A 112,159-nucleotide genomic window follows, 5' to 3' on the forward strand; every position below is an offset into this window, starting at 1 on the left:
TGGTGGCCGATGATCGGAGTGCCCGTGCCGGGGATCTCGACCATCGGCTTGGGCCGGTCGTCGGTGTACGGACGCAGCCGGGAGCCCTGGCCGCCGGCCAGGATCACGGCTTGAGTGGGGCGCGACGCGGCGTTCGGATGGGTCATGACCCGCACTGTACGTGGCGCCCCGGGCCGGGTTCAGCCGCGTGCGGCCAGCACTCCGGTCGCGAAGGAGGTGTCGCACACCGGGCGCGCGTACGACTGGGCGCGCGAGGCGCCGTAGATGCGTACCGCGGCCCGGCCGAGGGAGCGGGCGATGGAGGTGCAGTGCCGGGCGAGCGAGGGGTGGCCGTTGACGGCTTCCTGGAGGTGGGTGAGGACCACGCCCGGGTTCTTCTCGTGCAGTTCGCTCATCAGGCGGTCGCGCAGCACGTCCTCGGGGGCGTGGACGACCGTCTTGGGCGCGGACTGCACCGAGGTGATGTCGGAGGCGGTGAGCACCGAGCCGGCGGGGCTTCCGGTCCAGTTGACCCGGGTGACCGCGAGGGTTCCCGAGAGCACCAGGACGACGGGCAGGACGAGGGCGAGGGAGCGGCCGACCCGGCGGGCAGGGCCCCGGTGGCTGCGTCGCGTCTGAGTGGTGATGGAGTGCTTCACGCGTGTGAGGGTAGCGGCCGGTAATGGCGCGAGGACATTCCGTCACTCTTACGGGGGATGAGAAAGTGCGGTTTTCGGGGTAGGGGGTTGACGCTCGCCCCGGAACGATCATGCGAAGAGGGCCCCGCGGTGTACCGCGGGGCCCTCTGCCAAGACGGTGTCCGGACGGCGCTCAGTCGGACAGGCGCTCGCCGGTTGACGTGGAGAACACATGGGTCTCGCCGGGGCGCGGCACGACGTGCAGGGTGGCGCCCTTCTCCGGCACCTGGCGGCCGTTCACGCGCACGACCAGGTCCTTCAGGTCGCCGTCGATGTCGGCGCTGCCGTAGACATAGCCGTCGGCGCCCAGCTCCTCGACGACGTTCACCGAGACGGCGAGGCCGGCCGGGGCGTCCGCGGCGTCCTTGGTGAGGGAGGCCGCGGCGGCGCCGCCGTGCTCCACGACGTCGAAGTGCTCGGGGCGCACGCCCACGGTCACCGTGCGATCACCCTTGTCGGTGGCGGCCTTGAGGGCCTCGCGGTTGACGGGCACCACGCTGTTGCCGAACTTCACGCCGCCGTCGGTGATCGGGACCTCGACCAGGTTCATGGCCGGGGAGCCGATGAAGCCGGCGACGAAGAGGTTGGCGGGCTTGTCGTACATGTTGCGCGGGGTGTCGATCTGCTGGAGCAGGCCGTCCTTGAGGACCGCCACGCGGTCGCCCATCGTCATGGCCTCGACCTGGTCGTGGGTGACGTAGACGGTGGTGATGCCGAGCCGGCGCTGGAGCGAGGCGATCTGGGTGCGGGTGGAGACGCGGAGCTTGGCGTCCAGGTTGGACAGCGGCTCGTCCATGAGGAAGACCTGGGGCTCGCGCACGATCGCGCGGCCCATCGCGACACGCTGGCGCTGACCGCCGGACAGGGCCTTCGGCTTGCGGTCGAGGTACTCGGTGAGGTCGAGGATCTTCGCGGCCTCCTCGACCTTCTGCCGGATCTCCGCCTTGTTGACACCGGCGATCTTGAGCGCGAAGCCCATGTTGTCGGCGACCGACATGTGCGGGTAGAGCGCGTAGTTCTGGAACACCATGGCGATGTCCCGGTCCTTGGGCGGCAGGTGGGTGACGTCGCGGTCGCCGATCCGGATGGCGCCGCCGTTGACGTCCTCCAGACCCGCGAGCATCCGCAGCGAGGTGGACTTGCCGCAGCCCGACGGGCCGACCAGGACGAGGAACTCGCCGTCCTCGATCGCGATGTCGAGCGCGTCGACGGCGGGCTTGGTGGAACCCGGGTAGATCCGGGTCGCCTTGTCGAACGTGACAGTGGCCATGGTGAATGGGCCCCCTTCTACCGGCAGGAACGTGCCGGACGATCCGTTGTAGGAAGGTGGTTGGTGTAGTCCACGCGAGTGAACCGTTTCGAGACGGTACCCGGCGTTCACGCGATCTGTCAGTACATGGGCGACGGTGAACTTCGCGGAAATTCTCGCCGGGCTCACAAGGTGACGTGGGTACACTGCACAGGCACGTCCGCGCAGCACGCGCGACAGGCCTCCTTAGCTCAGCTGGTCAGAGCGCCGCTCTTGTAAAGCGAAGGTCGTCGGTTCGAATCCGACAGGGGGCTCCGCCGAGGCCCGGGCCGGATCATTTCCGACCCGGGCCTTCACGCTTTCCAAGATCGGTCTCGGACGGACCGCCGGATCCTTCGTGCGTCAGCACATGCCCTGGTCAGCGCGCTGTGGCGAGGAACGACGGCTCATGGCGGACCTGGGGCGAACGCCGACGGGGCTTCTCGAATCCGGCGGGGCGCCACCGAGGCCCAGGCCGGATCACTTCCGGCCTGGGCCTCTGCTCATGCCGTGAGCATTCCGCGGCGTCGGGGCGGCGGGGGTCGAGGAGCCCGTCCGGTAGGGACGGGGGGATTCCCGGACGGGCTCCGGCTCTTGTCGGGGTACGGCGGAAGGGGGCGGATCCCGGCAGCGGCGACGTAGGTGAAGGCGCCGACCGAGGTGTCCGACGGTGGGCTGTCCAACCCGCTGGCCTGCGGGTCAGCCCCTGCGCAGTACGGCCTTCAACGCGTCCCGGAGGGCGGCCTGGGGGTCGGGGGAGGCGCCCTGGGCGCGCCAGGCGACGAAGCCGTCGGGGCGGACCAGGACCGCGCCGTCGGCACCGACGCCGTGCAGTGCGGCCCAGTCGTCGCCCTCGGTGTCGTACACCAGGTCGGCGTCGCCGCCGGGGCCGATCCGGTAGGCGTCGAGCCGTACCCCGTCCAGAGCGGCGACGCGCCGGGCGGCGTCGTACCAGCCCGCGTCGTCCGGGGCGTCGGTGAGCAGCACCATGGAGCGCTCGTAGAGGTCGAGGGTGGACAGCCGGCGGGCGGCCTGGCGCAGCCACAGGTGCGGGGCGCGGGTGCCGGGGCGGCCGGTGAGGGAGAGCGTGTCGGGGACGACCGGCGCCTCGGGGTCGGTGCCGACGGCGGCGCCCTCGGGGTAGTGGTAGCCGAGGACGACGTTGAGGATGCCGCCGCGTTTGGCGCCGCCGACGCCGGGGGCCGGGGCGAAGCCGGGGTGGCTGTGCTCGACGGAGCGGGCGGAGGCGCGGGCGCTGGTGGCGACGGCGACCGGGCGGCGCTCGGCGCCGTAGCTGTCGAGGAGCGCGGGCCCGGCCCAGCCGTCGAGGACGGCGGCCAGCTTCCAGGCGAGGTTGTGGGCGTCCTGGATACCGGTGTTGGAGCCGAACGCGCCGGTGGGGGACATCTCGTGGGCGGAGTCGCCGGCGAGGAAGACCCGGCCCTGCGCGTAGGAGTCGGCGACCCGTTCGGCGGCGCGCCAGGACGCCATTCCGGTGATCCGCACATCGAGGTCGGGCACGCCGACCGCGCGGGCGATGTGCCGCTGGAGGCGTTCCTCGGTGAACTCATCCAGGGATTCGCCCAGTTCGGGGTGCCAGGGGGCGTGGAAGACCCAGCGCTCCTTGTTGTCGACGGGGAGCAGGGCGCCGTCGGCGTCGGGGTGGGTGAGGTAGCAGCAGATGAAGCGGCGGTCGCCGACCACGTCGGCCAGGCGGGTGGAGCGGAAGGTGACGCTGACGTTGGCGAACAGCTCGCCGGGGCCGCTCTGGCCGATGCCGAGGGCACGGCGGACGGGGCTGCGGGGGCCGTCGGCGGCGACGAGGTAGTCGGCCCGGACGGTGTAGCGCTCGTCGGTGGAGCGGTCGCGGACGATCGCGGTCACCCCGTCGGCGTCCTGTTCGAAGGACTCCATCTCATGGTGGTAGCGCAGATCGCCGCCGAGTTCGCGGGCGCCGTCCAGGAGGACGGGTTCGAGGTCGTTCTGGCTGCACAGGTTCCAGGCGGTGGGGCTGAACTTCCGCAGGCCACCGCCGGGGTCGATCTCCTTGAACAGCCACTCGCCGGCCTCGCCGACCAGGGTCGGGGTCTGCAGGATGCCGTGGTTGTCGGCGAGCAGGGAGGCCGCCGCCTTGATGTCCGGCTCGATGCCGGCCACCCGGAAGAGTTCCATCGTGCGGACGTTGTTGCCGCGTCCGCGCGGATGGTGGGAGGTCCCGGAGTGCCGCTCCACCAGCATGTGGCGCACGCCGAGGCGGCCGAGGAACAGGGACGTGGACAGGCCCACCAGTGAGCCGCCCACGATGAGGACGGGAACCCGGTGGTCGGCTGTGTGATGCATCGAGCCTCCAGATGCAGGGGTGCGTACAAGACGCCTGTGAGTCTCATGCCCGGTATCACCGTTGTTGGGGCCATTTGCGCGCGGGATCACCCACGTGGTTCCTACGAGTCGCGGGCTTACGGCCAGCGGCACAGGATCAAGAAGCGCTGACGTCGCGTCACGGCGGTGACCGGCGCACCCGAGATCCCCCGCCAAGGAGATGTCCGCACCATGACCACCACCTCTGAACGTCTGTCAGAAGCACCGGCGCGCGACGCGTCGAAGCGTGTCTCCCAGTCCGTGTTCGACGGCTCGCGGCTCCGGGTCGTTCTGCTGGTCGACGTCTTCGACGGCGCGCAGCAGCAGTTCCTGGAGGCGTACGAGCAGCTCTGCAACCAGGTTGCGTCGGTTCCCGGCCATGTCAGCGACCAACTCTGCCAGTCCATCGAGAATCCATCCCAATGGCTCATCACCAGCGAGTGGGAGAGCGCCCCGCCGTTCCTCACCTGGGTGAACAGCGAGGAGCACGTGCGGATGGTGGAGCCGCTGCACTCCTGCGTGCGCAACACCCGCTCGCTGCGCTTCCACATCGTCCGCGAGACGGGCCGCGCCTACGAGACCGACGCGCCCGCCCGGGGCCGGCTCCAGACGGAGGTGCGCATCGGTGACGGAGTGATCCGGCACGCGCTGACCTTCACCGTGAAGCCGGGCACCGAGGACAAGGTGGCCAAGCTGCTCGGGGACTACGCGGCGCCCGAGCCGCGGGTGGACGACTCCACGCGGCTTCTGCGCACCTCGCTGTTCATGCACGGCAACCGGGTGGTGCGTGCCATCGAGGTGCGCGGCGATCTGCTGGCCGCCCTGCGCCATGTCTCGCGCTCGCCCGAGGTGCGGGCCGTGGAGGAGGCCATCAACCCTTATCTGGAGCAGGACCGGGACCTGAACGACCAGGAGTCGGCCCGGCTGTTCTTCACCCGGGCGGCGCTGCCCGCCGTGCACCACGTGATGGCGGACGACCGGCCCGAGGGCACCCGGCGGGCCCTGTACTACCCGGCCAAGGCGGGCCGCGGGATGAAGCTCGCGGAGCTGCTCGCCAAGGCGGACTCGGCGGCCGCCGACGACCCGTCGAGCCAGGTGCTGCGCAGCACGGTCTTCGAGCGCGAGGACGTCGTGGTGCGGCTGGTGGACCTCGCCGCCCAGGACGCGGACGTGGACCCGCTGCCCCGGGACCCCGCGCAGGCCGCCGAGCTGCGTGAGCTGCTGGCCGGCGAGACCGCCCGTATGGAGCTGGTCACCGACCGCCGCTCGCCGGAGGTCTGAGCGGTCCGTCCGCTCCCGGGAGCCACACCCAGAAGCCCGATCACATCCACCGGAGGAACGTCGTGATCAAACCCCGTCCGAGAATCGTGGATCTCAGCGAGACCGAGCCCAACACCCGGCGCGGCGGTGATCTGCGCGCCATGCTCACCCCGGCCACGGTCGGTTCCACCAGCGGCTTCATGGGTGTGGCCATCGTGCAGCCCGGCGACCGCATCGGTGAGCACTACCACCCCTACTCCGAGGAGTTCGTCTACGTCGTCTGCGGTGAGCTGGAGGTCGACCTGGACGGCGAGCCGCACGTACTGCGCCCGGAGCAGGGCCTGATGATCCCCATCGACATGCGCCACCGGTTCCGCAACGTCGGCAAGGTGGAGGCCCGGATGGTCTTCCACCTCGGCCCGCTGGCGCCCCGTCCGCAGCTCGGGCACGTCGACACCGAGGAGACGTCGGTGATCGGCGCGGCCGCGGTGCTGACCGAGCCGGCCGGGGCGGGCGCCGACGGCGGAGGGGTCAGGTCATGACCCGGCGCGTGGCGGTCACCGGCATAGGCATCGTCGCCCCGGGCGGCATCGGCGCCCCCGCGTTCTGGGATCTGCTCGCGCACGGCCGGACCGCGACGCGGGGCATCACCTTCTTCGACCCCTCCCAGCTGCGCTCGCGGATCGCCGCCGAGTGCGACTTCGACCCGGCGGCGCACGGCCTGGACGCCGAGCAGGTGGAACGGGCGGACCGCTACATCCAGTTCGCGCTGGTCGCGGGCGACGAGGCGGTCCGCGACTCCGGGCTCGACCTGGCGCGGGAGGACCCCTGGCGGATCGCGGTGTCGGTGGGCACCGCGGTCGGCGGCACCACCCGTCTGGAGAACGACTACGTGCTGGTCAGCCATGGCGGCGAGCGCTGGGACGTGGACCACGAGCGGGCGCGGCCCCAGCTGCACCGGGCGTTCTCCCCGAGCACCGCTGCCTCCGCCGTGGCGGAACGATTCGGCGCCCAGGGTCCGGTGCAGACCGTCTCCACCGGCTGCACCTCGGGCCTGGACGCCGTCGGATACGCCTTCCACACCGTCCAGGAGGGCCGGGCCGACATCTGCATAGCCGGTGCGTCGGACTCGCCCATATCCCCCATCACCATGGCGTGCTTCGACGCGATCAAGGCCACGTCGCCGAACAACGACGACCCCGCGCACGCCTCCAAGCCCTTCGACAACAACCGTGACGGCTTCGTCATGGGCGAGGGCGGCGCGGTGCTCGTCCTGGAGGAGCTGGAGCACGCACGGGCCCGCGGCGCGCACGTCTACTGCGAGTTCGGCGGCTACGCGACCTTCGGCAACGCCTACCACATGACCGGTCTGACCAAGGAGGGCCTGGAGATGGCGCGGGCCATCTCGACCGCCCTCGACCAGGCCCGGCTCGACCCCACGGCGATCGACTACGTCAACGCGCACGGCTCCGGCACCCGGCAGAACGACCGCCATGAGACGGCGGCCGTCAAGCGGGCGCTCGGGCAGCACGCCTACGACACCCCGATGAGCTCCATCAAATCCATGGTGGGCCACTCCCTCGGGGCGATCGGCGCCATCGAACTGGTCGCCTGCGTGCTGGCCCTGGCCGAGCAGGCCGTACCGCCGACCGCGAACTACGAGACCCCCGACCCCGAGTGCGACCTCGACTACGTGCCGCGTACCGCCCGCGAGCGGAAGCTGACCAGCGTGCTCTCCGTGGGCAGCGGGTTCGGCGGCTTCCAGTCCGCGGTGATCCTGACCCGGCCGAGGGAGTGAGGACGAGATGAGCGAACCCCAGGACCGGCGCGCGGCCGTCACCGGCATCGGCGTGGTCGCGCCCAACGGCATCAGCACCGACACCTTCTGGAAGGCCACCCACGAGGGACTCAGCGTCCTGGACCGGGTGACCCGCGAGGGGTGTGAGCGCCTGCCGCTGAAGGTGGCCGGCGAGGTCCGCGCCTTCGACGCGGCGGACACCATCGAGGAGCGGTTCCTCGTCCAGACCGACCGCTTCACCCACTACGCCATGGCCGCGGCCGACTTCGCGCTCACCGACGCCCGGCTCGGCCAGGCCGACACCGACCAGTCGCCGTACTCCATCGGCGTGGTCACCGCCGCGGGCTCCGGCGGCGGCGAGTTCGGCCAGCGCGAGCTCCAGCGGCTGTGGGGCAAGGGCAGCCGGTTCGTGGGGCCGTACCAGTCCATCGCCTGGTTCTACGCCGCGAGCACCGGCCAGGTCTCCATCCGCCGCGGCTTCAAGGGCCCCTGCTCGGTCGTCGCCTCCGACGAGGCCGGCGGTCTGGACGCCCTCGCGCACGCGGCCCGCGCGGTGCGGCGCGGCACCGACGCGATCGTGGCCGGCTCCACCGAGGCGCCGCTCGCGCCGTACTCGGTGGTCTGCCAGCTCGGCTACGAGGAGCTGAGCCGCGAGAGCGAACCGGGTCGCGCCTACCGGCCGTTCACGAAGGACGCGTGCGGGTTCGTGCCCGCCGAGGGCGGCGCGATGCTCGTGGTGGAGGCCGCCGACGCCGCCCGGGCGCGCGGCGCCGACATCCGGGCCTACGTCGCCGGGCACGCGGCGACCTTCACCGGCGCCTCCCGCTGGGCGGAGTCCCGCGCGGGTCTCGCCCAGGCCATCCGGCAGGCGCTGGCCGAGGCCGCGTGCGCGCCCGAGGAGGTCGACGTCGTCTTCGCCGACGCCCTCGGGGTGCCGGCGGCCGACCGGGCCGAGGCGCTGGCCATCGCCGACGCCCTCGGTGCCCACGGCACCCGGGTGCCGGTCACCGCGCCCAAGACCGGCACGGGCCGCGGCTACTGCGCGGCCCCCGTGCTGGACAGCGCGGCGGCCGTGCTCGCGATGGAGCACGGACTGATCCCGCCGACCCCCAACGTCCACGACATCTGCCACGACCTCGACCTCGTCACCGGCCGCGCCCGGGTCGCCGAACCGCGCACCGCGCTGGTCCTCAGCCGGGGCCTCATGGGGTCGAACTCGGCGCTGGTGCTGCGGCACCCCAGCGCGCGGTGAACAGCAAAGGAGGAGAGCAATGTCCAAGATCACCGTCGAAGAACTCGCAGCCCTCATGAAGAAGGCGGCCGGGGTCACCGTCAGCCCCCAGCAGCTCAACGACAAGCCGGACACCGGCTTCGACGACCTCGGCGTCGACTCGCTCGGCCTGCTCGGCATCGTCGGCGAGCTGGAGAACGAGCACGGCACCCCGATGCCGGTGGACGCCGAGCGCTGCAAGACCCCTCAGCAGTTCCTCAACCTCGTCAACAACACGCTGATGGCAGGAGCCTGACATGGCAGGACACACCCAGAACGAGATCACCGTCGCGGCCCCGCTCGACCTGGTCTGGGACATGACCAACGACCTGGAGCGCTGGCCCCAGCTCTTCAGCGAGTACGCGGCCGTCGAGGTGCTCAAGCGTGAGGGCGAGAAGACCACCTTCCGGCTCACCATGCACCCGGACGAGAACGGCACCGTCTGGAGCTGGGTCTCCGAGCGCGAGCCCGACCGCGCCACCCGCACCGTCAAGGCGCGCCGGGTGGAGACCGGTCCGTTCGCCCACATGGACATCCACTGGGCCTACGAGGAGGTCCCGGCCGGCACCCGCATGGTGTGGACGCAGGACTTCGCGATGAAGCCGGAGGCCCCGGTCGACGACGACTGGATGACCGACAACATCAACAAGAACTCCAAGGTCCAGATGGCCCTGATCCGCGACAAGATCGAGAAGGCCGCCGCCGGACACCGGCCCGCGCCGGCGCTCGCCGACTGAGCGCCACCGCACCGGAAGGGAGGCACCACCGTGCACCAGGCCCTGATCGTCGCCCGGATGGCCCCGGGCTCGGCCCCCGACATCGCGAAGATCTTCGAGGAGTCCGACCGGGGGGAGCTGCCCCACCTCGTGGGCGTCACCCGGCGCAGCCTCTTCCAGTTCGGCGATGTGTACATGCACCTCATCGAGTCCGAGCGCGAACCGGGCCCGGCCATCGCCAAGGTCACCGAACACCCCGAGTTCCGGGACGTCAGCGAACGGCTGACGGCATACGTCAGCGCGTACGACCCGGAGACCTGGCGCTCCCCCAAGGACGCGATGGCGCGTCGCTTCTACCTCTGGGAGCGCTCCTGATACGCCCGTTCGCGGCACAGGAAAGCCGGTCGCCGGGCCCGTGGTGCAGCGGGCCCGGCGACCGGCGTTCCGGTACGGCCTCGCCGGTCAGGCGCCCACCCGGCACTCGAACGCGTGCAGGTACGGGTTCACCGGCCGGACGGTGTCCACGGTGAGCCCCGCCGCGGTGAGCCGGCTCACCATGCTGTCGGTGGTGTGCTTGGCGCCGCCGACGTTGAGGAGCAGCAGCAGGTCCATCGCGGTGCTGAAGCGCATCGACGGGGTGTCGTCGACCAGGTTCTCGATGACGATCACCCGGGTGCCGGGCCCGCCCGCCTGGACGACGTTGTGCAGCAGCCGGGCCGTGCTCTCGTCGTCCCACTCCAGGATGTTCTTGATGATGTAGACGTCGGCCTTGACCGGGATCGCCTCGCGGACGTCGCCCGGCACGATCTGCGCGCGGCCGGCCAGGTCGCCGCCCTCGCGCAGCCTCGGCAGCGCGTTCTCCACCACCCGGGGCAGGTCCAGCAGACTGCCGTGCATCTGCGGGTACTTGTCCAGCAGGCAGGCCACCACATGGCCCTGGCCGCCGCCGAGGTCGGCGACGGACGCGGACCCCGACAGGTCGAGCAGGGCCGCGACCTCCCGCGCCGACTGCTCGCTGGAGCGGGTCATCGCCTGGTTGAAGACGTCCGCCGACTCGGGCGCGTCCTCGTTCAGATAGGTGAAGAACTCCTTGCCGAACAGGCCCTCCACCACGTTGCGGCCGCTGCGCACCGCCTCGTCCAGCTTGGGCCAGGCGGCCCAGGTCCAGGGCTCGGTGCACCACAGCGCGATGGCGCGCAGGCTGTTCGGGTCGTCCTCGCGCAGCAGCCGGGACATGTCGGTGTGCGCGAAGGTGCCGTCGGGCCGCTCGGTGAAGACGCCGTAGCAGGCCAGGGCCCGCAGCATGCGGCACAGCGGCTTGGGTTCGGTGGCCACCTTGGCCGCGAGGGCCTCGGCGCTCTGCGGGGTGTCCCCGAGGGCGTCCGGCACACCGAGGCGGGCGGCGGCCCGTACGGCGGCGGACAGGGCCGCCCCGAAGACGAGTTCGCGCAGCCGCATCGGCGGGGGCGGGGCGGTCGGGGCCTGGGCGGTGGCCCGGTTCGGCGGTGCCGTCTCAGCGGTGGTCATCTGCCGCCTTCCTTCGTTCTCGGCGTGCGTCGGTCCAGCGGGTGGTGGTCGGGCGGATCGGTGGCCGGGCGGGTCAGCACAGGCCGGCGGGCTTGGAGGCCCGGCAGGCGTTGTGGTCGAAGGTGTTGCCGATGCCCTTGGTCTCGGTGTCGACCAGGTCCGCGGGTCCGTTGCCGGCCAGCGCGTTGCCACTGACGCGGTTCTTGTCGTTGGTGACGCCCACGAAGCTCTTGAACAGCACGATGCCGCCGGACAGCGGGGAGTCGCCCGAGTTGTCGGTGACCCGGTTGCCGTCCACCACGGTCTTCTCCACGCCGGTCAGCACGATGCCGGAGCCCTGGATGGCGGGCAGCCGGTCGGTCTTGGGGCAGGACTTGTTGTTCTCGGTGACGTCGTTGAAGGCGACCTCCAGGTCGCCGGCCTTGGGCTTGTTCTCGTCGCCGACGACGAACACACCGGCGCAGTTGCCCGCGATGTAGTTCTCGGCCACCGAGAGGTTGCGCAGCCGCCGCACGGTGACACCGATGCGGTTGCCCTCCAGCCGGTTGTGGTCGATCACCGTCCGCCGGGTGTCGAGGGCGCCGGCCTCCTCGGTGATGGTGTTGGCGAGGAAGACGCCCGCGTCGCCGTTGCCCTGCGCGTAGTTGTCCATGATGTGCCCGTGCACGGAACGCTCCTGGGCGATGCCCCACACGGCGTTCTTCACGGCCTGGACACCCCGTACGGTCATGGTGTCGGTCGCCATGCCGAACACCCCGGCGCGGCTGAAGCCGGTCACCTTCAGATCGGCGACGGTGACGCCCTCGACGTTCGTCGTCTTGGTGCCGATCACACAGATGCCGTTGCCGCCCTCGGCGCAGCTCTTGGTGGCCTTGGTGTTCTTGCCGGGGGCCGCACCCGTCGACTTGGCGGCGGGCTCGATCACCGTGTTCGCGCCGGTCCCGCGCAGGGTGACGCGGGGCGTGCCGATGGTGACGCTCTCCTTGTAGACGCCGGGGAGCACGAGCACGGTGTCGCCGGGCCGCGCGCTGTTCACGGCCTTCTGGATCGATTCACCCTGGTGGACCACGAGGGTCTGATGGAGGGCGGCCGCGGGGGAGGCGCCCAGACCGATTCCCGAACCGACGAGTGCCGCGACGGCACTCGCGGCATAAGCCATGTGACATCTCTTCATACCGGGTACGTTATGACCGAATAATCCGTAGATGTGTGGATAGGCCAATCGGCGGCGTGTCCGCGCTCGGGGCCGCATACTGGCGACGTGACCCGGGTCAACCCCCTCCGCCGTGGACTCGGGGCGGTCGCGGGCTACGTCCGCAGCGCCCCGGGCACCTACGTCTGGCTGGCGGTCCTGTTCGTCACCACCGTCGCGGTGCACCACATGTCGCCCGGGTTCGAGCAGCACTTCCTGCGCCGCAGGTCCACCAACATCCATGAGCTGTCCCGCACCCCGCTGCGGGTGCTGGTCACCAGCGCGATGTGGATCGACGGCGGGCGCTGGCTGCCGTACGCGTTCCTGTACACCGTCTTCCACGCCCCGGCCGAGCGCTGGCTCGGCACCGCCCGCTGGCTGCTGGTGTGCGTGGCGGCCCATGTGCTCGCGTCCCTGGTCAGCGAGGGCCTGCTGCTGAAGGCGATCCGGGACGGCATCGCGCCGCACTCGGCGGCCAACACCCTGGACATCGGCGTCAGTTACGCCCTGGCCGGGGTCGTCGGCGTCCTCACCTACCGCATCGCGGCCCCCTGGCGCTACGCCTACCTCGCCGTCGCCGCCCTCGTCTTCGCGCTGCCCCTGACCGAGGCGCCCACCTTCACCGACATCGGACATTTCCTCGCGCTGCTGATCGGTCTGGCCTGCTATCCGCTGACCAGAGGCCGCGGAAAAGCATGGAATCCGAAGGAGACACTGACCGCGCTCAGGGGTTAGGTTCCCGGCCATGAGCAGCTCGGCGAGCAGTGTCGTGAACGGTGGCATCTCCTTCTGGTACGTGGACGACGGCCTCCCGGCGGTACGGGAACCGCTGCCCGGGGACGCCACGGCGGACGTGGTGATCGTCGGCGGCGGGTACACCGGCCTGTGGACCGCGTACTACCTGAAGAAGGCCGCGCCCTTCCTGCGGATCACCGTCCTGGAGCAGAAGTTCTGCGGATACGGCGCCTCCGGCCGCAACGGCGGCTGGCTGTACAACGGCATCGCGGGCCGCGACCGCTACGCGAAGCTGTACGGCCGGGAGGCCGCGGTACGCCTCCAGCAGGCGATGAACGACACCGTGGACGAGGTGATCGCGGTCGCCGGTGCGGAGGGCATCGACGCCGATCTGCACAAGGGCGGCGTCCTGGAGGTGGCCACGACCCCCGCGCAGCTGGCCCGGCTGCGGGCGTTCCACGAGCACGAGCTGTCGTACGGCGAGAAGGACCGGGAGCTGTACGGCGCCCGGGAGACGGCCGAGCGGATCCGGGTCGCGGACGCCGTCGGCTCGGCCTGGACCCCGCACGGCGCCCGGCTGAACCCGGTGAAGCTGGTGAAGGGCCTGGCGGCGACGGTCGAGGCACTGGGCGTGGTGATCCATGAGATGACCCCGGTGACCGAGATCCGCCCCAAGCACGCCGTCACCCCCTACGGCACCGTCCGCGCCCCCTACGTGCTGCGCTGCACCGAGGGCTTCACCGCCTCCCTCAAGGGCCAGAAGCGGACCTGGCTGCCGATGAACTCCTCGATGATCGCCACCGAGCCGCTGACCGAGGCGCAGTGGGCGGCGATCGGCTGGGCGGGCCGGGAGACGCTGGGCGACATGGCGCACGCCTATATGTACGCGCAGCGCACCGCCGACGGCCGGATCGCGCTGGGCGGGCGCGGGGTGCCGTACCGCTTCGGCTCCCGCACGGACAACGACGGCCGCACCCAGCGGGCGACCGTCGAGGCGCTGCGGGACATCCTGGTGCGCTTCTTCCCGTCCCTGGCCGGGGTCGCCGTCACCCACGCCTGGTCCGGCGTCCTCGGGGTGCCGCGCGACTGGTGCGCCACCGTCACCCTCGACCGCGCCACCGGGCTCGGCTGGGCCGGCGGTTACGTCGGCTCCGGCGTCGCCACCACCAACCTGGCCGCCCGCACCCTGCGCGACCTCGTGCAGCAGGACTCCGGACAGGCGGGCCGCACCGAGCTGACCGAACTGCCCTGGGTCGGCCACAAGGTGCGCAAGTGGGAGCCCGAGCCCTTCCGCTGGCTCGGCGTCCACGGCATGTACGCCACCTACCACACGGCCGACCACCGCGAACGCCTCCACCCGGCGACGGAGTCCTCGCGGCTGGCCAGGGCGGCGGACCGGGTGGCGGGACGCCGTTGAGGCGCCGGGCGTTGGTCCTCTGACGAAAGCGGAACGGGACCATGACAAAAACGCGACCTGGGGCGGCAAGTATGATCCCCGCTGCAAACAAGAGCCAGATGAATGATCGGGTCCGCTTTGCCACGGCAACCGTGCGGTGGGCCCGCGTTTCTTCTACGGGGAGAGGTTCTCTTTTCATGCGTATACGGGTCGCCATCAGCGTTCCTGCCGTCGCCGCGATGGCCGCGTGCGCCCTGCTGCTCACCGGGTGCAACGACGATTCCGGCTCGGGCGCCGGCTCCGCGTCCTCGCCCACGCCGACCGCGTCCGCCGCCACCGACAGCTCCTCTCCGGCGGCGTCGCCCTCGCAGTCGGCCGCAGGGAACGGGGGCGCGGCCACCGGTACCGCCGTGCCGGTGAACAAGACGATCAACGACGACGTGATGGGCGAGAAGGCCACCGTCATCAAGTACATCAAGGACTTCCAGCCGTCGGCGGCGTCGAAGGCCAAGTTCTCGGCGCTGGCGGACGAGAAGGTCGTCCTGGTCGACGTCACGGTCACCGCGAGCTCGAAGTACTACGACAGCTTCGGCGCCACGTCCTTCTACCTCACCGGTATGCCCAACGGCATCGACCAGGCGAGCACCACCATCCTGGACGACGAGATCAAGGCCGCCGGCTACCCGCCGCTGAAGGACGCCGAGACCGGCAAGACCTCGACCGGCTGGGTCGTCTTCACGCCCACCAAGGACGCGGACAAGCTCGTCCTGCGCTACAAGCGCCTGGCGGCCAAGGCCTCCGACGGCACGAACATCACCGCGAAGAACTTCGACGTCCCGCTCGACTGACGGATGCGGAACGGGGCGCGCCCCCTCGACGAGGCCTCGGCCGTCGTCGGCGGGGCGCGTCCCTGTCTCAGCCCACCTGCTCCCGCACCGCGCTGCCGGCCGGCGCGCCGTGCTTCGGGGCCGGCGCGGTCACCATCAGGCCCGCGGTCAGGGCGGCGATGATCATGATCACGCCGGCCCAGGCGATGGCCACGGTGTAGCCGTGCACGACGCCGTCCGGGACCGCGCCGGGCCGGTGCGGGCGGGCGGCGACATAGGCCGCCGCGCTGGTGGTGGCGATCGTGTTCAGCAGCGCCGTACCGATCGAACCGCCGACCTGCTGGGCCGTGTTGACGGTCGCGGAGGTGACTCCGGCGTCCCGCGGCGCGACCCCCGCCGTCGCCGTGGCGAACACCGGCATGAAGGTCAGCCCCAGGCCGAGCCCCAGCAGCACCAGGGAGGGCAGGATCTCCCCGGCGTAGGAGGAGTGCGGGGTCAGCCGGGTGAGCAGCAGCAGTCCGCCGGTCGCCAGCAGCATCCCCGGCACCAGCAGCCGCCGCGGCGGCACACGGGGCAGCAGCCGCGCCGAGATCTGGGTGGTCCCGGCGACGATCGCGGCGGTCATCGGCAGGAACGCCAGGCCCGTGCGGACCGGCGAGTAGCCGAGGACGACCTGGAGGTAGTAGGTCATGAACAGGAACAGCCCGAACATGCCGATCACCGCGAACGTCATCGTCAGCAGGCAGCCCGCCCGGTCCCGGCTGCGCAGGATGCGCAGCGGCAGCAGCGGGCTCGGCGCCCGCGCCTGCCACCACACGAACGCCACGAGCAGCAGCACTCCGGCCGCCAGCAGCGCGAGCACCAAGGGGTCCGACCAGCCGCGCGGCTGGGCCTCGCCGAAGCCGTAGACGATCGCGACCAGGCCCCCGCAGCCCAGCAGCACACCGGGCACATCGAGCCGGACGTCCCGGTGCCCGGGACGGTCGTGCAGCAGCGTGAACGCGCCGAAGACCGCGAGCGCCGCGATGGGCACATTGACGTACAGGCACCAGCGCCAGGTCAGGTATTCGGTGAGCACCCCGCCGACGATCAGCCCGATCGCCGAACCGCTGCCCGCCAGCGCGCTGTAGATCCCGAACGCCTTGCCGCGCTCACGGGGGTCGGTGAACATCGTGGTCAGCAGGGACAGCGCGGAGGGCGCGAGCAAGGCGGCGAAGACCCCTTGCAGCGCGCGGGCGCCGTAGAGCATCCCGGAGCCGGTCGCGGCCCCGCCGAGCGCCGAGGCGAGCGCGAAGCCGACCAGACCGATCACGAAGGTGCGTTTTCGCCCCACGAGATCGGCGATCCGGCCGCCCAGCAGGAGCAGCCCGCCGAAGGCAACGGTGTACGCCGTGATCACCCATTGCCGGTTGCCGTCGGACATGTGCAGGGCGCGCTGCGCGGAGGGGAGCGCGATGTTCACGATCGTGGCGTCCAGGACCACCATCAGCTGGGCCAGGGCGATGACGACCAGCCCCCACCAGCGGTGCGGATCCGTACCCTCCGCGGCGGCCCGGGACTCACCCGTTCGGCCGATGCTCATCTGGCCAGAACACCATGGATCGGGAGGTGCCGCATCTGGGTGACTTCGCCCTGATTCTCAGGGTTTTCTCAGGGTTCCAGGACGACCTTTCCGAGGGTGCCGCGATCCTGCGACCTGGAGCGCGCCTGACGTCAAGGAGTGTCGGCGCGGGTGGGGGGCGGGTGGCGGCGATTGTCAGTGGTGGGGTGCAGCATGGACCCATGGTGAGCGGAACGACCGGCGGGAGCCGGGTGGGACAGGGCGCACGACGGCCGGAGCTGCGACTGCCGCCGCTGGAGCCATGGGCCGGCGACGGACTGGAGCCCGATGGGGACTACGACGGCCTTGAGTTCGCGGACGCGGACCTCACGGGCCAGGACGCGGCGGGCGCCCGGTTCATGGACTGCGCGCTGCGCGGCTGCGCCGTCGACGGGACGAAGCTGCGGCACGCCCGGGTGCTGGACACCGCGCTCACGGGTTTCCGCGGGGTCGGCACGGATCTGTCCGAGGCCACCCTGCGCGATGTCGAACTGACCGATCCGCGCCTCGGCGGCACCCAGTTGCACGGCGCGGTGCTGGAGCGGGTCGTGGTGCGCGGCGGCAAGATCGACTATCTGAATCTGCGCATGGCCCGGCTGCGGGACGTGGTCTTCGAGTCCTGCGTCCTGGTCGAACCGGACTTCGGCGGCGCGCGCCTGGAGCGGGTGGAGTTCGTGGACTGCGCGCTGAAGGGGGCCGACTTCACCGGGGCCACGCTGAAGGACGTCGATCTGCGCGGCGCCGCCCCGCTGGAGATCGCCCGGGGCCTCGACCGGCTCTCCGGCGCGGTGATCGGCACGGGCCAGCTGCTCGACCTGGCCCCGGTGCTGGCGGCGGCGCTCGGGATACGCGTGGAGTGAGCGATCCCGTTACGCGACGCGCGGGAAGCGGGCCTGGAGGGTCCAGATCGCCGGGTTCTCTCCCAGGTCCTCATGCAGGTCGACGAGGTCGGCGACCAGGTCCTGGAGGAAGTCCCGTGCCTCGCGGCGCAGTTCGGTGTGCGCGAAGGAGAGCGGGGCCTCGTCCAGCGGCTGCCAGTCGGCCATGATGTCGACCCAGCCGAAGCGGCGCTCGAACAGCAGCCGGTCACTGGACTCGGTGAAGTCCAGCTCCGCCCGCTGCGGCCGGGCGGCGCGGGAGCCCATCGGATCCCGGTCCAGCCGCTCCACGATGTCGCACAGCGCCCACGCGAAGTCCAGCACCGGCACCCATCCCCAGGCAGTGGACAGTTCTCGGTCCGACTTGGTGTCCGCGAGGTACACGTCCCCGCAGAACAGATCGTGCCGCAGCGCGCGCACGTCCGCGCGGCGGTAGTCGGTCTGCGGGGGATCCGGAAACCGGTTGGAGAGGGCGTAGCCGATATCGAGCACGGCTCGATGGTGTCACGGCGGGCCGGGGACGCCGGGGGCGGTGCCGGTCCCCGGGCTCCGCCCTTTCTGTGAGCCCGCTGTGTCCGGGCGCCGTTTCCGCAGGCGGAGAGCTTGTGGAGGGGTGATCAAACCACCCCCGGAGACGTCTCCCGCCGGTGATCCGCTTCCGCCTAAGATCGCTGACATGTCCAGATCCGTACGCCTGGTACCGGCCGCCGCGGTCGCGTTGGCGCTCGTTCTCGCCGGTACCGGATGCGCGGGCGGGGTGCGCGGCACACCGGGGGGTCCTGGGGTGCGGGACCCGTATTTCCCGAAGGCGGGCAACGGCGGGTACGACGTCGACCACTACGCCCTCACCCTGGACTACACCCCGGCCACCCACCGCCTCACCGGTACGGCGGTCATCACGGCGCGCGCCACCAAGGACCTGTCCGCGTTCGACCTGGATCTCGCCGGGCTGCATGTGGACTCGGTCGGCGTGGACGGCCGGGACGCCCGCTACAACCGGGCCGGGCAGGAGCTCACCGTCCGGCCGCACGACGATCTGCGCAAGGGCGGCACCTTCCGTACGACCGTCCGCTACTCCGGGGTCCCCGGCACCCTCACCGACCCCGACGGCTCCGCGGAGGGCTGGCTGCCCACGGCCGACGGCGCGCTCGGGCTCGGCGAGCCGGTCGGGTCCATGGCGTGGTTCCCCGGCAACGACCATCCCTCCGACAAGGCCACGTACGACATCACCGTCACCGTGCCGCAGGGCCTCCAGGCGGTGTCCAACGGCGAGTTGGCGGACCAGTCAAGCCGGGCGGGCCGTACGGCCTACCACTGGCGCACCGCCCAGCCCATGGCCAGCTACCTCGCGACCGTCGCGATCGGCCACTTCGACATCACCCGGTCCAAGGGGCCCGGCGGGCTGCCCGTGCTCACCGCGGTCGACCGCACACAGGCCGAGGCCAGCGCGGCGGTCCTCGCGAAGCTGCCCGAGATCGTCAAGTGGGAGGAGGACACGTTCGGGCCGTACCCCTTCTCCTCCGTCGGCGCCATCATCGACCGGCCGGACGACGCGGGATACGCGCTGGAGACGCAGAACCGGCCGGTCTTCCCCGGCGCACCCGAGCTGGGCACCCTCGTCCATGAACTCGCCCACCAGTGGTACGGCGACTGCGTCACCCCCAAGTCCTGGCGGGACATGTGGCTCAACGAGGGGTTCGCCACGTACGCGCAGTGGCTGTGGGACGAGGACCACGGTGGTGACTCGGCAGAGGAGACCTTCCGGTACTACTACGACGAGCACGACAGCGCGCTGTGGGCGTTCCCGCCCGCGACGCCCTCCGGCGCGGCGCACATCTCCGCGTCACCGGTCTACGAGCGCGGCGCGATGGTGCTCCACAAGATCCGGCAGAAGGTCGGCGACAAGGCCTTCTTCGCCCTCCTGCGCGCCTGGCCGGCCGCGCACCGGTACGGCAACGCGAGCACCGGTGACTTCACGGCGTACGTCGAACACCGCTTCCCGGACCAGGACTTCGGGGAGATCTGGAAGGACTGGCTGTACGGCGAGGGCAAACCGGCGCATCCGTGACCGGGGCGCGCGCCGGGATGCCCACCCCTCCCCGGACCCTCGGCCGGGGAAGGGCGGACACGGCGGTCCGTCAGACGTTCACACCGAAGTCCTGGGCGATGCCGACCAGGCCGGAGGCGTAACCCTGGCCCACCGCGCGGAACTTCCACTCCGCGCCGTTGCGGTACAGCTCGCCGAAGACCATGGCGGTCTCGGTGGCGGCGTCCTCGGACAGGTCGTAGCGGGCGATCTCCGCGCCGCCGGCCTGGTTGACGATGCGGATGTACGCGTTGCGCACCTGGCCGAAGTTCTGGCCGCGGTTCTCCGCGTCGTAGATGGAGACCGGGAAGACGATCTTGTCGATGTCGGCCGGGAGACCGGCCAGGTTGACGTTGATCGCCTCGTCGTCGCCCTCGCCCTCGCCCGTGCGGTTGTCACCGGTGTGCACGATGGTGCTGTCCGGGGTCTGCTTGTTGTTGAAGAAGACGAAGTGGGCGTCCGAGTAGACCTTGCCCTGCGTGTTGACCGCGATGGCGGAGGCGTCCAGGTCGAAGTCCGTGCCCGTGGTGGTGCGGACGTCCCAGCCGAGGCCCACGGTGACGGCCGTCAGGCCCGGAGCCTCCTTGGAGAGCGAGACGTTGCCACCCTTGGACAGGCTTACAGCCATGTTGGGAGTCCCTTCCTAGATATCCCTGTACGTGCCGACGAAGCTACCGTCACCCGGAGAACGTCGAGGGGGGCGCCCATGGTTCCGCACTCCTTTACCTTTTTTACCCGTACTTCTCCACGGATCCGGAAATCCAGGTGACGCGGACCGGCCCGGGCCGGGAACATGGAGGGCATGTCCGGTCCTCACCTCATCCGTGGCTCCGTCTCGCTCCCCGAGGCCGAGCTGATGTGGCGTTTCTCCAGGTCGTCCGGCCCGGGCGGACAGCATGTGAACACCAGCGACTCCCAGGTGGAGCTGCGCTTCGACCTCGCGGCCACCGAGGCGCTGCCGCCGGTGTGGAAGGAGCGGGCCCTGGAGCGGCTGGCCACCCGTCTCGTCGACGGCGTGGTGACCGTGCGCGCGTCCGAGCACCGTTCCCAGTGGCGCAACCGCGAGAGCGCCGCCGTACGCCTCGCGGCCCTTCTCGCGGAGGCCACCGCGCCCCCGCCCAAGCCGCGCAGGCCCACCCGGATACCCCGGGGCATCAATGAGCGCCGGCTGCGGGAGAAGAAGCAGCGCGCCGACACCAAGCGCGGGCGCTCGGGGCGCGACTGGGGCTGAGCCGGCCCCTTCGCCGCCCGCTCCCCGGCTACGCGTCCCCCAGACCCAGCACCCCCACCGTCTGCCCCCCGCTCGTCTCCCCGTTCTTCCCGAAGCCCAGCCGGAGATAGAACTCCTCGGGGCCGTCCGCCCCGGGATGCCAGGTGACGTACAGCTCGGAACCACCCCGGCGCCGGATCTCCGCGCCCACCGAGGCGACCGCGAAGCGCCCGTACCCCCGCCCCTGCTCGCCCGCCGCGATGTTCAGCCGCCACAGCCCCGACCGGCGGACGCTTCCGTCGCCGTACCAGTCGATGTCGAGGAAGGCCATCAGGAACCCGACTGGCCGGGCGCCGTCGAGGATCAGCCGCGGCCAGGCCACACCCGGAGGGTGGACATGGGCCTCGGCGAGGGAGCGTTCCACCGGCTCCACCGCGTGTTCCTGGTCGGGCCGGACGCGAATACCGATCGCCGTCTCGAAATTGCGGGGCGTGATCTCTTCCAGATGCGGTGTCATCCGCGCACCCTAGGCGGCGAATTCACCGCACCACCACGGAAATAAAACCAAGGCTCAGCCCAACTGCCGGTAACGGCCCCGGAAATACGTCAGCGGGCCGCCCTCCGCGCTCGGCACCCGGGCCGTCAGCACCCGGCCGATGACCAGGGTGTGATCGCCCGCCGCCACCCGCTGCTCGGTGCGGCACTCCAGCGTCGCCAGCGCGCCGCCGATCAGCGGGGCGTGGGTGACCTCGCCGCGGGTGTACGCGAGGTCCTCGAACAGGAGCCGGTCGCTGATGCGGCCCTTCATGGCGAAGCGGCCCGCGATGTGCCGCTGGCTCTCGGCGAGCACCGACACCGCCCACAGCGGCTGTTCGGCGAGCAGGTCGTCCATGCGTGAGCCCTCCCGCAGGCTGACCAGCACCAGCGGCGGGTCCAGGGAGACCGACAGGAACGCCGTGGCGGTCATGCCGACGTCCTCCACACCCGGGGCGTCCGGGTCGTCGGGGTCGAGCGGCGGTTCCTGCGCGGTGACCAGGACCACGCCCGCGGCCAGCCGGGACATCGCGGCCCGGAACTCGTCGTTGCTCACCCCCTCAGCATGCCCGGAAGCGGCGAGGGTGGTGGGGGAAGGCGTCTTCAGCACGCCGGAAACGCTAGTCTGCGCTCTACGCCCGTCGCATCGGGCCTCCGGCCGAGCCGGGACCTAGGACCAGCGGCGGAGCGGAACCGGAAAGCAGGCATTCGGTGAACGCATGGAAAACGCCGAAACTCCGCCCAATTGTTCACGTTTTGCTGTGACTTGAGTCACAAGGGGCAGGAATTGTTGACCCTGTGTACCGGGTGAGCAGCGCGCTGTGATTCAGTGGCGGTGAAACTGCTGGAGCAACCACGAGGCGCCGAAGACGACGACCCTTGATTCGCTGCGAGGTCTCGGGGGGAGGGCGAGCATGGAGACCGAGTCGGAGCCGTATGTCCGTCTTGCGTCCCTGCGGCAGCTGCACCAGGTCATGGCGGACATGAACACGGCGCGCAGCCTGGCGGACACGTTGCAGACCGTCGCCGACGGCGTGGTCAACGCCCTCGGGTACGAGATGGCGGGCGTGAACCTCGTACGACCCGACGGCGATCTCGTCGTCGCCGCGTTCTCCGGCAATTCCGCCGCCGAGGCCCTGATCACCGGCCGGGTCGGCTCCCGCGACGCCTGGGACCGGCGCCTGGGGATGGGCGAGCGCTGGGGCGACCTCGTCTTCATACCGCACACCGAGGGCTGGGTGCTGGACGACGACGATGTGCCCCAGTGGTTCACGGACGGTCCCGCGCCCCGCTTCGAGGACGAGTGGCACCCCTCCGACCGCCTCTTCGCCCCCATGTACACACCGGGCGCCCAGGGCGGCTCCTGCGGTGAGCTGCTCGGCGTCATATCCGTGGACCGCCCGCGCAACGGCCGGCTGCCCGGCGCCTGGGGCCGTGAGGCCCTCCAGATGTACGCCTTCCAGGCCGCCATCGCGATCAGCAACGCCCGGCTGCGCTCCAATATGCAGCGCGCCCTGGTCCGCCTGGAGCGGGAGCAGCAGGCGCTGCGGGCGAGCGAGGAGAGTTTCCGACAGGCGTTCGAGTACGCGCCGTCCGGTATGGCGATCGCCGAGATGGGCGGTGAACAGCACGGCCGCATCCTGCGCACCAACGACGCCCTGTGCCGGCTGCTCGGCCGTCCGGCCTCCGCGATGCGCCGCTACGCCTTCTCCGACCTGGTGCACCCCGAGGACATCGGCACCCTGCTGCGCACCTCGGCGGAGGGCGGTCGCGCCGAGCTGCGCCTCGGCCGCCGCGACGGCAGCTATGTGTGGGTGTCGCTGCGCAACAGCGTGGTCGCGGACGCCGCCGACGGGCCCCGCTTCCTGCTCACCCACGTCGAGGACATAGAGGAGCGCAAGCGCCGTGAGCTCCAGCTCGCCCACCGCGCCTCGCACGACTCGCTGACCGGCCTGCCGAACTCCGCGGAGCTGCGCTCGCGGCTCGCCGCCCGGCTGTGCCGCCGCCCGGCGCACGCCCTGGAGTCCCTGGACGCGGCCTACGGCCACCACCCCGCCTTCGACGGCCCCACCGGGCACGGCTTCGACTTCGCGCCGGGCACGGAGTCGTACGACGGCTACGACCACCATGTGCACACCGTCGCGCCCGAGGGCGAGCAGGACGACGGCACCAAGGGCCTCGCGGTGCTCTTCTGCGATCTGGACGGCTTCAAGTCGATCAACGACCGGTTCGGGCACAACGCGGGCGACGCCGTCCTGATCGAGGTCGCGCGGCGGCTGTCCCAGGGGGTGCGCGACGGCGACACGGTGGCCCGGCTCGGCGGCGACGAGTTCGTGATCCTCGCCGACGGGCTCGGCCGCGCGGACGCCGAGGACCTGGCGGTACGGCTGCGCAACGAGATCATCCAGCCGATCCGGGCCGAGGGCCGGGCGGTCCGGGTGGGGGCGAGTTTCGGCATCGGGTGGGCGCACTGCGGGATGACGGCCGACGAAGTGTTGAAGTCGGCCGACGAGCGGATGTACGTAGAGAAACGATCTCGTCCCAAACAACATCGCCGCGCGGGATGAGCGCCAGGTCAGCGAGTTGATGCGGTCTGCGTCACCTGTTCGGCGCAAGCGGAACAGGTAGGCTCGCCTTTCCAGCCATGACCGTATCCGTTCGCACCTGTTGAGGAGTACCAAGGGATGACGCCCGGCGACAACGGCGCGAGCACGCCCGAGGAAGACGACCCGTTCGGCTATCTGTACGCAGACGGCCAGGCCAGAGGAGCACAGCCGCCGTCCGGTGGTTACGGCTACCCGAACTCGGTCAGCAGGGTGCGCACGGTCGGCGAGCGTCAGTACGGCCAGCAGCAGCCGCCCTATGTCCCGCAGCAGGGTGCCTACGGCCAGCCGAACGCGCACTACCAGGCACCGGAGACGCTCCCCGGCGGCGCCCCGCCCGCGGGCCACGCCCCGGCGCCCGGCCCCGGCCGCCGCGGCCCCAACACCAAGGGCCTGCTGATCGGCGCGATCGCGGTGGTCGCCGCGGTGGTCATCGGCATCAGCGTCGCCATGCTCAACGGCAACTCCGACGACAACTCCGACAACCAGGCCGGCACCACCCCGACCCAGTCCCAGAGCACGGACCCGACCCCGACGAGCAGCAGCTCGGCGGGCGGCCAGCTGCCCAAGGCCGATGCCGCGGACAGCTCGGTGCAGCTGTCGGGCGGCGCCGCGCCGGCCACGGACGTCAAGGGTTCGCGGGCCGCGGGCGGCAAGTACGTGGGCGGCCTGAACCAGGTCGGCGCCTCCGTCACCTGGAACGTGGACGTTCCCTCGGACGGCGACTACACCCTCTTCACCGGGTACAGCGCGACCGGCGAGGACCAGTCGATGACGGTCACCGTCAACGGCAAGGAGTTCGGCAGCAAGCTCGGGCTGAGGAACTGGCGGCACGCCGCCGACAACGACTTCGCCCAGGGCTGGACCCGCTCCTACGTGTGGCCCACGCTCAAGAAGGGCAACAACACCATCTCGATCTCCTGCCAGCCGGGCGACAAGTGCAACGTCCTGCTGGACCAGCTGTGGATCAAGGCGGGCCGCGTCACCAGCTGAGCCGTCCGCCAGGAGGCGGTGCCACCGGTCGTCGGACGGCCGGTGGCATTCCGCTTTCCGGGCCCGTTGCCCGGGGCGCCGGAGCACCGCGCGTCACGCCGCGCCGGCCTGGCCCGTGACCGTGACCCGGCCCAGCAGCTCCTCGTACGTACGCCGGTCGAACTCGCCCGCCGCGGGTGCTCGGACGGTGGCGGCCGAGAGGGCGATGGCGTGGGTGAGGCGGGTCGGCCAGGGGAGGTGGGTCACCAGGCCGGACAGGAGCGCGGCGACCGCCGAGTCGCCCGCGCCGGTCGGATTGCCGTGCACCCGGCCCGGCGGGGTGGCGCGCCAGCGGCCCTCCGGGGTCGTGGCCAGCAGGCCGTTCGGGCCCAGGGACGCGATGACCGTGTGGGCGCCGCGGCGGCGGGCGGATTCGGTGGCGCGCAAGGGGTCGTGGGAGCCGGTGAGTTCGGCCAGTTCGTCGGCGTTGGGCTTGATGATGTCGGGGCGGGCCGCCACCCCCCGGCGCAGCGGCTCGCCGCTGGTGTCCAGCAGGACCGGCACGCCCAGGGAGCGCGCCGTGCGGATCAGACCCGCGTACGCCCCCACCGGAACCCCCGGCGGCAGGCTGCCGCACAGGGCCACCGCCGAGGCGCCGGAGAGCAGCTCCGCGTAGCAGTCCAGGAACATGGCCCACTCCGCGGGCGCGATCTGCGGGCCCGGCTCGTTCAACTGTGTCGTGTCGCCGGAGTGTTCGTCCACGACCGCGATGGTGCGCCGCGTCGCCCCCGCCACCGGCACCAGCGCGTCCGTCAGCCCCTCGGTCCCGGCGAGCCCGTCCCGCACCGCCCGGCCCGTGCCGCCGCCCGCGAACCCGGTGACCGTCACCTCGTGTCCGAGCGCCGCGAGCACCCGGCCCACGTTCACCCCTTTGCCGCCCGGGCGTTCGATGACCTCCGAGACCCGGTGCGAGGCATGCGGACGCAGTGACCGCACCCGATAGGTGATGTCGAGAGCGGTGTTCAGCGTGACCGTGAGGATCACCCGGGCTGCCTCCCTCGAAGCCGTCGTTCCGGGGCCCTGATCATGCCAAAGAGACGGCGGCCGACCCAGATGCGGGTCGGCCCGATCGCAGGGAAAAGCCGGGCGTATCAGCCCAGTTGGGGAGCGACCACCCACTCGCCGTGCCGCATCACGCCCCGTACGTCGAAGTCCGCGTCCAGCAGCACCAGGTCCGCGTCCTTGCCGGGCTCCAGGGAACCGACCCGGTCCGAAAGGCCCAGCAGCCGGGCCGGGTTGGCGGACAGGGCCTTCACCGCGTGCTCGACCGGCAGCCGGTCCACGGTCACCGCGCGTTTGAACGCCCGGTCCAGCGTCAGCGTGGAGCCGGCGATCGAACCGCCCTCCACCAGCCGGGCCACGCCCTCGCTGACCTCCACCTCCAGCGGGCCCAGCATGTAGCGGCCGTCGCCGATCCCGGCCGCGTCCATCGCGTCGGTGATGAACGCCACCCGGTCCGCGCCCGCGTGATGGAACGCCAGCTCCAGGGCGGCCGGGTGCAGATGCGTGCCGTCGTTGATCAGCTCGACCGTCACCCGCTCGTCCTCCAGCAGGGCCGCGACCGGACCCGGGGTGCGGTGGCCGAGGGCGGGCATCGCGTTGAAGAGGTGCGTGGCGACCGTGGCACCCGCCTCGATGGCGTCCACCGTCTGCTCGTACGTCGCGTCGGTGTGCCCGATCGCCGCGATCACCCCGTGCTCGGTGAGCAGCCGTACCGAGTCGATGCCGCCCGGCAGTTCGGCGGCGAGGGTGAGCATCCGGGCCTGCCCGCGCGCCGCGTCGATCAGCTTGCGCACCTCGGCCGGCTCCGGGTGGCGCAGCAGCGCCTCGGAGTGGGCGCCCTTGCGGCACGGCGAGATGAACGGCCCCTCGAAGTGGATGCCCGCGATGTCGCCCTGCTCGGCCAGCTCGCTGAGCAGCCCGGCCTGGCGGACCAGCAGGTCCATCTCGTCGGTGACGGTGGAGGCGACGAGGGTGGTGGTGCCGTGCGCGCGATGGGTGCGGATCGCGGTGAGGATCTGCTCGGCGGTGCCGGAGAAGGAGGCGCCGCCGCCGCCGTGGTTGTGGAGGTCGACGAAGCCAGGGACCAGCCAGTGGCCGGACACGTCGAGCACGGCGGCGTCGGCCGGGGGAGCGCCGGCGATGCGCGTGCCGTCGATGGCCACGGTGCCGTTCTTCACCGTGCCGGTGGGAAGCACCACGTTCGCGCCGGTGAGCACCCGCGGATCCGTCGCGGCTCCTCTTGGACTGGCCATCAGGTGTCTACCTCCGGAGTAGAAGTGGTCGTCAGCAGATCCCGCGCGAGCAGGCCCGCGCCGAGGCAGCCGGCGGTGTCGCCGAGGGCGGCGGGGACGATGGACGGCAGTTTCTGGAAGGTGACCCGGCGCCGGACGGCGTCCCGCAGGGGCTGGAACAACACTTCCCCCGCCTCGGCGAGACCGCCACCGATGATCAGCGTGCGCGGGTCCAGCAGGGTGAGCGCGGTGACCAGACCGTCGGCGAGCGCGTCCACCGCCTCCTGCCAGACCCGCCGGGCACCGGGGTCGCCCGCCGCGACGGCCCGCGCGCAGTCGGCCGCGTCCGCGTCCGGGTTCCCGCCGGCCGCCGCCCAGGCCTCGCTGACGGCGGCCGCGGAGGCGTACCGCTCCAGACAGCCGCGCTGCCCGCAGGGGCAGAGCGTGCCCCCGGGCCGTACGACGACATGGCCGATCTCGCCCGCGAAGCCGTGCGCCCCGGACTCCACCCGGCCGTCGATCCCGATCGCGCCCGCGATGCCGGTGCCGAGCGGTACGAACAGAAAGCGGTCGGCGCCCCGGCCCGCGCCGATCCGGCCCTCGGCGAGCCCGCCGGTGCGCACGTCGTGGCCGAGCGCGACGGGCACCCCGAGCCGCTCGGCGAGCAGATCGCGCAGCGGTACGTCCTTCCAGCCGAGGTTGGCGGCGTAGACGGCGGTGCCGTGCTCCTCGTCGACGATGCCGGGCACCGCTATGCCGGCGGCGGCCGGCGGGCCGTAATGCTCGGTGCCGTACGCGTACAGCTCGGCGGCGAAGTCGAGGATGCCCGCGACCACCGCGTCGGGGCCGCGTTCACGGCCGGTGGCGCGGCGGGCGCGGTGCAGCAGGGCGCCGTCGTCCCCGACGAGGGCGGCCTTCATCCCGGTACCGCCCACGTCCAGGGCGATGACATGTCTCACGGGGACAGTGTGGCCCGCTGACCCACGAGAGGTCTAGTCCACTCGCGTGGTGTAGACCTTAGGCGTTCATCTGACTTATTTGTTCGGACAGCGGGGTTGGGGTTTTGACGGTGCGTCGGCGTACAGCAGGAATGATCGCGACGGTGTCCGCCATGGGCATGACCGCGTTCCTCGGCGGCTGCGGGAGCACGGGCTCCTCCGATGTGACCCTCAGACTCGTGGCCGCGGACTACGGCGACTCGGCGGGGAACAGCTCGCAGAAGTACTGGGACTCGCTGGTCAAGGAGTACGAGAAGACACACCCGGGCGTGAAGATCCAGGTCAGCGTGTACTCCTGGAACGACGTCGACCGCAAGGTCAAGGACATGGTCGACGCCGGGCACGCGCCGGACCTGGCGCAGATCGGCGCGTACGCCGACTACGCGGCGGCCGGGAAGCTCTACGCGGCCTCCGACCTGCTCTCCATCCGCACCCAGGCGGACTTCCTCTCCCAGCTGTCCGACGCCGGCCAGTGGAGCCATACGCAGTACGGCATCCCCTTCGCCGCCTCCACCCGGGTGCTCTTCTACAACAAGACGCTCTTCGCGAGCGCCGGGATCACCACCCCGCCCACCAGCTGGGACGAGCTGGCCGCGGACGCCAAGGCGCTCAAGGCGAAGGGCGTGAAGTTCCCCTTCGCGCTGCCGCTGGGGCCCGAGGAGGCGCAGGCCGAGACGATGCAGTGGCTGCTCAGCGGCGGCGACGGCGGTACCGGCGGCACGGGCTACACCGATGACATCGGCACCTACACCATCGACTCCGAGCAGAACGTGCGGACCTTCTCCTGGCTCAAGGACGACCTGGTCGGCAAGGGGCTGACCGGTCCGGTGGCGCCGGGCAAGCTGAACCGGGCGCAGGCGTTCGCGGCGTTCGCCGACGGGCAGGCCGCCATGGTCGACGGGCATCCCACGCTGATCCAGCAGGCCGAGGCGAAGGGCGTGCGCTTCGGCATGGTGCCGACGCCGAGCCGGACCGGGCGGGCCCGGGCCTCGATGGGGGTGTCCGACTGGATGATGGCGTTCAAGCAGAACGGCCACGCCGACCAGGTCGGCGACTTCCTGAACTACGTGTACAGCGAGAAGAACGTCCTCGACTTCTCCCGCACCTACGGGCTCCTCCCGGTCACCACCTCCGCGTCCAACGCCATGAGCGCGTCGGACGCGGCGCCCGACAAGGCCCTGCACCCCTTCCTGGACCAGCTGGCCACGAGCGAGATGTATCCGGTGGGCAAGACCTCCTGGGCGCAGGTCAGCGCGGCCGTGAAGCAGAACATCGGCCAGGCCGTCGCGCCCGGCGGCAGCCCCGCGGGCGTCCTCACCCGGCTCCAGGCCACGGCCACGGCGGCGGACAGCGCGGCCGCCGGCACCGGCTGAGCGCTACGGTTTCCCCATGGAACTGGGTGAGCGCGAGAAGGAGATCCTCGCAATGGAAGGCCGGTCCTTCGCCGGGCCCGGCGCGAAGGAACGGGCCATCCGCGAGGACCTCCATCTCTCCCCGGTCCGCTACTACCAGCTCCTCAACGCCCTCCTCGACGACGAGCGCGCCCTCTCCCACGACCCGGTCACGGTGAACCGCCTGCGCAGGATCAGGGAGACGAGACGCGCGGAGCGCTGAGGAGGAGTCCCAGGCGTGACAACCGCCCTCGCTGGATAGTGTCGGTACATGGATCCTCTGCCGAGCCCCGCCACCCAGGCCGGCCGGGACGGACTCGCCGCGCTGCTCGCCAACCCCACCGCCGCGGTGATCGGCCTGGACTTCGACGGCACCCTCGCCCCCATCGTCGACGACCCCGAGCAGGCCCGTGCCCACCCCGCCGCCGTCGCCGCGCTCACCGCCCTCGCCCCCAAGGTCGCCCATGTCGCCGTGATCACCGGCCGGCCCGCCGGTGTCGCGGTCCGCTACGGCGGCTTCGCCGGTGTCCCCGGCCTCGACCACCTCACCGTCCTCGGCCACTACGGCGCCGAACGCTGGGACGCCACCACCGGCACCGTCACCGCTCCCGCCCCGCACCCCGGCGTCGCCGCCGTCCGCGCCGAGCTGCCGGGCCTGCTGGACCGGGTCGGCGCCTGGCAGGGCACCTGGATCGAGGAGAAGGGGCGCGCCGTCGCCGTACACACGCGCCGCGCGCAGGACCCGCAGGCCGCGTACGAGGCCCTGCGCGCCCCCCTCGCCGAACTCGCCGCCCGCCACGGGCTGATCGTCGAACCCGGCCGGATGGTCCTCGAACTGCGCCCGCCCGGCATGGACAAGGGCGTCGCCCTCGGCGAGTACCTCCGCGAGACCGGCGCCGGGTCCGTCCTCTACGCCGGCGACGACCTCGGCGACCTCCCCGCCTACGCCGCCGTCGACAAGCTCCGCTCCGAGGGCACCCCGGGGCTCCTCGTGTGCAGCGGCAGCACGGAGGTCTCCGAACTGGCCGAGCGGGCGGACCTGGTGGTCGACGGCCCCGAGGGCGTCGTCGGACTCCTCACCGCGCTGGCGGCTCAGCTGGACTGATCGTCCAGGGCGTGCAGCTGGTCCAGGAACCACCGGGCCGGCGGCAGCGCCGTGCCCGCCGCGGCCAGCCGCTTCGAGCGCTCGGCCCGCTCCTCGGCCGGCATGGTCAGCGCCGTGTGCAGGGTCTCGGCCGTGCCCGTGATGTCGTACGGATTGACCGTGAGCGCGTCCTCGCCCATCTCCTCGTGCGCCCCCGCCTCCCGGGAGAGCACCAGCGCACAGCCCTCGTCGGAGACGACCGGCACCTCCTTGGCGACCAGGTTCATGCCGTCCCGGATCGGGTTGACCAGCGCCACGTCGGCCAGCCGGTACGCGGCCAGGGAACGGGCGAAGTCGTCCTTCACATGCAGCACCACCGGGATCCAACCCGGCGTCCCATAGGCCGAGTTGATCTCCTCGGCGACCCGCTGCACCTCCGCCGTGTACTCCCGGTACACGGCGAGGTCCTGCCGGGAGGGGTACGCGAACGCGACGTGTACGACCTTCTCCCGCCACTCGGGGTGCTCGTCCAGCAGCTGCCGGTACGCCAGCAGCCCGCGCACGATGTTCTTGGACAGCTCGGTGCGGTCGACCCGGACGATGGTCCGGCGGCCCTCGCCGATCTCCGCCCGCAGCGCCGCCATCCGCTCGGCCACGTCCGGCCGGTGGGACCGCTCGCGCAGGAAGTCGGCGTCCGCGCCCAGGCCGTGCACCCCGATCCGGGTACCGGCGGGGATCCCGGGCCCCAGCACCGCGTGGCAGCACTCGGTGAACGCGTCCGCCCAGCGCCGGGTCAGGAACGCGGCCCGGTCCGCGCCGAGGATCCCGGTCAGCAGCTCCGCCGCGATGTCGTCCGGCAGCAGCCGGAAGTACTCGGCCGGCGCCCACGGCGTGTGCGAGAAGTGGCCGATGCGCAGATCGGGCCGCAGCCTGCGGAGCATCCGCGGGGCGAGCGCCAGGTGGTAGTCCTGGATCAGCACCGCCGCGCCCTCGCCCGCCTCCTCGGCCAGCGCCTTCGCGAACGCCCGGTTGTACGCCTCGTACGCGGCCCACTGCCGCCGGAACTCCGCGTCGAAGACGGGCTCCAGCGGGGTCTGGTAGAGCATGTGGTGCACGAACCAGAGCACCGAGTTGGCGATCCCGTTGTACGCGGCGGCGAAGACCTCCGGGTCGATGTCCAGCATCCGCACCCGCTGCCCGCCGGTGTCCGCCTCCGGCAGCAGTCCGCCCTCGGCGCGGCGCACGGCCGCCCGGTCGCCGTCGCCGAGCGCGGCGCACACCCAGACCGCGTTCGTCTCCGGGCCGATCGCCGACAGACCCGAGACCAGCCCGCCGCCGCCCCGCTTGGCGCGCAGCGAACCGTCCTCGCCCGTCTCGTACGAAACCGGGCCGCGATTGGACGCGACCAGCACCTCAGCACCGTGCGTGGAAGACATGGTCCAGAACCTAGCCCGGCCCGGAAACCCTCAAACCCACGGATCGCTCCGGAACACCGTCGCAGCGGGCCGTACCTGCGCTTTCACGCCACCCGGCGCCGGGCGTACTCCGCGATCTCGGTCATCGGCGGCCGCTCCTCGGTGTCCACCGCGTAGGTACGCGGCTCGAAGCCGGAGACCCCCCGCTCGAACTGGGTGAGCGCGGGGCGCACCAGATGGCCGCGGGCCAGCCGCAGCTGGGCCGTGCGGTAGATGGCCGCCGCCATCCGGCCGAGCGCCTGCCCGTCCTGGTGCCGGTGCTTGCGCACCCCGACGTCCACCTGGGCCAGCGCGTCCAGGCCCACCAGATGCAGCGCGTCCACCAGCATGCCCAGCTCGACCCCGTACCCGACCGGGAACGGCAGCTGTTCGAGCAGCGAGCGCCGGGCCGCGTACTCCCCGCCCAGCGGCTGCACGAAGCCCGCCAGCTGCGGCCAGTGCATGTTCAGCAGCGGGCGCGCCATCAGCTCGGTGACCCGGCCGCCCTGCCCCGCCGTACCGGCGAGCGGACGGTCGTACATCGCCTTGACCAGCTGGACGTCCGGCTCGGTGAGCAGCGGGCCGACGATGCCGAGGACGAAGTCGGAGGAGAACTCCCGCAGGTCCGCGTCGATGAAGCAGATGATGTCCCCGGTGGCCACGAGCAGCGAGCGCCACAGCACCTCGCCCTTGCCCCGCACCGCGGGTATCCGGGGCAGGATCGCGTCCCGGTGCACCACCCGCGCGCCCGCCGCGGCGGCGACCTCGGAGGTGCGGTCGGTGGAGCCGGAGTCGATCACCAGGACCTCGTCGACGAGCGGCACCCGCTCCATCAGATCCCGCCGGATCACCGCGACGATCTCGCCGACGGTCTCCTCCTCGTCGAGCGCGGGCAGCACCACGCTGATGGTCTGGCCGGTGCGCCCCTTCGCCGCCAGGACCTGGTGCGCCGGCCGATCGCGCACGGACCAGGAGCGGTTGCCCATCCAGCGCTCGACTTCTTCCAGCACGGTCCCCGGCTCCTCACGCTCGTCTCGCGGCTCGTCTCGCGGTACGGACGACTATCTCAACTCTCCAGGCCTTCGGTTACAGTCTTGAGCAACGCCGATGACCATCGCATGTCGGGGGTCGCGCGCGGACACACCGCAGTACTGCGGACACAATCGAATACCGCTCATCCAGAGGGGCAGAGGGACACGGCCCGATGAAGCCCCGGCAACCCTCCAGTCGGTTCTCGTTCTCATCACAGCGAGGCTCCCGGCTAGGGAAGGTGCCAAATCCGTCTCACGGCGAAGTGCGTCGTGAGGAAGATGAGGAGAAAGGGCCTCGCCTCCCATGGCTGTGCAGACAGTTGCCACCTCCGGTACCTCCACCGTCGATCTCGGCCCCGCCGCCGCCCTCAGCTGTCGCGAATGCGGCCACCGCGTCCCGCTCGGTCCGGTCTTCGCCTGCGAGGAATGCTTCGGCCCGCTGGAGATCGCCTACGACTTCTCCGCCTACGACACCGAAGAGCTGCGCAAGCGGATCGAGGACGGCCCCGCCAACATCTGGCGCTACGCCCCGCTGCTGCCGGTCCCGGCCGATGTCGCGGACAAGCCGAACATCAACCCCGGCTGGACCAAGCTGGTCAAGGCCGACAACCTGGCCCGCGAGCTCGGCGTCACCGGCGGTCTGTACGTCAAGGACGACTCCGGCAACCCGACCCACTCCTTCAAGGACCGGGTCGTCGCCCAGGCCCTGGAGGCGGCCCGCGCCTTCGGCTTCACCACCCTGTCCTGCTCCTCCACCGGCAACCTGGCCGGCGCCGTCGGCGCCGCCGCCGCCCGCGCCGGGCTGCGCTCCTGCGTGTTCATCCCGCACGACCTGGAGCAGGGCAAGGTCGTCATGGCCGCGGTCTACGGCGGCGAGCTGGTCGGCATCGAGGGCAACTACGACGATGTGAACCGCTTCTGCTCCGAGCTGATCGGCGACCCGGCCGGCGAGGGCTGGGGCTTCGTCAACGTGAATCTGCGGCCGTACTACGCCGAGGGCTCCAAGACCCTGGCGTACGAGATCTGCGAGCAGCTCGGCTGGCGGCTGCCGGACCAGATCGTGGTCCCGATCGCCTCCGGCTCCCAGCTCACCAAGATCGACAAGGGCCTCCGGGAGCTGATCGAGCTCGGTCTGGTCGAGGACCGGCCGTACAAGATCTTCGGTGCCCAGGCCGAGGGCTGCTCGCCGGTGTCGACGGCCTACAAGGCGGGCCACGACGTGGTACGGCCCCAGAAGCCGAACACCATCGCCAAGTCCCTCGCCATCGGCAACCCGGCCGACGGTCCCTATGTCCTGGACATCGCCCGGCGCACCGGCGGCGCGGTGGAGGACGTGACGGACGAGCAGGTGGTGGCCGCGATCAAGCTGCTGGCGCGCACCGAGGGCATCTTCGCCGAGACGGCCGGCGGCGTGACCGTCGGCGTCACGCGGAAGCTGATCGAGAGCGGGGCGCTCGACCCGGCGAAGACCACCGTCGTCCTCAACACCGGCGACGGTCTCAAGACCCTCGACGCGGTGGCCGGCACCGGCCTGACCGCCACCATCCGCCCGAACCTGGACTCCTTCCGAGAGGCTGGCCTCGCATGAGCGTGACCGTTCGCATCCCCACCATCCTGCGCACCTACACCGGTGGACAGGCCGAGGTCGCCGCCGAGGGCACCACCCTCGGCGAGGTCATCGAGGACCTGGAGAAGAACCACACCGGCATCGCCGCCCGCGTCCTGGACGACCAGGGCAAGCTGCGCCGGTTCGTGAACGTCTACGTCAACGACGACGACGTCCGTTTCGAGCAGGGCCTTCAGACCTCCACCCCGGACGGCGCGGGGGTCTCCATCATCCCGGCGGTGGCCGGCGGCTGCTGACCGAATGATCGATCATTACCTTAGGTAATGACGGTCACCGAAAGTACATCGGATTGCCCTCTCCGTGAGAGAAGCGGAGGGGGCAATTCTGTGTGATTGAGCGCGGTACAGTTGGGGAACGCGCCCTCCGATGATCGAGGGTAAGCCCTCGATTCCCTTCCGCGAGCCCGATAAGAAGTAGCCAAAATACACGGCCTTTCCGCGGCTTTTGCGTCTTTTACGGGGCCCGACTTGCCCTGAATTCGGGTGAATTCTCCCCACATTCCGGATCGTTCGCGTCCAGAATTCTCGTCCAATTGACCTGTTGCAGACGGCAGTTGGACAGATACATTCAGCCGCGGTCGACGCGTTCCGGCGCACGCCCCCGATGCAATGGGGGCGAGGTCTGACCCGGGTCCGCGAAGTGTGGATCTGTGCAAGGGCCAGTAATAGGGGAGTTAGGCATGGCTCAGGGCACCGTCAAGTGGTTCAACGCGGAGAAGGGGTACGGCTTCATCGCGGTCGACGGTGGTGCGGACGTCTTCGTCCATTACAGCGCCATTCAGATGGACGGCTACCGCACCCTGGAGGAGGGCCAGCGAGTCGAGTTCGAGATCTCGCAGGGCCAGAAGGGTCCGCAGGCCGACATGGTTCGCGTCGCCGTCTGAACGTTTCTCCACCGAAGGGCCCGCACCTCGCACAGGGTGCGGGCCCTTCGGCGTGCCCGGGGCCGGGTGCCCGCGCGTGTTCGCCCCCGGCCGACCCGGCCGCCGAGGTGGGTCCGAGGAGGGCCGAGGCGCTTGCACTCGGGCATGCCGAGTGCTAATCATTGGCGTTAGCACTCTGAAGGTGAGAGTGACAAAGAAGGACCGGGTCGGTGAGGTCCGCAGGCCGTGTGGGGCAAGGAACCACAGGCCGGCGAACCGTCCGTCGCGGGCGCGGGCGCGGTCCGAAGGAATCACCCCCAGTCCTGGAGGGACCACTTCACATGGCCAAGATCATCGCGTTCGACGAGGAGGCGCGGCGCGGCCTCGAGCGCGGCATGAACCAGCTCGCGGACGCCGTCAAGGTGACGCTCGGCCCCAAGGGTCGCAACGTCGTCCTCGAGAAGAAGTGGGGCGCCCCCACGATCACCAACGATGGTGTCTCCATCGCCAAGGAGATCGAGCTCGAGGACCCGTACGAGAAGATCGGCGCCGAGCTGGTCAAGGAAGTCGCCAAGAAGACGGACGACGTCGCCGGTGACGGTACGACCACCGCGACCGTCCTCGCCCAGGCCCTGGTCAAGGAAGGCCTGCGCAACGTCGCCGCCGGTGCCAACCCGATGGCCCTGAAGCGCGGTATCGAGAAGGCCGTCGAGGCCGTCTCCGCCGCCCTGCTGGAGCAGGCGAAGGACGTCGAGACCAAGGAGCAGATCGCCTCCACCGCGTCCATCTCCGCCGCCGACACCCAGATCGGCGAGCTGATCGCCGAGGCGATGGACAAGGTCGGCAAGGAAGGCGTCATCACCGTCGAGGAGAGCAACACCTTCGGTCTGGAGCTTGAGCTCACCGAGGGCATGCGCTTCGACAAGGGCTACATCTCCGCCTACTTCGCCACCGACATGGAGCGCATGGAGGCGTCGCTGGAGGACCCGTACATCCTCATCGCGAACTCCAAGATCGGCTCCGTCAAGGACCTGCTCCCGCTCCTGGAGAAGGTCATGCAGTCGGGCAAGCCGCTGCTGATCATCGCCGAGGACGTCGAGGGCGAGGCCCTGTCGACCCTGGTCGTCAACAAGATCCGCGGCACCTTCAAGTCCGTCGCCGTCAAGGCCCCGGGCTTCGGCGACCGCCGCAAGGCCATGCTCGGCGACATCGCCATCCTCACGGGCGGCGAGGTCATCTCCGAGGAGGTCGGCCTCAAGCTGGAGAACGCGACCCTGGACCTCCTGGGCCGCGCCCGCAAGGTCGTCATCACCAAGGACGAGACCACCATCGTCGACGGTGCCGGCTCCTCGGAGCAGGTCAACGGCCGGGTGAACCAGATCCGCGCCGAGATCGAGAACAGCGACTCGGACTACGACCGCGAGAAGCTCCAGGAGCGCCTGGCCAAGCTCGCGGGCGGCGTCGCGGTCATCAAGGCCGGTGCCGCCACCGAGGTGGAGCTCAAGGAGCGCAAGCACCGCATCGAGGACGCCGTGCGCAACGCCAAGGCGGCCGTCGAGGAGGGCATCGTCGCCGGTGGTGGCGTGGCCCTGCTCCAGGCCTCCCAGGTCTTCGAGAAGCTGGAGCTCGAGGGTGACGAGGCGACCGGCGCCAACGCCGTGCGCATCGCCCTGGAGGCCCCGCTGAAGCAGATCGCCGTCAACGCCGGCCTCGAGGGCGGTGTCGTGGTGGAGAAGGTGCGCAACCTGACCCCGGGCCACGGCCTGAACGCCGCGACCGGTGAGTACGTCGACCTGGTCGCCGAGGGCATCATCGACCCGGCGAAGGTGACCCGTTCCGCGCTCCAGAACGCCGCCTCCATCGCCGCGCTGTTCCTCACCACCGAGGCCGTCATCGCCGACAAGCCGGAGAAGGCCGCCGCGGCCGCTCCGGGCGGCATGCCGGGCGGTGACATGGACTTCTGATCGACCTCCGGTTGATCAACGTCCTTACCGAGGGCGGCACTTCCTGTCAGGGACAGGAAGTGCCGCCCTCGGGCTTTTCCCGGGGGTCCGTTCTCGCCCGGCGTGTCCGGCGTCACAGACGACCGCTTCCGGGTCCGGGAATGCTGGCCTCTGTACAACGGCTTACTTAAGTAGCTACAACAATGCGCATTCACATACCGCTCGGTTAGCAGCCTTCTGAGGAGCCCCCACGTGACCGTCGACACGACGCCCGCCTCCCGCGCGGCCCAGGTACTCTCCCGCCCCATCACGCTCAACGGCCTCACCGTCCCCAACCGGATCGCGATGGCGCCGATGACCCGGATGTTCTCCCCGGGCGGCATCCCCGGCGAGGACGTGCGCTCGTACTACTCCCGCCGCGCCGCCGCGGGCGTCGGCCTGATCGTCACCGAGGGCACCTACGTCGGCCATGACTCGGCCGGCCAGAGCGACCGGGTGCCGCGGTTCCACGGCGAGGAGCAGCTGGCGGGCTGGGCGAAGGTCGCCGAGGACGTGCACGCGGCGGGCGGCACCATCGTCCCGCAGCTGTGGCACATCGGCATGGTCCGCAAGGACGGCGAGGCCCCCTTCCCGGCCGCCCCCGCGATGGGCCCCTCCGGCCTGGTCACCGCGGGCGCCGAGCCCACCGGCAAGGCCATGACCCAGCAGGACCTGGACGATGTCATCGCCGCGTTCGCCCAGGCGGCCGCGGACGCCGAGCGCATCGGCTTCGACGGCGTGGAGATCCACGGCGCCCACGGCTACCTGGTCGACCAGTTCCTGTGGGAGGGCACCAACCGCCGTACCGACGCCTACGGCGGCGACCCGGTGGCCCGCACCCGGTTCGCCGCGGAGATCGTCGCCGCGGTCCGCGAGCGCGTCTCGGCCACCTTCCCCGTCATCTTCCGCTACTCGCAGTGGAAGCAGCAGGACTACACCGCCCGGCTCGCCGAGACCCCGCAGGAGCTGGAGGCGATCCTGGCCCCGCTCGCCGCGGCCGGCGTCGATGTCTTCCACGCCTCCACCCGCCGCTACTGGCAGCCCGAGTTCGACGGCTCCGACCTCAACCTCGCGGGCTGGACGAAGAAGCTCACCGGCAAGCAGACCATCACCGTCGGCTCGGTCGGCCTGGACGGCGACTTCACCGGCGCGTTCGCCGGCGAGGGCTCCCCGGTGCAGGCCATCGACAATCTGCTCGACCGCCTGGAGGCCGACGAGTTCGACATGATCGCGGTCGGTCGCGCGCTGCTCCAGGACCCCGAGTGGGCCGCGAAGGTGCTCGCGGGCCGGACGTCGGAGCTGGCGCCGTACGACGCGGCGTCGATCAAGACGCTCAGCTGAGGACGCCCGGCCGGGGTTCAGATCCCGCCGATATTGCCGTTCAGCGGCTCGATGTCGACGCGTACCGGAGTGCCCCACACCCGGAGCACCTCGTAGTCGGTGAACTCGTGCACCAGCCGGTACGCCATCGCGGGCCGCGCCCCGCGCCGCTGGGCGGCGAGGTACGCCTCGGCCTCCCGGCGGTCCCGCCGGGGGGTGCCGCACAGCTGCCACTCCTGGCCGTTCCACAGCTCCGGCAGCCAGCGCTGCTGGGGCTGCGGGCGGTCGGCCCGGACGCCGTACCGGGAGGGCGCGCCGGCCACCGGCTCGGCCGGGTTCGCCCGGCCCCCGTACTCCGAGCGGCGCGCTGCCCGGCGCCGGGTCTCGCACAGCAGACACAGGTCGGGGGCGCTCTCGTCCACCGGCCCGTGCGGATGCTCGGCGCACCGGGTGGCCGGCGCGTTCGTCCCGACGCTCTCCTCCAGCAGGTCAAGCGCCCTGCGCAGATCGGTCCTGATCTCCTGGAGCCGCCCGTCCGGAGTGTCGGCGGCCAACGCCTCCCCGTGCTCCCCGAGCAGCCGGAGCGCTCGGCCGAGTGCGGTCAGCTGGGCGTGATTCATGGTGGTGGATTCCGGTCGGTAGGCGAATTTCTGGCGCGTTCCCCGCCTCCAGTGTCCAGGATGCCGCCGGGCAACCGGTGCGGCTTCACCGGTGCTCCCCAAGGGGAGGGTGTGGTGGGGTGGGGCGATGGGGACTTCGACGGAGCGGTTGATCGAGGGGCTGCGGCGGTTCAACGACGCCCACCCCTGGGATCACAACGCCCACTATCACCCGTGGCTGTTACGGCAGTTGCCCCGGCGCTCCGGCCGGGCGCTGGACGTGGGGTGCGGTGCCGGGGAGCTCGCGCGGCTGCTGGCCGGGCGGGTGGAGCGGGTGGAGGCGGTCGACTCCGACCCGGAGATCCTGGCGCGGGCGCGGGAGCACGCCGGGGCCGCCGCGAACGTCCGGTACACCCTGGCCGCCGCCCCCGAGGGGCTGCCGCCCGGCCCCTACGACGTCATCACGTGTGTCGCCGTACTGCACCACCTCCCCTTCGCCGAGACCCTCACCCGCTTCCGGGCCCAGCTGGCGCCCGGCGGGACGCTGGTCGTGGTGGGGTGCGCCCGGGACGAGGATGTGCGCGGGATGCTCTCCGTGCCGCTCAACGCGCTGTTCGGCTGGGTGAAGAACCGGGGGCGGGCGGCCACGGAACGGCCCGTGGGCATGACCGCGCCGGTCAAGGGGCCGGAGATGGACTTCTCAGAGATTGCCGGACAGGCCCGTCGGCTGCTGCCCGGGGTCCGGCTGCGGCGGGGGTTCTTCTGGCGGTACACCCTGGTGTGGCGCGCTCCTCGGGAGGGCGAGCCAGGTGGCCAGGAAGCCGACCGTGTAGCCGGTGAGGAGGCCGCCCGCGTAGATCGCCGCGGTGGCCGCGAGGCCCCGGTTGCCGGACAGCAGGGGGAAGAGGGCCCAGCCGGAGGGGCCGATCGCCGTCGCGCCGACCTTCGTGCCGAGCATCGCGAAGGCACCGATGAACGCGCCGCCCGCCGCACCGCCCGCGCAGGCGGTCAGGAAGGGGCGGCCGAGAGGGAGGGAGACGCCGTAGATCAGCGGCTCCCCGACGCCGAGCAGTCCGGCGGGCAGGGCCGAGCGGATCGTCGTGCGCAGTGAGCGGTCGTGGCGCAGCCGGACGTACACCGCGAGGGCCGCGCCCACCTGGCCCGCGCCCGCCATGGACAGCAGGGGGAGCAGGACGGTGTAGCCCTGCTGCTGGATGAGGGTGGCGTGGATGGGGATCAGGGCCTGGTGCAGGCCCAGCATCACCAAGGGGAGGAAGAGGCCGCCCAGCAGCAGGCCGGCCAGCGCGCCCGTGGTGGTCAGGAGCCAGTTCGCGGCGGCGCCGATCGCGGTGGCGACCGTACCGGCCGCGTACATCAGACCGTAGAGGGTGATCAGACCGGGGACGAGGACGGTCACCGTGGGGGTGAGCAGGACGTCCAGGGTCTCCGGGACGCGGCCCCGGCAGAAGCGTTCCACCCGGGTGGCGAGGAAGGCCGCCGCCAGCGCGCCGAGGACCCCGCCCTGGCCGGGGGTGAGCTGTGTCCCGAACGCCGTCACCTTGGCCACGCCCGGGTACACGACCACCGCCGCCACCGCCGCGCCCAGCACGGGGGTGCCGCCGAACTCCTGGGCGGTGTTGTAGCCGACGAAGACCGCGAGCAGCGCCATGAAGGCCGAGGCCACCGTGGTGAGCGCGGGGGTGAGGCCGGGCAGCCAACCGGTGTTCTGGAGCACGCCGCCCAGGCCCGCGAGGATGCCGCAGCCGATCAGGGCGGGGATGAGGGGCACGAAGACGTTCGCGATGCGGCGCAGGGCGGTCCTGACGGGGGTGGAGTTACGGCGGCGCAGATCCTCCTTCAGCTCCGCTCCGACGGATGACCGCCCTGTCCGAATGCCTGCCTCCACCCGCGCCCGCACCTGCTCGGTCACCGTCTCCACCACGCCCGGCCCCAGCACGATCTGCCACGCGGCCCCGTCCGCCACCACCCCCAGCACCCCCGGCACCGCCCGCAGCCCGGTGCCGTCCGCCGCGTCCGGGTCCGCGAGGGTGAGCCGCAGCCGGGTCATGCAGTGGGTCACGGAGGTGACGTTGGCGGGGCCGCCGAGGTGGGTCAGGACGGCGGTCGCGGTGGAGGCGGGGTCCGTGTGCACCCCTTGAGCGTGCGGTCAGCCGGCCGCGCGGGCCAGCGCGGCGCGCAGATGGCCCCCGGAGTCCGCCAGAAGGCGGGCGGCCGCGGGGCCGTCGACATCGGCCAGCAGGACGAGGATCGCGGTCTTCACCTCGCCGCCGGACTCGGTCAGCGCCCGCTCGATCTCCGGGTCCCCCGCGCCCGTGGCCAGTGCGACGATCCGCCGTGAGCGCGCCCGCAGCTTGGCGTTGGAGGCGCGCACATCGACCATCAGGTTCCCGTACGTCTTGCCGAGCCGGATCATCGTGATGGTCGACAGCATGTTGAGGACGAGTTTCTGCGCGGTGCCCGCCTTGAGCCGGGTGGAGCCGGTGATCAGCTCGGGTCCCACGACGATCTCGATGCCGTGCTCGGCGGCGGCCGCCAGCGCGCTGTGCTCGTTGCAGGCCAGTCCGATGGTCAGGGCGCCCTGGGCGCGGGCGTGCTCGACCGCGCCGACGGCGTACGGGGTACGGCCGGAGGCGGAGACGCCGACCACGCTGTCCTCGGCGGTGAGCTTGAGCGCGTCGAGGTCGGCGCGGGCCAGCTCGTCCGAGTCCTCGGCGCCCTCCACGGAGGTGACCATCGCCTCCGGGCCGCCCGCGATCAGGCCGACGACCTGGGCGGGATCGGTGTTGAAGGTGGGCGGGCACTCGGAGGCGTCCAGGACGCCGAGGCGCCCCGCGGTCCCCGCGCCGGCGTAGATCAGGCGTCCGCCCCGGGTCATCCGCGCGGCCACCGCGTCGATGGCGGCGGAGATACGGGGGAGCTGGCGGGCGACGGCGGCGGGCACGCCCGCGTCCTCCGCGTTCATCAGGCGGGCGATGTCGAGGGTGGGCAGGCGGTCGATGTCGGCGAGTTCGGGTCGGAAGGCCTCGGTGGTCAGCGAGGCCAGCTGGCTGCGCAGGTCATGGGCGGTCATGGGAGCGGCTCTCTCGGTCTCGAATGCCGGTTGGTGTTCCCCCGGTGCCGGTGCTCACCTGGTGTCGGCGCAGGTGCTCACCTGGAGTTGCTGCGATGCCGGTGCGCCAGCGCCTCGTACGAGGCGGCGAGCGAGGGTGCCGCCGTCTCGTACGTGCGCTGGGCCACTCCCACGAACAGGCAGTCCACCACGAGCAGTTGGCTCGTCCGCGAGGACATCGCGGCCGGGCGCAGCTCGGTCTCCCGTGAGGTGGACGTGGTCAGTACGTGGTCGGCGTACTGGGTGACCGGTGAGTCGGGGCGGCCGGTGATGGCCACGGTGGTCGCCCCGCGCTCGAAGGCGGCCCGCAGCGGCTCGATGACGTCCCCCGTCGAGCCGGAGTGGGTGATCGCGATCGCCACGTCGCCCGAGCGGAGCTGGACGGCGTTGGTCACGGCGAGATGCGGATCGCTGTGCGCATGCGCTATGAGCCCTATGCGCAGCAGCTTCTGGGTGAGGTCCTGGGCGACGAGTCCGGACGCCCCTATGCCGTACACATCGGTGCGGCGGGCTGCGGCGAGCGCGGTGACGGCCGCGCCGAGCTGGCCGGTGTCGAGTCCGGCGGCGGTGTCGGCGAGGGTCTGCTGCTCCTCGTACGCCAGTTTGGTGACGACGTCGGCGATCGGGTCGTCCACGGCGATGTCGGTGGTGATGGCGGGCGCCCGCCCGGACTGCTGCTGGGCGGCCAGACCCGCGAGGGCGAGCCGCAGATCCCGGTAGCCGGGGTAGCCGAGCAGCCGCGCGGTGCGGACGACGGTGGCCTCGCTGGTGCCGGTCAGTTCGGCGAGGCCGGTGACCGTGAGGGCGGCGCAGCCGGCCGGGTCGCTCGCGACGGCCTCGGCGACGCGCTGCATGGACCGGGTCATCGACGGCGCGAGGGTGCGCACCTTGGCGGCGAGCGAGCCCACCGGACTGCCGAAACTTTCCTTCACGTCCTGGGTCACCTCTGAAAGATATTTTCGGTTCGGTGTCCGGGTCAAGAGTGCGCACAATGGGTCGTATGGAGCCCATCAGTCCCCTTGAACAGGCCTTGCACGCCGCCCGCGCCCTGGTCCTCGCCGATCTCGTGGCCGGCCGGGTCGCCGAGGCGGACGTGGTCTCGCTGGTCGAGGACTCCGTCACACAGCGGCGCTGGTGGGTCGAGCAGTGGCCGGACGGCGTGCCCTTCGTGGCCGGTCTGGTCGCCCAGGACGTGCAGGACGCGCTGCTGGAGCGGTACGGCCGCTGGCCGCTGTGCCCGGTCTGCGGCTCGGGCGACCCGCACGCGCTGGAGGTGGAGCCCGAACTGGGCCCCGATCCGCACTGGGTGTGCCATCAGGCGGGCGTCAAGGTCGCGGCCGTCGGCCTGCTGGGCTCCGCCATCGGCCCGGCCCCGTCCTCGTGAGGCGTCCGTGACGGTGTACATCGACCCGCCCACCTGGCCGGGCCACGGGCGTCTGTGGTCGCACCTGGTCAGCGATGTGTCGTACCGCGAACTCCAGCTGTTCGCCGATGGGTTGGGGGTGCCCCGGCGGGCCTTCGAACGCGATCACTACGACCTTCCCGCGCACCGGTACGCGGACGCGGTGGCGGCCGGTGCGGTGGAGGTCGGCAGCCGTGAACTGGTGCGGCTGCTGCGGGAGTCGGGGCTGCGGCGGCCCAAGGGCCTGGTGCGGCGGGGGCTTTCGTAGCCGCCCCCGCGCGGTCACCGGGTGGCGTTCACGCGTGCAGCTCGTAGGCCAGGAGCCGGTCGTCGATCGCGCCCGCCGGTTCGAAACCGGCGCGGGTGAGGACCCGCTGGGAGGCGGTGTTGGCCTTCTGCGCCCGTGCGTACAGCGTCCGTACGTCCTCGCGGGCCAGCGCCCAGCGGGACAGCGCGCGCAGCGCCTCCGTGGCGTACCCCTGGCCGCGGACCTCCTTGACGAGGTTGTAGCCGATCTCCACCCGGCCGTCCTCGTCCGGGGCGCCGTGGAAGCCAAGGGCGCCGACCGCGCGGCCGTCCTCGGCGCGGACGAGGGTGAAGGAGGTGAACTCGGGCCGGTGGACGCCCGCTTCGTACGCCTTCAGGAGCATCCTGGCGGCGTCCCGGGTGCCCTCCTCGGGGCCGTCGCCGATCCAGTCGAAGCCGCCGTCGCCGCCGAGGGCGAGATCGCGGGCGGCGGCCGGGCGGACGCCGGTGAGGGTGAGGCGCTCGGTGCTCAGGACGAGGTTGTTGTACCAGCGCCACTCGGTGACCGGGGCCCGGCCGGGCAGCTCGCCGCGGCCGGTCGCCCACAACAGGGTCGGCCAGGGGCTGGGGCCGGGCTGGATGTGCGGGAAGATCGTGGCGAGGACGGACTCGGCGAGCTCGGCGGACGGCTCGTAGGGGAGGCCGAGGCCCTCGGCCATGTCATGGGTGTGCAGCAGGACTTCGGTGACGCCCATCGCGGCGAAGCCCGAGCGGTCGGCGTCGCGGAACGGGTAGGGGTGGAAGGCGCGGACGTCCGGCGGCGCGGTGACCACGGCGGCGGCGAGCAGCGCGCCGGTGGCCTCCAGGACCTGGATCAGCCCCGCGTTGTCGGTGCCCTCGTCCAGCTTCAGCTCGAAGGGTATGTAGGCGCCCTGGGCGCGCCCGGCCAGATTGGCGGCGTACGCCACGAGGTCGTCCGCGACATGCACGGCGGTGGTGTGGCAGTCCCACTCCACCCGCCCGGCGCGGACGCTCCGCCAGTCCCGGTCGGCCGCCGCGCGCAGCACGGCCAGACACCCGGCAACGGCCTCGGTCACATGTTCCCCGCTCATCGCTCGCATGGGCGCACCCTAGGCAGGGGACGGCGTCAGGGCGACAGCATTTCCAGTTCGGCGGCTAGGTTGTAGCGGGCGGTGGCCGTCCAGTGCTCCCGGCCGTAGGGGGTGTGGAACAGCCGTGGCAGCGCGAGGAGTTGGCGCAGCACATCGGAACGCCCCTGCCGGAAGGCGTCGTCGGGGACGAAGTGGTACTCCTCGCGGACCTCGGCGGCGTAGGCGGCGTACGCCGACGGAGGCGCGGCCAGGATCGCCAGGTCGGCGTCGCACAGCACCTGGCCGTCGCGGTCGTCCTCGGCCGGGTCGTGCGTGACGGTCAGCCGGACGAGCCGGGCCACCTCCGCGACCTTCGACGGCTCCACCCCGGCCTCCGGCAGCGCGCGCTCGGCCAGGTGCGCCGAACGCTCCTCGTTCTCGGAACGGTCCGGCAGATAGACGGCGTCGTGGAACCAGGCGGCCAGGCGTACGACATCGGGGTCGGCCGCGTGCGCCTCCAGCACGTCGACATGGTCCAGGACCGCGGTGAGGTGGGTCAGCGTGTGGTAGTGCCGCTGGGGTTCCTGCCAGCGGGCGAGCAGATTGTCCGCGTAGGGCACGGGATCCGGACCGCCCTCGCCACCGCGGGCGGCGTCCAGGGCGCGGGCGAAACGGAGACGGAGGGCGTCGAGGTCGGCCATGGGGTCATTCTCTTACGGCCGGGCGACGCGTCCGCTTGGATGCCGGCGGTCCGGACGCTCAGATGCCGATGATCCGGACGCGGTCGCCGCACAAGCGGGCCATGTCGTCGACGTCGGACGTCAGTATGGCCACCGGACCCGGCTGGCGCAGGGCCATCTCGGCGACGGTCGCGTCGATCGCGTACTTGTGGCCGTGCAGGCCCGTGTTCTTGAGGAGTTCGGCGGACGCCCTCGCCGCGCTCTCGGTCACCGGCTCGACCTTGACGCGGGACAAGACCCATCGCAGCCGGGGCATGTTCGCTCGCGCGTGGCTGACTTCCACGATGGTGTTGGCTCCGATGACGACATCCGCGCCCATGGCATGGAGCACCTGGAACATCGCAAGGATCTTGCGGTCCTGTGCGATCCAGGCGGAAACCCCCTGGGAGTCCAGTACGACGGTCTCGACGTGCTCGTTCACGCCGCGTTCGCCGGGCCCTCGGCGCCTGTCGCCCCGAAAATCCTGGAGTGGGCCTCCGCCAGTTCCTCCTCGGTGAAGGACCCGTGCTCCTCCTGGTGGCGCAGTAGGTCGGCGCCGAGCAGCCGATGCCGCAGTTGCCGTGCCACGGCCTCGGCGACATAGCCGGAGACGTTGTCGGTGAGTTTCCTCAGTTCGGCGACCTGCTCGGTCGGCAGTGTCACCGTGATCCGTGTTGTATCCGCCATGGTGCGAGCATACTGCGGTATGCGCGAACTGTGCACAGCTCGTTACGTCCGTGGCGTACTGGCGCGCCCGGCCGCGTACTCTTAAATTGGACTAGACCTCTACTGGATCTTTGGTCGCGACGAATGGGGTGCCATGAGCAAGCGTGCAGTCCTGGAGGTGATCGCCCTCGACATCGAGGACGCGGTCGCCGCCCAGGCCGGAGGCGCGGATCGCCTGGAGCTGGTCACCGAGATGGCCGCCGACGGGCTCACCCCGTCCGCCGCCACCGTCGCCGGCATCCGTGCCGCCGTCGACATCGACCTGCGCGTGATGCTCCGCCTGGCGGACGGGTTCGCGGCCGGTGACATGGCCCGGCTGCTGCGGGTGGTGGAGGAGATGCGGGCGGCCGGCGCCGACCAGTTCGTGCTGGGGTTCCTCGACGCGGACGGGGGAGTGGACCTGGCCGCCGTGGAGCGGGTGGCCGGTGCGCTGGAGGGCTGCCGGTGGACCTTCCACCGCGCGATCGACCGGGCCGCCGACCGCGACGCCCTGCGCAAGCAGCTCGCCGACCTGCCCGGCCTCGACACCTATCTCACCGCGGGCGCCGCCACCGGCGTCGACGAGGGGCTGCCGACCCTGCTGGCCGAGTACGGCCGCCGCGGCGAGCCGGGCTACGGCCAGACCGTCCTGGTCGGCGGCGGCCTCCGCCTCGACCATGTCCCGCCGCTGCTCGCCGCGGGCCTCGACGCCTTCCACATCGGCGGCGCGGCGCGTCCGCAGGGCTGGCACGGACCGGTCTCGGAAGGTGCCGTCAAGGAGTGGCGGCGGGTGCTGGACGGCGCGGTCGACCAGAGCTGACCGGGGCCGACCGGGGCTGACCTGGGTTTTCCCTGAGGGGCGGGCTGGTCCCTCAGGCCGGCTGCCCCTGTCCGTGCCCGGCCGCCAGGCGGGTGAAGGTCTTCGCCAGCGGGGGCTTCTGGATCTGGCGGATCAGCCAGGCGACGGTGTGGATGCCGAGTTCGGTACGGGGCGCCGCCTGCCGCACCCGCCCCGGGAACAGCCGCTGGGCGTTTTGTACGCGCGGCCGCATCGCGGTCTCGTACGCGGTGAGCGCGTCCGAGAGGCGGTGCGGCAGCCGCAGGGCGTCGGCCGCACCGACGGCGTCGGCCAGCGCCGCCGCGCCGCGCAGCGCCAGGGCGGTGCCGAGACCGCTGAGCGGGCTCGCGCACCAGGCGCTGTCCCCGAGCAGCACCACCCGGCCGTCGGACCACTTCGGCACCTGGATCTGGTCGAAGGTGTCGAGGGCGAAGTCGGGCGCCTGCCGCGCGGCGGCGAGAAGCTCCCGGGTGCGCCAGCCCACATCCGCGAACACCTGGTCGAGCAGAGCGAATTGGGCCTCCCGGTCGCGTCGCGGCGGCAGTGTCGTCGCCGCGAAGGTGAACCCGATCTCCTGCTGGCCCGGATGCCCCGGACGTGCCTCGACGGAGCGGCTGCCCGGCGCGTTGTGCGTGATGAACCAGCCGTCGACCGGGGGTGTCGCCGGGGTCTCGTCCATGGTGAACCAGGCGTGCGCGAGGCCCAGTTGGCGGCGGAAGACCTCCTCGGGTCCGAAGCGCAGCCGCCGCACCCGCGAGTGCGCCCCGTCCGCGCCGATCACCAGGTCGAACTCGGCGGGCGGCGCGTGCCGGAACCGTACCGACACCCCGTTCGGGGCGTCCTCCAGCGCCTCCACGGTCTCCCCGAAGAGATGCGTGACCTGCGCGCCGGCCGCGTCGTGCAGGACGCGGGCGAGGTCCGAGCGGAGCAGCTCCTCCTTGGAGACATAGCCGTTGCCGCCGAACGCCTCCACGGGCATCTCCGCGAGCCGCCGTCCGTCGCCGTCCACCCAGGCCGCGCCGCGCTGGTCCACCAGCCGGGCGAGAACCTCGTCGAGCAGTCCGAGCCGGTCGAGCACCGCACGGCAGTCGCCGCGCAGATCGACGGACTGACCGCCGCCGCGCAGCTCCGGGGCGATCTCCGCGACGGTGACCTCCCAGCCGGCCCGTCCCAGCATGAGCGCGACGGTGTCGCCCGCGATGCCCGCACCCACCACAAGTACCCGAGGCATGACCCCCACCTTCCTAACGCGAATGTCTTGCGTTTGAGAGTACGGCAAGGGAGGCCGCTAATGCGAGTCGATCGCGTTAGTGGTGGATATCCGGCCACTAACGCGAGGGAGTCGCGGTAGCATGGACGTATGACGCAAGCAGCAGGGACGATCCGTCCAGGAGGCAGATCCGCCAAGACGCGGGACGCGGTGCACGCGGCGGTCCGGGCGCTGCTCGACACCTCGCCGGACGGCACGGTCACGGTGGCGGAGGTGGCCGAGCGCTCCGGGGTGCACCCCGCGACCATCTACCGGCGCTGGCGCACCCCCGAGGGGCTTGTCCTCGACACCCTCTTCGAGGAGCTGAGCCGGCGCTCGCCGCTGCCCGTCACCGGGGACCTGCGGGCCGACGCGCTGGTCTACACCCAGCGGCTGCTCGCGGACCTGTGCGAGGACAAGAACCTGGCGCTGGCCAGGGCGTTCGCCGCCGCGACCCGCTCGGGGACGCTCGACGCCGACGGGCTGAACCAGTTCGTCGAACCCCGCACCCGCCAGATCGAGGCGATGCTCACCGCCGCGGGCACCGGCGAACTGGACGTCCAGGACGTCCTGGAACTGATCCTCGCCCCCGCCTACACCCACGCCCTGCTGGCCAACCCGCTGCGCACCGACGCCGACGCGGAACGCCTGGTCGACAACCTCCTCGCCGTCCTCGCCCAGCGCCGGGCGCGCGCCGGAGCGGCGGGGGATGACACCGGAGCCCTGGAGGGCGACGGCTGAGCCGGCGTACGACACGGACCGCCCGAGCCGCCGTAGCGCGCGGGCCAACGCGAACCGCCCCGCCCCCGGCCGATTTCTCGGTCCGGGGGCGGGGCGGGGGCGGTCGGGTGCCGGGTGGCTCTAGTCGACGTCCACCGGGCCGTCGTCCGACTTCTTCTCGCGGCGGGCGCTGAGCTGGAGCAGGCCGTTGTCGCGGGACTGCTCGGAGCCGGGGCCCCCGGACTCCTGGCCGCCGAGGTTCTGGCGGACCGAGTCCAGGATGGTCAGGCCCTGGGAGACCAGGCCGGCCGCGATCTCGCCGAGGCCGTCCGCGCCGTTCAGGACGTTGACGTTGGCGCCCGCGAGACCGCCGGCCGCCTCCTTCACGATCTGCGGCAGCTGGTCGATCAGCATCCGGTCCAGCGCGACCCGGTCGTACGACGCCGCCGCCTCCGCCTGGATCTTCATCCGCTGGGCCTCGGCCGCCGCGAGGATCCTGACCCGCTCGGCCTCCGCCTCCGCGGGCTTGACGACCTCGGACACCAGCTGCTTCTGCCGCAGCAGGGCCTGACGCTCGGCCAACTTCGTCTGCGCGTCCAGCACTTCCTGCTGTGCGTGCGCCTGCGCCAGCGGACCGGCCTGCGCCGCCTGCGCCTCCGCCCGGTCCACCTCGGCCGAGTACTCGGCCTTGACGACGGCGGTCTGCCGGGCGAACTCCGCCTGCCGGCGGGCCGCCTCCTGCTCCGCCTCCACCGCGGCCTGCGTGGCCTGTGCCTGGGCGATCTGCGCCTGGCGCCGAATGGCCGCCTTGTGCGGGGCGGACATCGCTTCGATGTAACCGGTGTCGCCGTCGTCGATCGACTGGATCTGGAGCGAGTCCACGATCAGACCGATCTTGGCCATCTCCATCTTGGAGGTGTCCAGCACCTCGGCGGCCAGCTTCTGCCGCTCGGTGACGATCTCCTCGACCGTCATCGAGCCGATGATGGCACGCAGATGACCGGCGAAGATCCGGCCGGTCAGCACCGACATCTGGTCCTGGTCGGACAGGAAGCGCTGACCGGCGTTGATGATGCTCTCGGCGTCATTGCCGACCTTGAAGGCGATGACGGCGCGCACGTGCAGGGCGATGCCCTGCTTGGTCACACAGGTCTCGGTGACCTCCGACTCGCACATCGCGAGCGAGAGGAAGCGGGTCTTGCGGAAGAACGGGACCACGAACTTGCCGTGGCCCGTCACCACTCGGAACGGCGCGCCCCCCAGTCCCCGTCGTCCGCCCGAGATCAACATCGCCTCGTCCGGCGCGGGTACGCGGTATCCGAACATTTTCTTGTACTCCTCAGCAGGCGTCGACGGCGTCGCCGCCGAGCGCGTCCAATGGATCAGCCCACTCGATGACGCCGACCTCGCGGCATCCCCGTGATTCGATCACGAGGACCGTCGCTCCCGGCGGCAGGGGATCCTCCGACCAGGCGAGGAACGTCTCGGAGCCACCACGGACCCGGACCAGTACCTCGCCGGGTCCCGCGGATCCACGTGTTCCGATGAGCACCTTCCCCGTGCAGCCGATCACGGCCTCGTCCTGCGTCATCACCGGCCGTCCTCCTCGCGCTGGCCTCAGGATTCCGACGATAGACCCCCGCGGCCCGTGCACCAACGGGCAGGAGGTCACAGCACGTGCACGGACCCGGCCAGCTGCTCCGGCAGCGGCGCCGTGTGGGTCACCACGAGGCCGGAGACCGCACGGGTCAGGGCCACGTACAGGCGCCGCAGGCCGGTTCGCTCGTCCGGTTCGCCGTCGACCACCGCCCCCGGCTCGTCCAGCACCACGTAGTCGTACTCCAGACCCTTGGCGAGCGAGGCCGGGACCAGGGTCAGCCGCCTCTCGCGGGTCGTCTCCTCGCCCGGCGCGAGGTATCCGATCCCGGCCGCGGTCAGCGCCTCGGCCAGTGCGGGGATCCGGGCGTCGGCTGCGATCAGACCGGTCGAGCCCTCGTTGGCCAGCAACTCCTCGCACGCGGCGACGACTTGGCCCGCGCTCTCGATCGCACGGACCTCGAAGAAGCCGGGGTTCTCCCGGACGGAGGCCACCGGGGTCAGGCCCGGCGCGATGTACGGCAGCAGCCGGGAGGCGTACGTGATGACATCGGTCGGCACCCGGAAACCGGCCGTCAACTCCTCGATCACGCCATCCTGTTTGCCCAGATGGCCCAGCGCTTCGTCCCAACTCCGCGTCGCCCAGGGCGTGGTGCCCTGCGCCAGATCGCCGAGGACGGTCGCGCTGCCCGTGGTGCAGCGGCGGCCCACCGCCCGGTACTGCATGGGGGAGAGGTCCTGCGCCTCGTCCAGGACCACATGGCCGAGCGAGTGCGTGCGCTGGATCAGATCGGCGGCCTCGTCGATCAACACCGCGTCCGCGGCGGACCACTTGGCCGATTTCACGCTGCGGACCGGCTTGGCCCACAGGATCGTCTTGCGCTCGTCCTCGTCGAGGATCCCGGCCGCGTGCTGGTCCAGGAACTCCGGCTCGGTGAGCAGCCGCAGCACCAGCTTCGCCGGGTCGACGGCGGGCCAGATCGCCTTCACGGCCGCCTTCACCGCGCTGTTGCGCGCGACCGCGTCCTGCACCCGGTCGTCCGGCGCCTCCCCGGCCCGCTCCATCTGCACCAGCACCGCGTGCGCGATCCGCTGCGGCAGGGCCTCGCGGGCGGCGCCGTACCGGATCTCCCGGTCCAGCAACTGCCGTACCAGCTCCTCCAGTTCGTACGCGGGTACCCGCCAGCGCCGGGAGCCGCGCACGACCACGACCGGTTCCGTCGGCAGGGACACATACGAGTACAGGGCCCGGCGCAGCACCTCGGCCATCCGGGCGTCGCCCTTGATCACCGCGGCGGGCGCCTCGTCCGTGCCGCGCACCTCGACCTGTGCCACCAGGTCGTCCACGGTGGCCTGCTGCACGGACAGCTCGCCCAGCGCGGGCAGCACCTGCTCGATGTAGTGCAGGAAGGACTTGTTCGGGCCGATGACCAGGGTGCCGGTGCGGGCCAGCCGCTCGCGGTGCGCGTACAGCAGATACGCCACCCGGTGCAGGCCGACGGCGGTCTTCCCGGTGCCGGGGCCGCCCTGGACGCAGACGGTGCCGCCCAGCCCGCTGCGGACGATCTCGTCCTGCTCCGGCTGGATGGTGGCGACGATGTCCCGCATCGGGCCGACACGCGGCCGCTCGATCTCCCGCTGGAGCAGCTTGCTGGTGGTGGCCTCCTCGGCCGGGTCGGACAGCCGCTCGTCCTCGTACGCGGTCAGGTCCCCGCCGGTGTAGCCGAAGCGGCGGCGCAGCCCGATGTCCATCGGGTCCTTCTTGGACGCCCGGTAGAACGGCTGGGAGACCGGCGCGCGCCAGTCGATGACCATGGGGTCGCCGTCGGCGTCGTGCACGTGCCGGCGCCCGATGTAGAACTGCTCGCCCGACGCGCCCTCGGCCCGGTCCTCGCCGGGCGCGTGCAGGTAGTCGAGCCGGCCGAAGAACAGCGGGGTGTCGCTGAGGTCGGCCAGCGCCTTGACGCGGTCGTCGATCTGGCGGCTGAGCACCGCCGCGTTGACCCAGTTCGCGGTGACGTCCCGGATGTCCAGCGCCTCCACGTCCTCCCGCATGGCACGCAGCGCGGCCCGCGAGTCGGCGAGGTGCGAACGCTCCCGGGAGAGCGGGTCCCCTACGGGGTCGATGGCCTGTTCCTGCGCGGACGTGGACAAGGGGGTGCCTCCGGTGGGCCTGCTGCGGGCGGTACGACGGCGCCACCCGGTTTCCGTCCGGGCGGCAGCTCTCCGTGAGGGAGGCGGGCAAGAGAGAGGATTTTAGTGAGGGGGGTGGGGGGAACGCCAATGGATATTCGACGGGGGATATTCGACGGGGGCGGCACACAGCGGCCCGGCCGCCCACAGCTGGGCGGCCGGACCGGTGGCGGTGGCTCTTATGGGGTCAGTGCTTGGTCTTCTTGTCCTGCGGGCCGTAGTCGTAGCCGTACTCGCCGCCCTCTTCGCGGCGGGTGTTGGCGACGGTGATCGGCACCGGGGTGGTGCCGCTCTCCTCGGTCACGGTGAGGGGGCCGAAGACCTGGTTGGCGGGCAGGGCGTAGCCGCTCGGCACGGCCGTCTCGCGCAGGTAGTAGAGGCCGAGGGGGAGATCGCCGAAGACGCAGTGGCCCGCGGAGTCGGTGGTGCAGGGGGCGCCGGTGCGGGTGTCCGGGTCGGGGCCGGTGGTCTGGAGGCCGTCGACGCCGTTGGTCTCCCGCCACGCCTCGAAGACGGCCCCGGCCAGCGGGGCGCCGTTCGCCGCGTCCGTCTTGGTCAGCTCGATGGCTCCGGTCACCGGCGGCACCGGCGTACGGGTGTCGCGGACGGTGGCCTCGACGCCCGCCGACGCGTTCTCGGCGTTCAGCGTGAGCGGGCCGAAGACGTCCGGATCGGGCAGCTCGTAACCGTCGGGCGCCCCGGTCTCGCGCCAGTAGTAGGTGCCGGCTTCCGTGGTGGCGCCGCACCGGCCGTCGGCGCCGGTGGTGCAGTCCGTGACCTGCGTGTCCGGGTCGGCGCCGCCGGTCTGGAGCCCGGGGACGCCATTGGTCTCCCGCCACAGCTGGAACACGGCGCCCGCCAGGGCCGCGCCCGTCTCCTCGTCGGTCTTGTTGACCCGGACCTCACCGGTCACCGGCGGGGTCGGCGCGCAGTCGGGCAGATCGCCGTTGAACGGGTACGCGTGGAACTCCTGGCCGCCGCCCCCGCTCGCGGCACTGGTGTGGGTCAGCGAACCGGTCGTGAAGAAGCGGCCGTTGATGCCGGGCAGGGTGACCGTGGTCATGGACGCCTGGTCGCCGATCAGGAAGCTGCCCTGCATCTGCCCGGTGCCGACGAGATCGACGGTCGTGGCGTCGGGGAAGTTCCACAGCAGGCGCTCGCGGTAGGCGTTGAGCGGGTCGGTGCTGTCGTCGATGCCGCCGCTGTAGGTGTTGATGGTGCGGTTCGCGCCGTAGACGTTGACCAGGACGGTGGCCCCGGCCGGGACGTCGCGGAAGACGATGCCCTGCTGGGCGCCGTTCGGGCCCGCCAGGTCGAAGTCCACGTCGAAGACCTGGAGCGCGGAGGTGCCGTCGCCGGTGAACACCGTCTGCGAGCCCTGGTTGACCGCCGTCCCGGTGGGCCGCCGGTGCGCCCCGTCGACACGGGCGTAGCACCGGCTGGCCGCGGTCAGCTCACCGCGCAGGGCGGTGTACGGCTGCGCCGCCGCCGGGTCGTGCACCAGCCGCCCGGTGACCTGGCCGCTCTCGGTGCCCGCGTAGCGCACGGTGCCCTGCTCGCCGATGATCCCGCCGGTGGTGTCCAGGCGCTGGCCGCTCGCGATGGTCACATCGCCGCCGGTGGTCAGGAAGTCCGAGCCGTTCGGCGGGGGCACGCGCGAGCCGACGCCGACGATGCCGAGGTTGTACTGGGCGCTGACACCTGCCTGCTTCTGCTGGTCGAAGTCGTTCAGGACGACCACCCGGCCCTCGGCCTCGGCGGCCCGGCCGCGCACCAGGAAGTCATGGCCGACGAAGATGTTGATCGCGGCGTCCCGGCCGGCGATCGGGCCGTTGTTGATGCCGGGGAACGGGTCGGGGCAACTGCCGGGGACGCAGGGGCCGAGGCCGCCGGGCAGGGTGGCCGCTGCGGCGGGTACGGCACCGAGGCCGAGGGCGAGCGCGGGCACGGTCGTCGCCACGACGGCCCAGGAGGCACCGGTGCCGCCCACACGTGAACACAGCGTCCGCAAACGCTGGGTGAGGATGCTCATGCCCGGCATGTTCGCCGGGGCGGGCTGTCAGCGGCGGCGATGACACATGGCGGCGGCAATCACCGCGGCAAGGTCATACGAACGGAGCCCCCCTCTACTCCGCACGGCCCCCGGGCCTGTACTCCGCGCGGCCCCGGCTCTGTACTCCGCGCGGTCCCCGGGCCTGTACGACGCACGGCTGGCGCTCCCTCGACTCCGTGCGGGTCCCGCGCCCTCGACTCCGCGTGGCTCCCGCCGCTCCGCTTCGCGCGGCCCCTAGGGGATGCGGGTGGGCCGGGTGTAGGGGTTGGGCCGGGGGCGGGTCCACCCTCGGGCGCAGACGGGGGGCGCTGGAAATGGACCCGTGGACCGATACCGCGAAGGGCCTCGGAGTTCCACCATGGAGTCATGAGCGCAGCAACCGTCTCCCCCTCCATTCCCCGCCCCCCGACCGGTGCCACGGCCGTGGACGGCGCCCCGCGCCACCTCCTGGGCAGCGCCCTGCGCGCGCTGAAGGTGTTCGCGGAGGCGGCGTTCGGCGTCGTCATCCTCGGCGAGTACGGCGAGGAAGCGGGCATACGCCGGGTGTGACGGCACCGCCCGCCACCCCCGGCCCTCCCCGTCAGCCCTCCGGCTCGGACCGGCCCTCCGCCTCCGCGAGGATCTCGTCCGCGTCCATGATCCGGTAGGCGTAGCCCTGCTCGGCCAGGAAGCGCTGGCGGTGGGCGGCGAAGTCCTGGTCGATGGTGTCGCGGGCCACGACCGAGTAGAAGTGGGCCTGGTGGCCGTCGGCCTTGGGCCGCAGCACCCGGCCGAGCCGCTGGGCCTCCTCCTGGCGGGAGCCGAAGGTGCCGGACACCTGGATGGCGACGGTGGCCTCGGGCAGGTCGATGGAGAAGTTCGCGACCTTGGACACCACCAGCACATTGATCTCGCCCTCACGGAAGGCGTCGAAGAGCTTCTCGCGCTGGGCGTTGGAGGTCTCGCCCTTGATCACCGGGGCGTTCAAGTGCTCGCCCAGCTCGTCGAGTTGGTCGATGTACTGCCCGATCACCAGGATCTGCTGGCCCGCGAACCTGCGGACGATCGCCTCCGTGACCTTCCGCTTGGTGTCCGTGGTGGCACAGAAGCGGTACTTCTCCTCCGTCTCGGCCGTCGCGTACGCCAGCCGCTCGGACTCCGTCAGATTCACCCGGACCTCGACGCAGTCGGCGGGCGCGATATAGCCCTGCGCCTCGATCTCCTTCCAGGGCGCGTCGAACCGCTTGGGCCCGATCAGGGAGAACACATCCGACTCACGGCCGTCCTCGCGCACCAGCGTGGCGGTCAGTCCCAGCCGCCGCCGTGCCTGGAGATCGGCGGTGAACTTGAAGACGGGAGCCGGCAGCAGATGCACCTCGTCGTAGACGATCAGCCCCCAGTCCCGGGAGTCGAACAGCTCCAGGTGCGGATAGACGCCCTTCCGCTTGGTCGTCAGCACCTGGTAGGTGGCGATGGTGACCGGGCGGATCTCCTTGCGGGTCCCGCTGTACTCGCCGATCTCGTCCTCGGTCAGCGAGGTCCGCTTCACCAGCTCGTGCTTCCACTGCCGGGCGGAGACGGTGTTGGTCACCAGGATCAGCGTGGTCGACTTCGCCTCCGCCATGGACGCGGCACCCACCAGCGTCTTGCCCGCACCGCAGGGCAGCACCACGACACCGCTGCCGCCGTGCCAGAAGTTCTCCACGGCCTGCTTCTGGTACGGCCGCAGGGTCCAGCCGTCCTCGCGCAGGTCGATGGGGTGCGCCTCGCCGTCCACATAGCCCGCGAGGTCCTCGGCCGGCCAGCCCAGCTTGAGCAGCGTCTGCTTGATCTGCCCGCGCTCGGAGGGGTGCACCACCACGGTGTCGGGGTCGATCCGCGCGCCGACCAGCGGACTGATCCGCTTGGACTTCAGGACCTCCTCCAGCACCGGCCGGTCGGTGGTCGTCAGGACCAGTCCGTGCGCGGGGTGCTTGGAGAGGGTGAGGCGGCCGTAGCGGTCCATCGTCTCGGCGATGTCCACGAGCAGCGCGTGCGGTACCGGGTACCTGCTGTACTCCACCAGCGCGTCCACGACCTGCTCCGCGTCGTGCCCCGCGGCCCGCGCGTTCCACAGCCCGAGCGGCGTGACCCGATAGGTGTGGATGTGCTCGGGCGCCCGCTCCAGCTCGGCGAACGGCGCGATGGCCCGCCGGCAGTCGTCGGCCCGCTCGTGGTCGACCTCCAGGAGCAGGGTCTTGTCGGACTGGACGATCAGTGGACCGTTCACGCGCGGCACACCCTTTCCACTACGGCCTTCACCGGGACCAAACGTCCAGTGTGCCCCATCCGGGGACGGTCGCGGAGGGTCGCGGGCCACCGTGACCGTGCCCGCTCACTCCTCGGCGAGTTCGGCGACCCCGGTGATGCGGTGCAGCGGGTAGGTGCGGACCTCGTCCGCCGTGTGGTCGTAGGCCGTCACGAAGCCGCCCTCCACGCGGATCGGGGCGATGACGCGCTGGCTGGCGGCGCCCTCGGCGTTGACGTAGCCGATCCACAGGGAGTCGCCGGTGAGCACCGCGGCCTGCACGGTGGCCAGGGTCTCGGCGGCGGAGGTGCGGGGCAGCTCACCGGCCGCCGGGTCGGTGCCGGTGGGCTTGCGGGGGGCCGTGGCGGCCAGGTCACCGGCCCGGATCGCGCGGATCGCGGCGGACAGGAGCGTGCCGTCGGGCGGCGGCGGGCCGTCCGGCACCGGCTCGGGCGCGGTCCGGGGCGGGGTGCGGTGGGCGTGCGCCCGGGTGATCAGCACATCGCCCTCGGCGGACTCGGCGGCGGGCGCGAAGCCCATCGCGCGCAGGCCCTCCAGCAGGGCGGCCGGGTCGGACTGGGCGGCCAGCACGGTCGGGGCGAGGCGGCGCAGGCGCAGGGTGGTGGCGCGCTTGTCGGCGAGGATCTCGGTCAGCAGGGCGTCGTCGTCGCAGCGGACGTACGCCGAGGCGGCGCCGATCCGCAGATGGCCGTGCTTACGGGCCACGTCGTCGATCAGATAGGCGAGCGGCTGCGGGATCGGGGTGCGCGAGTGCCGGGCGAGGAAGTCGTGCAGATCGGCGGCGGTCCGCCCGGCGTCCAGGGCCCGGCGCACCGACCCCGGAGTGAACCGGTACACCGTCGCGCCGCCCTTCGACTCCACGTCCGCGAGCACCCCGAGCATCTCCGCGAGCGGCCGCTCCAGCGGCCCCGGCGCGACCGCGGTCAGGTCGGCCTGGAGGAGGACGTGATCGAGGGGCTCGGGCAGGAGCGGGGCGAGGAGCCGGGCGGCGGTGGCGGTGGCGACGGCCTGTTCGGCGGGGGAGAGGGGGACGAGGGACGCGGGGGCGCTCGGGGCAGCTGCGAGGGCGGGGGCGGAGGCAGGGGCACGGTGGTGATGGACGGGGAGCTTGTCCCCGGGACCACCGGGCTCACCGCCACCGGGCATGCCACTCGCACCGGCCCGACCACCCGGACCCGGACCACCCGGACCCGGACCGTCCGAAGCTTCCGGTCCCGGTGCCCCCAGCAGTGCCCTGCCCTGTGTGGACAGCGCGCCGCGTCCCGTCACGCCCAGGAGTTCCGCCTCCGTGAGGGCCCAGCGGGCGAGGCGGGTGCGGAGGTCCTCGGCGGGGGTGCCCCGGCCGGGGCGGGGGGTGCCCGCGGTGCCCCGCAGGGGGCGTTCCCAGTGGAGCCGGGTCAGGATCGACTCGGGGGTGGGGGCGGCGCCCGCCGGGAGGCCGGCCAGCAGGGTCAGGACCCGGTGCCGTACCTCGGGCGCCGCCGAGCGGTCCAGGCCGGGGCCGAGCGCGGAGAGGGTACGGTCCTTCGCGTCCCGCCCGCCGACCAGGCCAGGCGCCCGGGTCGCCGTCAGCCAGGCCCCGGCGAGCAGCGCCCAGCGCTCGGCCGGGGGACGCTCCAGCCACTCGTCGTAGAAGGGGGTGGCGGCGTACCGCTCGTCGGCCTCGCCGTCGGAGGCCAACAGGCCTGCCGCATAGGCCAGTTCGACCCAGAACGCGGCGACCGGCTCGGGCGCGTCCAGGGCGACGGCGGTCCGCTTGAGATCGCGCACGCTGAGCCCGCCGGCCCGCAGCACCGCGGGCCCGCCCTCGTCCCAGTCCTTCAGCAGCTCCTCGACGGTGGCGAGCGCGGTGTGCGCCTGGCCGGCCGCCGCGGCGTCCACACCCTGTGGACGGTGGGTCGCGGCCGGCTCCACCGCGGGCGGCAGCGGCTCGGGCTCCCGGTGGGCGCGGCCCGCGCGCAGATGCAGGGCCACCTCGCGGGGCAGTACGACGGTGCCGGGAGCCGTCGGCAGCAGCAGGCCCCGGTCCAGCAGCCAGCGCAGATGGGCGGCCGGTTCCGGGGTGACCTGCCCGTACGGCGGCCCCCACACCAGCCGGGACAGCACCTCCAGAGAGCCCTCCGGCGCCCCGGAGAGCAGCTTGGCCATCTTCTTCCGATGGGTGAACAGCGAGGTCAGCGCGGTCACCGCCGACACCGAGTCATGGGTCGAGGCCAGCCCCGCCGTGGTCACGATCTCCTGGATCCGCCCCGGAGACATGCCCGAGGTCGCCTCGTGCACGGTGGGCCCGAGCCCGGTGGGCGAGGGGTGCCCCGGGGACGGCGCGAGCAGCTCGCGGGCGGTGCGCACCAGGCGCAGCCGCTCGTCGTCGCCCCACACCAGCGCCTGTTCGCGCAGGGTGGCGAGGGCGCGGGGGAGCGCGGCGGCCACCGTCTCGTCCCCGGCGTCCCCGGCCATCAGCCCGAGCAGCGCGGTGCCGGAGGCCGGGTCCGGGGCCACGGCCAGCGCCTCGGCGGTCTGTAGGGCGAAGCGGTCCAGCCGTTCCAGGGCCCGCAGCACCGAGGCCCGGGTGCCGGCCCGGGTGGCCAGCTGGGTCAGATCGGTGGGGACGGGCGTGATGAGGTCCGGGCGGCTGCGCAACAGCGCGGCCAGGGAGGCGTCGTCCCTGGCGCGGAGCGCCTCCGCGAGGGACCGAGGGGCTGGGTTGGCCTCTTGGCTCATCCGGCCAACGTTAGCGGGTTACCCCGGGCGGTTCAGCCGTGCCGGGCGGCGCCCGCTCTGCGCTACCGTCCTCACGGGGTTTCAGTCGGCGTCACCCCGGAGGGATTCCGTGGGCATCGAGAGCGACAAGGTCGTCTACGAGTACCTGAGCCGCGTCGGGGACATCGCGTCGCAGCGGCAGCTGCCGTCGTCCGCGCGCATGCGGCTGGTCTCGGAGCTGCGCAACGAGATCGACCGCGACCGGGCCAGGGCGACGGTGGACAGTCCCGCCGCGGTCCGCCGCATCCTGGACCGCCTGGGCACGCCCGACGAGGTGGTCGAGGCCGCGGGCGGCACCGGGTCCGCCGACGGCGCGGGCCGCCCCTCCGCGGCGGTACCGGCGCAGCCCGTGCCGCGTGCGCGGGAGCCGAAGCGCGCGGCGCCGGACGAGGAGCGACCGCGGGGTCTGCGCCGGGTCGTACCGCGACCGCGTCCCACCGAGCCGCGGCCCGAGCCCTCCGTTCCCAGGGACGCGCCGCGCGCCGCCTCGCACGAGCTGTGGGAGGCCGCGCCGGCGCCCGACCCCGACTGGTGGCGCACCGCGGACGGTCCCTTCGGCGGCGGCGGGCACAGCCCCTTCCTGGACACCGACCCGGTGCCGGGCTTCGTCGGCGGGGTGGAGATCCCGGACCTGCTGCGCCGCCCTCCGCACGAGATCGAGCGGGAGCGGCGCGAGCGGGCGGAACGGGAGGAGAAGGAGAGGGCGGCACAGGCCCCGCTTCCCGCTCCCGCCCGGCGCTTCGGTCTGTTCCCGCGCCGCGCCCCGGCGCCCGCCCCGGCTTTGGACAAGGCCCCCGGTCTCGCGCCGGACGCCGAGGCCGCCGCCCCCACCCGCCGGCTCCTGCCCGGTCCCGCGGGCGGCTGGTCCAACCCGTTCCTGCTGCTGGCCGCGGCCGCGCTGATCGTCGGGGCGGTGCTCGGCAACTGGTTCGCGCTGCTCGCGGGCTGGGCGATGGCCTACGCCTCCCGGCGGCTGAGCCCGTCCGAGAGCAAGTGGGCGGTGCTCGTGCTGCCCGGCACCGCGGTCGCCGCGGGCCTGGTGTGGCTGTGGGGACGGCAGAACGGCCGCTGGGGCGACCCGATCGCCCAGGGGCAGATGAACGACGCCGTCGCCCAGACCTGGCCCTGGGTGGTGCGGGGCGCGGCCGTCGCCTCGGCGCTCTACGTGCTGTGGCGCTCCCAGCGCAAAGGCTGACGCCCGCCGCAGCGCGGCAATGGCCGACGCCCGCGCGGCAATGGCCGACCCCGCGACACAGAGGCTGCCCCCCGACGCAGAGGCTGCTGCCCCCCTGACGCAGAGGCCGACCCTCGCGACGCCGAGGCTGGGGCGCGGCGCGGAGGCTGATGCCTGTGGCACAAAGGCCGAACGGGGGTCGGCGCGGTGTCGTACCGGCCTGGCACCATGTCCCCCATGGCCTCCCTCACCGTCGGCTTCGACCTCGACATGACCCTCATCGACTCCCGGCCGGGCATCCGCGCGTGCTACGTGGCGCTGGCGGAGCGTACGGGTACGTACATCGACGCCGACCTGGCGATCACCCGGCTCGGCCCGCCGCTCGCGGACGAGCTGGTGAACTGGTTCCCGGCCGAGCGGGTCCCCGCGATCGCCGATCTGTACCGGGAGATGTACCCGTCCATAGCCATCGCCGCGACCCCCGCCATGAAGGGCGCTCGCGAGGCCATGGCGGCGGTGCGCGCGGCCGGCGGCCGGACCATGGTGGTCACCGCCAAGTACGAGCCGAACGCGAAGCTGCACCTGTCCCATCTGGGCATCGAGCCCGACGTGGTCGTGGGCGACCTGTGGGCCGAGCAGAAGGCGCAGGCGCTGCGCGAGTACGGCGCGGGCGTGTACGTCGGCGACCACACCGGTGATGTGCGCGGGGCGCGTACCGCGGGCGCGCTGTCGGTCGCGGTGGCGACCGGACCCTGCCCCGCGGACGAACTGCGCGCGGCCGGGGCGGACGTCGTGCTGGACGACCTGGCCGCCTTCCCGGCCTGGCTGGCCGATTACCGCCCCTGACGGAGCCGGGTCCGACGGCCCTCAGGACCGGCCGCGGCGCTGGTCGCTACCGGGACGCCGCGGCACTCCTCGCCTGCCGCCGGCCGGCCGCGATCGACCGCAGCACTCCGGCGCCGGCGACGAGGAAGCCGACGCCCATGAGCATGCACAGTCCGTACATGTAGGTCGGAAACGGCTTGGTTCCGAGGAACAGCGGGACCATCGTGACCAGAGTGGCCAGGGCCCCGACGAAGAACACGATGGCGCCGGCACGGATCAGTCCGTCGCCGGGCCCGGCGGAATTCGCTTGGGTTTTGTCACGCACCGGACCAGGGTAGTTCCTGCGCGAGAGAACGACCGGGGGACGTCTTGTCACCGGGTCCAAGACCATTAGCCTTGATGACAGCGGGTCACGGCGACCCGCTGCATTGCTATCAAGAGCCGTTTCCGAGCAGTTTTCCCGACGAGTACGAGGACGAGGACAGACGTGCCTACCGGCAAGGTCAAGTGGTTCAACAGCGAGAAGGGCTTCGGCTTTCTCTCCCGTGACGACGGCGGTGACGTCTTCGTCCATTCCTCGGTTCTCCCCGCCGGAGTCGATGTGCTCAAGCCGGGACAGCGCGTGGAGTTCGGCGTGGTCGCCGGCCAGCGCGGCGACCAGGCGCTCTCGGTGGTCGTGCTCGACCCGACGCCCTCCGTGGCCGCCGCCCAGCGCAAGAAGCCCGATGAGCTGGCCTCGATCGTGCAGGACCTGACGACCCTCCTGGAGAACATCACCCCGATGCTGGAGAAGGGCCGCTACCCCGAGAAGGCCTCCGGCAAGAAGATCGCCGGGCTGCTCCGCGCGGTCGCCGACCAGCTGGACGTCTGAGCCGCCTCGACGTCCGGCCCACCTCAGGGGAAAGCGAGCGCGTCCGGGCCGAGGGGCGGTACCAGTCCCTCGGCCGCGGCCCGGGTGAGCAGCCCGCGGATCGCCGCGTAGCCGTCCTCGCCGAGGTCGGCGGTGAACTCGTTGACGTACAGCCCGATGTGCTGGTCGGCCACCGCCGGGTCCATCTCCTGGGCGTGCGCCATGACATACGGCCTGGAGACCTCGGGCGCGTCCCACGCGGCCCGTACGGAGGCGCGTACGGACTCCGCGAGCTGCTTCAGCGTCTCGGCGCCCAGCGACCGCTTGGCGAGGATCGCGCCCAGCGGGATCGGCAGCCCGGTCGTCCGCTCCCAGTGCTCGCCCATGTCGGCGAGCTTGTGCAGCCCGTAGTTCTGATAGGTGAACCGGGCCTCGTGGATCACCAGGCCCGCGTCCACCTTGCCGTCCCGCACGGCCGGCATGATCTCGTGGAACGGCATGACCACGATCTCGCCGACCCCACCGGGCACCGTGTCGGCGGCCCACAGCCGGAACAGCAGATACGCCGTCGACTTCTCGCTGGGCACCGCGACCGTACGGCCCGTCAGATCGACACCGGCCTCCCGCGTGAGCACCAGCGGCCCGCAGCCCCGGCCCAGCGCGCCGCCGCAGGGCAGCAGCGCGTACTCGTCGAGGACGTACGGCAGGACGGCGTACGACACCTTCAGCACATCGAACTCACCGCGCTCGGCCATGCCGTTGGTGATGTCGATGTCGGCGAAGGTCACGTCCAGCGCGGGGGCGCCGGGGACCCGGCCGTGGGCGAGGGCGTCGAAGACGAAGGTGTCGTTGGGGCAGGGCGAGTACGCGATCTGCAAGGGCTCACTGGTCATACGGATTTCCAACTCTCCAATGCGGGCGCGAACTTCCCAAAGGCCGCGGTGAGGGCGGCGAGGGCGTCGCCGATGCGCCAGGCGGCGCGGTCGCGCGGGCCGACCGGGTTGGAGATCGCGCGGACCTCCAGTACCGGGACGCCCTGGGCGTCCGCGGCCTCGGCGACCCCGAAGCCCTCCATGCCCTCGGCGAGCGCGCGGGGGTGCCGGGTGCGCAGCGCGGCGGCGCGGGCGGCGGTGCCGGTCACGGTGGACACGGTCAGGACCGTGCCGGCGCGGGCTCCGGTGGCCTCGGCCACGGCCCGTACGAGTGATTCCGGCGGGCGATGGGTGACGGTCCCGAACCCCAGTTCGGTGACCGGGAGAAAGCCGTCGGCGGTCTCGGCGCCCAGGTCGGCGACGGTGATCGCGTCGGCGACGACGAGCGAGCCGAGCGGCGCCCCGGGCGCGAACCCGCCGCCGATCCCGGCCGAGACGACCAGGTCGTAGGGGGTCCCGGCGAGCGCGGCCGCGGTGAGCGCGGCACCGGTGGCGGCCGCGGCCCGCGCGGGACCGACCCCGGCGGCGAGCAGATCGATCACGGCGGCGGTACGACGGGGGTCGGCATCCGCGGTCGTACCGGACGGGCCGGCGCCGGCGGTCGTACGGAGCAGCACCGCGCCCGGCAGCCGTACCTCTTGCCCGGGCTCGGGGAACGCCCGTGCCACCGCGTCCCGTTCGGCGGGGACCGCGGTGGCCACGAGAACACGTGCGGACGTCGTGATCAGGCCTTCTTCAGCTTGAAGGACCACACGCCCTTGGTCGGGTTGGAGCCCATCTGGATCACCAGCGTGTTGGAGTTGCCGCCGGTGCCGTACTGCTCGTTGAAGAACGCGTTGCCCGGCAGGGTGCGGTACGTCTCCTTGCTCAGGCTGGTGAAGGGGCGGCCGTTGACCAGCACGGCCCAGCCGGCGTCCGCGATCTTCGGGTCGACGCCGATCCGGACCGTCGAGTCCTCGCCGACCGAGATCGCCTTCGCGTCGCCGGTCTTCTTGGCGCACTCGGTCAGGGCCTTGGCGTCGAGCGCGTTGCCGTCGTTGTAGCAGACCGCCTCGGAGCTCACGGTGTCCCGGCCGACGGTGATGGTCGCGGTGGGCGTCGGCTTGTCGCAGGCGGACAGGACGAGCAGTCCGGCGGCAACGGCGCCGGCGGCGGCGACGGCGCGGCGGCGCCGCGCGACGCGGTGTACTTCAGCGGCTTCGCCGCGGGGCAGCGTGGTCATGGTCGAAAGATTATCGGTCGCCCGGAGCCGTCCGCCCACGCGGGGTGCGGCGTGCCCGGTTCGTTACGCCAGTCGTGTCCGCGACAACCGAGGCGTGTCCGGTTTCGTCACGCCACCTGCCCCTTTACGCCATCGCCTCTTTACGTCATCGCCCCTTTGCGACTTCGCCCCGCTACGGCTTCGCCCCTTCACGTCGGGGCGCCCGGTCACGCCACCCGGGCGCGGGGCCGGCCGCCGTACCGCGCGGAGGCGATCAGACCGCGCAGGGTGCTCAGCCAGCCCACCGCCACGAAGGCGGCGCCCGCCAGCAGCCCCACCGTGCCGTTGAGCGGCATCACGATGCCGACCGCGCCGCCGAACACCCACGCCATCTGGAGCAGTGTCTCGGAGCGGGCGAAGGCCGAGCTGCGCACCAGCTCCGGCACATCCCGCTGGATCAGCGCGTCCAGCGCCAGCTTGGCCAGCGCCTGCGCGAACCCGGCGACCGCGGCCAGACAGGTCACCAGGACGGCCCCGAAGAACACCGCGGCCACGAGCGCCATGCCCAGCGCCGCCGCGACGACGGTCACGATGATGATCTCCGGCGCCCGTGATCTCAGCCACGCCCCCACCGCCGTACCCAGCGCGTTGCCGGCGCCGGCCGCGACGCCCACCAGGCCCAGCGAGACCACCGCGCTCTGGTCGCCGAGCGGGTGCTCGCGCAGCAGGAAGGCGAGGAAGAAGATCAGGAAGCCGGACAGGCAGCGCAGGGCCGCGTTGGCGCCGAGGGCGTGGGTCACGGCGGGCCCGACCGTGCGCAGCCCGGGCCGCTTCACCTTGGTCCTCGGCAGCCGTGTCTCGTCGGCGGCGAGCAGCGCCACCGCCTCACCGCGGGCCGAGTCCACCTTGGGCGGCAGCGAGAAGGACAGCGCCGTGCCCCCCACGAAGATCACGAAGGCGCCGTAGAGCGGCCAGGGATCGCCGAGCCGGTGCAGCCCCGCCGCGATCGGCGCGGCCACCCCGGTGGCCAGCAGCCCGGCCAGGGTCACCCGGGAGTTGGCCTTCACCAGCGAGAACAGCGGCGGCAGCAGCCGCGGTACGACGGCGCTGCGCACCACGCCGTACGCCTTGGACGCCACCAGCACGCCCAGCGCCGCGGGATACAGCTCCAGGCTCCCGGTCGCCACCGCGCCCGAGATCAGCAGGGCGAGCAGCGCCCGCGCCAGCATGGCCGCCGCCATCGCGGCCCGGCGCCCGTGCGGGAGCCGGTCGAGCAGCGGGCCGATGACCGGGGCGAGGACGGTGAACGGCGCCATGGTGATCGCCAGATACAGCGCGACCCGCCCGCGCGCCTCGTCGGTCGGCACGGAGAAGAAGACGGTGGAGGCGAGGGCCACGGTGATCATGACGTCTCCGGCGCCGTTCACCGCGTGCAGCTCGATCAGCTTGCCGAGGCCCGACTCGCCCGCGCCGTGCGCGTGGGTGACCCGGCGGATGCCGCGCGCGGCACCGGTGACGGGGAGGTGCAGGGCACGCCCGACGGACCGGGCGGCACCGCCCACCCGGCGCGTACCGCCACCCCGAACCCCACTCCTGTCCGCGGTTGCCACGAGGTTCATAGTGCCCCGAGATGCCGCCGGATAGTGCGGATACGGCACGTATGGCGGCGAACCGCGCCCGCCGAGGGGGCGGGAGGAGCGGGTGAAGTGGGGGAGAATGCCGTCGAGCGGCAATGAATCCTGTTCGGTGTAGCGTGCGTATCTCAGCCATAACGCAGAATGGATGGCAGAGGTGCGCCCGAGCGCGCGGATGATGCAGACGTCGATGCGGTCCTGAGGTCCGCTCCGTCGGCCAACCCGCCTAAGGCAGCCGCCTTGACGAGACGGCGTAGGAGAGAAGCGATACCTGTGAGCGCAGCGACAACGCGAAGCCGCACCCCCGACCGCCTGTGCGCCGAGGCGGTCGACCTCGCCCGTGCCGCCGCGGAGGAGGCAGCCGCGCCCGGTGTGGTCGGCGAGCACTCCGGCCTCGTCTCCGAGGGCGACCGCGTTGTCACGCACTTCTTCGAGTGCAAGGAACTGGGCTACCGGGGCTGGCGCTGGGCCGTGACCGTGGCCCGCGCCTCCCGTGCCAAGGTCGTCACCCTGGACGAGGTGGTGCTGCTCCCCGGCCCCGACGCGCTGCTCGCGCCGGAGTGGGTGCCGTGGAGCGAGCGGCTGCGCCCGGGTGACCTCGGGCCCGGCGATCTGCTCCCCACCGACCAGGACGACCTGCGCCTCGAACCTGGCTACACCGGCGAGGACCAGCCGCCGGCCGACTCCCCGGTGTCCGAGGAGATGGCGGAGCTGGCGGAGGCCGAGGACGCGGACGTGAGTCCGGGCACGCCGGCCGTCCAGCCGACGGTGCCCACGCGCGGCTCCATCGCCTCGGTGGCCGAGGAACTGGGCCTGCGCAGGGCGCGTGTGCTGTCCCGTTACGGCCTGCACAGCGCGGCCGACCGCTGGGAGGAGGCCTTCGGTCCGAAGACGCCGATGGCCCAGGCGGCCCCGGCCACCTGTCTGACCTGCGGCTTCCTCGCGCCCATCGGTGGCTCGCTGGGCCAGGCGTTCGGTGTGTGCGCCAATGAGTTCGCCCCGGCGGACGGCCGGGTGGTCTCCCTCGCCTACGGCTGCGGCGCCCACTCCGAGGCGGCGGTCATGCCCAAGCCCCCGCAGCCGGCCCCGCCGGTCATCGACGAGACCCGGGTGGAGCCCTTCCCGCTGCACCCCGCCCGCGACTCCGGCTCGGTCCCGGAGACGACGGACGAGGAGACGGCGGAACTGGGCCACTCGTGACCCCGGTCCGCCTCGCGCGGGACGCGAATCTCCCCGGGTTCCTCGCCCTGGCGGCCGAGGTGGAGCACTGGTTCGGCCCGATGGTGGACGACCCCGGTTTCACCGAGGCCGTGCGGCGGAGCATCGGCCGCGGCACGGCGCTGGTGGCCCAGGCCGCGTCCGGGGATCTCCTGGGCGCCCTCCTCTTCGGCGGCAACCCCCCTGCGCAAAAGGTGCACTGGCTGGCCGTCACCGAGCGGGCCCGGGGCGGGGGCGTGGGCCGCGCGCTGCTGGCCGACGCGCTCGCTCGCTTCGTCCGCCCTCCGGCCGCCATCGAGGTCGTCACCTTCGGCCCGGACCACTCCGGCGCGGCTTCGAGCGGCGCCCGCGCCTTCTACGAGCGACTGGACTTCACCCCGGCCGAACCGACGGACCCTGGGCCGGAGGGCGGTTCTCGCCAGGTGTACCGCAGGGTGCTGGCCTGACGGTCCCTCGCATCGTGTCCGGCCGCTGTGCCGCTGTGCAGTCGGGTCGGGTGGGCGGGCAAGAAATCGGGATGTCGGCGACGCGCTGTACCTTCTTCCTCACGTCGACGAGGAGTGTGAACGTGAGCAGCAAGTACGTGCGGCCGGCGGCCGAGGGTGCCGATCCCTTCGGGACGGCCCGGCTGCGTCGCGGTGTCATCGACGCCTGGGCCACCAGCCCCGCCCGCTTCCGCGAGGACGCCAACGCCGAGGAGGACCTCGTCCTGGGCGGCTACCGGGACCGCCTGGTGATCGAGCTGGCGCAGAACGCCGCCGACGCCGCCGCCCGCGCCCGGGTGCCGGGCCGCCTGCGCCTCACCCTCCGCGACGGCGTGCTGATCGCGGCCAACACCGGCGCCCCCCTGGACGCGACCGGCGTCGAGTCGCTGTCCACGCTGCGCGCCTCCGCCAAGCGCGACGCCGACTCCACGCACGGCTCCGTCGGCCGCTTCGGCGTCGGTTTCGCCGCCGTCCTCTCGGTCACCGACGAGCCCGCCCTCGTCGGCCGGCACGGCGGCGTCCGCTGGTCCCTCGCCGAGGCCCGCGAGCTGGCCGCCGACACCGCCCGGCACAGCCCCGGACTCGGCGACGAGGTCCGGCGCCGCGCGGGCCATGTCCCGCTGCTCCGGCTGCCCTTCGCCGCCGAGGGCACCGCCCCCGACCCGTACGACACCGCCGTCATCCTGCCGCTGCGCGACGCGGCCGCCGCCGACCTCGCCGAGCGCCTGCTGGACGCCGTGGACGACGCGCTCCTCCTCACCCTCCCGGGTCTCGACGAGGTCGTCATCGAGGTCGGCGACGCCGCGCCCCGCACCCTGCGCCGGCGGACCGAGGGCGCCGTCACCGTCGTCGAGGACTCACGGGAGGGCACCACCCGCTGGCGTACCGCCTCCGCGCACGGGCCGCTGGACCCGGAACTGCTCGCCGACCGCCCGGTGGAGGAGCGGCTGCGACCCCACTGGTCGGTGACCTGGGCCGTGCCGACCGACGAGCAGGGGCGCCCGGTGCGGCCCCGCACGTCCCCCGTCGTGCACGCCCCCACCCCCAGCGACGAACCCCTCGGCGTGCCCGCCCTCCTCATCGCCTCCTTCCCGCTCGACACCACCCGCCGGCACACCGCGCCCGGCCCGCTCACCGACTTCCTGGTGCGGCGCGCGGCCGACGTGTACACCGAACTCCTCGCCGGCTGGCGCCCGGTGACCGAGGCAGCCGTCGACCTCGTACCCGGGCCGCTGGGCAAGGGCGAGCTGGACGGCGCGCTGCGCCAGGCCCTCCTGGAGCGGCTGCCGCGCACCGCGTTCCTGCCGCCCGCGCTGCCCGGCGACGGCGGCGAGGACGAGCTGCCCGAGGCGCTGCGGCCCCGGGACGCGGAGATCGTGGAGGGCGCCGGTGCCGAGACCGTGCGGGTGCTCGCCGAGGTGCTGCCCACCCTGCTGCCCGCCGGTCTGGAGCGCCGCGCCGAGCTGCGCACCCTCGGGGTCGCCCGGCTCCCGCTCGCCGACGCCGTGGACCGGCTCGCGGGCCTGGAGAAGGACCCCGAGTGGTGGTGGCGGCTCTACGACAGCCTCGCGGGCGTGGACGTGGAGCGGCTCTCCGGACTCCCGGTACCGCTCGCGGACGGGCGTACCACCATTGGCCCCCGCCAGGTGCTGCTGCCCACTCCCGACGGCCCTCGGATCGACGCGGACGTGCTCGCCCGGCTCGGCCTGAAGGTCGCTCACGAGGACGCCGCCCACCCGCTGCTGGAGAAGCTGGGCGCGCTGCCCGCCACCCCGCGCGCGGTGCTCACCACCCCCCAGGTGCGGGCCGCCGTCGCCGCCTCCCTGGACGACGGGGGCGCCCTCGGCTGGGAGGAGGACGCGCCCGACGCGGAGGAACTCGCCGACACCGTCCTCGCTCTGGTCCGGGACGCCGGCCTGGAGCCCGGTGACGAGCCCTGGCTCGGCGCCCTCGCGCTGCCCGACGAGGACGGCGAACTCGCCCCCGCGGGCGAGCTGGTGTTCCCCGGGAGCCCCTTCGCCCGGGTGATCCGCGAGGACGAACTGGCGGCGGTCGACCCGGAGTTGGCGGACAAGTGGGGCGAACAGCCGCTGGCCGCCTGCGGGGTGCTCGCCACCTTCGCACTGGTCCGTGCCACCGATGTCGTCCTCGACCCGGACGAACTGGAGCCCCGCGAGGGCGACTTCGCCGAGCCGGACGACGCCGGACTGCTGGACGCAGTGGACGTGTGGTGCGAGGACATCCTCGACCGCTTCCCGGACAGCCCGGTCCCCCCGGTCGCCACCGAACTCGTCGCCGTCCGCGACCTCGACCTCGTGGACGACGACCACTGGCCCGAGGCCCTCACCCTGCTCGCCCGCCCGCCGCTGCGCGACGCCCTCACCCAGCCGGTGCGCGTCCTGCTGCCCGACGGCACCCATGAGGTCGTACGGCCGTACACCGCCTGGTGGCTGCGCGGGCACCCGGTGCTGGACGGCCGCCGCCCCGCGGGCCTTCTCGCGGCCGGCGGCGACCCGCTGCTGCGCGGCCTGTACGACGAGGCCGACGCCACCGGTTTCGAGGACGAACAGGTGCTGCGCGCCCTCGGCGTACGGACCTCGGTCGGCGCCCTGCTGGCCGAGCCCGGCGGCGCCGCCGAACTCCTGGACCGGCTCGCCGACCCGGAACGCCCGGTCATCGGCGCCCAACTGCACGGTCTGTACGGTGCGTTGGCCGACATCGACCCGGAACAGGTGACCCTGCCGGACGAGTTGCGGGCCGTGACCGACGGGCGGGTGACGGTGGTGGACGCCGCCGACGCCGTGGTCGTCGACTCCCCGGACCTGCTGCCCTTCACGTCCGGTGTGCCCCTGCTGCCCGTACGGCCGTCCCGCGCAGCCGAGTTGGCCGAGCTGTTCCAGGTGCGGCGGCTGAGCGAGTCCGTCACCGGCGAGGTGCACTCCGAGGGCGCCGAGCACGACGTGCCGGACTCGGTGCGGATGCTCCTCGGCCCGCGCACACCCGAGACGTACGTCGAGCACGACGAACTGGTCGTGGACGGCGTGGAGATCGACTGGCGGCTCACCGACGACGGGGTGCTGCACGCGGCCACCCTGGAGGGCGTCGCCGCCGGACTCGCCTGGGCGGCCCGGCAGTGGCCGCGTCGCTTCGAGGTCGCCGCCCTGCTGGAGGACCCGTCCCGGACGGCGGAACTGGCCCGGGACCGCTGGTTCGACTGACCTCCGGACGTCTCCTGGCTCCCCTGCCCACCGGACGTTCCTGCTCTCCAGGCGTCTCTCACGAAATCCACAAGTTCCGTACAACCGTTCCCTTGCGTGCGGCGTCTGATCTTCCGGAGTCGTCCGACTCCCGTCTACTTCGTACGCAGGGGAACCGCACATGCGTATTCGTGCCACCGTGGCCGCCGTCTCCGGCGCCCTGGCCCTCTCCGCCCTCGCCCTGCCCGCGGCGCACGCCGCCGGGCAGGAGCGGGTGCCCGCGGGGAACTCCGCGAGCAGGGTCGCCCACGCCGCCCAGCACCCGGGCCGCGCGACCTTCGCCGTCGCCGCCTCGGGCACGCCCTACAAGCTGAACGCCACCTTCTCCGCCGTGAAGGTGAACAACGGCAAGAACATCGCCGCCGGTACCACCAACCTCGTCAAGGTGCCCGTCTCCTTCACGCTGACGCACGGCACCGAGGTCAACATCCACGCCAAGGACTTCGTCGCGGCCATCGAGCTGTACCGCGGCGCCTCCTTCGACGACTCGATCTTCTACTTCGACAGCGCGGTCTCGACCTGCACGGACACCTCCACGACGGTGGCCTCCTGCAAGTCCACCGTGCCCGTCGACCCGACCGAGCTGCTCAGCGAGGACGCCGGCGCCTGGAAGGCCGCCGCCTACGCCGTCGCGTTCAACGGCCAGAACCCCACCAAGCCGGCCGACATGACCAAGGTGGGCGTGGCCGTCAAGGACCCGACCAACTCCTACAACCTCCAGCGCTGGGCGACCCTGAACACAGACGCCGCCCCGGAGCCGGTGAAGAAGGGCAAGACCGTCACGGTCTCCGGCAAGCTGGCCCGCGCCGACTGGGAGGACGGCAAGTACCACGGCTACGCCAACCAGCCGGTCAAGCTCCAGTTCCGCAAGAGCGGCTCCAGCACCTACACCACGCTGAAGACCGTCAAGACGAACTCCACGGGCAACCTGAAGACCACGACCACCGCCACGGTCGACGGCTACTTCCGCTACGCCTTCGCGGGCACCACGACCACCCCGGCGACCACCGCCACGGGTGACTACGTCGACGTGAAGTAGGCAGGGCCCCCGCTAGCCGGGGAAGCGGCGGTCGACCCACTTCCACAGGAACTCCAGGGCGGCCGCCGCCAGCACCGAGACCGCCACCGCCGTCCACGGCACGGCGAGCCCCACCAGTCGTACCGCGAAGAAGTCCTGGAGCGCGGGGACGACGAGCACCAGCAGGAACGCCACCGCCATCGAGGCCACCAGGATCACCCGCCACCAGGTGTAGGGGCGGGCGATGATCGCCAGCACCCACATGGAGATCAGGAACAGCGTCAGCGTGGCCGCACTGGTCTCCGCCGCCAGCTGGCCGGGTCCCGTGTAGTAGTGCCGGGCGATCAGGTACGTCACGAAGGTCGCCACCCCGGCCACCACGCCGCCCGGGATCGAGTACCGCATCACCTGGTGCACGAAGTGCGGTCTGGCCCGCTCGTTGTTGGGCGCCAGCGCCAGGAAGAAGGCCGGGACGCCGATGGTGAGCGTGGACAGCAGGGTCAGATGGCGGGGCAGGAACGGGTACTCCACCTGCCAGCAGACCACCAGCACCGCGAGCAGTACCGAGTAGACCGTCTTCACCAGGAACAGCGTCGCCACCCGGGTGATGTTGCCGATCACCCGGCGGCCCTCGCCGACCACCGACGGCAGGCTGGCGAAGCTGTTGTCCAGCAGCACGATCTGGGCCACCGCCCGGGTCGCCTCCGAGCCCGAGCCCATGGCCACACCGATGTCGGCGTCCTTGAGGGCGAGCACGTCGTTCACGCCGTCGCCGGTCATCGCCACCGTGTGCCCGCGCGACTGGAGCGCGCCCACCATGTCCCGCTTCTGCTGCGGGGTGACCCGCCCGAAGACGGTGCCCGCGTCCAGCACCCGGGCCATCTCCGCCTTGCCCTCGGGCAGCCGCCGCGCGTCCGTCGCCGTCCCGTCGAGGCCCAGCTTGGCCGCGACCGCGCCGACCGAGACCGCGTTGTCCCCGGAGATGACCTTGGCCGCCACCCGCTGGTCGGCGAAGTAGCGCAGGGTGTCGGCCGCGTCCGGGCGCAGCCGCTGTTCGAGGACGACCAGGGCGGTGGGGCGGGCGCCCTTGGCCGGCGCGGTGTCGTCCAGATCCCGGCGGGCCCGCGCCAGCAGCAGCACCCGCAGCCCCTGCTCGTTGAGCCGCTCGGTCTCCGCGAGCGCCGGGTCGTCGGCGCCGAGCAGTACGTCCGGGGCGCCCAGCAGCCAGGTGCTGATCTCCCCGTCGCCCTCGCTGAACGCGGCCCCGCTGTACTTGCGGGCCGAGGAGAAGGGAAGCGACTCGACGCAGCGCCAGTCGTCGTTGTCGGGGTAGGCGTCGATGATCGCCTGGAGCGAGGCATTGGGCCGGGGATCGGACTCGCCGAGCGCGCCGAGCACCTTGCGCACGTACGACTCCTCCGCGCCGTTGAGCGTGCGCAGCTCGGTGACGTCCATGCCGCCCTCGGTGAGCGTGCCGGTCTTGTCCAGGCAGACGGTGTCCACGCGGGCGAGGCCCTCGATCGCGGGCAGCTCCTGCACCAGGCACTGCTTGCGGCCGAGCCGGATGACACCGATCGCGAAGGCCACCGAGGTGAGCAGCACCAGGCCCTCCGGGACCATCGGCACGATGCCGCCGATGGTCCGGGCGACCGCGCCCTTGAGGTCGTCGTTCTTGACCACGAGCTGGGTGACGACCAGGCCGATCGCGGCCGGGACCATCATCCAGGTGACGTACTTGAGGATCGTGGAGATACCGGTGCGCAGCTCGGAGTGGACGAGCGTGAAGCGCGACGCCTCCTCGGCGAGCTTGACGGCATAGGCCTCCCGGCCCACCTTGGTCGCGGCGAAGGCGCCGCCGCCCGCGACCACGAAGCTGCCGGACATCACCGGATCGCCCGGCCGCTTGACCACCGGGTCGGCCTCGCCGGTGAGCAGCGACTCGTCGATCTCCAGTCCGTCGGCCTCCGCGCACACCCCGTCCACGACGACCTTGTCCCCGGGCCCGATCTCGATCAGGTCGTCCAGGACGATCTCGTCGGTGCCGATCTCCACGGCCGCGCCGTCCCGGCGCACGGTCGGCCGGGCCTCCCCGATCACCGCGAGCGAGTCCAGGGTCTGCTTGGCCCGCCACTCCTGCACGATGCCGATACCGGTGTTGGCGAGGATCACGAACCCGAACAGGCTGTCCTGGATCGGCGCGACGAACAGGGTGATCACCCAGAGCGCGCCGATGATCGCGTTGAACCGGGTGAACACGTTCGCCCGGACGATCTCCCCGAGCGAGCGGCTGCTGCGCACGGGTACGTCGTTGACCTGGCCACGCGCCCGGCGCTCCGCGACCTCCGCGCCGGTCAGCCCCGTCGCCCGGGTCGTGGGCAGGGCCACCGGGTGCACCGGATCGAGTTCGGCGCCGGCGTCTATATGGCTCATGTATCCGACGGTACGTGGCCTTTGCGCGGCCGCCCACCCGGCCCTCTGCCGGCGACGAGGGGCCGTTCGGACCCGGGGCCGCTCCACGGGGGTACCCGGGGCTACTCCACAGGGGTGGATTCCGGCCGCTCCCGCGCCGCCCGCTTGAGCGCCGCGTCCCGCCCCCGCACGTACCAGATGCCGATCAGCCCGAGCCCGCCCCCGGTCAGGCAGGTCCACAGCCACCACAGATGGCCGTGCTCGTGGAACCAGCCGTAGAAGGGGAGCTGGACGAGGAACAGGACGAACCAGACGATCGTGCCGCCGGTGATGGTGGCGACCACGGGCCCCTCAAGGGGCTCGGGCGCCTCGTGCTGGGGGATCCACTTGGCCATGCCGGACAGCTTACGAGGCGATCGGAGACGATCGGAGGTCGACCGGAGGGCGACCGGATCCGCACCAGGACTGCATACGTTCTACGCGCGGAGATAGCGATCTAGCAGTCATACCTTCATACTGAAACCGTTTGTCTTTGACCGCTTCTAATCGTAGGAAACTCCAAGAGGGCTCGGGGGAACCCTTTGGTGATGAGGTCTCGCATGCCCACCTCGGCGCCTGCCAAGGTCCCCACCCCCGAGAAGCCGGGCGGCGCGTTCGCCGGCGGCCCCCTCGACCGCTACTTCAAGATCTCCGAGCGTGGCAGCACTGTCGGGCGGGAGGTCCGGGGCGGTCTCGCCACCTTCTTCGCGATGGCGTACATCATCGTGCTGAACCCAATCATTCTGGGCAGCGCGAAGGACATGTACGGGCATCATCTGGACAATGGCCAGTTGGTGACGGCGACCGCGCTGACGGCCGCCTTCAGCACCCTGCTGATGGGTGTCATCGGCAATGTCCCGATCGCCATGGCCGCGGGTCTCGGCGTGAACTCGGTCGTCGCCCTCCAGCTGGCACCCCGGATGACCTGGCCGGACGCGATGGGCATGGTCGTCCTCGCCGGTTTCGTGGTCATGCTGCTGGTCGCCACGGGGCTGCGGGAGCGCGTGATGAACGCGGTGCCGTTCGGTCTGCGCAAGGCGATCGCGATCGGTATCGGCCTGTTCATCATGCTGATCGGCCTGGTGGACTCCGGCTTCGTCAGCCGTATCCCGGACGCCGCCCAGACCACCGTCCCGCTCCAGCTGGGCACCGGCGGTCACCTCACCGGCTGGCCGGTGCTGATCTTCATCCTGGGCGCGCTGCTCACCTTCGCCCTGATCGTGCGCAAGGTGCCGGGCGCCATCCTGATCTCCATCGTGGGCATGACCGTCCTCGCGATGATCATCAACGCCGTCGCCACGATCCCCTCCTGGGGCCTGACGGTCCCGAAGTGGCCCGGCAACCCGGTCTCCACCCCGGACTTCGGCCTGGTCGGCCAGGTCAGCCTGTTCGGCGGCTTCTCCAAGGTCGGCGTGCTGACCGGCATCCTCTTCGTCTTCACGGTCCTGCTGTCGTGCTTCTTCGACGCGATGGGCACGATCATGGGCATCAGCGACGAGGCCAAGCTGACCGACGCCGAGGGCTACATGCCCGGCATCAACCGGGTGCTGTTCGTGGACGGCCTCTCGGTCGCGGCAGGCGGCGCCGGCTCCGCCTCGGCCACCACCGCCTTCGTGGAGTCCACCGCCGGTGTCGGCGAGGGCGCCCGCACCGGCTTCGCCAACATCGTCACGGGCGGTCTGTTCGCCGTCTCGCTGCTCCTCACCCCGATCGCCACCATGGTGCCGTCCCAGGCGGCCACCCCGGCGCTGATCGCGGTCGGCTTCCTGATCCTTTCGCACTCCATCAAGGAGATCGACTGGGCCGACTACACGATCGCGATCCCGGCGTTCGTGACCATGCTGATGATGCCGTTCACCTACTCGATCACCAACGGCATCGGCATGGGCTTCATCACCTTCACCGTGCTGCGCCTGGCCGCGGGCCGGTACCGCGACATCCCGGTGGCGATGTACGTCGTCTCGGCGGTCTTCGCCTTCTACTACCTGATGCCGGCCCTGGGTCTGACCTGATCCCTCTCGGTTCCACGGGGTCTCACCTGACGCCGTAGAACCTCTCCGTCTCCTCGACGGCGGTCTGGAACCGCTGGTCGAAGTCGTCACGAATGAGCGTGCGGACCACATAGTCCTGCACGCTCATTCCTCTTTTCGCCGCGTGCTGCCGGAGCCGTTCGAGCAGCTCCCCGTCTATCCGCAGGCTGAGCACAGTGGTCCCCATGGGTACGAGGGTCGCCGCGGCCGCCCCGCGGATGCGTCACTTTCCGGCAGCGACTCACTCATACGGGTGATGGAAGCTTTGGGGAGCCTCAGTGGCGGGCATCACGGGCGCAGGGGTGCGCCGCATTGGTCTTTAGTTAGAGTAATGAGTTACGCTAAGGACATGCCGGACCTCAACCATGGCGATGATGCTGCCGCCGTGAACTCCCTTCGCTCCGCCGTGATGCGGCTGTCCCGTCGGCTCAAGCACCAGCGGGTGGACGAGTCGCTCAGCCCCACCGAGATGTCGGTGCTCGGCACCCTGTCCCGCTGCGGCTCGGCCACGCCGGGCGAGCTGGCCCGCAAGGAGCATGTCCAGCCGCCCTCGATGACCCGCATCGTCGCGCTGCTCGAAGCCAAGGGACTGGTCCGTCTCGAACCGCACCCGGAGGACCGGCGCCAGAAGGTCGTCACCCAGACCGAGCAGGCCGAGGCGATGCTCGAAGAGAGCCGCCGCAAACGCAACGCGTTCCTGGCGAACCTCGCCGACGGCCTCGACGAGGACGAGTGGGCGAAGCTGCGCGCCGCCGCCCCCGTGCTGGAAAAACTCGCACACCTGTAAAGCAGCAGCCTGAGGAGGCGAATCCGTTTGAGTACGGGATCCGGAACACCTTCCGCCCCCGCACCGACCGCCCCTACTACCCCCGCCCGCAAGTCCTCGATGTTCAGCTCGCTGAAGATCAGGAACTACCGCCTCTTCTTCATGGGCCAGGTCGTCTCCAACACGGGCACCTGGATGCAGCGCATCGCCCAGGACTGGCTCGTCCTGAGCCTCACCGGCTCCTCCGCGGCCGTCGGCATCACGACGGCCCTGCAGTTCCTGCCGATGCTCCTGTTCGGTCTCTACGGCGGCGTCCTCGTCGACCGGCTGCCCAAGCGCCCCGCGCTCCTGGTCACCCAGTCCGCGATGGCCCTCAGCGGTCTCGCGCTCGCCGCGCTGACCCTCACCGGCCAGGTCCAGGTCTGGCACGTCTATCTCGCCGCGTTCTTCGTCGGACTCGCCACGGTGGTCGACAACCCCGCCCGGCAGTCCTTCGTCTCCGAGATGGTCGGCCCCGACCAGCTGCACAACGCGGTCAGCCTGAACTCCGCGAACTTCCAGTCCGCGCGCCTCGTCGGCCCCGCCGTCGCCGGCCTCATGATCACCGGAGTGGGCACCGGCTGGGCGTTCCTCGCCAACGGTCTGTCCTTCGCCGCGCCGATCGCCAGTCTGCTGCTGATGCGCGCCCGCGAGCTGTACCCGGTCAAGCGGACCCCGCGCGGCAAGGGCCAGCTGCGGGAGGGCCTCCAGTACGTCGCCGGGCGCCCGGAACTGATCTGGTCCGTCGTCCTCGTCGGCTTCATCGGGACCTTCGGCTTCAACTTCCCGGTGTGGCTGTCCGCCTTCGCCGACGATGTCTTCCATGTCGGCGCCGGTGGCTACAGCCTCCTCAACACCCTGATGGCCGCGGGCTCCCTCGGCGGCGCCCTGCTGGCCGCCCGCCGCGGCTCGGCCCGGATGCGGCTGCTGATCCTCGCCGCGCTCACCTTCGGAGCGCTGGAGATCGTGGCCTCGCTGGCGCCCTCGTACTGGCTGTTCGCGGTGCTGATGGTGCCGATCGGGATCTGCGGCCTCACGGTCAACGTGACCGCCAACACCACCGTGCAGATGGCCACCGACCCGGCCATGCGCGGCCGGGTGATGTCCCTGTTCATGATGGTCTTCATGGGCGGCACCCCGCTCGGCGCCCCGGTCATCGGCTGGATCACCGACACCTACGGTGCCCGGGTCGGCTTCGCCCTCGGCGGTGTCGTCTCCGCGGTCGCGGCCGCCGTCATCGGTCTGGTCCTCGCCCGCGTCGGCGGTCTGCGCCTGTCGGTGGGCTGGGAGCGGGGGACGCCGCGGCTGCGGTTCGTGCCGCGGCAGCGGGAGGAGCTCGCCACGGCGGCGTGACCGTCCCGTCCCCGTCCGTGGGGCAGTCCGGAGGGTACCGGCACCGGTGTGACTATCGGACCCTCTGGGCCAGCACCTGCCCCGGCCACTCGTCCGCACCGTGGGTGAACGCCTCGGTGCGGACGAAGCCGTTGCGCTCGTAGAAGGCGACCAGCTTGCCGTCGTCGCCTGCGTAGCAGTCCACCCGCAGCAGCGAGACCCCGGCCCGCCGGGTCACCTCGGCCGCGTGCGCGAGCAGCGCGGCACCGGCGCCCCGCCCCTTGAACCGGCGGTCCGACGCCAGCAGGTGGATGTAACGCTCGGGCTCGTCGGCGGGCTCCAGATAGCTGCCGGGGGCGTCGGAGAGCGTGAGGGTGGCGGCCGGTACACCGTCTATCTCGGCGAAGTACGGCGTGCCCGTGGTGGCGTACCGCCGCACCACCTCCACCGCCTTGGGATTCGCCGACCAGGGCTCGGTGCCCCACTGCCCGGCGCGACCCTGGGCCACCAGCCACTCCACGGAGCTGTCCAGCATGGCCAGGATCAGGGGGGTGTCGTCGGGGCCGCCCGTGCGGATCGTGATCGTCATGGCGGCCATCATGCCCGGGCGGCTCTGGGATCGTGAAGGCATGAGACTCTTCGCCGCTGTGCTGCCGCCGCAGGACATCACCGCCGAACTGGCCCTGGAGGTCGACCGGTTGAGGAGGCTGCCGGGCGCCGACGGGCTGCGCTGGACGGGCCGCCCCGGCTGGCACTTCACCCTCGCCTTCTACGGCGAGGTCGCCGAGGACGTCGTACCCGATCTGTCCGCCCGCCTGGCCCGCGCGGCCCGGCACACCGACCCCTTCGAGCTGGCGCTCAACGGCGGCGGCCAGTTCGGCCACGGCCGCGCGCTGTGGGCCGGCGCGGCGGGCGATGTGGACGCGCTGCGCCTGCTGGCGGCCCGTGCGGAAGCGGCGGGCCGCAAGGCGGGGCTGCGGATGGAGGAGCACCGCCGCTACCAGGCCCACCTCACGCTGGCCCGCGGCCGGGAGGCGGTGGACATGGGACCGTACGTGGAGCTGCTGCGCGAGTTCGCCGGCCGGAGCTGGCGGGTGACCGATCTGGCGCTGGTGCGGAGCAACCTGCCGAGGTCGGGGGTGCGGGGTGAGCAGCCGCGGTACGAGGCGGTCGGGCGCTGGGTGTGCGGGGCGTCCGGTTAGGCTCGATGCGTGGACCCGAAAACCCGGAACCGGATCATGGCCGGTGCGCTTGTTCTCATGTTGGTGGTCGTCGCGGTGGCGGCGGCCGTCAGGTAGCGGTTGGCTGTGCGCCCGAGGGGGGCGGGACCAAGAGCTCCCCGCCCCCCGCACGTCTCCTACCAGGCGAAGGCCTCCGGGGACGGCCCCGGGCCCGGGAAGATCTCGTCCAGTCCGGTCAGGAGCTCCTCGCTCAGCTCCAGCTCCACGGCCCGCAGCGCCGACCGGAGCTGCTCCGCCGTACGCGGACCGACGATCGGACCGGTGACACCGGGACGGGTGAGCAGCCAGGCCAGGGCGGTCTCGCCGGGCTCCAGGCCGTGCTTGTCGAGCAGATCCTCGTACGACTGGATCCGCGCGCGGGCGGCCGGGTCGGCCAGGGTGTCCGCGGCGCGCCCGGAGGCACGGCGTCCGCCCTGCACCTCCTTCTTGAGCACACCGCCGAGCAGCCCGCCGTGCAGGGGGGACCAGGGGATGACCCCGAGGCCGTACTCCCGCGCGGCCGGGATGACCTCCATCTCGGCGCGGCGCTCGGCGAGGTTGTACAGGCACTGCTCGCTGACGAGGCCGATGGTGCCGCCGCGGCGGGCGGCGGTCTCGTTGGCCTGGGCGATCTTGTAACCGGGGAAGTTGGAGGAGCCGACGTAGAGGATCTTGCCCTGCTGGACGAGGGTGTCGATCGCCTGCCAGATCTCCTCGAAGGGGGTGCTCCGGTCGATATGGTGGAACTGGTAGAGGTCGATGTGATCGGTCTGGAGCCGCTTCAGGCTGGCGTCCACCGCGCGCCGGATGTTCAGCGCGGAGAGCTTGTCGTGGTTCGGCCAGGCGTCGCCCTCGGCGGCCATGTTGGCGTAGACCTTGGTGGCGAGCACGACCTTGTCCCGGCGGTCACCGCCCTTGGCGAACCAGTTCCCGATGATGCTCTCGGTCCGGCCCTTGTTCTCCCCCCACCCGTACACATTGGCGGTGTCGAAGAAGTTGATGCCCGCGTCCAGCGCCGCGTCCATGATCGCGTGACTGTCGGCTTCGTCCGTCTGCGGCCCGAAGTTCATCGTCCCGAGAACCAGCCGGCTGACCTTGAGTCCCGTGCGTCCAAGCTGCGTGTACTTCATGGTCGTAAGCCAACGGCTTGGAGTGGGCTCAAAGCAAGGGCGGGTCAGTCGCGCGGGAACGCATCGGTCTTGAGGGTGAGGCCGAGGGAGGCGGTCAGATCGATGTCCGTTCCGAAGACGACCGTCAGCTCACTGAGGTATTCACCGTCTTTGGGTTCGGAGTGGAGATGGCACTTGCCCTGGTAGGGGTCGGCGATGAGGTAGACCGGCACCTCGGCGGTGGCGTACGCCGTCTTCTTCGGGCCGTAGTCGTTCGTCGCCGTGCCCTTCGAGATGACCTCGGCGACGAATCGGACGTCCTGGTGGCGCCAATGGCCCGAGTCGTCCTTCTTCGCCGCCTCGTCGAGCATGGCGACGTCCGGGCAGAAGCCGTTGGCCTCGCCGGGGAAGTCGATACGGACGTCCGAGAACACCGGCACGTCCATCCCGAACCTGTCCTCCAGTGCCCGCACGATACGGCGGATGATTCCCCAGTGAGTGTCCCGCTGCGGCGTCATGTAGACGTTGCCCCCGACGATCTCGACCCTGAATCCTTCGGGGACGGGCATCCGCTCGAGGCGCTCGAACCACTCGTCCAGGTTCATGGCTTTTGCGTCGGCGTCGGCCATCTCGATCCTGTCTTCAAGGACGGTCATCGTGGCGCTCCTCCCCGGCTGCCGAGTAAAAGATGCAGCCGCGCGGTACAACGATACGCACAGTGACGAAGAGACGCCGAAAACCAGCCAAACTGCTCAAACTGTTCTAGCCGCGCACGCCCGTCCGATTCCCCACGCCTCCCGCATCGCCCCCGCGAACGCCTCCGCGATCCGGTGCTCGCCGCTCGCGTTGGGGTGGGTGCCGTCGTATGTGTCGACGTGGATGTCGTACGACGGCGGCGGCGACGCCAGCAGGATCGGCGACCGGGGCTCGTCCAGGTCGGCGACCGCCTTGGCGAGGAGGACGTTGAAGAGGGCGACCTGGTCGGCGAAGGGGGCGTCGGACTCGGCGCGGACGTTCGGTGTCACCGGCAGCAGCACCATGCGGACGCACGGGTCGGCGGCGCGCGCGGCGGTGATGAAGGCGCGGACGTTCTCGGCGGTCTGCTCGGCGTTGGTGTAGAAGCCGAGGTCGATCAGGCCGAGGGAGACGAGCAGGACGTCCGGCCGGCAGTCGCGTATCGCGTCACCGATCAGCGGGGCCATGTGCAGCCAGCCCTCGCCCCAGCCCGCGAGGTGCGCGCGGGGGAAGTCGGGGTCGGCGTAGTCCAGGGAGGTCGGGGCGCCGGTCTGCTGGTCGTACAGCGTCTCGCGCGGGCCGACGAGCGTGACGGCGGGGTCGTACGTACCGCGAAGGAGCTGCCACAGCCGGTGACGCCATGTGTGTTCGCCCGCGCTCCCGATCGTCATGGAGTCGCCCACGGGCATGAACCTGAGCATCCGATCATCATGGACGATCACCGCGGCGGGTGGGATGTGAGGCCCGCCACGTGGGGGTGCCCGGGCGGTGGCCGGAGGGGTGAACCCCCGGCGGCAATGGCAGGCTTGGGGGATGCGCCGACCGTTCGCCGTCCTTGCCGCCGTCCTGCTCGCAGGCGCCTGCACCCTGCCCGCCTCCGCCGCGGAGGGCACCGGAGGCACCGTGAGCGCCGGGGACAAGGGCTTCACGATGACGGACCCCCGGATCACCGAGTCCAGTGGCCTGGCCGCGTCCCATCTCCACCCCGGCATCTACTGGACGCACAACGACAGCGGCGACGGCCCGTACATCTACGCGGTGGACGGTGCGACCGGGAAGACGGTGGCCCGGGTGACGCTGCGGGGCATCGGCGCGCCGCGCGACGTCGAGGCGATCTCGATCGGGCCGCACAACGAGATCTATGTCGGCGACATCGGAGACAACTTCGACGGCCGCTGGCCCTATGTGTGGATCTACCGCCTCCCGGAGCCGAAGGTCCTGAAGGACCAGACGATCACGGCCACCCAGTACGTGGTGAAGTACGCGAACGGCCCCCGCAACGCGGAATCGCTGCTGGTCCATCCCAAGACCGGCCGGGTTTACATCATCGACAAGAAGGAAGACGGCGGCCACCTCTACGAGGGCCCCGCGACCCTCTCCACCAGCGGCGCCAACATCTTCAAGCCGATCGCCCCCATCGACCTCTGGGCCACGGACGCCACCTTCTCTCCGGACGGCGACCACCTCGCCGTCCGCGGCTACCTCGGCGGCATCTACTACTCCTGGAACGACGGCCACCCCAAACGCACCGAAATGCTCGACGTCCCCCTCCAGGGCCAGGGCGAGGGCATCACCTACTCGGCCGACGGCACGAAACTCCTCTACAGCAGCGAGGGCTCCGGCAGCGAGGTCATCGCCAAGGACGCCCCCGACAGCCCGAAGCCCTCCCCGACCCCCGGGAACGGCTCATCGAACAGTTCGGTGACCGGCGGGTCGCACGTCACCTGGGGGGCGGTGGCGCTGGTGGTCGTGGTGGTGGGGTTGTTCGGGCTGGGTCGCCTGCGGCGCCGCAACGGGTGACGCCGACTCGCCGCGCGGGCAGGGGAGTTCGGGCCGCGCTCGGTTCGGTGAGCAGGTGACGAGGGAGAGGGACAGAAAGACGGGTCGTTCGAGATAGAAGCCGAGCGCCACATCGCCTCCGTGACCGAGCCGTTCGACCACGGAGGCGACGAGGGCGTCCCGCGCCACCCGGTCGCTCTGCTCCTCACCGGCGAACCGCCCCGCGAACTCCTCCAGTTGTCGCCGTATCCAGGCTGCCGCCTCCTGCGCGGAGCGCCATGTACCGCGTACCAGCGAGCCCGGCTTGAGCAGCCAGTAGGCGGTCTCCAGCGGTGGCAGATCCGAGACCGGGAACTCGCCGGTCACCTCGCGGTACCGCGCGATCAACTCGGGCCGACTGCCGGGCGGGGGCGGCTCGGGATGCGGAGGACGCCGTAACGCCTCCTGATCGAACCGCGCTTTGGGGCCGGTCCACAGGTAGCCGTGGTGGTGCACCGGGAGTCCTGTTCGTGAGGCTCGGTCGGCCCTGGCGGACTCGCGGCACCGCCAGGACCGAAGGGGGCTGCCGGGAAGGTCAGTTGGCGAGCCCGAACCGTCCCGGATCGATCCCGGCGATGCTCGGCTCCTCCGTGGTGAACCGCAGCGGCGCCACGTCGGGCCGCTTGCTGTCCCCGAGCGCCCAGGCGTCCGCGCCGATCCGGGCAAGGGTGACGCACCCTTCACTACAGGGGCCGCCACAGGCCTGGACGAAGGAGGCGGAGGTGATGTCGAGCGCGTAGAGGTCGCTTCCGTTCAGCATGGATGTGCCTTCCCGTTCGGCCCGGTGGGGGCTGGTGGTTGGTCCGGGTTGACCGTAGGGAAGGGGGAGTGGGGTGCGAGGTGAATATTCTCGCTTATTCTCGCGCGGTGACTCTGGATGCATGGACATTCACTCAGAGGCACCGACATGCTGAGCCCATCAACATCGCCAACAGGCAAGGGTTGGGTCGTAGATGGCACGCAGGTTGCGGTTCAACGGGACGGGGAGCGGCGGGGGCGGGTGTCCCTCGGTGCACGAAGATCTCGACAGCGGTGAAGTGATCGTGCACGGCCCCCCCGCTGGCCGACCCCGAAGACATCGCCCAGCATCAGCACCTTTCGGAAGGAGAGCTCGCGATCGTGGTCCCACGGGATCTGCTGGTCGACTGGACCCCGAAGGAGCGCAGTCGACAGGTGCGGTCGATCGATCTGGACGAGTTCAACGGCCTGTTCAGCACATTCGAGCACACCGCGTGGCGGCTGGAGACCCGGCGGCGGTACGCGAGTGACGAGGAGACCGACACCTGGCGGCAGTTCGTGGAGACAGGTGAGATCAAGTGGAACTCGGACCATCCGTGGTGCGAGACGATCCGCGCCCAGACCGCGCAGGGCAAGCGAGTGGAGCGGGTCCGCATCGTGGACCAGCCTCCGACGACCGGGCAGCTCTACCTCCTCGACAACGCCAAGCGAAACAGCACCCTTGGCGAGGACATTCGCAATCTGTGGCGTTCCGACGCGGACAGGCTGCACCTCCCCGCCGAGGATTTCTGGCTGTTCGACAGCCGCCTCATCGCGCTCCTGCGCTTCGATGACGACGACCAGCTCACGCATGTGGACCTGATCACCGAGCCCGCAGAGGTGGTGCGCTGCTCCATGGTGCGGGATGCTGCTTGGCATCACGCCGTACCGTGGCAGCAGTTCACGGCGGGAATGCAGAGCGACGCGTAAGGACAAGAGCGGGTACCGGTGAGCACGGACTACCAGAGGGCACGTGAAGAACTGGGGCGAAGGCTTCGGGAACTTCGAGTCGGAGGCTCCCTCGGTCGGCTCACCGGTACGGAGCTGGCTCAGAGACTGGGATGGCGCCAGTCGAAGATCAGCAAGCTGGAGAACGGACGGCAAACGCCCACCGACGAGGATCTGCGGGCTTGGGCCGAAGCCACCGGACAGCCCGATGCGTTCGATGAACTACGCGCTCGCCTCAGGGGCTTTGAGAGCCAGATCCGCTCCTGGCGGCGTCAGCTGACGGCGGGACACCGCCCGGTACAGGAGACTTGGAACGGCATCGTTGCCGGCTCTCGGACCCTGCACGTATGGGACAGCGGTGTCATCTGCGGATTGCTCCAGACCGCCGACTACGCCCGCTACGTCTTTGACGGGCATGCCGAACTCCACAGTTCCCCGCGGGACATCGAGGAAGCGGTACGCGCCCGTATGAAAAGGCAGGAGTGGCTGTACCAGCCAGGTAAACGATTGGACCTGGTCATGTGGGAAGGTGCGTTGCATTCCCGGGTGTGTCCCCCGGAGGTGCTGGCGGCACAGCTCGACCGTCTGCTCGGCGTGGTGGGTATGGACACCATCCACCTGGGGATCGTGCCTCTGGACGCCGGACTGAGGCTGCTTCCCGGAAACAGTTTCTGGATCATGGACGAACGCCTCGTCGTGGTCGAGGACTGGCACGCCGAACTCTGGCTGGACGACGCCGAAACGATTGCCCTCTACCGCCGCGTCTGGGACACCTTCGCGGAATCGGCCGTCTACGGTGCCGAGGCCCAGCGAGTGATCGCCCGTGTCCGCCGGAGCAGCAGAGACGACGGCTCCTGACCAGCGGCGCGTGAGCGTGCCCACGTTCATCGCCGTGGTGGTGCTGGTGTTCCTCGCGCGCAGGGCGGGAAGCCCGGCGCTGCGGCCCGCCGCCGCGGCGCTCGTCCTGCTCGTACTGGCCCTGGTGGTCACGTTCGTGGTCAACGCGCCCATCAACCTGGACCAGTTCGCCTGGAACGCGCAGGCGCCCCCGGCCGACTGGGCGGGGGTCCGGGACCGCTGGCAGATCGCCCACGCCGTCCGGACCGCCTTCTGTGTGATCGCGCTCGGCTGCCTCGGTGTCGCGATCATCGACCGGCCGTTCGAACGTACGGCCGCCACCTGAGCCTCCGGGAGGCCCCGTGGGCCGTACCCCACCGGGACGCGACACGACGAAGGGCGCCCGGCACGATCGCCGGGCGCCCCTCACCGTCGTACCCGAGGTTTCAGAGCTTCTCGATGACGTAGTCGATGCACTTGGTCAGCGCCTCGACATCGGCCGGGTCGATCGCCGGGAACATGGCGACACGCAGCTGGTTGCGGCCGAGCTTGCGGTAGGGCTCGGTGTCGACGATGCCGTTGGCGCGCAGGACCTTGGCGATGGCGGCGGCGTCGATGTCGTCGGAGAAGTCGATGGTGCCGATGACCGCGGAGCGCTTCGCCGGGTCGGTGACGAAGGGGCTGGCGAACTTGACGTCCTCGGCCCAGTTGTACAGCGTGCGCGCCGAGGTGGCGGTGCGGCGGACCGCGAAGTCCAGGCCGCCCTGGCCGTTGAGCCACTCCAGCTGCTGGTTGAGCAGGAAGAGCGTGGCGAGCGCGGGGGTGTTGTACGTCTGGTTCTTACGGGAGTTGTCGATCGCCGTGGGCAGCGAGAAGAACTCCGGGATGTGCCGGCCCGACGCGTGGATCCGCTCCGCGCGCTCGATCGCGGCGGGGGAGAAGACGCCGATCCACAGGCCGCCGTCGGAGGCGAAGGACTTCTGCGGGGCGAAGTAGTAGACGTCGGTCTCGGCGATGTCGACCGGCAGGCCGCCCGCGCCGGAGGTCGCGTCCACCACGACGAGGGAGCCCTCGTCGGCGCCGGCCACCCGCTGGATGGGCATGGCGACACCGGTGGACGTCTCGTTGTGGGTGAAGGCGTACACATCGACGCCCGCCTCGGCCCGCGCCTCCGGGTGGGTGCCCGGGTCGGTCGCGATCACCGTGGGCTCGGCCAGCCACGGCGCGAGCTTGGCGGCCTTGGCGAACTTGGAGGAGAACTCGCCGAAGTTGAGGTGCTGGGACTTGTTCTCGATCAACCCGTGGGTGGCGATGTCCCAGAAGGCGGTGGAGCCGCCGTTGCCGAGGACGACCTCGTAGCCCTCGGGGAGGGAGAACAGCTCGGAGATCCCCTCGCGGACCTTACCGACCAGGTTCTTGACGGGCGCCTGGCGGTGAGAGGTACCGAGCAGGGAGCTTCCGGTGGCGGCGAGCGCGTCGAGCGCCTCGGTCCGCACCTTGGAGGGGCCCGCGCCGAAACGTCCGTCGGCGGGCTTGATGTCAGCGGGAATCTGGATGTCGGCCACGACTCGGAGGGTATCGGGTGGGCGAAACGGGACGGAACCGTGTCCGTCGGATGAGACAAGAACGCCAGGACACAAACTTGTCATGTCGTACGACGATCACGGATGGGCTTGTATGACGATCGAGGCGGGGCTGTGGATAACTTTCGATGACGGTCGGTGATCGGATGCATCCTGAACGCATGACGGATTCCTCGGCTCGGCCGGCCCGCTCGGACTTCCCGGCCGTCTCGGCACTCTCGGTTCTCGAAGCGGAGCTGCGCGCCTGCCTCCGCGGCGAGGTCCGTTTCGACGCCACTGCCCGCGCGCTCATGACCATGGACGCCTCCAACTACCGGCGCGTCCCCGCGGGAGTGGTCGCCCCCCGGGACGCCGAGGACGTGGCGGCGGCGCTGGAGGTGTGCCGGACGCACGGGGTGCCGGTGGTCGCCCGCGGCGGGGGCACGTCGATCGCCGGGCAGGCCACGGGCACAGGGGTCGTACTGGATTTCACCCGCCACATGGACCGCCTGGTGGAGCTGGACCCCGGCACCCGCACGGCCGTCGTACAGCCCGGCCTGGTCCTCGACAGCCTCCAGCGCGCCGCCGCCCCGCACGGCCTGCGCTTCGGCCCCGATCCGTCCACGCACAGCCGCTGCACCCTCGGCGGGATGATCGGCAACAACTCCTGCGGCTCCCACTCGGTGGCCTGGGGCACGACCGCCGACAACATCGCGGAGCTGGAGGTGCTCACCGCGCGCGGCCGGCGGTTGCGGCTCGGGCCCGGCTGGGCCGGCGTGCCCGAGGGGCTGCGGGAGCTGGCGGAGGGCGAGTTGCTCCGGCTGCGCACCGGCTTCCCGGACCTGCCCCGCCGCATCTCCGGGTACGCGCTGGACGCGCTGCTGCCGGAGAAGGGTGCCGACGTGGCCCGTTCCTTCTGCGGCTCCGAGGGCACCCTCGGCATCCTCACCGAGGCGGTCGTGCGCCTGGTCGAGGCCCCGCCCGCCCGCGCCCTCGCGGTGCTGGGGTACGGCGACGAGAGCGCCGCCGCCGAGGCCGCCGCCGGTCTCCTGCCGCACCACCCGCTGACGGTGGAGGGCATGGCCGCCGACCTGGTGCCCCCCGGGGCCGGACTGCCCAGGGGCGGCGCCTGGCTGTTCGTGGAGACGGGCGGGGAGTCGGAGACGGAGGCCCGGGCCCGCGCGGAGGAGATCGTCCGGGCCGCCGATGTCGTGGACGCCCTCGTGGTGACCGAGCCCGCCGCCCAGCGGACCCTGTGGCGCATCCGCGAGGACGCGAGCGGCACGGCGACCCGGATGCCGGACGGCTCCGAGGCCTGGCCCGGCTGGGAGGACTGCGCGGTGCCCCCCGCCCGGCTCGGCGCCTACCTGCGCGACTTCCGCGCCCTGCTCTCCTCCCACGCCCTGCGCGGCACTCCGTACGGCCATTTCGGCGACGGCTGCATCCATGTCCGCATCGACTTCGACCTGCTCACCGAGCCCGGCATCGGCCGCTTCCGGCGCTTCTCGGAGGAACTGGCCGACCTGGTGGTGGCACACGGCGGCTCGCTGTCCGGGGAACACGGCGACGGCCAGGCCCGCGCCGAACTGCTGCCACGGATGTACGGCGCCGAGACGGTCCGGCTGTTCGAGCGCGCCAAGGCCCTCTGGGACCCGGACGACCTGCTCAACCCCGGCATGCTGGTCCGCCCCGCTCCCCTCGACGGCAACCTCCGCTTCTCCGTGCTCCCGGCGAAGCCCGTGGACGTGGCCTTCGGCTACCCGGCCGACGGCGGCGACTTCCGCGCGGCCGTCCGCCGCTGCGTCGGCGTGGCCAAGTGCCGTACGACCACGGGGGCGGGGCCCGCCGTGATGTGCCCGTCGTTCCGGGCGACCGGCGAGGAGGAGCACTCCACCCGGGGCCGGGCCCGGCTGCTGCACGAGATGCTGGCGGGCGAGCTGATCACCGACGGCTGGCGCTCCACCGAGGTCCGCGACGCCCTCGATCTCTGCCTCGCCTGCAAGGGCTGCCGCACGGACTGCCCGGTCGGCGTCGACATGGCCACCTACAAGGCCGAGTTCCTGCACCACCACTACAAGGACCGGCGCCGCCCCGCCGCCCACCACAGCATGGGCCGCCTGCCCGAGTGGCTGCGCCGGATCGCCCGCACCCGTACGGCTCCTCTTCTCAACGCGCTCGCCGCCGTCCCGCCCCTGGCGGCCGCCGCCAAACACCTCGCCGGGATCGCACCCGAGCGACGGCTTCCCCGGCTCGCCCCGAGCACCTTCACCGGCTGGTGGCGGCGCCGGAAGGCCGCGCCGACCCCGGGCGCCGGGGACCTGGTCGTCCTCTGGCCGGACACCTTCACCGAGCATCTGTCCCCCTCGGTCGGCCGCGCGGCCGTCCGCGTCCTGGAGGCCGCCGGGCTGCGGGTGACCCTCCCCCCGACCCGGCTGCCCCGCCGGAGCTCCCTCGCGCGGTCCGGCGCCGAGAGCCCGGCCCCCTCCCTCCTCCCGGCCCGCCGCGCCCGTGTCTGCTGCGGGCTGACCTATGTCTCCACCGGCCAGCTGGACCGCGCCCGGGCGGTGCTGCGCCGCACCCTCGATCTGCTGGAGCCGGTGCTGCGCGCGGGCGTCCCGGTCGTCGTGCTGGAACCGAGCTGCGCGGCCGCCCTGCGCACCGACCTGCCCGAGCTTTTGCACGACGACCCGCGCGCGGCCCGGCTCGCCGCCGCCGTCCTGACCTTCGCCGAGGCCCTGGAGCGGCATGCCCCGCGATGGACCCCGCCCGCCGTGGACCGCCCGGTCGCCGGCCAGACCCACTGCCATCAGCACGCGGTCCTCGGCGACGCCCCGGACCGGCGGCTGCGCGAGTCGGCCGGCCTCACCGGGGAACTCTCCGGCGGCTGCTGCGGTCTGGCCGGGAACTTCGGCTTCGAGAAGGGCCACTTCGAGGTCTCCCGGGCCTGCGCGGAGGACCAGCTGCTGCCCTCGATACGGAAGGCGGCCCCGGACACCGTGGTCCTGGCCGACGGCTACTCCTGCCGCACCCAGCTGGAGCAACTGGGCGGGGTGAAGGGGCGGCACCTGGCGGAGGTGCTGGCCGAGGCGCTGGAGAGGGACAGGGGCGCGCCGGAGCGGGACACGACCGCGGGGGAGGAGAAATGACGGCCCGCCGGTGGACGGCCGCTTCCCTAGGGTGAGATGACCAGCGAGTCATGAAGGAGCAACGCGTATGAGCCTCACCGTCCGTCCGGTCACCCGGGCCGAACACCTCGCCTTCGTGGCGGGCCGCCCCTCGGCCAGCCATCTCCAGCTGCCGTCCTGGGGGGACGTGAAGCCGGACTGGCGGGCGGAGAGCCTGGGGTGGTTCGAGGCGGACGGACGGCTCGTCGGGGTGGGCCTGGTGCTGCTGCGGCCGCTGCCCAAGGTGAAGCGGTATCTGGCGTATCTGCCCGAGGGCCCGGTCATCGACTGGGCGGCGCCCGACCTGGAGCGCTGGCTGGAGCCGATGCTGGCCCACCTCAAGGGGCTGGGCGCCTTCTCGGTGAAGATGGGCCCGCCCGTGGTGGTGCGGCGGTGGAGCCCGGACGCGGTCAAGGCCGCCATCGCCGACCCGGACGCGCACCGGCTGCGGGACGCGCCGCCGACCTCCGAGGAACCGGGGGCGCTCGCCCTCGTCGACCGGCTGCGCCGGATGGGCTGGCGGCAGACCGAGCCCGGCGGCGAGGACGGCTTCGCCGCCGGGCAGCCCCGGTACGTCTGCCAGGTGCCGTATGCCGGGCGGTCCCTGGAGGACATCCAGCGCGGGCTCAACCAGCAGTGGCGGCGCAACATCAAGAAGGCCGAGAAGGCGGGGGTGAAGGTCGTACGGGGGGACCACGAGGATCTGCCGGCGTTCTACGAGCTGTACGCGGAGACGGCGGAGCGGGACCGCTTCATCCCGCGCCCGCTGTCGTACTTCCAGCGGATGTGGACGGCGCTCACCGCCGAGCACCCGGACCGGATGCGGCTCTACCTCGCACAGCACGACGGCGAGGTGCTCGCCGCGGCCACCATGCTGATCGTCGGCGGCCATGTCTGGTACTCGTACGGCGCCTCCACCAGCCGCAGGCGGGAGGTGCAGCCCAACAACGCGATGCAGTGGCGGATGATGTGCGACGCCCATGAGCTGGGCGCCCATGTCTATGACTTCCGGGGCATCACCGACACCCTGGAGGAGTCCAACCACCTCCTCGGCCTGCTCCGCTTCAAGGTGGGCGCGGGCGGCGGGGCGGTGGAGTACGTGGGCGAGTGGGACTTCCCGCTGAACCGCCTGCTGCACAAGGCGTTCGACGTCTATATGGCGCGCCGCTGAGGGGCGGTGGCGGGCGGGAGCCCGTTATGCCGGAGGGGGATGTCTCAGCATCCAGGACAGTGTCATAAGAGGTTCACACTCCTGACGAGGTCTACTACCCTGGACCGGGTAGTACAGGGAGCTGTACATGATCTGAGTCGAGCACCGGGACCGCCGTGACCACCGTCAACACCCCCACCGCCACTTCCGGGTCGTCCGCGACGACACCCGGGTCCCCGGGCACTCCGGGGCGTCTCGGCTCGTTCGGGCCGGTGGGGCTGGTGCTGGCCGGCGGGGTGTCGGTGCAGTTCGGCGGGGCGCTCGCGGTTTCGCTGATGCCGAGGGCGGGCGCGCTGGGCGTTGTGACGCTCCGGCTCGTCGCGGCGGCCGTGGTCCTGCTGCTGTTCTGCCGGCCCCGGCTGCGCGGCCACTCGCGCGCCGACTGGGGCACGGTGATCGCCTTCGGTGTCGCGCTGGGCGGTATGAACAGCCTGTTCTACGAGGCCGTGGCCCGTATCCCGCTCGGCCCCGCCGTCACCCTCGAAGTGCTCGGCCCGCTCGCGCTCTCGGTCGTCTCCTCCCGCCGCCTGGTCAACGTCGTGTGGGCGGCGCTCGCCCTGGGCGGGGTGTTCCTGCTCGGTGGCGGGGGCTTCAGCGGGGTGGACCCCGTGGGGGTGGGCTTCGCGCTCGGCGCGGGCGTGATGTGGACGGCGTACATAGTCTTCAGCGCGCGCACCGGCCGGCGCTTCCCGCAGGCGGACGGGCTGGCGCTGGCGATGACGGTCGCGGCGCTGCTCGTCCTGCCGCTCGGCATCGCCTCCTCCGGCGACCGACTGCTCGACCCGACCACGCTCGGCCTCGGGGCGGCGGTGGCCGTGCTCTCCTCGGTCCTGCCCTACACCCTCGAACTCCTGGCCCTGCGCAATCTGCCCGCCGCCACCTTCGCCATCCTGATGAGCCTGGACCCCGCCCTCGCCGCCACCGCCGGCTTCCTCATCCTCGGCCAGGCCCTCTCCGCCCCGGAGATCGCCGCGATCGCCCTGGTCATCGCCGCGAGCATCGGCGCGGTGCGCACCCAGGTGGGCAGGTCCAGGGCACCGGCCCTGGACGCGTAGTCGGCGTAGGAGCCCAGGGAGTCACCGGTCACCACGCGCCGGTCTTCCCCCACACCGACACATGCTGTCGGCTCTCGCCGGTGAACGGCGACCGTTCCCAGTCGCTCCACCGCTCCCGCAGCCGCATCCCGGCGAGCCGGGCCATGAGGTCCAGCTCGGCCGGCCAGACATAGCGGAACGGGATCGCGCGACAGGTGCCCCGCCCGTCCGCGACCTCCACATGGTGCGAGCTGACCGACTGGGTCGCCACGTCGTACACGTCGAACCCCAGCCGCCGCCCGTCCACCCGGAACGGCACCGCCTCCTGCCCCGGCGGCAGCCGCCGCAGATCGGGCACCCCGACCTCCACCACGAAACAGCCTCCAGGGTCCAGATGGGCGGCGGCGGTGCGGAAGCAGTCGACCTGGGCGTCCTGGGAGGTGAGGTTCATGATCGTGTCGAAGACCAGACAGGCGAGGTCGAAGGTGCCCGGCACCCTGGTCGTGGCGAAGTCCCCGAAGGTCACCGGGACCGCCGCCCCGCCCGGCTTGGCGCGCAGCCGCGCGACCATGGCCCGCGACAGATCGATCCCGTGCACCCGCACCCCGCGCGCCCGGCCAGGGGCAGCGCGATCCGCCCGGTCCCCACTCCCAGCTCCAGCGCGCGGCCCCCGTCCCCGGCGAGCCCTGCCAGGAACTCCACGGCCGGTCCCACGACCCGCGGCGCGAACATCTCCGCGGACGAGGCGTCCTACCCCGCCGCGACCGCTTCCCCGAAGTACCCGTCCGCATCGACGTACCCGTGCTCATCGGCCATCCGCCGAAAGTACGGCACCGGCCGCCCGTCCGGCGCCCGGATTTCCCGGTGGCCGGGTTGGCCGAATGGGCGGGGGTGGACCGGTCCGGCGGCGGAGGTGATGTGTACGTTGGCGGGGAGGGGTCCACGGCGTCCTCGGGGGCGTCGGCAACAGGCAGGGGAACAGGAACGCATGGCACGTGTCGCCGTCATCACCGCGCCCAACATCGGCTACCGCAACACCGGGATGCTGACCGTCGACCTGGCCTTCGAGGCGATGCGGCGGCGGATGGGGGACGGGGTCGAGGCGAGCTGGTACACGCTGCATCTGCCGCAGACCGTGCCGTTGCGGGGGTTGCGGGAGGGCGTGCGGGGGGCGGAACTGCCCTTCCGGTTCCGGTCGTTGATCGACGAGGTCGACACCCTGCGCGAGCATGACGCGGTCGTCTTCTGGGGCGACTTCCTGCACGCCCGGCACTACCTCGTCCAGGACGCCGCCAACCGGCTCCTCGACTACGGGCTGGTCAAGGACCGGGGTGCCGCCCGCGCCCTGCTCAACCGGACGCTGCTGCTCGCCGACCAGCCGGACGAACTGCTCGACCGCACCCTCAGTTACGGCGGCACGATCCTGCACAACACGCAGTCGGACTACGAGGACAAGGAGTACGGCCCCTTGTTCACGCGGCTGATGACGCGGAGCCACCGGGTCTGGGTGCGTGATCCGCTGTCGGCGGCCAAGCTCGGGCATCTGCGCGGGGATCGCCCGACCGACCACTTCGGCTCCGACGCGGCCCTGCTGAACCGCCCCGGCGATCTGGCCGGCCTCCCGGTCACGCCCTGGTCCCAGGACCTTCCGGACGGCGGGGCGATCGGGGTGTTCCTGGGGGCCCGTACGAAGATCCCCGACTGGCTCCCCGGGTTCTGTCAGGGGCTCGCGGAGCGGCTGGACGCGCCCCTGGAATGGATCCCCTGGTTCGACGGGGCCGCCCCGCGACAGGTCGGGCACCTCCCCGCCCGCCCCGGCGACCCCACGGTCGGCGACCTGCTCGGGGTCCTGCCCCGCTACCGCCTCGTCATCACCGACACCTACCACCTGTGCGTCAACGCCTGGGGTGCCGGCACCCCGGTGGTCTGCGTCGGCGCGCCCGAGCCGGTGCCGACGACCGACCGCGACTACCTGACGCTCAGCGATGTGAAGAAGCACGTCCTGCACATGGCGTACGACGCGGCCGACTTCTACCTCCCCACCGCCGCCGACAGCCCCGAGGGGCACGAGCGGCGGGCCGAGCGGATCGTGCGGCTGGTGGAGGGCGGGGGAGCGGCCGCCGTGGCCGAGCGGATCCGCGCGCACGCCGAGTACTCGGCGAACTCCTTCACCGAGACCCTCACCTCACTCCTGGGGTGAACCCGGGTTCACCCCCGAAAAGGCCCTCCATCGCCCCGGGCGCCCTCGGCCAAGTTCGGCTCAATAAATCATGCAAGCACGCTTGATTGTTTCCGTGCCCGCTGCGATGCTCCCCTCATGGCCGACCCGACGCCCGTCATCGACGACCTGCGTGCCGAGAGCGAAGAACTGGACCGGCTCGTCGCCCGGTTGACGCCCGAGCAGTGGACGCTCGCCACTCCCGCGCCCGGCTGGTCCGTCGCCCACCAGATCGCCCACCTCGCCTGGACCGACCGCGCGGCGCTGGCCGCCGTCACCGACGCGGACGCGTTCCGCGTGCTGGTCGAGCAGGCCCTCGCCCGCTACGACTCCTTCGTGGACGAGGGCGCGGAGGAGAGTGCCGGGCTGCCGCCCGCGGAACTCCTCGCGCAGTGGCGGTCCGGGCGCGACGCCCTCGACCTGGCCCTGCGCGCGGCCGAACCCGGCGTCCGTTTCCCCTGGTTCGGGCCGCCCATGGCCGTCGCCTCCATGGCCACCGCCCGCCTCATGGAGACCTGGGCCCACAGCCTGGACGTCGCCGACGCGCTCGGCGTCACCCGCGCCCCCACCGACCGCCTCGCGCACATCGTCCGACTCGGCGTGCGCACAAGGGACTTCGCGTACTCGCTGCATAAACTCACCCCGCCCGCCGAGGAGTTCCTTATCCGGCTCACGGCGCCGAGCGGTGCCGTATGGGGCTACGGCCCCGACGACGCCCCGCAGCGCGTCACCGGCCCGGCGCTCGACTTCTGCCTCCTCGTCACCCAGCGCGCCCACCGCGACGACCTCGCCCTGACCGCCGTGGGCCCGGACGCGGACCGCTGGCTGGACATCGCCCAGGTCTTCGCGGGCCCACCGGGAGGCGGCCGGAAGCCGAAGACGGCGGTGGAGACGCCGGAGGAGACAGCGGAGGAGACGCCGGACGAGACGGCCGGCCCGGCGGCGGGATCCGGCCGGTGAACCCTCTGCGGATAGGCAACTTCTCCGGCTTCTACGGCGACCGCTTCGACGCCCTGCGCGAGATGCTCACCGGCGGCGAACTCGACGTCCTCACCGGCGACTACCTCGCCGAACTCACCATGCTGATCCTCGCCCGCGACCGGCTGAAGGACCCAGGCGCCGGATACGCCCGCACCTTCCTGCGCCAGCTGGAGGACGTCCTCGGGCTGGTCCAGGAGCGCGGGGTGCGGATCGTCACCAACGCGGGCGGCCTCAACCCCGCCGGACTCGCCGGGCACATAGGCGAGTTGGTCGACCGGCTCGGCATCCCCCTGCGTGTCGCCCATGTCGAGGGCGACGACCTGACCGCCGACCACCCCGGCGCCCTCGCCGCCCACGCCTACCTCGGCGGCTTCGGCATCGCCGCGTGCCTGCGGGTGGGCGCGGACATCGTCGTCACCGGGCGGGTGACCGACGCGGCCCTCGTCACCGGGCCCGCCGCCGCCCATTTCGGCTGGGGGCCGGGGGAGTTCGACAGGCTGGCCGGGGCCGTCGTCGCCGGGCATGTGCTGGAGTGCGGAACCCAGGCCACCGGCGGGAACTACGCGTTCTTCCAGGAGGGCGACGTACGACGGCCCGGCTTCCCGCTCGCCGAGATCCACGCCGACGGCAGCAGCGTCATCACCAAGCACCCCGGCACCGGTGGCTTCGTGGACGTCGGCACGGTCACCGCGCAGCTGCTGTACGAGACCGGGGGCGCCCGGTACGCAGGACCCGACGTCACCGCCCGCCTGGACAGCGTCCGGCTGCGCCAGGACGGGCCCGACCGGGTGCGGATCGCAGGGGTGAGGGGGGAAGCGCCACCGCCGACCCTCAAGGTCGGGCTCAACAGGCTCGGGGGCTTTCGCAACGAGGTCGTCTTCGTACTCACCGGGCTCGGCATCGAGGCCAAGGCGGACCTCGTCAAGGACCAGCTGGCGGCGGAGATGGCCAAGTCACCGCCCGCCGACGTCCGTTGGGAACTCGTGCGCACCGACCGCCCCGACGCCGGCACCGAGGAGACCGCGAGCGCCCTGCTGCGTCTGGTCGTACGGGATCCGGACCAGAAGGTCGTCGGGCGGGCGCTCAGCGGGGCGGCCATCGAGCTGGCGCTGGCCAGTTACCCCGGATTCCATGTGCTCGCCCCGCCCGGCAAGGGCGACCCCTACGGGATCTTCGAGGACACGTACGTGCCCCAGGGGGAGGTGCCCCACACGGCCGTCCTCCCCGACGGGCGGCCCGTACGGGTCCCACCGCCCCCCGAGACCCTCCCCCTGGCGGAGGCGCCCGCCGCCGGACTCCCCGCTCCCTTGGAGTACGGCGCCACCCGCCGTGCACCCCTCGGTCTCGTCGCCGGTGCCCGCAGCGGGGACAAGGGCGGGAACGCCAATGTGGGGGTGTGGGCCCGTACCGACGAGGCATGGCGATGGCTCGCGCACGAGCTGACGGTGGACCGGTTCCGGGAGCTTATCCCGGAGAGCCGCGAGCTGCCCGTCACCCGCCACCCGCTCCCCGGGCTGCGCGCCCTGAACTTCGTCGTCACCGGCATCCTCGGCGCCGGCGTCGCCTCCCGGCACCGTTTCGACCCGCAGGCCAAGGCCCTCGGCGAATGGCTGCGCTCCCGCCACCTGGACATCCCGGAGGCCCTGCTGTGACCGTCCTCGACACGGCCCTGGACACCCACCACCCCGACTACACGGCGAATCGCGAGGCCATGCTCGGCAAACTCGCCGAGCTGGCGGGCGAACACGCCAAGGCGCTCGCGGGCGGCGGCGAGAAGTACGTCCAACGGCACCGCAAGCGCGGCAAGTTGCTCGCCCGTGAGCGCATCGAGCTGCTGCTCGACCCGGACACCCCGTTCCTGGAGCTGTCCCCGCTCGCCGCCTGGGGCAGCGAGTACACCGTCGGTGCCTCCCTCGTCACCGGGATCGGTGTGGTCGAGGGCGTGGAGTGCCTGATCACCGCCAACGACCCGACCGTGCGCGGCGGCGCCAGCAACCCCTGGAGCCTGAAGAAGGCCCTGCGCGCCAATGACATCGCGCTCGCCAACCGGCTGCCCTGCGTCAGCCTGGTGGAGTCGGGCGGCGCCGATCTGCCCTCGCAGAAAGAGATCTTCATCCCCGGCGGCGCCATCTTCCGTGATCTGACCCGGCTTTCGGCCGCCGGGATCCCGACCGTGGCCGTCGTCTTCGGCAACTCCACGGCGGGCGGCGCCTACATCCCCGGCATGTCCGACCACGTCATCATGGTCAAGGAACGGGCCAAGGTGTTTCTCGGCGGACCGCCGCTGGTGAAGATGGCCACCGGCGAGGAGAGCGACGACGAGTCCCTGGGCGGCGCCGAGATGCACGCCCGCGTCTCCGGGCTCGCCGACTACTTCGCCGTGGACGAGCGGGACGCCCTGCGCCAGGCCCGCCGGGTCGTCGCGCGCCTCAACCACCGCAAGGCGACCGCCGATCCGGGCCCCGCCGAGCCACCCAAGTACGACCCGGAGGAACTGCTGGGCATCGTCCCCGGCGACCTCAAGATCCCCTTCGATCCGCGCGAGGTCGTCGCCCGGATCGTGGACGGCTCCGACTTCGACGAGTTCAAACCGCTGTACGGCACCAGCCTGGTGACCGGCTGGGCCGCCCTGCACGGCTACCCCGTCGGCATCCTCGCCAACGCCCAGGGGGTGCTGTTCAGCGCGGAGTCGCAGAAGGCCGCCCAGTTCATCCAGCTCGCCAACCAGCGCGACATCCCGCTGCTCTTCCTGCACAACACCACCGGCTACATGGTCGGGCGGGAGTACGAGCAGGGCGGGATCATCAAGCACGGCGCGATGATGATCAACGCGGTGTCCAACTCCCGGGTCCCGCACCTGTCCGTCCTCATGGGCGCCTCCTACGGGGCCGGCCACTACGGGATGTGCGGCCGCGCCTACGACCCCCGCTTCCTGTTCGCCTGGCCCAGCGCCAAGTCCGCCGTCATGGGCCCGCAGCAGCTCGCCGGTGTGCTGTCGATCGTCGCGCGGCAGTCGGCGGCGGCGAAGGGGCAGCCGTACGACGAGGACGCGGACGCCGCCCTGCGCGCCATGGTGGAGCAGCAGATCGAGTCCGAGTCGCTGCCGATGTTCCTGTCCGGGCGGCTCTACGACGACGGCGTCATCGACCCGCGCGACACCCGTACCGTCCTCGGCCTGTGCCTCTCCGCGATCCACACCGCCCCCTACGCGGGCGCGCGCGGCGGCTTCGGCGTCTTCCGGATGTGAGGTCCATGATCCAGACACTGCTGGTCGCCAATCGCGGCGAGATCGCCTGCCGTATCTTCCGCACCTGCTCCGACCTGGGCATCCGCACGGTCGCCGTGTACTCGGACGCCGATGAGCACGCCCTGCACACCCGCCGGGCGGACACGGCGGTACGGCTGCCGGGCGCGGCGCCCGCCGACACCTATCTGCGCGGTGACCTGATCGTGAAGGCCGCCCTCGCGGCCGGCGCGGACGCCGTGCACCCCGGTTACGGCTTCCTCTCCGAGAACCCGGACTTCGCCCGCGCGGTCCTGGACGCCGGTCTGACCTGGATCGGGCCGTCCCCCGAGGCCATCGAGGCCATGGCCTCCAAGACGCGCGCCAAGCGGCTGATGGGCCTGGAACCCCTGGGGGAGGTCACCCAGGGGGACCTGCCGGTGCTGGTGAAGGCGGCGGCGGGCGGCGGGGGGCGCGGGATGCGGATCGTGCGCCGTCTGGACGAGCTCCGGGACGCCCTGGAAGGGGCGCGCGCCGAGGCCGCGAGCGCCTTCGGGGACGGCGAGGTGTTCATGGAGCCGTACATCGAGAACGGCCGCCACATCGAGGTGCAGATCCTCGCCGACACCCACGGCACGGTGTGGCCGCTCGGCACCCGCGACTGCTCCCTCCAGCGCCGCCACCAGAAGGTGATCGAGGAGGCCCCGGCACCCGGCCTGCCCGAGCGGCTCGCGCGGGAGCTGCGGACCCTGGCGGTACGGGCCGCGCGCGCCGTCTCCTACGTCGGCGCGGGCACCGTCGAGTTCCTGGTCGCCGATGGCCGCGCGCACTTCCTGGAGATGAACACCCGCCTCCAGGTCGAACACCCGGTGACCGAGGCGGTGTTCGGGCTCGACCTGGTCACCGAGCAGCTCCGGATCGCCGAGGGCCATGCCCTGGAGAAGGACCCGCCGAGCCCGCGCGGCCACGCGATCGAGGTCCGCCTGTACGCCGAGGACCCCGCCCGCGACTGGGCCCCGCAGACCGGCACCCTGCACCGGCTCGCCGTGCCGCCCGGGGTCCGCCTCGACACCGGCTACGGCGACGGCGACCCCATCGGCGTCCACTACGACCCGATGCTCGCGAAGGCCGTCGCCCACGCCCCGACCCGCGCGGAGGCGGTCCGGCGGCTCGCGGGCGCCCTGGAATCGGCGGTGATCCACGGCCCCGCCACCAACCGCGATCTGCTCGTCCGCTCCCTGCGCCACGAGGAGTTCACCTCCGGCCGCATGGACACCGGCTTCTACGACCGCCACCTGGCCGCCCTCACGACGCCCGCCCCCGACCCCCTCGCCCCGCTCGCCGCCGCCCTCGCCGACGCCCATGGCCGCTCCCGCTTCGGCGGCTGGCGCAATGTGCCGTCCCAGGACCAGGTCAAGCGGTACGAGGCGGCGGGGGAGGAGACCGAGGTCCGCTACCGGCACACCCGCGCGGGCCTGGCGGCGGACGGGGTACGGGTCGTCCACGCCGACGCGGGCACGGTCGTACTCGAAGTGGACGGCGTGCGGCGCGAGTTCGCGGTGACGCGATACGGCAACGAGGTGTACGTGAACGCCGAGCGGCTGATCGCGCTGCCCCGCTTCCCCGATCCCACCGCCCAGCTCGCTCCGGGCTCCTTGGTGGCGCCGATGCCCGGCACGGTCGTACGGGTCGCCGACGGCCTGACAGAGGGCGCGACGGTCACCGCCGGACAGCCCCTGATCTGGCTGGAGGCGATGAAGATGCAGCACCAGATCTCGGCCCCCGCCACGGGAACCCTGACCTCCCTCCACGCCGAGCCGGGACAGCAGGTGGAGCCCGGCCTGCTGCTGGCGGTCGTGCAGCCGACCCATATACAACCCGCATCCGGAGGAATCGCATGACCACCCTCATCGAGTCCGAAGAGCACAAGGCACTCCGCTCCGCCGTGTCCGCCCTCGGCAACCGTTACGGCCGCGACTACCTCACCCGCACCCTCGCCGAGGGCAAGCCCCTCACCGAACTCTGGTCCGAGGCCGGGAGGCTGGGCTATCTCGGCGTCAACCTCCCCGAGGCATACGGCGGTGGCGGCGGCGGAATCACCGAACTCTCCATCGTCCTAGAAGAGTTGGGCGCCGCCGGTTCCCCCCTCCTCATGCTCGTCGTGTCCCCCGCCATCTGCGGCACCGTCATCGCCCGCTTCGGTACCGAGGCGCAGAAGCGCGACTGGCTCCCCGGCCTCGCCGACGGCACCAGGATGATGGCCTTCGGCATCACCGAACCCGACGCCGGTTCCAACAGCCACCGCATCACCACCACCGCCCGCCGCGACGGCGCCGACTGGCTGCTCACCGGGCGCAAGGTGTTCATCTCCGGCGTGGACATGGCCGACGCGGTACTGATCGTCGGCCGCACCGAGGACGCCCGCACCGGCCGCCTCAAGCCCTGCCTCTTCATCGTGCCGACCGACGCGCCCGGCTTCCAGAAGCGCCCGATCGACATGGAACTCAAGGCCGCGGAAAAGCAGTTCGAGCTGGTCCTGGACGATGTACGGCTGCCCGCGGACGCGCTCGTCGGTGGGGGCACCTCCCACGCTTTCGGCAGTGGGGGAGAGGACGCGGGCCTGCTCCAGCTGTTCGCGGGGCTCAACCCGGAGCGCGTCATGACCGCCGCGTTCGCCATCGGGATGGGCCGGTACGCGCTCGGCCGGGCCATCGAGTACGCCCGCGACCGCACCGTCTGGAAGACGCCCATCGGCGCCCACCAGGCGATCGCGCACCCCCTGGCGCAGGCGCACATCGACCTGGAACTGGCCCGGCTGATGATGCAGAAGGCCGCCCGTCTCTACGACGCGGGCGACGACATCGGCGCGGGCGAGGCCGCCAACATGGCCAAGTACGCCGCCGGAGAAGCGTGCGTGAAAGCCGTCGACCAGGCCGTGCACACCCTCGGCGGCAACGGCCTCACTCGCGAGTACGGGCTCGCCTCGCTGATAACGGCCGCCCGGGTGGCTCGTATCGCGCCGGTGAGCCGGGAGATGATTCTCAACTACGTCTCCCACCAGAGCCTGGGCCTGCCCAAGTCGTACTGAGCCGCAGCCGCTTGGAGGAACCGTGTTCCGCAGCGAGTACGCAAGTGTCCCGCCCGTCGAACTCCCCGTCCATGACGCCGTGCTGGGCCACGCGGTCGAATTCGGCGAGCGGCCCGCGCTGGTCGACGGCACGGACGGGACCACGCTCACGTACGAGCAGGTGGACCGGTTCCACCGGCGACTCGCCGCCGCCCTCGCCGACGCGGGCGTGCGCAAGGGCGATGTCCTCGCCCTGCACAGCCCCAACACCATCGCCTTCCCGACCGCCTTCTACGCCGCCACCCGGGCGGGCGCCACCGTCACCACGGCCCATCCGCTCGCCACCGCCGAGGAGTTGGCCAAGCAGCTGCGGGACAGCGGGACCCGCTGGCTCGTCACCGTCTCGCCGCTGCTGCCCACCGCCCGCCGCGCCGCCGAACTCGCGGGCGGCGTTCGGGAGATCTTCGTGTGCGACAGCGCACCCGGGCACCGCTCGCTGATCGACCTGCTCGGCACGGCGGCACCCGAACCGGAGCTGGCGTTCGACGTGGCGGAGGACGTCGCGGTGCTGCCGTACTCCTCCGGTACCACCGGCGTGCCCAAGGGGGTGATGCTCACCCACCGCCAGATCGGCACGAACCTGGCCCAGTTGCAGTCGGCCGCACCCACCGGGCCCGGTGAACGCATCCTCGCCGTCCTGCCGTTCTTCCACATCTACGGCCTGACCGCGCTGATGAACGCGCCCCTGCGGCTCGGCAGCACGGTCGTCGTGCTGCCCCGCTTCGACCTGGAGACCTTCCTCGCCGCGATCGAGAAGCACCGCATCACCGGCCTCTACGTCGCCCCGCCGATCGTCCTCGCCCTCGCCAAGCACCCCGCGGTCACCCGCTACGACCTCTCCTGCCTCCAGTACGTCCTGTGCGCCGCCGCCCCGCTGGACGCCGATCTCGCCCGCGCCTGCGCGCACCGCCTCGGACTGCCCCCGATCGGCCAGGCCTACGGCATGACCGAACTGTCCCCGGGCAGCCATGTCGTCCCGCTCGACCGGCTGCACGACGCGCCCGCCGGGACCGTCGGCAAGCTGATCGCGGGCACCGAGATGCGGATCGTGGACCTGGCCGACCCCGCCCGTGACCTCGGCGCGGGGGAGCGGGGGGAGATCCTGATCCGGGGGCCCCAGGTGATGAAGGGCTACCTCGGCCGGCCCGAGGCCACCGCCGCGCTGATCGACGCGGACGGCTGGCTGCACACCGGGGACGTCGGCCAAGTCGACGGCGACGGCTGGCTGTTCGTGGTGGACCGGGTGAAGGAACTCATCAAGTACAAGGGCTTCCAGGTGGCACCCGCCGAACTGGAGGCCCTGCTGCTCACCCACCCCGGCATCGCCGACGCGGCCGTCGTCGGCGACTACGACGAGGACGGCAACGAGGTGCCGCACGCCTTCGTCGTCCGCCGGTCCGAGGGCGGCGAACCCACCGAGAACGACGTGCTGCTCCATGTCGCCGAGCGCGTCGCACCGTACAAGCGCGTCCGCAAGGTCACCTTCACCGACAGCGTGCCGCGCGCCGCCTCCGGGAAGATCCTGCGGCGCGAGCTCAGGGAGCGGATATGACCACGATCATCGGACGCTCGCGCACCCGCGGCGTCGAGACCCTCAGCCTGGACGCCACCGGCACCCGCAACGCGCTGTCCGCGCGCCTCGTCGCCGCCCTCGCGGAGGCGCTGGCCGAGTGCGGCAAGGACCCGGAGGTACGGGCCGTCGTCCTCACCCACACAGGTAACACCTTCTCGGCCGGCGCCGACCTGCGCGAACCGCCGCACCCGGACGCGCTGGTCGCCCTGCTGCGGCAGCTCGTCGAGCTGCCCAAGCCGGTCCTCGCCCGGGTCACCGGGCATGTCCGCGCGGGCGGCCTCGGCCTGCTCGCCGCCTGCGACCTGGCCTTCGCCGGCGCCGCGGCCACCTTCGCCTTCACCGAGGTGCGCATCGGGGTGGCCCCCGCGGTGATCTCGCTGCCGCTGCTGCCGCGCACCGATCCGCGCGCCCTGGCCCGCTATTACCTCACCGGGGAGCGCTTCGGGCCCGAGGAGGCCGTGCGCACCGGGCTGCTCACGGCCGCCGCCGCGGATGTGGACGAGGCCCTGGCACCCGCCCTCGAGGGGCTGCGCCGCTCCGCGCCCGAGGCCCTGGCGGAGACGAAACGGCTGCTCACGGCTAGGGTGCTGGAAACATTCGACCGGGACGCGGCGGACCTCACCGCGCTCTCGGCCCGCCTGTTCGCCTCCGACCAGGCCCGGGAGGGGATGACGGCCTTCCTGGAGAAGCGGGATCCGGCATGGGTGGTGTGAGCAGATGAGCACGACGGCGGACCGCGCCCGCGGACCACGGTCGGACCGCGACCGGCAGCCCAAGCAGGACCGCAGCCGCGCCACCCGGCAGCGGCTCCTGGAGGCCGCCGTCGCCTGTCTCGCCGAACACGGCTGGGCGGGCTCCACGGTCGCCGTCGTCGCCGAGCGCGCCGGGGTCTCCCGGGGCGCGGCCCAGCACCACTTCCCGACCCGCGAGGACCTGTTCACCGCGGCCGTCGAGTACGTCGCCGAGGAACGCTCCAGCGCGTTGCGCGACCTGTTCCCCGACGGTGTGCGGGGCGATCGCCGGGCCGTCGTCACCGCCCTGGTCGACCTCTACACCGGCCCCCTCTTCCGGGCCGCCCTGCAACTGTGGGTGGCCGCCTCCAACGAGGAGCAACTGCGCGGCCGGGTCACCGAACTGGAGGCCCGCGTCGGCCGCGAGACCCATCGCATCGCCGTCGAGCTGCTGCGCGCCGACGAGTCCCGACCCGGCGTCCGCGAGACCGTCCAGGGCCTCCTCGACATGGCCCGCGGCCTCGGCCTCGCCAACGTCCTCACCGACGACACGGCCCGCCGCGAACGGGTCGTGGCCCAGTGGGCGGCCCTGGTGGAGGCGTCGCTCGGCTGAGCGGCCGGGTCGTCGCCGGGTTCCGGCGGAGTGAGCCGGGCCACATCCCTATCGCGGTGCGCGCAGTACTCTGGGCGCATGCTTCCGATGCTCGTTCGACGCCGCCACGTGGACTACGTGCGCGTCACGAGCATGGGCTGTCGGCGCCACACCGCCTGATCCAGCCCCCACTCGCTCTGCGCTCTGCACTCTTCCTTTTCCGGCACCCGGGGGCCGCGTACCCCTGCGGCCGCCCGTGCCCCGTACACCCTGCGGACACACCATGACCTCGCATATCGCGACGACCGCGTCGTACGACCAGCTGCCCGTCATCGACCTCTCCGCCGCCGACCGCGGTCCCCGAAGCCGGGACCTGCTGCACGCCCAGCTGCACAGCGCCGCGCACGACGTCGGCTTCTTCCAGCTGGTCGGGCACGGCGTGACCAAGGCGGAGACGGACGCGCTGATCACCGCCATGCGTGCCTTCTTCGAGCTCCCGGAGGCCGACCGGCTGGCGCTGGACAACGTCAACTCCCCGCATTTCCGCGGCTATACGCGCACCGGCGACGAGCGCACCGGCGGCGCCCGCGACTGGCGCGACCAGCTCGACATCGGCGCCGAGCGGCCCGCCCGGGTGCCCGGCCCCGGTGAGCCGCCGTACTGGTGGCTCCAGGGCCCCAACCAGTGGCCGGCCGCCCTGCCCGAGCTGCGCACCGCGGCCCTCGCCTGGATCGAGCGGCTCAGCGCGGTCGCCCAGCGCCTGCTGCACGAGCTGCTGATCGCCATCGGCGCCCCCGCCGACTTCTACGACCCGATCTTCGGCGACCGGGCCCACCCGCAGCTCAAGCTGGTCCGCTACCCCGGCAGCGCGGGCGACGGCGCGGACCAGGGCGTCGGCGCGCACAAGGACTACGGCTTCCTCACCCTGCTCCTCCAGGACACCGTCGGCGGCCTCCAGGTCCAGCGCGAGGACGGCCGCTTCCACGATGTGCCGCCGCTGGAGAACGCCTTCGTCGTCAACCTCGGCGAACTCCTGGAGGTCGCCACCGACGGCTACCTCCTCGCCACCAACCACCGCGTGGTCAGCCCGGCCGGAGCGACCGAACGCTTCTCGATCCCGTTCTTCTACAACCCGCGCCTGGACGGCAAGGTCGCCCCGCTCCCCTTCCCGGGCGCCACCCGGGCCCCGGGCATCACCACCGACCCGACGAACCCCCTGTTCGCCGAGTACGGCTACAACGAACTCAAGGGCAAGCTGCGGGCGCACCCGCTGGTGGCGGAGCGGCATCACGCGGGCCTTCTGACCCCGGCCTAGGTGTGCTGTCCCGGGACGTTGGTGACACGCGTGCGGAGCCGATCCACGGCTCCGCCGCCCCCGCCGCTACCGGGCGATGTCCGCATACCCCTCGATGTCCTGCGGCCGCCGCGGCCCCGGCCCCACATACCTGGCCGTCGGCCGCACCAGCCGGCCCGTCCGCCGCTGTTCGAGGATGTGCGCCGACCACCCCGCCGTGCGCGCACACGTGAACATCGACGTGAACATGTGCGCCGGGACCTCCGCGAAGTCCAGCATGATCGCCGCCCAGAACTCCACGTTCGTGGCCAGCACCCGGTCCGGCCTGCGGCTGTGCAGCTCCTCCAGCGCCGCCTTCTCCAGCGCCTCCGCGACCTCGAACCGCGGCGCCCCCAACTCCCGCGCCGTGCGCCGCAGCACCCGCGCCCGCGGGTCCTCGGCCCGGTACACCCGGTGCCCGAAGCCCATGAGCCGCTCGCCCCGGTCCAGGGTCCGTCTCACATAGCCCGCCGCGTCCCCGGTGCGCTCGATCTCCTCGATCATCCCGAGCACCCGGGAGGGCGCGCCGCCGTGCAGCGGGCCGGACATCGCGCCGACCGCGCCCGAGAGCGCGGCGGCGACATCCGCGCCGGTGGAGGCGATGACCCGGGCGGTGAACGTGGACGCGTTCATGCCGTGCTCCGCGGCCGATGTCCAGTACGCGTCGACCGCCGCGACATGCCGGGGGTCCGGCTCCCCGCGCCAGCGGATCATGAACCGCTCCACCACCGACCTGGCCTTGTCGATCTCCCGCTGCGGCACCATCGCCAGACCCTGCCCGCGCGCGGACTGGGCGACGTACGACAGGGCCATGACCGCGGCCCGCGCCAGATCCTCGCGCGCCTGGCGCTCGTCGATGTCGAGGAGGGGCTGGAGTCCCCAGACGGGGGCCAGCATGGCGAGCGCGGACTGGACGTCCACGCGGATGTCACCGGAGTGCACCGGGATGGGGAAGGGCTCGGCGGGCGGCAGCCCCGGGTTGAAGGAGCCGTCGACCAGCAGGCCCCACACATTGCCGAAGGAGACATGGCCGACCAGATCCTCGATGTCGACGCCCCGGTAGCGCAGGGCCCCGCCCTCCTTGTCCGGTTCGGCGATCTCCGTCTCGAACGCTACGACTCCTTCGAGCCCGGGTACGAAGTCGGACATCAGGCGGCTCCTCGTGCTGGGCGGGCGGCGCGGCTCTGAACGGGCCTGGAATCAGCACGATAACCCCGTATGTCTCACTTGGAGAGACTTGACGACACTGGGTGCCAGCAGGCCCATTAGATACGGCAAGATGACCGCGTGACCGACCGCGAACCACTCCTGGATCCCGTCCTCGACCCCGCCGCGATGCGCAAGCAGTACCGGGCCGACGGACTCGCCGAACAGGACCTCGCCACGCACCCCATGGACCAGTTCGCACGCTGGTTCGAGGATGCGGCCCGGGCGGCCCTCCACGGCACGCTCTACGAGCCGAACGCCATGGTCGTCGCCACGGCGGACGCCGAGGGTCGGCCCAGCTCACGCACCGTGCTGATGAAGCAGTTCGACACCGAGGGCTTCGTCTTCTACACGAACTACGACTCCCGCAAGGGCCGGGACCTCACGGCGAACCCGTACGTCTCGCTGCTCTTCCCCTGGCATCCGCTGGCCCGGCAGGTCATCGTCACGGGCGGTGTCCGCCGTACCGGGCGGGACGAGACGGCCGCCTACTTCCGCACCCGGCCGCACGGCTCCCAGCTGGGCGCCTGGGCCAGCGCGCAGTCCACGGTGATCGGCTCGCGCGCCGAACTGGACGCCGCGTACGCCGAGTTGGCGGACCGCTATCCCGAGGACGAGCGGGTGCCGGTGCCCCCGCACTGGGGCGGCTTCCGTGTCGTACCGCAGAGCGTCGAGTTCTGGCAGGGCCGCGAGAACCGGCTGCACGACCGGCTGCGCTACACCGCCCGTCCGGACGGCACCTGGGGGGTCGAGCGCCTCAGTCCCTGAGGGCCCCGGGAACGCAGACGACCCGCGAGCTGGGTTCCTCCGGAGAGGAGCCGGCCGGACGTACCGGCAGCTCGCGGGTCGGGTGACTGCTTGGGATTGGGCCGGCTGCACGTATCCCTCACGTGCCGGTCCGGCACCGCACTGAGCGTGGTGACGAGCCGCTAGCCCGCAGCCACCTCACGCGTCCGGTATGCATACATCTGCCGAACCACCTCCCTTCTGTGTGCCTACAGCCTAGGAACCGACCGCAGCGGGCTCAACTGTTTTTTCCAAGGCGCCCGCCGACGCTCCCGGATCGCCCGAATGGAGGAGCGTCATCGGTGGTAGGACTGCTGGCTGTGACTGATCTTCCCGTTCTTCGGACGGCCCCGGTCCAGGGCGACGACATGCTGGAGCAGTGGCGGCTCGTGCACAACGCGGTGGTGCCGCCCGCCGCGATGTCACCGGCACAGGCCCGGGTGCGCAGGGAGCGGTACCTGCTGGCGAACGCGTACGCCGGTGACGTCCTCGTCGGCTGCTCCACCGTGCGGCCCCCGCTGGGGGAGCAGCGGGTGGCGACCGTGATCGCGCGGGTGCTGCCCGAATTCCGGCGCCGGGGGTTCGGGACGGTGATCTACGGGAACGCGCTGGACCGGGCCCGCGCACTGGGCGCGGGCGTCGTGGAGACCTGTGTGCTGGCGGCGAACGGCGACGGACTGCGGTTCGCCGTACGGCGGGGATTCGAGGAGGTAGAGCGCTATGTGCTGGACGGTGAGCGGGACGAATGGGTCGACCTGCGACTTCTGGTGACGGAACCCGGGGATTGATTCCCTCCATCTTGAGGGAACAGGATGTGGGCTGCGTCACGTTCGAGTTGAATGAGGGGCAGTGAGCGGAACGGGCGCCTTACGTGCGCCGACGCAGCGTGCAGGGGGTCGAGGTGAGTGCTTCCCGGCGAAGTGGGGCCACCGATGAGCTGGGGCCCGACGAGCCCGGCGCGTCGGGGGAACCCGGCGGGTCCGATCTGCTGGCCGCGCTGCTCGACGGCATGGACGCGGCCCTGTGCGCCTTCGACTCGGCCGGCGTCGTCACCCACTGGAACCGCGAGGCCGAGCGGATCCTGGGCTGGAGCGCCAAGGACGCGGTCGGACGGCACGGCTTCGCCGGCTGGGCGGTGCGCACCGCCGACGCCGAGGAGGTCCAGGCCCGGCTGCTCTCCGCGATGCGGGCGCCCGGTCGGCAGGTGCACGAGTTCGCGCTGCTGACCAAGGACGGCGGCCGGGTCCTCGTGCGCACCCAGTCCGCCGCCGTACGGGGCGCCGACGGCGAGCCCGCGGGCGTCTACTGCGCCTTCAGCGAGGTGCACGCGCAGATCGACCTGGAGCGGTCCATCGCCCTGAGCGAGGCACTGTTCGAGGACGCCGAGTGGGGTGTCGTCCTGGTCGACGCCGATCTGCGCCCGGCCGTCGTCAACGCGCATGCCTCGCGCGCCTTCGGCATCGGGCGGGCCTCCGCGCTCGGCCGGCCGCTCGGCGAACTGCTCGCGCAGGGTGTGGAGGAGCTGGAGGCCGCGCTGACCCATGTCCTCGCCGAGGGCGCGCCGCCCGCGCCCGCCGAGGTGTGGGTCACCCTGCGGAGCCCCGCCGAGGGCGAACAGCGCCGGTGCTGGCGCAACGCCTTCCTGCCGCTCGCCTCCCCGCTCGCCGAGGAGCCCGTGCCGCTCGGGGTCGGCTGGCTCTTCACGGATGTCACCGAGGCCAAGCGGGGCGAGCAGGAGGCCGCGCTGCTGCGCTTCCGCACCAAGCAGCTGCACCGCGCGGCGCGCGCCGCCGCCGAGTGCGAGGACCCGCTGGAGGCGGCCACCGTCCACCTCGACTACGCCCTCGCCGGGTTCGCCGACCACGCCCTGATCGACCGGCTCGCGGACGCGCCGCGCACACCGGACGCGGCGGGCGCGGTACGACTCGTACGGCTCGCCGCCACGCCCGCCGGGGCGCCGGGCCCGAGCGTGCTCACCGGGGCCGCGGGACTGCCCGTGCGCTACGAGCCGGGGCATCCGGCGCTGAGCTGCGTGGAGCGCACCGGCTGTGTGCGCGCGGAGGCCGGCTCGGTGCCGCCCGAACTGGCCCGGGAGTGGGCGCTGCGCCGGCAGTGGCCCGGTGACGCGGTGCACGCCCTGTGCGCGGTGCTGCGCAGCCGGGGCCGCACACTCGGTGTCGTCACCTTCCTGCGCGGCGCCGCGCGCAC

The 112,159-nt window shown here is 71.9% G+C and carries 104 protein-coding genes, 1 tRNA gene, 4 pseudogenes and 1 riboswitch (2 of these 110 only partly in view); of the genes and pseudogenes, 61 read left to right on the forward strand and 48 right to left on the reverse strand.

All coding sequences use genetic code 11. The annotated features are described in order from the left end of the window. From HEP81_RS20905 to HEP81_RS20915, 3 genes are all read right to left on the reverse strand, one after another. Positions 1–146 carry the 5' portion of a nucleotidyltransferase family protein gene (locus HEP81_RS20905; protein WP_037653395.1) on the reverse strand. It extends 586 nt beyond the left edge of the window, so 146 of the gene's 732 nt are visible here — the first part of the coding sequence; its start codon is at positions 144–146; its stop codon lies off the left edge, out of view. Between the two features lie 33 nt (positions 147–179). Then, a complete protein-coding gene (locus tag HEP81_RS20910) occupies positions 180–638 on the reverse strand; it encodes a hypothetical protein (RefSeq protein WP_037653393.1) in 459 nt (152 codons plus the stop codon). A gap of 172 nt (positions 639–810) precedes the next feature. Continuing rightward, a complete protein-coding gene (locus HEP81_RS20915; protein ID WP_037653392.1) occupies positions 811–1,947 on the reverse strand; it encodes an ABC transporter ATP-binding protein in 1,137 nt (378 codons plus the stop codon). A 219-nt stretch (positions 1,948–2,166) separates the two neighbouring features. Here HEP81_RS20915 and HEP81_RS20920 point away from each other — a divergent pair. Next, positions 2,167–2,240: transfer RNA gene (locus HEP81_RS20920), tRNA-Thr, on the forward strand. Between the two features lie 424 nt (positions 2,241–2,664). On the opposite strand, the gene HEP81_RS20925 is transcribed toward HEP81_RS20920, so the two are convergent. Further along, on the reverse strand, positions 2,665–4,305 hold the full coding sequence (locus tag HEP81_RS20925; RefSeq protein WP_037653390.1) for an FAD-dependent oxidoreductase: 1,641 nt from the start codon (positions 4,303–4,305) through the stop codon (positions 2,665–2,667). Between the two features lie 210 nt (positions 4,306–4,515). Between HEP81_RS20925 and HEP81_RS20930 the strand changes: the two genes are divergently transcribed. The 7 genes from HEP81_RS20930 to HEP81_RS20960 all read left to right on the forward strand — a co-directional run bounded on the left by HEP81_RS20930 (position 4,516) and on the right by HEP81_RS20960 (position 9,742). Next, the gene (locus HEP81_RS20930; protein ID WP_037653389.1) at positions 4,516–5,604 is read left to right on the forward strand and encodes a SchA/CurD-like domain-containing protein; all 1,089 of its coding nucleotides are present in this window, start codon (positions 4,516–4,518) and stop codon (positions 5,602–5,604) included. Positions 5,605–5,666: 62 nt separating this feature from the next. Next, positions 5,667–6,125, forward strand: a complete 459-nt coding sequence (locus HEP81_RS20935) for a cupin domain-containing protein (protein WP_037653388.1) — start codon at positions 5,667–5,669, stop codon at positions 6,123–6,125. Next, complete coding sequence (locus HEP81_RS20940; RefSeq protein ID WP_037653387.1) at positions 6,122–7,381, forward strand: beta-ketoacyl-[acyl-carrier-protein] synthase family protein; 1,260 nt, start codon at positions 6,122–6,124, stop codon at positions 7,379–7,381. The genes HEP81_RS20935 and HEP81_RS20940 overlap by 4 nt, the downstream gene beginning before the upstream one ends. Before the next feature lie 7 nt (positions 7,382–7,388). Next, the gene (locus HEP81_RS20945) at positions 7,389–8,633 is read left to right on the forward strand and encodes a ketosynthase chain-length factor (RefSeq protein ID WP_037653386.1); all 1,245 of its coding nucleotides are present in this window, start codon (positions 7,389–7,391) and stop codon (positions 8,631–8,633) included. Between the two features lie 19 nt (positions 8,634–8,652). Further along, positions 8,653–8,907 (forward strand): acyl carrier protein, encoded by a 255-nt coding sequence (locus HEP81_RS20950; RefSeq protein WP_037653385.1) that lies wholly within the window; start codon positions 8,653–8,655, stop codon positions 8,905–8,907. 1 nt (position 8,908) lies between these two features. Then, positions 8,909–9,388, forward strand: a complete 480-nt coding sequence (locus tag HEP81_RS20955; RefSeq protein ID WP_037653384.1) for an SRPBCC family protein — start codon at positions 8,909–8,911, stop codon at positions 9,386–9,388. Positions 9,389–9,418: 30 nt separating this feature from the next. Further along, positions 9,419–9,742, forward strand: coding sequence for a TcmI family type II polyketide cyclase (locus HEP81_RS20960; protein ID WP_037653382.1), 324 nt, complete (start codon positions 9,419–9,421; stop codon positions 9,740–9,742). Positions 9,743–9,829: 87 nt separating this feature from the next. Here the strand turns inward: HEP81_RS20960 and HEP81_RS20965 are convergent, their stop codons facing one another. After that, positions 9,830–10,894: a methyltransferase gene (locus HEP81_RS20965; RefSeq protein WP_051849999.1), complete on the reverse strand. Its 1,065-nt coding sequence runs from the start codon at positions 10,892–10,894 to the stop codon at positions 9,830–9,832. A 73-nt stretch (positions 10,895–10,967) separates the two neighbouring features. After that, on the reverse strand, positions 10,968–12,068 hold the full coding sequence (locus tag HEP81_RS20970) for a right-handed parallel beta-helix repeat-containing protein (protein WP_037653381.1): 1,101 nt from the start codon (positions 12,066–12,068) through the stop codon (positions 10,968–10,970). A gap of 87 nt (positions 12,069–12,155) precedes the next feature. Between HEP81_RS20970 and HEP81_RS20975 the strand changes: the two genes are divergently transcribed. From HEP81_RS20975 to HEP81_RS20985, 3 genes are all read left to right on the forward strand, one after another. Beyond that, positions 12,156–12,821, forward strand: a complete 666-nt coding sequence (locus tag HEP81_RS20975) for a rhomboid-like protein (RefSeq protein ID WP_172624969.1) — start codon at positions 12,156–12,158, stop codon at positions 12,819–12,821. A 10-nt stretch (positions 12,822–12,831) separates the two neighbouring features. Next, the gene (locus HEP81_RS20980) at positions 12,832–14,238 is read left to right on the forward strand and encodes an NAD(P)/FAD-dependent oxidoreductase (RefSeq protein ID WP_190276017.1); all 1,407 of its coding nucleotides are present in this window, start codon (positions 12,832–12,834) and stop codon (positions 14,236–14,238) included. Between the two features lie 176 nt (positions 14,239–14,414). Further along, entirely contained in the window at positions 14,415–15,065 is a 651-nt protein-coding gene (locus HEP81_RS20985) for a hypothetical protein (protein ID WP_051849998.1), read from the forward strand. A 67-nt stretch (positions 15,066–15,132) separates the two neighbouring features. Here HEP81_RS20985 and HEP81_RS20990 read toward each other — a convergent pair whose 3' ends face one another. After that, positions 15,133–16,626 (reverse strand): MFS transporter, encoded by a 1,494-nt coding sequence (locus HEP81_RS20990; RefSeq protein ID WP_037653380.1) that lies wholly within the window; start codon positions 16,624–16,626, stop codon positions 15,133–15,135. A 200-nt stretch (positions 16,627–16,826) separates the two neighbouring features. On the opposite strand from HEP81_RS20990, the gene HEP81_RS20995 reads away from it, so the two are divergent. Then, positions 16,827–17,504 (forward strand): pentapeptide repeat-containing protein, encoded by a 678-nt coding sequence (locus HEP81_RS20995; protein ID WP_051849997.1) that lies wholly within the window; start codon positions 16,827–16,829, stop codon positions 17,502–17,504. A 9-nt stretch (positions 17,505–17,513) separates the two neighbouring features. Here the strand turns inward: HEP81_RS20995 and HEP81_RS21000 are convergent, their stop codons facing one another. Next, entirely contained in the window at positions 17,514–18,014 is a 501-nt protein-coding gene (locus HEP81_RS21000) for a hypothetical protein (protein ID WP_037653377.1), read from the reverse strand. Positions 18,015–18,198: 184 nt separating this feature from the next. Between HEP81_RS21000 and HEP81_RS21005 the strand changes: the two genes are divergently transcribed. Then, entirely contained in the window at positions 18,199–19,590 is a 1,392-nt protein-coding gene (locus HEP81_RS21005) for a M1 family metallopeptidase (RefSeq protein ID WP_172636925.1), read from the forward strand. 70 nt (positions 19,591–19,660) lie between these two features. Here HEP81_RS21005 and HEP81_RS21010 read toward each other — a convergent pair whose 3' ends face one another. Continuing rightward, complete coding sequence (locus tag HEP81_RS21010; protein ID WP_037653375.1) at positions 19,661–20,236, reverse strand: TerD family protein; 576 nt, start codon at positions 20,234–20,236, stop codon at positions 19,661–19,663. A gap of 174 nt (positions 20,237–20,410) precedes the next feature. Between HEP81_RS21010 and arfB the strand changes: the two genes are divergently transcribed. Continuing rightward, on the forward strand, positions 20,411–20,839 hold the full coding sequence (gene arfB, locus HEP81_RS21015) for an alternative ribosome rescue aminoacyl-tRNA hydrolase ArfB (protein ID WP_037653513.1): 429 nt from the start codon (positions 20,411–20,413) through the stop codon (positions 20,837–20,839). Between the two features lie 28 nt (positions 20,840–20,867). Here arfB and HEP81_RS21020 read toward each other — a convergent pair whose 3' ends face one another. Both HEP81_RS21020 and HEP81_RS21025 read right to left on the reverse strand, forming a co-directional pair. After that, positions 20,868–21,335, reverse strand: coding sequence for a GNAT family N-acetyltransferase (locus HEP81_RS21020; protein WP_037653374.1), 468 nt, complete (start codon positions 21,333–21,335; stop codon positions 20,868–20,870). 54 nt (positions 21,336–21,389) lie between these two features. Further along, positions 21,390–21,962, reverse strand: coding sequence for a flavin reductase family protein (locus HEP81_RS21025; RefSeq protein WP_078967230.1), 573 nt, complete (start codon positions 21,960–21,962; stop codon positions 21,390–21,392). Positions 21,963–22,266: 304 nt separating this feature from the next. Between HEP81_RS21025 and cdgB the strand changes: the two genes are divergently transcribed. Then, the gene (gene cdgB / locus HEP81_RS21030; protein WP_037653372.1) at positions 22,267–23,919 is read left to right on the forward strand and encodes a diguanylate cyclase CdgB; all 1,653 of its coding nucleotides are present in this window, start codon (positions 22,267–22,269) and stop codon (positions 23,917–23,919) included. Between the two features lie 117 nt (positions 23,920–24,036). Further along, on the forward strand, positions 24,037–24,948 hold the full coding sequence (locus HEP81_RS21035; RefSeq protein WP_037653371.1) for a CBM35 domain-containing protein: 912 nt from the start codon (positions 24,037–24,039) through the stop codon (positions 24,946–24,948). Between the two features lie 93 nt (positions 24,949–25,041). Here HEP81_RS21035 and HEP81_RS21040 read toward each other — a convergent pair whose 3' ends face one another. The 3 genes from HEP81_RS21040 to HEP81_RS21050 all read right to left on the reverse strand — a co-directional run bounded on the left by HEP81_RS21040 (position 25,042) and on the right by HEP81_RS21050 (position 28,180). Further along, the gene (locus HEP81_RS21040) at positions 25,042–25,971 is read right to left on the reverse strand and encodes a 1-phosphofructokinase family hexose kinase (RefSeq protein ID WP_037653370.1); all 930 of its coding nucleotides are present in this window, start codon (positions 25,969–25,971) and stop codon (positions 25,042–25,044) included. A 107-nt stretch (positions 25,972–26,078) separates the two neighbouring features. Further along, the gene (gene nagA, locus HEP81_RS21045; RefSeq protein WP_190276018.1) at positions 26,079–27,242 is read right to left on the reverse strand and encodes an N-acetylglucosamine-6-phosphate deacetylase; all 1,164 of its coding nucleotides are present in this window, start codon (positions 27,240–27,242) and stop codon (positions 26,079–26,081) included. After that, a complete protein-coding gene (locus HEP81_RS21050) occupies positions 27,242–28,180 on the reverse strand; it encodes an ROK family protein (RefSeq protein WP_037653367.1) in 939 nt (312 codons plus the stop codon). The genes nagA and HEP81_RS21050 overlap by 1 nt, the downstream gene beginning before the upstream one ends. 152 nt (positions 28,181–28,332) lie before the next feature. On the opposite strand from HEP81_RS21050, the gene HEP81_RS21055 reads away from it, so the two are divergent. From HEP81_RS21055 to otsB, 3 genes are read left to right on the forward strand one after another with little or no spacing between them, the layout of a single operon-like run. Beyond that, the gene (locus HEP81_RS21055) at positions 28,333–29,592 is read left to right on the forward strand and encodes an extracellular solute-binding protein (protein ID WP_233359984.1); all 1,260 of its coding nucleotides are present in this window, start codon (positions 28,333–28,335) and stop codon (positions 29,590–29,592) included. Between the two features lie 16 nt (positions 29,593–29,608). Then, positions 29,609–29,833, forward strand: a complete 225-nt coding sequence (locus HEP81_RS21060; protein ID WP_037653364.1) for a DUF3263 domain-containing protein — start codon at positions 29,609–29,611, stop codon at positions 29,831–29,833. A 48-nt stretch (positions 29,834–29,881) separates the two neighbouring features. Further along, the gene (gene otsB, locus HEP81_RS21065) at positions 29,882–30,715 is read left to right on the forward strand and encodes a trehalose-phosphatase (protein ID WP_037653363.1); all 834 of its coding nucleotides are present in this window, start codon (positions 29,882–29,884) and stop codon (positions 30,713–30,715) included. Here the strand turns inward: otsB and HEP81_RS21070 are convergent. Both HEP81_RS21070 and HEP81_RS21075 read right to left on the reverse strand, forming a co-directional pair. After that, positions 30,703–32,130 carry an alpha,alpha-trehalose-phosphate synthase (UDP-forming) gene (locus tag HEP81_RS21070; RefSeq protein ID WP_106979867.1) on the reverse strand — a complete coding sequence of 476 codons (1,428 nt, stop codon included), beginning with the start codon at positions 32,128–32,130 and terminating at the stop codon, positions 30,703–30,705. The two genes, otsB and HEP81_RS21070, sit on opposite strands and share 13 nt — an antisense overlap. Before the next feature lie 83 nt (positions 32,131–32,213). Further along, a complete protein-coding gene (locus HEP81_RS21075; RefSeq protein ID WP_037653360.1) occupies positions 32,214–33,158 on the reverse strand; it encodes a glucosyl-3-phosphoglycerate synthase in 945 nt (314 codons plus the stop codon). Between the two features lie 161 nt (positions 33,159–33,319). Continuing rightward, positions 33,320–33,465, forward strand: a riboswitch (SAM riboswitch). Positions 33,466–33,483: 18 nt separating this feature from the next. Between HEP81_RS21075 and thrC the strand changes: the two genes are divergently transcribed. From thrC to HEP81_RS21100, 5 genes are all read left to right on the forward strand, one after another. Then, positions 33,484–34,767 (forward strand): threonine synthase, encoded by a 1,284-nt coding sequence (gene thrC, locus HEP81_RS21080; RefSeq protein ID WP_037653359.1) that lies wholly within the window; start codon positions 33,484–33,486, stop codon positions 34,765–34,767. Continuing rightward, positions 34,764–35,042, forward strand: a complete 279-nt coding sequence (locus tag HEP81_RS21085) for a MoaD/ThiS family protein (RefSeq protein WP_037653358.1) — start codon at positions 34,764–34,766, stop codon at positions 35,040–35,042. The genes thrC and HEP81_RS21085 overlap by 4 nt, the downstream gene beginning before the upstream one ends. 443 nt (positions 35,043–35,485) lie before the next feature. Then, on the forward strand, positions 35,486–35,689 hold the full coding sequence (locus tag HEP81_RS21090) for a cold-shock protein (protein WP_037653356.1): 204 nt from the start codon (positions 35,486–35,488) through the stop codon (positions 35,687–35,689). A 320-nt stretch (positions 35,690–36,009) separates the two neighbouring features. Continuing rightward, positions 36,010–37,632 carry a chaperonin GroEL gene (gene groL / locus HEP81_RS21095; protein WP_037653355.1) on the forward strand — a complete coding sequence of 541 codons (1,623 nt, stop codon included), beginning with the start codon at positions 36,010–36,012 and terminating at the stop codon, positions 37,630–37,632. Between the two features lie 231 nt (positions 37,633–37,863). Beyond that, a complete protein-coding gene (locus HEP81_RS21100) occupies positions 37,864–38,991 on the forward strand; it encodes an NADH:flavin oxidoreductase (RefSeq protein WP_037653354.1) in 1,128 nt (375 codons plus the stop codon). Between the two features lie 17 nt (positions 38,992–39,008). Here HEP81_RS21100 and HEP81_RS21105 read toward each other — a convergent pair whose 3' ends face one another. Further along, positions 39,009–39,590 (reverse strand): hypothetical protein, encoded by a 582-nt coding sequence (locus HEP81_RS21105; protein WP_037653353.1) that lies wholly within the window; start codon positions 39,588–39,590, stop codon positions 39,009–39,011. Positions 39,591–39,717: 127 nt separating this feature from the next. Here HEP81_RS21105 and HEP81_RS42380 point away from each other — a divergent pair. Continuing rightward, positions 39,718–40,134, forward strand: a pseudogene (locus tag HEP81_RS42380) (class I SAM-dependent methyltransferase); the annotation flags it as partial. A 135-nt stretch (positions 40,135–40,269) separates the two neighbouring features. Here the strand turns inward: HEP81_RS42380 and HEP81_RS21110 are convergent. From HEP81_RS21110 to HEP81_RS21120, 3 genes are all read right to left on the reverse strand, one after another. Further along, positions 40,270–41,721: a PTS transporter subunit EIIC gene (locus HEP81_RS21110; protein ID WP_037653351.1), complete on the reverse strand. Its 1,452-nt coding sequence runs from the start codon at positions 41,719–41,721 to the stop codon at positions 40,270–40,272. A gap of 15 nt (positions 41,722–41,736) precedes the next feature. Continuing rightward, a complete protein-coding gene (murQ, locus tag HEP81_RS21115; RefSeq protein WP_037653349.1) occupies positions 41,737–42,660 on the reverse strand; it encodes an N-acetylmuramic acid 6-phosphate etherase in 924 nt (307 codons plus the stop codon). Positions 42,661–42,737: 77 nt separating this feature from the next. After that, positions 42,738–43,643 (reverse strand): MurR/RpiR family transcriptional regulator, encoded by a 906-nt coding sequence (locus tag HEP81_RS21120; RefSeq protein WP_037653348.1) that lies wholly within the window; start codon positions 43,641–43,643, stop codon positions 42,738–42,740. 56 nt (positions 43,644–43,699) lie between these two features. Between HEP81_RS21120 and HEP81_RS21125 the strand changes: the two genes are divergently transcribed. Next, a complete protein-coding gene (locus HEP81_RS21125) occupies positions 43,700–44,083 on the forward strand; it encodes a hypothetical protein (RefSeq protein ID WP_037653347.1) in 384 nt (127 codons plus the stop codon). 7 nt (positions 44,084–44,090) lie between these two features. Further along, the gene (locus HEP81_RS21130) at positions 44,091–44,369 is read left to right on the forward strand and encodes a DUF4031 domain-containing protein (RefSeq protein ID WP_037653346.1); all 279 of its coding nucleotides are present in this window, start codon (positions 44,091–44,093) and stop codon (positions 44,367–44,369) included. A gap of 28 nt (positions 44,370–44,397) precedes the next feature. Here the strand turns inward: HEP81_RS21130 and HEP81_RS21135 are convergent, their stop codons facing one another. From HEP81_RS21135 to HEP81_RS21150, 4 genes are read right to left on the reverse strand one after another with little or no spacing between them, the layout of a single operon-like run. Beyond that, positions 44,398–45,468, reverse strand: coding sequence for a GNAT family N-acetyltransferase (locus HEP81_RS21135; RefSeq protein ID WP_078967229.1), 1,071 nt, complete (start codon positions 45,466–45,468; stop codon positions 44,398–44,400). Between the two features lie 26 nt (positions 45,469–45,494). Then, positions 45,495–46,139, reverse strand: coding sequence for an HD domain-containing protein (locus HEP81_RS21140; RefSeq protein WP_037653344.1), 645 nt, complete (start codon positions 46,137–46,139; stop codon positions 45,495–45,497). A gap of 58 nt (positions 46,140–46,197) precedes the next feature. Continuing rightward, positions 46,198–46,599: a DNA-binding protein gene (locus tag HEP81_RS21145; RefSeq protein WP_037653342.1), complete on the reverse strand. Its 402-nt coding sequence runs from the start codon at positions 46,597–46,599 to the stop codon at positions 46,198–46,200. After that, entirely contained in the window at positions 46,596–46,844 is a 249-nt protein-coding gene (locus HEP81_RS21150) for a type II toxin-antitoxin system CcdA family antitoxin (RefSeq protein WP_037653341.1), read from the reverse strand. The genes HEP81_RS21145 and HEP81_RS21150 overlap by 4 nt, the downstream gene beginning before the upstream one ends. A gap of 133 nt (positions 46,845–46,977) precedes the next feature. On the opposite strand from HEP81_RS21150, the gene HEP81_RS21155 reads away from it, so the two are divergent. After that, entirely contained in the window at positions 46,978–47,682 is a 705-nt protein-coding gene (locus HEP81_RS21155) for a copper homeostasis protein CutC (RefSeq protein WP_037653340.1), read from the forward strand. 52 nt (positions 47,683–47,734) lie between these two features. On the opposite strand, the gene HEP81_RS21160 is transcribed toward HEP81_RS21155, so the two are convergent. Next, on the reverse strand, positions 47,735–48,931 hold the full coding sequence (locus HEP81_RS21160) for an FAD-dependent monooxygenase (RefSeq protein WP_037653339.1): 1,197 nt from the start codon (positions 48,929–48,931) through the stop codon (positions 47,735–47,737). 129 nt (positions 48,932–49,060) lie between these two features. Here HEP81_RS21160 and HEP81_RS21165 point away from each other — a divergent pair, with 129 nt between their 5' ends. Next, positions 49,061–49,690: a TetR/AcrR family transcriptional regulator gene (locus HEP81_RS21165; RefSeq protein ID WP_078967228.1), complete on the forward strand. Its 630-nt coding sequence runs from the start codon at positions 49,061–49,063 to the stop codon at positions 49,688–49,690. Between the two features lie 120 nt (positions 49,691–49,810). Here HEP81_RS21165 and HEP81_RS21170 read toward each other — a convergent pair whose 3' ends face one another. From HEP81_RS21170 to HEP81_RS21185, 4 genes are all read right to left on the reverse strand, one after another. After that, positions 49,811–50,995: a flotillin family protein gene (locus HEP81_RS21170; RefSeq protein ID WP_037653338.1), complete on the reverse strand. Its 1,185-nt coding sequence runs from the start codon at positions 50,993–50,995 to the stop codon at positions 49,811–49,813. Positions 50,996–51,008: 13 nt separating this feature from the next. Then, positions 51,009–51,260, reverse strand: coding sequence for a hypothetical protein (locus tag HEP81_RS21175; protein ID WP_037653337.1), 252 nt, complete (start codon positions 51,258–51,260; stop codon positions 51,009–51,011). 77 nt (positions 51,261–51,337) lie between these two features. Beyond that, complete coding sequence (locus HEP81_RS21180; protein WP_243279814.1) at positions 51,338–53,320, reverse strand: HelD family protein; 1,983 nt, start codon at positions 53,318–53,320, stop codon at positions 51,338–51,340. Positions 53,321–53,645: 325 nt separating this feature from the next. Beyond that, complete coding sequence (locus HEP81_RS21185) at positions 53,646–55,490, reverse strand: choice-of-anchor A family protein (protein WP_190276019.1); 1,845 nt, start codon at positions 55,488–55,490, stop codon at positions 53,646–53,648. Between the two features lie 387 nt (positions 55,491–55,877). On the opposite strand from HEP81_RS21185, the gene HEP81_RS21190 reads away from it, so the two are divergent. Next, on the forward strand, positions 55,878–56,060 hold the full coding sequence (locus HEP81_RS21190) for a hypothetical protein (protein ID WP_037653335.1): 183 nt from the start codon (positions 55,878–55,880) through the stop codon (positions 56,058–56,060). Between the two features lie 31 nt (positions 56,061–56,091). Here the strand turns inward: HEP81_RS21190 and HEP81_RS21195 are convergent, their stop codons facing one another. Next, positions 56,092–57,759: a DNA repair helicase XPB gene (locus tag HEP81_RS21195; RefSeq protein ID WP_037653508.1), complete on the reverse strand. Its 1,668-nt coding sequence runs from the start codon at positions 57,757–57,759 to the stop codon at positions 56,092–56,094. A 105-nt stretch (positions 57,760–57,864) separates the two neighbouring features. Then, positions 57,865–60,519 (reverse strand): helicase-associated domain-containing protein, encoded by a 2,655-nt coding sequence (locus HEP81_RS21200; RefSeq protein ID WP_037653334.1) that lies wholly within the window; start codon positions 60,517–60,519, stop codon positions 57,865–57,867. Between the two features lie 109 nt (positions 60,520–60,628). On the opposite strand from HEP81_RS21200, the gene HEP81_RS21205 reads away from it, so the two are divergent. Next, positions 60,629–61,753, forward strand: coding sequence for a membrane protein (locus HEP81_RS21205; RefSeq protein WP_037653333.1), 1,125 nt, complete (start codon positions 60,629–60,631; stop codon positions 61,751–61,753). A gap of 207 nt (positions 61,754–61,960) precedes the next feature. Continuing rightward, a complete protein-coding gene (locus HEP81_RS21210) occupies positions 61,961–62,578 on the forward strand; it encodes an HAD family hydrolase (protein ID WP_037653332.1) in 618 nt (205 codons plus the stop codon). A gap of 46 nt (positions 62,579–62,624) precedes the next feature. Here the strand turns inward: HEP81_RS21210 and HEP81_RS21215 are convergent, their stop codons facing one another. Beyond that, the gene (locus tag HEP81_RS21215; protein WP_037653331.1) at positions 62,625–62,882 is read right to left on the reverse strand and encodes a hypothetical protein; all 258 of its coding nucleotides are present in this window, start codon (positions 62,880–62,882) and stop codon (positions 62,625–62,627) included. A 162-nt stretch (positions 62,883–63,044) separates the two neighbouring features. On the opposite strand from HEP81_RS21215, the gene HEP81_RS42165 reads away from it, so the two are divergent. Beyond that, positions 63,045–63,428, forward strand: coding sequence for a cold-shock protein (locus tag HEP81_RS42165; protein WP_037653330.1), 384 nt, complete (start codon positions 63,045–63,047; stop codon positions 63,426–63,428). 23 nt (positions 63,429–63,451) lie between these two features. Here HEP81_RS42165 and HEP81_RS21225 read toward each other — a convergent pair whose 3' ends face one another. The 4 genes from HEP81_RS21225 to HEP81_RS21240 form a co-directional block, all read right to left on the reverse strand. Further along, a complete protein-coding gene (locus tag HEP81_RS21225) occupies positions 63,452–64,300 on the reverse strand; it encodes a 1,4-dihydroxy-6-naphtoate synthase (RefSeq protein ID WP_037653329.1) in 849 nt (282 codons plus the stop codon). Continuing rightward, positions 64,297–65,040 carry a futalosine hydrolase gene (locus HEP81_RS21230; protein WP_078967227.1) on the reverse strand — a complete coding sequence of 248 codons (744 nt, stop codon included), beginning with the start codon at positions 65,038–65,040 and terminating at the stop codon, positions 64,297–64,299. The genes HEP81_RS21225 and HEP81_RS21230 overlap by 4 nt, the downstream gene beginning before the upstream one ends. A gap of 23 nt (positions 65,041–65,063) precedes the next feature. Further along, on the reverse strand, positions 65,064–65,561 hold the full coding sequence (locus HEP81_RS21235) for a hypothetical protein (protein WP_037653328.1): 498 nt from the start codon (positions 65,559–65,561) through the stop codon (positions 65,064–65,066). Between the two features lie 206 nt (positions 65,562–65,767). Beyond that, complete coding sequence (locus HEP81_RS21240) at positions 65,768–67,159, reverse strand: MFS transporter (protein ID WP_190276021.1); 1,392 nt, start codon at positions 67,157–67,159, stop codon at positions 65,768–65,770. A 288-nt stretch (positions 67,160–67,447) separates the two neighbouring features. Between HEP81_RS21240 and HEP81_RS21245 the strand changes: the two genes are divergently transcribed. From HEP81_RS21245 to HEP81_RS21260, 4 genes are all read left to right on the forward strand, one after another. After that, positions 67,448–68,374, forward strand: coding sequence for a DUF3027 domain-containing protein (locus HEP81_RS21245; RefSeq protein WP_037653326.1), 927 nt, complete (start codon positions 67,448–67,450; stop codon positions 68,372–68,374). Next, entirely contained in the window at positions 68,371–68,838 is a 468-nt protein-coding gene (locus HEP81_RS21250) for a GNAT family N-acetyltransferase (protein WP_037653324.1), read from the forward strand. The genes HEP81_RS21245 and HEP81_RS21250 overlap by 4 nt, the downstream gene beginning before the upstream one ends. A 71-nt stretch (positions 68,839–68,909) precedes the next feature. Then, positions 68,910–72,095: a sacsin N-terminal ATP-binding-like domain-containing protein gene (locus tag HEP81_RS21255; protein WP_051849992.1), complete on the forward strand. Its 3,186-nt coding sequence runs from the start codon at positions 68,910–68,912 to the stop codon at positions 72,093–72,095. A 160-nt stretch (positions 72,096–72,255) separates the two neighbouring features. Then, the gene (locus tag HEP81_RS21260; protein ID WP_037653322.1) at positions 72,256–73,173 is read left to right on the forward strand and encodes a hypothetical protein; all 918 of its coding nucleotides are present in this window, start codon (positions 72,256–72,258) and stop codon (positions 73,171–73,173) included. A gap of 12 nt (positions 73,174–73,185) precedes the next feature. Here HEP81_RS21260 and HEP81_RS21265 read toward each other — a convergent pair whose 3' ends face one another. Further along, positions 73,186–75,582, reverse strand: a complete 2,397-nt coding sequence (locus HEP81_RS21265) for an HAD-IC family P-type ATPase (RefSeq protein ID WP_037653320.1) — start codon at positions 75,580–75,582, stop codon at positions 73,186–73,188. A 101-nt stretch (positions 75,583–75,683) separates the two neighbouring features. Next, positions 75,684–75,956: a DUF2530 domain-containing protein gene (locus HEP81_RS21270; protein WP_037653319.1), complete on the reverse strand. Its 273-nt coding sequence runs from the start codon at positions 75,954–75,956 to the stop codon at positions 75,684–75,686. A gap of 204 nt (positions 75,957–76,160) precedes the next feature. Here HEP81_RS21270 and HEP81_RS21275 point away from each other — a divergent pair, with 204 nt between their 5' ends. Then, positions 76,161–77,612, forward strand: a complete 1,452-nt coding sequence (locus tag HEP81_RS21275; protein WP_037653318.1) for an NCS2 family permease — start codon at positions 76,161–76,163, stop codon at positions 77,610–77,612. Between the two features lie 22 nt (positions 77,613–77,634). Here HEP81_RS21275 and HEP81_RS21280 read toward each other — a convergent pair whose 3' ends face one another. Then, positions 77,635–77,817 carry a ribbon-helix-helix protein, CopG family gene (locus tag HEP81_RS21280; RefSeq protein WP_037653317.1) on the reverse strand — a complete coding sequence of 61 codons (183 nt, stop codon included), beginning with the start codon at positions 77,815–77,817 and terminating at the stop codon, positions 77,635–77,637. Positions 77,818–77,979: 162 nt separating this feature from the next. Between HEP81_RS21280 and HEP81_RS21285 the strand changes: the two genes are divergently transcribed. Both HEP81_RS21285 and HEP81_RS21290 read left to right on the forward strand, forming a co-directional pair. After that, a complete protein-coding gene (locus tag HEP81_RS21285) occupies positions 77,980–78,417 on the forward strand; it encodes a MarR family winged helix-turn-helix transcriptional regulator (protein WP_037653316.1) in 438 nt (145 codons plus the stop codon). Positions 78,418–78,444: 27 nt separating this feature from the next. Continuing rightward, positions 78,445–79,788: an MFS transporter gene (locus HEP81_RS21290; RefSeq protein ID WP_093679327.1), complete on the forward strand. Its 1,344-nt coding sequence runs from the start codon at positions 78,445–78,447 to the stop codon at positions 79,786–79,788. Between the two features lie 52 nt (positions 79,789–79,840). Here the strand turns inward: HEP81_RS21290 and HEP81_RS21295 are convergent, their stop codons facing one another. After that, a complete protein-coding gene (locus HEP81_RS21295; RefSeq protein WP_037653506.1) occupies positions 79,841–80,356 on the reverse strand; it encodes a GNAT family N-acetyltransferase in 516 nt (171 codons plus the stop codon). Positions 80,357–80,396: 40 nt separating this feature from the next. Between HEP81_RS21295 and thpR the strand changes: the two genes are divergently transcribed. Next, positions 80,397–80,969 carry an RNA 2',3'-cyclic phosphodiesterase gene (gene thpR / locus HEP81_RS21300; RefSeq protein ID WP_037653505.1) on the forward strand — a complete coding sequence of 191 codons (573 nt, stop codon included), beginning with the start codon at positions 80,397–80,399 and terminating at the stop codon, positions 80,967–80,969. A 155-nt stretch (positions 80,970–81,124) separates the two neighbouring features. On the opposite strand, the gene HEP81_RS21305 is transcribed toward thpR, so the two are convergent. From HEP81_RS21305 to HEP81_RS21315, 3 genes are all read right to left on the reverse strand, one after another. Beyond that, entirely contained in the window at positions 81,125–82,117 is a 993-nt protein-coding gene (locus HEP81_RS21305; RefSeq protein WP_037653314.1) for an aldo/keto reductase, read from the reverse strand. Positions 82,118–82,161: 44 nt separating this feature from the next. Continuing rightward, positions 82,162–82,752: a Uma2 family endonuclease gene (locus HEP81_RS21310; RefSeq protein WP_037653313.1), complete on the reverse strand. Its 591-nt coding sequence runs from the start codon at positions 82,750–82,752 to the stop codon at positions 82,162–82,164. Positions 82,753–82,848: 96 nt separating this feature from the next. Beyond that, positions 82,849–83,532, reverse strand: coding sequence for a GDSL-type esterase/lipase family protein (locus HEP81_RS21315; protein WP_037653312.1), 684 nt, complete (start codon positions 83,530–83,532; stop codon positions 82,849–82,851). A 112-nt stretch (positions 83,533–83,644) separates the two neighbouring features. Between HEP81_RS21315 and HEP81_RS21320 the strand changes: the two genes are divergently transcribed. Continuing rightward, complete coding sequence (locus HEP81_RS21320; protein ID WP_037653311.1) at positions 83,645–84,631, forward strand: PD40 domain-containing protein; 987 nt, start codon at positions 83,645–83,647, stop codon at positions 84,629–84,631. 15 nt (positions 84,632–84,646) lie between these two features. On the opposite strand, the pseudogene HEP81_RS21325 reads toward HEP81_RS21320, so the two are convergent. Together HEP81_RS21325 and HEP81_RS21330 are read right to left on the reverse strand one after the other, a co-directional pair. Then, a pseudogene (locus HEP81_RS21325) lies at positions 84,647–85,105 on the reverse strand (hypothetical protein); the annotation flags it as partial. 79 nt (positions 85,106–85,184) lie between these two features. After that, positions 85,185–85,409: a hypothetical protein gene (locus tag HEP81_RS21330; protein WP_037653309.1), complete on the reverse strand. Its 225-nt coding sequence runs from the start codon at positions 85,407–85,409 to the stop codon at positions 85,185–85,187. A 193-nt stretch (positions 85,410–85,602) separates the two neighbouring features. Here HEP81_RS21330 and HEP81_RS21335 point away from each other — a divergent pair. The 3 genes and pseudogenes from HEP81_RS21335 to HEP81_RS21345 all read left to right on the forward strand — a co-directional run bounded on the left by HEP81_RS21335 (position 85,603) and on the right by HEP81_RS21345 (position 87,557). Then, positions 85,603–86,356 (forward strand): annotated as a pseudogene (locus HEP81_RS21335) (DUF6879 family protein). Between the two features lie 18 nt (positions 86,357–86,374). Continuing rightward, positions 86,375–87,232, forward strand: coding sequence for a helix-turn-helix domain-containing protein (locus HEP81_RS21340; protein ID WP_037653308.1), 858 nt, complete (start codon positions 86,375–86,377; stop codon positions 87,230–87,232). 10 nt (positions 87,233–87,242) lie between these two features. Further along, on the forward strand, positions 87,243–87,557 hold the full coding sequence (locus HEP81_RS21345; protein WP_051849991.1) for an anthrone oxygenase family protein: 315 nt from the start codon (positions 87,243–87,245) through the stop codon (positions 87,555–87,557). 100 nt (positions 87,558–87,657) lie between these two features. On the opposite strand, the gene serC is transcribed toward HEP81_RS21345, so the two are convergent. After that, on the reverse strand, positions 87,658–88,776 hold the full coding sequence (gene serC, locus HEP81_RS21350) for a phosphoserine transaminase (RefSeq protein ID WP_037653307.1): 1,119 nt from the start codon (positions 88,774–88,776) through the stop codon (positions 87,658–87,660). A gap of 179 nt (positions 88,777–88,955) precedes the next feature. Between serC and HEP81_RS21355 the strand changes: the two genes are divergently transcribed. From HEP81_RS21355 to HEP81_RS21365, 3 genes are all read left to right on the forward strand, one after another. Then, on the forward strand, positions 88,956–91,919 hold the full coding sequence (locus HEP81_RS21355; RefSeq protein WP_051850010.1) for an FAD-binding and (Fe-S)-binding domain-containing protein: 2,964 nt from the start codon (positions 88,956–88,958) through the stop codon (positions 91,917–91,919). Between the two features lie 67 nt (positions 91,920–91,986). Then, positions 91,987–93,108, forward strand: a complete 1,122-nt coding sequence (locus tag HEP81_RS21360; protein ID WP_037653306.1) for a lipid II:glycine glycyltransferase FemX — start codon at positions 91,987–91,989, stop codon at positions 93,106–93,108. 155 nt (positions 93,109–93,263) lie between these two features. Beyond that, the gene (locus HEP81_RS21365; RefSeq protein ID WP_037653305.1) at positions 93,264–94,202 is read left to right on the forward strand and encodes an EamA family transporter; all 939 of its coding nucleotides are present in this window, start codon (positions 93,264–93,266) and stop codon (positions 94,200–94,202) included. Positions 94,203–94,230: 28 nt separating this feature from the next. Here the strand turns inward: HEP81_RS21365 and HEP81_RS21370 are convergent. Continuing rightward, positions 94,231–94,997: pseudogene (locus tag HEP81_RS21370) on the reverse strand (class I SAM-dependent DNA methyltransferase). A 172-nt stretch (positions 94,998–95,169) separates the two neighbouring features. Here HEP81_RS21370 and HEP81_RS21375 point away from each other — a divergent pair. The 10 genes from HEP81_RS21375 (at position 95,170) to HEP81_RS21420 (ending at position 107,941) form a co-directional block, all read left to right on the forward strand. After that, positions 95,170–96,381, forward strand: a complete 1,212-nt coding sequence (locus tag HEP81_RS21375; protein WP_037653303.1) for a polysaccharide pyruvyl transferase family protein — start codon at positions 95,170–95,172, stop codon at positions 96,379–96,381. 117 nt (positions 96,382–96,498) lie between these two features. Further along, positions 96,499–97,359 carry a TIGR03084 family metal-binding protein gene (locus HEP81_RS21380; protein WP_051849990.1) on the forward strand — a complete coding sequence of 287 codons (861 nt, stop codon included), beginning with the start codon at positions 96,499–96,501 and terminating at the stop codon, positions 97,357–97,359. Next, entirely contained in the window at positions 97,356–99,032 is a 1,677-nt protein-coding gene (locus HEP81_RS21385) for an acyclic terpene utilization AtuA family protein (RefSeq protein WP_037653302.1), read from the forward strand. Before HEP81_RS21380 ends, HEP81_RS21385 begins: the two co-directional genes overlap by 4 nt. Further along, complete coding sequence (locus tag HEP81_RS21390; RefSeq protein WP_037653301.1) at positions 99,029–100,627, forward strand: acyl-CoA carboxylase subunit beta; 1,599 nt, start codon at positions 99,029–99,031, stop codon at positions 100,625–100,627. Before HEP81_RS21385 ends, HEP81_RS21390 begins: the two co-directional genes overlap by 4 nt. Before the next feature lie 5 nt (positions 100,628–100,632). Continuing rightward, positions 100,633–102,504, forward strand: coding sequence for an acetyl/propionyl/methylcrotonyl-CoA carboxylase subunit alpha (locus tag HEP81_RS21395; protein WP_037653300.1), 1,872 nt, complete (start codon positions 100,633–100,635; stop codon positions 102,502–102,504). Next, positions 102,501–103,691 (forward strand): acyl-CoA dehydrogenase family protein, encoded by a 1,191-nt coding sequence (locus HEP81_RS21400; protein ID WP_037653299.1) that lies wholly within the window; start codon positions 102,501–102,503, stop codon positions 103,689–103,691. The genes HEP81_RS21395 and HEP81_RS21400 overlap by 4 nt, the downstream gene beginning before the upstream one ends. Before the next feature lie 22 nt (positions 103,692–103,713). Further along, a complete protein-coding gene (locus tag HEP81_RS21405) occupies positions 103,714–105,282 on the forward strand; it encodes a 4-coumarate--CoA ligase family protein (RefSeq protein WP_037653298.1) in 1,569 nt (522 codons plus the stop codon). Beyond that, a complete protein-coding gene (locus HEP81_RS21410; protein WP_037653297.1) occupies positions 105,279–106,016 on the forward strand; it encodes an enoyl-CoA hydratase family protein in 738 nt (245 codons plus the stop codon). Before HEP81_RS21405 ends, HEP81_RS21410 begins: the two co-directional genes overlap by 4 nt. 4 nt (positions 106,017–106,020) lie before the next feature. Further along, a complete protein-coding gene (locus HEP81_RS21415; RefSeq protein WP_037653296.1) occupies positions 106,021–106,647 on the forward strand; it encodes a TetR/AcrR family transcriptional regulator in 627 nt (208 codons plus the stop codon). 262 nt (positions 106,648–106,909) lie between these two features. Then, on the forward strand, positions 106,910–107,941 hold the full coding sequence (locus tag HEP81_RS21420; protein WP_037653295.1) for an isopenicillin N synthase family dioxygenase: 1,032 nt from the start codon (positions 106,910–106,912) through the stop codon (positions 107,939–107,941). 66 nt (positions 107,942–108,007) lie between these two features. On the opposite strand, the gene HEP81_RS21425 is transcribed toward HEP81_RS21420, so the two are convergent. Next, entirely contained in the window at positions 108,008–109,108 is a 1,101-nt protein-coding gene (locus HEP81_RS21425) for a citrate synthase 2 (protein WP_037653294.1), read from the reverse strand. Positions 109,109–109,246: 138 nt separating this feature from the next. Between HEP81_RS21425 and pdxH the strand changes: the two genes are divergently transcribed. The 3 genes from pdxH to HEP81_RS21440 all read left to right on the forward strand — a co-directional run. Further along, on the forward strand, positions 109,247–109,933 hold the full coding sequence (gene pdxH, locus HEP81_RS21430; protein WP_037653293.1) for a pyridoxamine 5'-phosphate oxidase: 687 nt from the start codon (positions 109,247–109,249) through the stop codon (positions 109,931–109,933). 338 nt (positions 109,934–110,271) lie between these two features. Further along, entirely contained in the window at positions 110,272–110,739 is a 468-nt protein-coding gene (locus HEP81_RS21435) for a GNAT family N-acetyltransferase (RefSeq protein WP_243279504.1), read from the forward strand. A 113-nt stretch (positions 110,740–110,852) separates the two neighbouring features. Further along, positions 110,853–112,159, forward strand: partial view of a PAS domain-containing protein gene (locus HEP81_RS21440; RefSeq protein WP_037653499.1) — the 5' portion only. The gene runs 94 nt beyond the window's last position; 1,307 of the gene's 1,401 nt are visible here — the first part of the coding sequence; it begins with the start codon at positions 110,853–110,855; the stop codon falls past the right edge of the window.

Origin of the sequence: Streptomyces griseofuscus, assembly GCF_014673495.1 — a bacterium.
GTDB classification, from domain to species: domain Bacteria; phylum Actinomycetota; class Actinomycetes; order Streptomycetales; family Streptomycetaceae; genus Streptomyces; species Streptomyces murinus.

Excerpts from the sequence above, each read along its gene's own strand:
- HEP81_RS20915 (WP_037653392.1), bottom strand. The coding sequence starts at position 1,947 with ATGGCCACTGTCACGTTCGACAAGGCGACCCGGATCTACCCGGGTTCC.
- HEP81_RS20925 (WP_037653390.1), bottom strand. The coding sequence starts at position 4,305 with ATGCATCACACAGCCGACCACCGGGTTCCCGTCCTCATCGTGGGCGGC.
- HEP81_RS20930 (WP_037653389.1), top strand. The coding sequence starts at position 4,516 with ATGACCACCACCTCTGAACGTCTGTCAGAAGCACCGGCGCGCGACGCG.
- HEP81_RS20940 (WP_037653387.1), top strand. The coding sequence starts at position 6,122 with ATGACCCGGCGCGTGGCGGTCACCGGCATAGGCATCGTCGCCCCGGGC.
- HEP81_RS20945 (WP_037653386.1), top strand. The coding sequence starts at position 7,389 with ATGAGCGAACCCCAGGACCGGCGCGCGGCCGTCACCGGCATCGGCGTG.
- HEP81_RS20950 (WP_037653385.1), top strand. The coding sequence starts at position 8,653 with ATGTCCAAGATCACCGTCGAAGAACTCGCAGCCCTCATGAAGAAGGCG.
- HEP81_RS20955 (WP_037653384.1), top strand. The coding sequence starts at position 8,909 with ATGGCAGGACACACCCAGAACGAGATCACCGTCGCGGCCCCGCTCGAC.
- HEP81_RS20965 (WP_051849999.1), bottom strand. The coding sequence starts at position 10,894 with ATGACCACCGCTGAGACGGCACCGCCGAACCGGGCCACCGCCCAGGCC.
- HEP81_RS20970 (WP_037653381.1), bottom strand. The coding sequence starts at position 12,068 with ATGAAGAGATGTCACATGGCTTATGCCGCGAGTGCCGTCGCGGCACTC.
- HEP81_RS20980 (WP_190276017.1), top strand. The coding sequence starts at position 12,832 with ATGAGCAGCTCGGCGAGCAGTGTCGTGAACGGTGGCATCTCCTTCTGG.
- HEP81_RS20985 (WP_051849998.1), top strand. The coding sequence starts at position 14,415 with ATGCGTATACGGGTCGCCATCAGCGTTCCTGCCGTCGCCGCGATGGCC.
- HEP81_RS20990 (WP_037653380.1), bottom strand. The coding sequence starts at position 16,626 with ATGAGCATCGGCCGAACGGGTGAGTCCCGGGCCGCCGCGGAGGGTACG.
- HEP81_RS20995 (WP_051849997.1), top strand. The coding sequence starts at position 16,827 with ATGGTGAGCGGAACGACCGGCGGGAGCCGGGTGGGACAGGGCGCACGA.
- HEP81_RS21005 (WP_172636925.1), top strand. The coding sequence starts at position 18,199 with ATGTCCAGATCCGTACGCCTGGTACCGGCCGCCGCGGTCGCGTTGGCG.
- HEP81_RS21010 (WP_037653375.1), bottom strand. The coding sequence starts at position 20,236 with ATGGCTGTAAGCCTGTCCAAGGGTGGCAACGTCTCGCTCTCCAAGGAG.
- arfB (WP_037653513.1), top strand. The coding sequence starts at position 20,411 with ATGTCCGGTCCTCACCTCATCCGTGGCTCCGTCTCGCTCCCCGAGGCC.
- HEP81_RS21020 (WP_037653374.1), bottom strand. The coding sequence starts at position 21,335 with ATGACACCGCATCTGGAAGAGATCACGCCCCGCAATTTCGAGACGGCG.
- cdgB (WP_037653372.1), top strand. The coding sequence starts at position 22,267 with ATGGAGACCGAGTCGGAGCCGTATGTCCGTCTTGCGTCCCTGCGGCAG.
- HEP81_RS21035 (WP_037653371.1), top strand. The coding sequence starts at position 24,037 with ATGACGCCCGGCGACAACGGCGCGAGCACGCCCGAGGAAGACGACCCG.
- nagA (WP_190276018.1), bottom strand. The coding sequence starts at position 27,242 with ATGGCCAGTCCAAGAGGAGCCGCGACGGATCCGCGGGTGCTCACCGGC.
- HEP81_RS21055 (WP_233359984.1), top strand. The coding sequence starts at position 28,333 with ATGGGCATGACCGCGTTCCTCGGCGGCTGCGGGAGCACGGGCTCCTCC.
- HEP81_RS21060 (WP_037653364.1), top strand. The coding sequence starts at position 29,609 with ATGGAACTGGGTGAGCGCGAGAAGGAGATCCTCGCAATGGAAGGCCGG.
- otsB (WP_037653363.1), top strand. The coding sequence starts at position 29,882 with ATGGATCCTCTGCCGAGCCCCGCCACCCAGGCCGGCCGGGACGGACTC.
- HEP81_RS21070 (WP_106979867.1), bottom strand. The coding sequence starts at position 32,130 with ATGTCTTCCACGCACGGTGCTGAGGTGCTGGTCGCGTCCAATCGCGGC.
- thrC (WP_037653359.1), top strand. The coding sequence starts at position 33,484 with ATGGCTGTGCAGACAGTTGCCACCTCCGGTACCTCCACCGTCGATCTC.
- HEP81_RS21085 (WP_037653358.1), top strand. The coding sequence starts at position 34,764 with ATGAGCGTGACCGTTCGCATCCCCACCATCCTGCGCACCTACACCGGT.
- HEP81_RS21090 (WP_037653356.1), top strand. The coding sequence starts at position 35,486 with ATGGCTCAGGGCACCGTCAAGTGGTTCAACGCGGAGAAGGGGTACGGC.
- groL (WP_037653355.1), top strand. The coding sequence starts at position 36,010 with ATGGCCAAGATCATCGCGTTCGACGAGGAGGCGCGGCGCGGCCTCGAG.
- HEP81_RS21105 (WP_037653353.1), bottom strand. The coding sequence starts at position 39,590 with ATGAATCACGCCCAGCTGACCGCACTCGGCCGAGCGCTCCGGCTGCTC.
- murQ (WP_037653349.1), bottom strand. The coding sequence starts at position 42,660 with ATGACCGCCCATGACCTGCGCAGCCAGCTGGCCTCGCTGACCACCGAG.
- HEP81_RS21125 (WP_037653347.1), top strand. The coding sequence starts at position 43,700 with ATGGAGCCCATCAGTCCCCTTGAACAGGCCTTGCACGCCGCCCGCGCC.
- HEP81_RS21135 (WP_078967229.1), bottom strand. The coding sequence starts at position 45,468 with ATGCGAGCGATGAGCGGGGAACATGTGACCGAGGCCGTTGCCGGGTGT.
- HEP81_RS21140 (WP_037653344.1), bottom strand. The coding sequence starts at position 46,139 with ATGGCCGACCTCGACGCCCTCCGTCTCCGTTTCGCCCGCGCCCTGGAC.
- HEP81_RS21150 (WP_037653341.1), bottom strand. The coding sequence starts at position 46,844 with ATGGCGGATACAACACGGATCACGGTGACACTGCCGACCGAGCAGGTC.
- HEP81_RS21155 (WP_037653340.1), top strand. The coding sequence starts at position 46,978 with ATGAGCAAGCGTGCAGTCCTGGAGGTGATCGCCCTCGACATCGAGGAC.
- HEP81_RS21160 (WP_037653339.1), bottom strand. The coding sequence starts at position 48,931 with ATGCCTCGGGTACTTGTGGTGGGTGCGGGCATCGCGGGCGACACCGTC.
- HEP81_RS21165 (WP_078967228.1), top strand. The coding sequence starts at position 49,061 with ATGACGCAAGCAGCAGGGACGATCCGTCCAGGAGGCAGATCCGCCAAG.
- HEP81_RS21170 (WP_037653338.1), bottom strand. The coding sequence starts at position 50,995 with ATGTTCGGATACCGCGTACCCGCGCCGGACGAGGCGATGTTGATCTCG.
- HEP81_RS21175 (WP_037653337.1), bottom strand. The coding sequence starts at position 51,260 with ATGACGCAGGACGAGGCCGTGATCGGCTGCACGGGGAAGGTGCTCATC.
- HEP81_RS21180 (WP_243279814.1), bottom strand. The coding sequence starts at position 53,320 with ATGCGGGAGGACGTGGAGGCGCTGGACATCCGGGACGTCACCGCGAAC.
- HEP81_RS21185 (WP_190276019.1), bottom strand. The coding sequence starts at position 55,490 with ATGAGCATCCTCACCCAGCGTTTGCGGACGCTGTGTTCACGTGTGGGC.
- HEP81_RS21190 (WP_037653335.1), top strand. The coding sequence starts at position 55,878 with ATGAGCGCAGCAACCGTCTCCCCCTCCATTCCCCGCCCCCCGACCGGT.
- HEP81_RS21200 (WP_037653334.1), bottom strand. The coding sequence starts at position 60,519 with ATGAGCCAAGAGGCCAACCCAGCCCCTCGGTCCCTCGCGGAGGCGCTC.
- HEP81_RS21210 (WP_037653332.1), top strand. The coding sequence starts at position 61,961 with ATGTCCCCCATGGCCTCCCTCACCGTCGGCTTCGACCTCGACATGACC.
- HEP81_RS21225 (WP_037653329.1), bottom strand. The coding sequence starts at position 64,300 with ATGACCAGTGAGCCCTTGCAGATCGCGTACTCGCCCTGCCCCAACGAC.
- HEP81_RS21235 (WP_037653328.1), bottom strand. The coding sequence starts at position 65,561 with ATGACCACGCTGCCCCGCGGCGAAGCCGCTGAAGTACACCGCGTCGCG.
- HEP81_RS21240 (WP_190276021.1), bottom strand. The coding sequence starts at position 67,159 with ATGAACCTCGTGGCAACCGCGGACAGGAGTGGGGTTCGGGGTGGCGGT.
- HEP81_RS21255 (WP_051849992.1), top strand. The coding sequence starts at position 68,910 with ATGTCGGCGACGCGCTGTACCTTCTTCCTCACGTCGACGAGGAGTGTG.
- HEP81_RS21260 (WP_037653322.1), top strand. The coding sequence starts at position 72,256 with ATGCGTATTCGTGCCACCGTGGCCGCCGTCTCCGGCGCCCTGGCCCTC.
- HEP81_RS21265 (WP_037653320.1), bottom strand. The coding sequence starts at position 75,582 with ATGAGCCATATAGACGCCGGCGCCGAACTCGATCCGGTGCACCCGGTG.
- HEP81_RS21270 (WP_037653319.1), bottom strand. The coding sequence starts at position 75,956 with ATGGCCAAGTGGATCCCCCAGCACGAGGCGCCCGAGCCCCTTGAGGGG.
- HEP81_RS21275 (WP_037653318.1), top strand. The coding sequence starts at position 76,161 with ATGCCCACCTCGGCGCCTGCCAAGGTCCCCACCCCCGAGAAGCCGGGC.
- HEP81_RS21280 (WP_037653317.1), bottom strand. The coding sequence starts at position 77,817 with ATGGGGACCACTGTGCTCAGCCTGCGGATAGACGGGGAGCTGCTCGAA.
- HEP81_RS21285 (WP_037653316.1), top strand. The coding sequence starts at position 77,980 with ATGCCGGACCTCAACCATGGCGATGATGCTGCCGCCGTGAACTCCCTT.
- HEP81_RS21295 (WP_037653506.1), bottom strand. The coding sequence starts at position 80,356 with ATGACGATCACGATCCGCACGGGCGGCCCCGACGACACCCCCCTGATC.
- thpR (WP_037653505.1), top strand. The coding sequence starts at position 80,397 with ATGAGACTCTTCGCCGCTGTGCTGCCGCCGCAGGACATCACCGCCGAA.
- HEP81_RS21305 (WP_037653314.1), bottom strand. The coding sequence starts at position 82,117 with ATGAAGTACACGCAGCTTGGACGCACGGGACTCAAGGTCAGCCGGCTG.
- HEP81_RS21310 (WP_037653313.1), bottom strand. The coding sequence starts at position 82,752 with ATGACCGTCCTTGAAGACAGGATCGAGATGGCCGACGCCGACGCAAAA.
- HEP81_RS21315 (WP_037653312.1), bottom strand. The coding sequence starts at position 83,532 with ATGCTCAGGTTCATGCCCGTGGGCGACTCCATGACGATCGGGAGCGCG.
- HEP81_RS21320 (WP_037653311.1), top strand. The coding sequence starts at position 83,645 with ATGCGCCGACCGTTCGCCGTCCTTGCCGCCGTCCTGCTCGCAGGCGCC.
- HEP81_RS21330 (WP_037653309.1), bottom strand. The coding sequence starts at position 85,409 with ATGCTGAACGGAAGCGACCTCTACGCGCTCGACATCACCTCCGCCTCC.
- HEP81_RS21355 (WP_051850010.1), top strand. The coding sequence starts at position 88,956 with ATGACGGATTCCTCGGCTCGGCCGGCCCGCTCGGACTTCCCGGCCGTC.
- HEP81_RS21360 (WP_037653306.1), top strand. The coding sequence starts at position 91,987 with ATGAGCCTCACCGTCCGTCCGGTCACCCGGGCCGAACACCTCGCCTTC.
- HEP81_RS21375 (WP_037653303.1), top strand. The coding sequence starts at position 95,170 with ATGGCACGTGTCGCCGTCATCACCGCGCCCAACATCGGCTACCGCAAC.
- HEP81_RS21380 (WP_051849990.1), top strand. The coding sequence starts at position 96,499 with ATGGCCGACCCGACGCCCGTCATCGACGACCTGCGTGCCGAGAGCGAA.
- HEP81_RS21395 (WP_037653300.1), top strand. The coding sequence starts at position 100,633 with ATGATCCAGACACTGCTGGTCGCCAATCGCGGCGAGATCGCCTGCCGT.
- HEP81_RS21400 (WP_037653299.1), top strand. The coding sequence starts at position 102,501 with ATGACCACCCTCATCGAGTCCGAAGAGCACAAGGCACTCCGCTCCGCC.
- HEP81_RS21410 (WP_037653297.1), top strand. The coding sequence starts at position 105,279 with ATGACCACGATCATCGGACGCTCGCGCACCCGCGGCGTCGAGACCCTC.
- HEP81_RS21415 (WP_037653296.1), top strand. The coding sequence starts at position 106,021 with ATGAGCACGACGGCGGACCGCGCCCGCGGACCACGGTCGGACCGCGAC.
- HEP81_RS21420 (WP_037653295.1), top strand. The coding sequence starts at position 106,910 with ATGACCTCGCATATCGCGACGACCGCGTCGTACGACCAGCTGCCCGTC.
- HEP81_RS21425 (WP_037653294.1), bottom strand. The coding sequence starts at position 109,108 with ATGTCCGACTTCGTACCCGGGCTCGAAGGAGTCGTAGCGTTCGAGACG.